At 61.9% G+C, this 109,865-nt stretch carries 116 protein-coding genes, 2 tRNA genes and 2 pseudogenes (2 of these 120 cut by a window edge); 62 read left to right on the top strand and 58 right to left on the bottom strand.

Going from position 1 to position 109,865, the window contains the following annotated elements; all coding sequences use genetic code 11:
• Together murC and OIM99_RS14470 are read left to right on the top strand one after the other, a co-directional pair.
• Positions 1–758, top strand: the 3' portion of a protein-coding gene (gene murC, locus OIM99_RS14465) for a Mur ligase family protein (RefSeq protein ID WP_311851127.1). Its footprint begins 664 nt before the window's first position; only the last 758 of its 1,422 coding nucleotides appear in the window; its start codon lies beyond the left edge, outside the window; the stop codon is at positions 756–758.
• 16 nt (positions 759–774) lie between these two features.
• A complete protein-coding gene (locus tag OIM99_RS14470) occupies positions 775–1,212 on the top strand; it encodes a hypothetical protein (RefSeq protein ID WP_311851128.1) in 438 nt (145 codons plus the stop codon).
• Between the two features lies 1 nt (position 1,213).
• Here OIM99_RS14470 and OIM99_RS14475 read toward each other — a convergent pair whose 3' ends face one another.
• From OIM99_RS14475 to OIM99_RS14505, 7 genes are all read right to left on the bottom strand, one after another.
• Positions 1,214–1,621 (bottom strand): DUF1801 domain-containing protein, encoded by a 408-nt coding sequence (locus OIM99_RS14475; protein ID WP_311851129.1) that lies wholly within the window; start codon positions 1,619–1,621, stop codon positions 1,214–1,216.
• Positions 1,622–1,633: 12 nt separating this feature from the next.
• Positions 1,634–2,095 (bottom strand): DUF1801 domain-containing protein, encoded by a 462-nt coding sequence (locus OIM99_RS14480; RefSeq protein WP_311851130.1) that lies wholly within the window; start codon positions 2,093–2,095, stop codon positions 1,634–1,636.
• Positions 2,096–2,102: 7 nt separating this feature from the next.
• Positions 2,103–2,318, bottom strand: coding sequence for a hypothetical protein (locus OIM99_RS14485; protein WP_311851131.1), 216 nt, complete (start codon positions 2,316–2,318; stop codon positions 2,103–2,105).
• Positions 2,319–2,360: 42 nt separating this feature from the next.
• A complete protein-coding gene (locus tag OIM99_RS14490; RefSeq protein ID WP_311851132.1) occupies positions 2,361–2,792 on the bottom strand; it encodes an SRPBCC domain-containing protein in 432 nt (143 codons plus the stop codon).
• The gene (locus OIM99_RS14495) at positions 2,789–3,112 is read right to left on the bottom strand and encodes a metalloregulator ArsR/SmtB family transcription factor (protein WP_311851133.1); all 324 of its coding nucleotides are present in this window, start codon (positions 3,110–3,112) and stop codon (positions 2,789–2,791) included. The genes OIM99_RS14490 and OIM99_RS14495 overlap by 4 nt, the downstream gene beginning before the upstream one ends.
• Before the next feature lie 82 nt (positions 3,113–3,194).
• Complete coding sequence (locus tag OIM99_RS14500) at positions 3,195–3,767, bottom strand: hypothetical protein (RefSeq protein WP_311851134.1); 573 nt, start codon at positions 3,765–3,767, stop codon at positions 3,195–3,197.
• A gap of 109 nt (positions 3,768–3,876) precedes the next feature.
• On the bottom strand, positions 3,877–4,758 hold the full coding sequence (locus OIM99_RS14505) for an EcsC family protein (protein WP_311851135.1): 882 nt from the start codon (positions 4,756–4,758) through the stop codon (positions 3,877–3,879).
• A gap of 480 nt (positions 4,759–5,238) precedes the next feature.
• Here OIM99_RS14505 and OIM99_RS14510 point away from each other — a divergent pair, with 480 nt between their 5' ends.
• The 12 genes from OIM99_RS14510 to OIM99_RS14565 all read left to right on the top strand — a co-directional run bounded on the left by OIM99_RS14510 (position 5,239) and on the right by OIM99_RS14565 (position 18,954).
• Positions 5,239–5,835 carry a transglutaminase-like cysteine peptidase gene (locus tag OIM99_RS14510; RefSeq protein ID WP_311851136.1) on the top strand — a complete coding sequence of 199 codons (597 nt, stop codon included), beginning with the start codon at positions 5,239–5,241 and terminating at the stop codon, positions 5,833–5,835.
• Between the two features lie 135 nt (positions 5,836–5,970).
• Positions 5,971–6,492, top strand: a complete 522-nt coding sequence (locus OIM99_RS14515) for a hypothetical protein (RefSeq protein WP_311851137.1) — start codon at positions 5,971–5,973, stop codon at positions 6,490–6,492.
• A 139-nt stretch (positions 6,493–6,631) separates the two neighbouring features.
• The gene (locus OIM99_RS14520; protein WP_311851138.1) at positions 6,632–7,321 is read left to right on the top strand and encodes a protein-L-isoaspartate O-methyltransferase; all 690 of its coding nucleotides are present in this window, start codon (positions 6,632–6,634) and stop codon (positions 7,319–7,321) included.
• 240 nt (positions 7,322–7,561) lie between these two features.
• A complete protein-coding gene (locus tag OIM99_RS14525) occupies positions 7,562–8,902 on the top strand; it encodes a TolC family outer membrane protein (RefSeq protein ID WP_311851139.1) in 1,341 nt (446 codons plus the stop codon).
• Between the two features lie 216 nt (positions 8,903–9,118).
• Positions 9,119–9,811, top strand: a complete 693-nt coding sequence (locus OIM99_RS14530) for a DUF2497 domain-containing protein (RefSeq protein ID WP_311851140.1) — start codon at positions 9,119–9,121, stop codon at positions 9,809–9,811.
• Positions 9,812–9,924: 113 nt separating this feature from the next.
• A complete protein-coding gene (locus OIM99_RS14535; protein ID WP_311851141.1) occupies positions 9,925–12,711 on the top strand; it encodes a valine--tRNA ligase in 2,787 nt (928 codons plus the stop codon).
• A gap of 396 nt (positions 12,712–13,107) precedes the next feature.
• Positions 13,108–13,596 (top strand): MarR family transcriptional regulator, encoded by a 489-nt coding sequence (locus tag OIM99_RS14540; RefSeq protein WP_311851142.1) that lies wholly within the window; start codon positions 13,108–13,110, stop codon positions 13,594–13,596.
• A 22-nt stretch (positions 13,597–13,618) separates the two neighbouring features.
• Positions 13,619–14,347, top strand: a complete 729-nt coding sequence (locus OIM99_RS14545) for a class II aldolase/adducin family protein (protein ID WP_311851143.1) — start codon at positions 13,619–13,621, stop codon at positions 14,345–14,347.
• A 150-nt stretch (positions 14,348–14,497) separates the two neighbouring features.
• Complete coding sequence (locus OIM99_RS14550) at positions 14,498–15,904, top strand: 2-hydroxycarboxylate transporter family protein (protein ID WP_409371533.1); 1,407 nt, start codon at positions 14,498–14,500, stop codon at positions 15,902–15,904.
• Positions 15,905–16,100: 196 nt separating this feature from the next.
• On the top strand, positions 16,101–16,889 hold the full coding sequence (locus OIM99_RS14555; RefSeq protein ID WP_311851145.1) for an alpha/beta fold hydrolase: 789 nt from the start codon (positions 16,101–16,103) through the stop codon (positions 16,887–16,889).
• Entirely contained in the window at positions 16,886–18,049 is a 1,164-nt protein-coding gene (locus OIM99_RS14560; protein WP_311851146.1) for an LLM class flavin-dependent oxidoreductase, read from the top strand. Before OIM99_RS14555 ends, OIM99_RS14560 begins: the two co-directional genes overlap by 4 nt.
• A 32-nt stretch (positions 18,050–18,081) precedes the next feature.
• Entirely contained in the window at positions 18,082–18,954 is an 873-nt protein-coding gene (locus OIM99_RS14565; protein ID WP_311851147.1) for an alpha/beta hydrolase, read from the top strand.
• Positions 18,955–19,099: 145 nt separating this feature from the next.
• Here the strand turns inward: OIM99_RS14565 and mobA are convergent, their stop codons facing one another.
• The 4 genes from mobA to OIM99_RS14585 form a co-directional block, all read right to left on the bottom strand.
• On the bottom strand, positions 19,100–19,702 hold the full coding sequence (mobA, locus tag OIM99_RS14570; RefSeq protein WP_311851148.1) for a molybdenum cofactor guanylyltransferase MobA: 603 nt from the start codon (positions 19,700–19,702) through the stop codon (positions 19,100–19,102).
• The gene (locus tag OIM99_RS14575) at positions 19,699–20,820 is read right to left on the bottom strand and encodes an Mrp/NBP35 family ATP-binding protein (protein WP_311851149.1); all 1,122 of its coding nucleotides are present in this window, start codon (positions 20,818–20,820) and stop codon (positions 19,699–19,701) included. Before OIM99_RS14575 ends, mobA begins: the two co-directional genes overlap by 4 nt.
• 112 nt (positions 20,821–20,932) lie before the next feature.
• Complete coding sequence (locus OIM99_RS14580; protein WP_311851150.1) at positions 20,933–21,160, bottom strand: hypothetical protein; 228 nt, start codon at positions 21,158–21,160, stop codon at positions 20,933–20,935.
• Positions 21,161–21,249: 89 nt separating this feature from the next.
• Positions 21,250–21,501, bottom strand: coding sequence for a hypothetical protein (locus OIM99_RS14585; protein ID WP_311851152.1), 252 nt, complete (start codon positions 21,499–21,501; stop codon positions 21,250–21,252).
• 132 nt (positions 21,502–21,633) lie between these two features.
• Here OIM99_RS14585 and OIM99_RS14590 point away from each other — a divergent pair, with 132 nt between their 5' ends.
• The 5 genes from OIM99_RS14590 to OIM99_RS14610 all read left to right on the top strand — a co-directional run bounded on the left by OIM99_RS14590 (position 21,634) and on the right by OIM99_RS14610 (position 24,057).
• A complete protein-coding gene (locus OIM99_RS14590; RefSeq protein WP_409371518.1) occupies positions 21,634–21,765 on the top strand; it encodes a molybdopterin-guanine dinucleotide biosynthesis protein B in 132 nt (43 codons plus the stop codon).
• A gap of 343 nt (positions 21,766–22,108) precedes the next feature.
• A complete protein-coding gene (gene mobB / locus OIM99_RS14595; RefSeq protein WP_311851153.1) occupies positions 22,109–22,603 on the top strand; it encodes a molybdopterin-guanine dinucleotide biosynthesis protein B in 495 nt (164 codons plus the stop codon).
• A gap of 36 nt (positions 22,604–22,639) precedes the next feature.
• On the top strand, positions 22,640–22,876 hold the full coding sequence (locus OIM99_RS14600) for a sulfurtransferase TusA family protein (RefSeq protein WP_311851154.1): 237 nt from the start codon (positions 22,640–22,642) through the stop codon (positions 22,874–22,876).
• Positions 22,873–23,253, top strand: coding sequence for a DUF971 domain-containing protein (locus tag OIM99_RS14605; protein ID WP_311851155.1), 381 nt, complete (start codon positions 22,873–22,875; stop codon positions 23,251–23,253). The genes OIM99_RS14600 and OIM99_RS14605 overlap by 4 nt, the downstream gene beginning before the upstream one ends.
• Before the next feature lie 3 nt (positions 23,254–23,256).
• Positions 23,257–24,057, top strand: a complete 801-nt coding sequence (locus OIM99_RS14610) for a phosphatase PAP2 family protein (protein ID WP_311851156.1) — start codon at positions 23,257–23,259, stop codon at positions 24,055–24,057.
• On the opposite strand, the gene metC is transcribed toward OIM99_RS14610, so the two are convergent.
• A complete protein-coding gene (gene metC, locus OIM99_RS14615) occupies positions 24,032–25,219 on the bottom strand; it encodes a cystathionine beta-lyase (protein WP_311851157.1) in 1,188 nt (395 codons plus the stop codon). The two genes, OIM99_RS14610 and metC, sit on opposite strands and share 26 nt — an antisense overlap.
• Before the next feature lie 213 nt (positions 25,220–25,432).
• On the opposite strand from metC, the gene OIM99_RS14620 reads away from it, so the two are divergent.
• The 5 genes from OIM99_RS14620 to OIM99_RS14640 all read left to right on the top strand — a co-directional run bounded on the left by OIM99_RS14620 (position 25,433) and on the right by OIM99_RS14640 (position 30,350).
• Positions 25,433–26,470 (top strand): amino acid ABC transporter substrate-binding protein, encoded by a 1,038-nt coding sequence (locus OIM99_RS14620; protein ID WP_311851158.1) that lies wholly within the window; start codon positions 25,433–25,435, stop codon positions 26,468–26,470.
• Positions 26,471–26,491: 21 nt separating this feature from the next.
• Positions 26,492–27,676 carry an amino acid ABC transporter permease gene (locus OIM99_RS14625; protein ID WP_311851159.1) on the top strand — a complete coding sequence of 395 codons (1,185 nt, stop codon included), beginning with the start codon at positions 26,492–26,494 and terminating at the stop codon, positions 27,674–27,676.
• A gap of 3 nt (positions 27,677–27,679) precedes the next feature.
• A complete protein-coding gene (locus tag OIM99_RS14630) occupies positions 27,680–29,047 on the top strand; it encodes an amino acid ABC transporter permease (RefSeq protein ID WP_311851161.1) in 1,368 nt (455 codons plus the stop codon).
• A 66-nt stretch (positions 29,048–29,113) separates the two neighbouring features.
• A complete protein-coding gene (locus OIM99_RS14635; protein WP_409371534.1) occupies positions 29,114–29,833 on the top strand; it encodes an amino acid ABC transporter ATP-binding protein in 720 nt (239 codons plus the stop codon).
• Positions 29,834–30,182: 349 nt separating this feature from the next.
• On the top strand, positions 30,183–30,350 hold the full coding sequence (locus OIM99_RS14640) for a Flp family type IVb pilin (protein WP_311851163.1): 168 nt from the start codon (positions 30,183–30,185) through the stop codon (positions 30,348–30,350).
• Positions 30,351–30,426: 76 nt separating this feature from the next.
• Here the strand turns inward: OIM99_RS14640 and OIM99_RS14645 are convergent, their stop codons facing one another.
• Both OIM99_RS14645 and OIM99_RS14650 read right to left on the bottom strand, forming a co-directional pair.
• A complete protein-coding gene (locus OIM99_RS14645) occupies positions 30,427–31,287 on the bottom strand; it encodes an isocitrate lyase/PEP mutase family protein (protein WP_311851164.1) in 861 nt (286 codons plus the stop codon).
• Position 31,288: 1 nt separating this feature from the next.
• On the bottom strand, positions 31,289–32,512 hold the full coding sequence (locus OIM99_RS14650) for an MFS transporter (protein ID WP_311851165.1): 1,224 nt from the start codon (positions 32,510–32,512) through the stop codon (positions 31,289–31,291).
• A 153-nt stretch (positions 32,513–32,665) separates the two neighbouring features.
• Here OIM99_RS14650 and OIM99_RS14655 point away from each other — a divergent pair, with 153 nt between their 5' ends.
• The 5 genes from OIM99_RS14655 (at position 32,666) to lpdA (ending at position 38,542) form a co-directional block, all read left to right on the top strand.
• Complete coding sequence (locus tag OIM99_RS14655; protein WP_311851166.1) at positions 32,666–32,989, top strand: septum formation initiator family protein; 324 nt, start codon at positions 32,666–32,668, stop codon at positions 32,987–32,989.
• Positions 32,990–33,192: 203 nt separating this feature from the next.
• Positions 33,193–34,239 (top strand): pyruvate dehydrogenase (acetyl-transferring) E1 component subunit alpha, encoded by a 1,047-nt coding sequence (pdhA, locus tag OIM99_RS14660; RefSeq protein ID WP_311851167.1) that lies wholly within the window; start codon positions 33,193–33,195, stop codon positions 34,237–34,239.
• Positions 34,240–34,299: 60 nt separating this feature from the next.
• Positions 34,300–35,676: a pyruvate dehydrogenase complex E1 component subunit beta gene (locus OIM99_RS14665; protein ID WP_311851168.1), complete on the top strand. Its 1,377-nt coding sequence runs from the start codon at positions 34,300–34,302 to the stop codon at positions 35,674–35,676.
• Positions 35,677–35,688: 12 nt separating this feature from the next.
• Entirely contained in the window at positions 35,689–37,032 is a 1,344-nt protein-coding gene (locus OIM99_RS14670) for a pyruvate dehydrogenase complex dihydrolipoamide acetyltransferase (RefSeq protein ID WP_311851169.1), read from the top strand.
• 67 nt (positions 37,033–37,099) lie between these two features.
• The gene (lpdA, locus tag OIM99_RS14675; protein WP_311851170.1) at positions 37,100–38,542 is read left to right on the top strand and encodes a dihydrolipoyl dehydrogenase; all 1,443 of its coding nucleotides are present in this window, start codon (positions 37,100–37,102) and stop codon (positions 38,540–38,542) included.
• Positions 38,543–38,546: 4 nt separating this feature from the next.
• Here lpdA and OIM99_RS14680 read toward each other — a convergent pair whose 3' ends face one another.
• Complete coding sequence (locus tag OIM99_RS14680; RefSeq protein ID WP_311851171.1) at positions 38,547–39,305, bottom strand: hypothetical protein; 759 nt, start codon at positions 39,303–39,305, stop codon at positions 38,547–38,549.
• Between the two features lie 123 nt (positions 39,306–39,428).
• On the opposite strand from OIM99_RS14680, the gene OIM99_RS14685 reads away from it, so the two are divergent.
• The 3 genes from OIM99_RS14685 to lipA all read left to right on the top strand — a co-directional run bounded on the left by OIM99_RS14685 (position 39,429) and on the right by lipA (position 41,749).
• On the top strand, positions 39,429–40,208 hold the full coding sequence (locus tag OIM99_RS14685; protein ID WP_311851172.1) for a sulfite exporter TauE/SafE family protein: 780 nt from the start codon (positions 39,429–39,431) through the stop codon (positions 40,206–40,208).
• 88 nt (positions 40,209–40,296) lie between these two features.
• Positions 40,297–40,620, top strand: a complete 324-nt coding sequence (locus OIM99_RS14690) for a GlsB/YeaQ/YmgE family stress response membrane protein (RefSeq protein ID WP_311851173.1) — start codon at positions 40,297–40,299, stop codon at positions 40,618–40,620.
• Positions 40,621–40,765: 145 nt separating this feature from the next.
• Positions 40,766–41,749 carry a lipoyl synthase gene (gene lipA, locus OIM99_RS14695; protein ID WP_311851174.1) on the top strand — a complete coding sequence of 328 codons (984 nt, stop codon included), beginning with the start codon at positions 40,766–40,768 and terminating at the stop codon, positions 41,747–41,749.
• Positions 41,750–41,774: 25 nt separating this feature from the next.
• Here the strand turns inward: lipA and OIM99_RS14700 are convergent, their stop codons facing one another.
• The 7 genes and pseudogenes from OIM99_RS14700 to OIM99_RS14730 form a co-directional block, all read right to left on the bottom strand.
• Positions 41,775–43,649, bottom strand: coding sequence for a TRAP transporter large permease subunit (locus tag OIM99_RS14700; protein ID WP_311851175.1), 1,875 nt, complete (start codon positions 43,647–43,649; stop codon positions 41,775–41,777).
• Positions 43,649–44,317, bottom strand: coding sequence for a TRAP transporter small permease subunit (locus tag OIM99_RS14705; RefSeq protein ID WP_311851176.1), 669 nt, complete (start codon positions 44,315–44,317; stop codon positions 43,649–43,651). The genes OIM99_RS14700 and OIM99_RS14705 overlap by 1 nt, the downstream gene beginning before the upstream one ends.
• 108 nt (positions 44,318–44,425) lie before the next feature.
• Entirely contained in the window at positions 44,426–45,586 is a 1,161-nt protein-coding gene (locus OIM99_RS14710; RefSeq protein ID WP_311851177.1) for a TRAP transporter substrate-binding protein, read from the bottom strand.
• A 187-nt stretch (positions 45,587–45,773) separates the two neighbouring features.
• Complete coding sequence (locus tag OIM99_RS14715) at positions 45,774–46,559, bottom strand: class III extradiol ring-cleavage dioxygenase (protein WP_311851178.1); 786 nt, start codon at positions 46,557–46,559, stop codon at positions 45,774–45,776.
• A gap of 112 nt (positions 46,560–46,671) precedes the next feature.
• A complete protein-coding gene (locus tag OIM99_RS27865; protein ID WP_409371535.1) occupies positions 46,672–47,250 on the bottom strand; it encodes a Bug family tripartite tricarboxylate transporter substrate binding protein in 579 nt (192 codons plus the stop codon).
• Positions 47,151–47,753 (bottom strand): annotated as a pseudogene (locus OIM99_RS14725) (amidohydrolase family protein); the annotation flags it as partial. The pseudogene OIM99_RS14725 and the gene OIM99_RS27865, both read right to left, overlap by 100 nt.
• Positions 47,750–49,459, bottom strand: coding sequence for an AMP-binding protein (locus OIM99_RS14730; RefSeq protein WP_311851180.1), 1,710 nt, complete (start codon positions 49,457–49,459; stop codon positions 47,750–47,752). The pseudogene OIM99_RS14725 and the gene OIM99_RS14730, both read right to left, overlap by 4 nt.
• A gap of 247 nt (positions 49,460–49,706) precedes the next feature.
• Between OIM99_RS14730 and OIM99_RS14735 the strand changes: the two genes are divergently transcribed.
• Complete coding sequence (locus OIM99_RS14735; RefSeq protein ID WP_311851181.1) at positions 49,707–50,471, top strand: TetR/AcrR family transcriptional regulator; 765 nt, start codon at positions 49,707–49,709, stop codon at positions 50,469–50,471.
• Positions 50,472–50,609: 138 nt separating this feature from the next.
• The gene (locus OIM99_RS14740; RefSeq protein ID WP_311851182.1) at positions 50,610–51,554 is read left to right on the top strand and encodes a YiiG family protein; all 945 of its coding nucleotides are present in this window, start codon (positions 50,610–50,612) and stop codon (positions 51,552–51,554) included.
• On the opposite strand, the gene OIM99_RS14745 is transcribed toward OIM99_RS14740, so the two are convergent.
• Positions 51,551–52,033 carry a MarR family transcriptional regulator gene (locus OIM99_RS14745; protein WP_311851183.1) on the bottom strand — a complete coding sequence of 161 codons (483 nt, stop codon included), beginning with the start codon at positions 52,031–52,033 and terminating at the stop codon, positions 51,551–51,553. The genes OIM99_RS14740 and OIM99_RS14745 overlap by 4 nt on opposite strands.
• Before the next feature lie 92 nt (positions 52,034–52,125).
• Here OIM99_RS14745 and OIM99_RS14750 point away from each other — a divergent pair, with 92 nt between their 5' ends.
• Both OIM99_RS14750 and OIM99_RS14755 read left to right on the top strand, forming a co-directional pair.
• Positions 52,126–52,641 carry a cupin domain-containing protein gene (locus OIM99_RS14750; protein WP_311851184.1) on the top strand — a complete coding sequence of 172 codons (516 nt, stop codon included), beginning with the start codon at positions 52,126–52,128 and terminating at the stop codon, positions 52,639–52,641.
• Between the two features lie 126 nt (positions 52,642–52,767).
• Complete coding sequence (locus tag OIM99_RS14755; protein WP_311851185.1) at positions 52,768–53,910, top strand: FAD-dependent monooxygenase; 1,143 nt, start codon at positions 52,768–52,770, stop codon at positions 53,908–53,910.
• Position 53,911: 1 nt separating this feature from the next.
• On the opposite strand, the gene OIM99_RS14760 is transcribed toward OIM99_RS14755, so the two are convergent.
• From OIM99_RS14760 to OIM99_RS14770, 3 genes are all read right to left on the bottom strand, one after another.
• A complete protein-coding gene (locus OIM99_RS14760; RefSeq protein ID WP_311851186.1) occupies positions 53,912–54,457 on the bottom strand; it encodes a hypothetical protein in 546 nt (181 codons plus the stop codon).
• Between the two features lie 75 nt (positions 54,458–54,532).
• Positions 54,533–56,023: an NAD(P)/FAD-dependent oxidoreductase gene (locus OIM99_RS14765; protein ID WP_311851187.1), complete on the bottom strand. Its 1,491-nt coding sequence runs from the start codon at positions 56,021–56,023 to the stop codon at positions 54,533–54,535.
• A 61-nt stretch (positions 56,024–56,084) separates the two neighbouring features.
• A complete protein-coding gene (locus OIM99_RS14770; RefSeq protein ID WP_311851188.1) occupies positions 56,085–56,531 on the bottom strand; it encodes a cupin domain-containing protein in 447 nt (148 codons plus the stop codon).
• Between the two features lie 229 nt (positions 56,532–56,760).
• Here OIM99_RS14770 and OIM99_RS14775 point away from each other — a divergent pair, with 229 nt between their 5' ends.
• Positions 56,761–57,777, top strand: a complete 1,017-nt coding sequence (locus tag OIM99_RS14775) for an AraC family transcriptional regulator (protein ID WP_311851189.1) — start codon at positions 56,761–56,763, stop codon at positions 57,775–57,777.
• A 15-nt stretch (positions 57,778–57,792) separates the two neighbouring features.
• On the opposite strand, the gene panD is transcribed toward OIM99_RS14775, so the two are convergent.
• From panD to OIM99_RS14790, 3 genes are read right to left on the bottom strand one after another with little or no spacing between them, the layout of a single operon-like run.
• Positions 57,793–58,140 carry an aspartate 1-decarboxylase gene (panD, locus tag OIM99_RS14780; RefSeq protein ID WP_311851190.1) on the bottom strand — a complete coding sequence of 116 codons (348 nt, stop codon included), beginning with the start codon at positions 58,138–58,140 and terminating at the stop codon, positions 57,793–57,795.
• A 39-nt stretch (positions 58,141–58,179) separates the two neighbouring features.
• Positions 58,180–58,533, bottom strand: a complete 354-nt coding sequence (locus OIM99_RS14785) for a diacylglycerol kinase (RefSeq protein ID WP_311851191.1) — start codon at positions 58,531–58,533, stop codon at positions 58,180–58,182.
• A gap of 22 nt (positions 58,534–58,555) precedes the next feature.
• Positions 58,556–59,941, bottom strand: coding sequence for a class II 3-deoxy-7-phosphoheptulonate synthase (locus OIM99_RS14790; RefSeq protein ID WP_311851192.1), 1,386 nt, complete (start codon positions 59,939–59,941; stop codon positions 58,556–58,558).
• 196 nt (positions 59,942–60,137) lie between these two features.
• Here OIM99_RS14790 and OIM99_RS14795 point away from each other — a divergent pair, with 196 nt between their 5' ends.
• Complete coding sequence (locus OIM99_RS14795; RefSeq protein WP_311851193.1) at positions 60,138–61,166, top strand: tripartite tricarboxylate transporter substrate-binding protein; 1,029 nt, start codon at positions 60,138–60,140, stop codon at positions 61,164–61,166.
• Between the two features lie 16 nt (positions 61,167–61,182).
• Here OIM99_RS14795 and gor read toward each other — a convergent pair whose 3' ends face one another.
• The 4 genes from gor to OIM99_RS14815 form a co-directional block, all read right to left on the bottom strand.
• Complete coding sequence (gor, locus tag OIM99_RS14800) at positions 61,183–62,562, bottom strand: glutathione-disulfide reductase (RefSeq protein ID WP_311851194.1); 1,380 nt, start codon at positions 62,560–62,562, stop codon at positions 61,183–61,185.
• A 10-nt stretch (positions 62,563–62,572) separates the two neighbouring features.
• Entirely contained in the window at positions 62,573–63,112 is a 540-nt protein-coding gene (locus tag OIM99_RS14805; protein WP_311851195.1) for a DUF2059 domain-containing protein, read from the bottom strand.
• A 31-nt stretch (positions 63,113–63,143) separates the two neighbouring features.
• Positions 63,144–63,851, bottom strand: coding sequence for a ribose-5-phosphate isomerase RpiA (gene rpiA / locus OIM99_RS14810; protein WP_311851196.1), 708 nt, complete (start codon positions 63,849–63,851; stop codon positions 63,144–63,146).
• Positions 63,852–63,983: 132 nt separating this feature from the next.
• A complete protein-coding gene (locus OIM99_RS14815; RefSeq protein WP_311851197.1) occupies positions 63,984–64,511 on the bottom strand; it encodes a hypothetical protein in 528 nt (175 codons plus the stop codon).
• Here OIM99_RS14815 and OIM99_RS14820 point away from each other — a divergent pair.
• The 3 genes from OIM99_RS14820 to OIM99_RS14830 all read left to right on the top strand — a co-directional run bounded on the left by OIM99_RS14820 (position 64,510) and on the right by OIM99_RS14830 (position 65,674).
• On the top strand, positions 64,510–65,220 hold the full coding sequence (locus tag OIM99_RS14820; RefSeq protein WP_311851198.1) for an HAD-IA family hydrolase: 711 nt from the start codon (positions 64,510–64,512) through the stop codon (positions 65,218–65,220). The two genes, OIM99_RS14815 and OIM99_RS14820, sit on opposite strands and share 2 nt — an antisense overlap.
• Before the next feature lie 84 nt (positions 65,221–65,304).
• Positions 65,305–65,379, top strand: a tRNA-Val gene (locus OIM99_RS14825).
• A 67-nt stretch (positions 65,380–65,446) separates the two neighbouring features.
• A complete protein-coding gene (locus OIM99_RS14830) occupies positions 65,447–65,674 on the top strand; it encodes a MucR family transcriptional regulator (protein WP_311851199.1) in 228 nt (75 codons plus the stop codon).
• 16 nt (positions 65,675–65,690) lie between these two features.
• Here the strand turns inward: OIM99_RS14830 and OIM99_RS14835 are convergent, their stop codons facing one another.
• The gene (locus OIM99_RS14835; protein WP_311851200.1) at positions 65,691–66,002 is read right to left on the bottom strand and encodes a hypothetical protein; all 312 of its coding nucleotides are present in this window, start codon (positions 66,000–66,002) and stop codon (positions 65,691–65,693) included.
• A 259-nt stretch (positions 66,003–66,261) separates the two neighbouring features.
• On the opposite strand from OIM99_RS14835, the gene OIM99_RS14840 reads away from it, so the two are divergent.
• On the top strand, positions 66,262–66,996 hold the full coding sequence (locus tag OIM99_RS14840; protein ID WP_311851201.1) for a GntR family transcriptional regulator: 735 nt from the start codon (positions 66,262–66,264) through the stop codon (positions 66,994–66,996).
• On the opposite strand, the gene OIM99_RS14845 is transcribed toward OIM99_RS14840, so the two are convergent.
• The 3 genes from OIM99_RS14845 to OIM99_RS14855 are packed head-to-tail and all read right to left on the bottom strand — an operon-like array spanning position 66,997 to position 69,648.
• Positions 66,997–67,836 (bottom strand): amidohydrolase family protein, encoded by an 840-nt coding sequence (locus OIM99_RS14845; RefSeq protein ID WP_311851202.1) that lies wholly within the window; start codon positions 67,834–67,836, stop codon positions 66,997–66,999.
• Positions 67,837–67,846: 10 nt separating this feature from the next.
• Positions 67,847–68,686, bottom strand: coding sequence for an alpha/beta hydrolase (locus tag OIM99_RS14850; protein ID WP_311851203.1), 840 nt, complete (start codon positions 68,684–68,686; stop codon positions 67,847–67,849).
• Positions 68,687–68,688: 2 nt separating this feature from the next.
• Positions 68,689–69,648, bottom strand: coding sequence for a tripartite tricarboxylate transporter substrate binding protein (locus OIM99_RS14855; protein WP_311851204.1), 960 nt, complete (start codon positions 69,646–69,648; stop codon positions 68,689–68,691).
• Positions 69,649–70,173: 525 nt separating this feature from the next.
• Between OIM99_RS14855 and OIM99_RS14860 the strand changes: the two genes are divergently transcribed.
• From OIM99_RS14860 to OIM99_RS14875, 4 genes are all read left to right on the top strand, one after another.
• Positions 70,174–72,015 (top strand): autotransporter assembly complex family protein, encoded by a 1,842-nt coding sequence (locus OIM99_RS14860; RefSeq protein WP_311851205.1) that lies wholly within the window; start codon positions 70,174–70,176, stop codon positions 72,013–72,015.
• Positions 72,015–75,896 carry a translocation/assembly module TamB domain-containing protein gene (locus OIM99_RS14865; RefSeq protein WP_311851206.1) on the top strand — a complete coding sequence of 1,294 codons (3,882 nt, stop codon included), beginning with the start codon at positions 72,015–72,017 and terminating at the stop codon, positions 75,894–75,896. Before OIM99_RS14860 ends, OIM99_RS14865 begins: the two co-directional genes overlap by 1 nt.
• A gap of 454 nt (positions 75,897–76,350) precedes the next feature.
• Positions 76,351–76,626, top strand: coding sequence for a KGG domain-containing protein (locus OIM99_RS14870; RefSeq protein ID WP_311851207.1), 276 nt, complete (start codon positions 76,351–76,353; stop codon positions 76,624–76,626).
• A gap of 544 nt (positions 76,627–77,170) precedes the next feature.
• Positions 77,171–77,434 (top strand): hypothetical protein, encoded by a 264-nt coding sequence (locus tag OIM99_RS14875; protein WP_311851208.1) that lies wholly within the window; start codon positions 77,171–77,173, stop codon positions 77,432–77,434.
• Between the two features lie 43 nt (positions 77,435–77,477).
• Here OIM99_RS14875 and OIM99_RS14880 read toward each other — a convergent pair whose 3' ends face one another.
• The 8 genes from OIM99_RS14880 to OIM99_RS14915 form a co-directional block, all read right to left on the bottom strand.
• Entirely contained in the window at positions 77,478–78,623 is a 1,146-nt protein-coding gene (locus OIM99_RS14880) for an FAD-dependent oxidoreductase (protein ID WP_311851209.1), read from the bottom strand.
• A gap of 105 nt (positions 78,624–78,728) precedes the next feature.
• Complete coding sequence (locus OIM99_RS14885) at positions 78,729–79,424, bottom strand: ABC transporter ATP-binding protein (RefSeq protein ID WP_311851210.1); 696 nt, start codon at positions 79,422–79,424, stop codon at positions 78,729–78,731.
• A gap of 3 nt (positions 79,425–79,427) precedes the next feature.
• Positions 79,428–80,177, bottom strand: coding sequence for an ABC transporter ATP-binding protein (locus OIM99_RS14890; protein WP_311851211.1), 750 nt, complete (start codon positions 80,175–80,177; stop codon positions 79,428–79,430).
• On the bottom strand, positions 80,174–81,097 hold the full coding sequence (locus OIM99_RS14895) for a branched-chain amino acid ABC transporter permease (RefSeq protein WP_311851212.1): 924 nt from the start codon (positions 81,095–81,097) through the stop codon (positions 80,174–80,176). Before OIM99_RS14895 ends, OIM99_RS14890 begins: the two co-directional genes overlap by 4 nt.
• Positions 81,097–81,948: a branched-chain amino acid ABC transporter permease gene (locus tag OIM99_RS14900; protein ID WP_311851213.1), complete on the bottom strand. Its 852-nt coding sequence runs from the start codon at positions 81,946–81,948 to the stop codon at positions 81,097–81,099. Before OIM99_RS14900 ends, OIM99_RS14895 begins: the two co-directional genes overlap by 1 nt.
• A 9-nt stretch (positions 81,949–81,957) precedes the next feature.
• Positions 81,958–83,217, bottom strand: a complete 1,260-nt coding sequence (locus OIM99_RS14905) for an ABC transporter substrate-binding protein (RefSeq protein WP_311851214.1) — start codon at positions 83,215–83,217, stop codon at positions 81,958–81,960.
• Positions 83,218–83,379: 162 nt separating this feature from the next.
• A complete protein-coding gene (locus OIM99_RS14910; RefSeq protein ID WP_311851215.1) occupies positions 83,380–84,120 on the bottom strand; it encodes a nuclear transport factor 2 family protein in 741 nt (246 codons plus the stop codon).
• Positions 84,102–85,382 (bottom strand): MFS transporter, encoded by a 1,281-nt coding sequence (locus OIM99_RS14915; RefSeq protein WP_311851216.1) that lies wholly within the window; start codon positions 85,380–85,382, stop codon positions 84,102–84,104. The genes OIM99_RS14910 and OIM99_RS14915 overlap by 19 nt, the downstream gene beginning before the upstream one ends.
• A gap of 261 nt (positions 85,383–85,643) precedes the next feature.
• Here OIM99_RS14915 and OIM99_RS14920 point away from each other — a divergent pair, with 261 nt between their 5' ends.
• A complete protein-coding gene (locus OIM99_RS14920) occupies positions 85,644–86,819 on the top strand; it encodes an acyl-CoA dehydrogenase family protein (RefSeq protein WP_311852266.1) in 1,176 nt (391 codons plus the stop codon).
• Here the strand turns inward: OIM99_RS14920 and OIM99_RS14925 are convergent.
• The 3 genes from OIM99_RS14925 to OIM99_RS14935 form a co-directional block, all read right to left on the bottom strand.
• Complete coding sequence (locus tag OIM99_RS14925; RefSeq protein WP_311851217.1) at positions 86,806–87,543, bottom strand: TetR family transcriptional regulator; 738 nt, start codon at positions 87,541–87,543, stop codon at positions 86,806–86,808. The two genes, OIM99_RS14920 and OIM99_RS14925, sit on opposite strands and share 14 nt — an antisense overlap.
• A gap of 86 nt (positions 87,544–87,629) precedes the next feature.
• Entirely contained in the window at positions 87,630–88,850 is a 1,221-nt protein-coding gene (locus OIM99_RS14930) for a DUF418 domain-containing protein (protein ID WP_311851218.1), read from the bottom strand.
• A 2-nt stretch (positions 88,851–88,852) separates the two neighbouring features.
• A complete protein-coding gene (locus OIM99_RS14935) occupies positions 88,853–89,497 on the bottom strand; it encodes a TetR family transcriptional regulator (protein WP_311851219.1) in 645 nt (214 codons plus the stop codon).
• 170 nt (positions 89,498–89,667) lie between these two features.
• On the opposite strand from OIM99_RS14935, the pseudogene OIM99_RS14940 reads away from it, so the two are divergent.
• From OIM99_RS14940 to OIM99_RS14950, 3 genes and pseudogenes are all read left to right on the top strand, one after another.
• Positions 89,668–90,279, top strand: a pseudogene (locus OIM99_RS14940) (amidohydrolase family protein); the annotation flags it as partial.
• A gap of 108 nt (positions 90,280–90,387) precedes the next feature.
• Positions 90,388–91,296, top strand: coding sequence for a tripartite tricarboxylate transporter substrate-binding protein (locus OIM99_RS14945; protein ID WP_311851220.1), 909 nt, complete (start codon positions 90,388–90,390; stop codon positions 91,294–91,296).
• 133 nt (positions 91,297–91,429) lie between these two features.
• Positions 91,430–92,359 carry an alpha/beta fold hydrolase gene (locus tag OIM99_RS14950; RefSeq protein ID WP_311852267.1) on the top strand — a complete coding sequence of 310 codons (930 nt, stop codon included), beginning with the start codon at positions 91,430–91,432 and terminating at the stop codon, positions 92,357–92,359.
• 5 nt (positions 92,360–92,364) lie between these two features.
• On the opposite strand, the gene OIM99_RS14955 is transcribed toward OIM99_RS14950, so the two are convergent.
• Positions 92,365–93,129: an SDR family oxidoreductase gene (locus OIM99_RS14955; protein ID WP_311851221.1), complete on the bottom strand. Its 765-nt coding sequence runs from the start codon at positions 93,127–93,129 to the stop codon at positions 92,365–92,367.
• A gap of 48 nt (positions 93,130–93,177) precedes the next feature.
• Here OIM99_RS14955 and OIM99_RS14960 point away from each other — a divergent pair, with 48 nt between their 5' ends.
• A complete protein-coding gene (locus OIM99_RS14960; protein ID WP_311851222.1) occupies positions 93,178–93,546 on the top strand; it encodes a hypothetical protein in 369 nt (122 codons plus the stop codon).
• Positions 93,547–93,548: 2 nt separating this feature from the next.
• Here OIM99_RS14960 and OIM99_RS14965 read toward each other — a convergent pair whose 3' ends face one another.
• Positions 93,549–94,331: a helix-turn-helix transcriptional regulator gene (locus tag OIM99_RS14965; protein WP_311851223.1), complete on the bottom strand. Its 783-nt coding sequence runs from the start codon at positions 94,329–94,331 to the stop codon at positions 93,549–93,551.
• A gap of 93 nt (positions 94,332–94,424) precedes the next feature.
• Here OIM99_RS14965 and OIM99_RS14970 point away from each other — a divergent pair, with 93 nt between their 5' ends.
• Positions 94,425–95,354, top strand: a complete 930-nt coding sequence (locus tag OIM99_RS14970; protein WP_311851224.1) for a DMT family transporter — start codon at positions 94,425–94,427, stop codon at positions 95,352–95,354.
• Between the two features lie 36 nt (positions 95,355–95,390).
• Here OIM99_RS14970 and OIM99_RS14975 read toward each other — a convergent pair whose 3' ends face one another.
• Together OIM99_RS14975 and OIM99_RS14980 are read right to left on the bottom strand one after the other, a co-directional pair.
• The gene (locus tag OIM99_RS14975; protein ID WP_311851225.1) at positions 95,391–97,229 is read right to left on the bottom strand and encodes a CocE/NonD family hydrolase; all 1,839 of its coding nucleotides are present in this window, start codon (positions 97,227–97,229) and stop codon (positions 95,391–95,393) included.
• An 89-nt stretch (positions 97,230–97,318) separates the two neighbouring features.
• A complete protein-coding gene (locus OIM99_RS14980; RefSeq protein ID WP_311851226.1) occupies positions 97,319–98,167 on the bottom strand; it encodes an MBL fold metallo-hydrolase in 849 nt (282 codons plus the stop codon).
• Between the two features lie 176 nt (positions 98,168–98,343).
• On the opposite strand from OIM99_RS14980, the gene arr reads away from it, so the two are divergent.
• Positions 98,344–98,754 carry an NAD(+)--rifampin ADP-ribosyltransferase gene (gene arr / locus OIM99_RS14985; RefSeq protein ID WP_311851227.1) on the top strand — a complete coding sequence of 137 codons (411 nt, stop codon included), beginning with the start codon at positions 98,344–98,346 and terminating at the stop codon, positions 98,752–98,754.
• Between the two features lie 33 nt (positions 98,755–98,787).
• Here arr and OIM99_RS14990 read toward each other — a convergent pair whose 3' ends face one another.
• Positions 98,788–99,690 (bottom strand): alpha/beta fold hydrolase, encoded by a 903-nt coding sequence (locus OIM99_RS14990; protein ID WP_311852268.1) that lies wholly within the window; start codon positions 99,688–99,690, stop codon positions 98,788–98,790.
• A gap of 88 nt (positions 99,691–99,778) precedes the next feature.
• Between OIM99_RS14990 and OIM99_RS14995 the strand changes: the two genes are divergently transcribed.
• The gene (locus OIM99_RS14995; protein ID WP_311851228.1) at positions 99,779–100,426 is read left to right on the top strand and encodes a TetR/AcrR family transcriptional regulator; all 648 of its coding nucleotides are present in this window, start codon (positions 99,779–99,781) and stop codon (positions 100,424–100,426) included.
• A 40-nt stretch (positions 100,427–100,466) separates the two neighbouring features.
• Here OIM99_RS14995 and OIM99_RS15000 read toward each other — a convergent pair whose 3' ends face one another.
• A complete protein-coding gene (locus tag OIM99_RS15000) occupies positions 100,467–100,802 on the bottom strand; it encodes a GIY-YIG nuclease family protein (protein ID WP_311851229.1) in 336 nt (111 codons plus the stop codon).
• Between the two features lie 101 nt (positions 100,803–100,903).
• On the opposite strand from OIM99_RS15000, the gene OIM99_RS15005 reads away from it, so the two are divergent.
• Positions 100,904–101,494, top strand: a complete 591-nt coding sequence (locus OIM99_RS15005) for a DUF2239 family protein (RefSeq protein WP_311851230.1) — start codon at positions 100,904–100,906, stop codon at positions 101,492–101,494.
• 13 nt (positions 101,495–101,507) lie between these two features.
• On the top strand, positions 101,508–101,975 hold the full coding sequence (locus OIM99_RS15010) for an AAC(3)-I family aminoglycoside N-acetyltransferase (RefSeq protein WP_311851231.1): 468 nt from the start codon (positions 101,508–101,510) through the stop codon (positions 101,973–101,975).
• Positions 101,976–101,980: 5 nt separating this feature from the next.
• Here OIM99_RS15010 and OIM99_RS15015 read toward each other — a convergent pair whose 3' ends face one another.
• On the bottom strand, positions 101,981–102,460 hold the full coding sequence (locus OIM99_RS15015; protein ID WP_311851232.1) for a DoxX family protein: 480 nt from the start codon (positions 102,458–102,460) through the stop codon (positions 101,981–101,983).
• 71 nt (positions 102,461–102,531) lie between these two features.
• Here OIM99_RS15015 and OIM99_RS15020 point away from each other — a divergent pair, with 71 nt between their 5' ends.
• Positions 102,532–103,122 (top strand): TetR/AcrR family transcriptional regulator, encoded by a 591-nt coding sequence (locus tag OIM99_RS15020; protein ID WP_311851233.1) that lies wholly within the window; start codon positions 102,532–102,534, stop codon positions 103,120–103,122.
• 174 nt (positions 103,123–103,296) lie between these two features.
• A tRNA-Ser gene (locus OIM99_RS15025) sits at positions 103,297–103,386 on the top strand.
• Between the two features lie 109 nt (positions 103,387–103,495).
• Here OIM99_RS15025 and OIM99_RS15030 read toward each other — a convergent pair.
• Positions 103,496–104,236 (bottom strand): SDR family NAD(P)-dependent oxidoreductase, encoded by a 741-nt coding sequence (locus OIM99_RS15030; protein WP_311851234.1) that lies wholly within the window; start codon positions 104,234–104,236, stop codon positions 103,496–103,498.
• A gap of 97 nt (positions 104,237–104,333) precedes the next feature.
• Here OIM99_RS15030 and OIM99_RS15035 point away from each other — a divergent pair, with 97 nt between their 5' ends.
• A complete protein-coding gene (locus OIM99_RS15035; RefSeq protein ID WP_311851235.1) occupies positions 104,334–104,936 on the top strand; it encodes a TetR/AcrR family transcriptional regulator in 603 nt (200 codons plus the stop codon).
• Positions 104,937–105,507: 571 nt separating this feature from the next.
• The gene (locus OIM99_RS15040; protein ID WP_311851236.1) at positions 105,508–105,858 is read left to right on the top strand and encodes a DUF2200 domain-containing protein; all 351 of its coding nucleotides are present in this window, start codon (positions 105,508–105,510) and stop codon (positions 105,856–105,858) included.
• 16 nt (positions 105,859–105,874) lie between these two features.
• On the opposite strand, the gene OIM99_RS15045 is transcribed toward OIM99_RS15040, so the two are convergent.
• The gene (locus tag OIM99_RS15045) at positions 105,875–106,663 is read right to left on the bottom strand and encodes a helix-turn-helix transcriptional regulator (protein WP_311851237.1); all 789 of its coding nucleotides are present in this window, start codon (positions 106,661–106,663) and stop codon (positions 105,875–105,877) included.
• A 117-nt stretch (positions 106,664–106,780) separates the two neighbouring features.
• On the opposite strand from OIM99_RS15045, the gene OIM99_RS15050 reads away from it, so the two are divergent.
• Positions 106,781–108,010: an MFS transporter gene (locus OIM99_RS15050; protein WP_311851238.1), complete on the top strand. Its 1,230-nt coding sequence runs from the start codon at positions 106,781–106,783 to the stop codon at positions 108,008–108,010.
• Here the strand turns inward: OIM99_RS15050 and OIM99_RS15055 are convergent.
• Complete coding sequence (locus OIM99_RS15055; protein WP_311851239.1) at positions 107,967–108,866, bottom strand: LysR family transcriptional regulator; 900 nt, start codon at positions 108,864–108,866, stop codon at positions 107,967–107,969. The genes OIM99_RS15050 and OIM99_RS15055 overlap by 44 nt on opposite strands.
• 93 nt (positions 108,867–108,959) lie before the next feature.
• On the opposite strand from OIM99_RS15055, the gene OIM99_RS15060 reads away from it, so the two are divergent.
• On the top strand, positions 108,960–109,865 hold the 5' portion of the coding sequence (locus tag OIM99_RS15060; RefSeq protein ID WP_311851240.1) for an MFS transporter. 372 nt of this gene lie beyond the right edge of the window; 906 of the gene's 1,278 nt are visible here — the first part of the coding sequence; the start codon lies at positions 108,960–108,962; its stop codon lies beyond the right edge, outside the window.

Below are 109,865 nucleotides of genomic sequence, written 5' to 3' on the forward strand. Positions count from 1 at the left end.
AGGGAGCGGTTCTGGCGTCGACCAGCGGCGAGTTGAGCGGTCGCTTCCTCGCCAGCGTGAAACGCCCGGTGACCACCTATGGCGTAAGCCAGGGCGACTGGCAGGTGCGCGACATCGCCTGGGGCGAGCGGACACGTTTTCGTATCGTGCATGGCGACACGGCAGTGGCGGAGGTCGAAACCGGCCAGCTCGGCTTGCACAACATCGAGAATATGCTGGGTGTCGGTGCATTCCTGATCGGGCAAGGCTATGTGACGGCGCAGCAATTCGCCCGCGCCATGGCCACGTTCAAGGGCATCAAACGCCGGCTCGACCGCAAGTCGGACCTGACGCGGATCCCGATTTTCGAGGGCTTCGGCTCTTCCTACGACAAGGCCAAGAGCGCCATCGCGGCGATGAAACAGCATTTCGGCGATCGCCGGCTGATCGTCGTCTTCGAGCCGCACACGTTCAGCTGGCGCAACCGTGGCACCATGCATTGGTATGACGATGTGTTTGAGGGCGCCGCCCAAACCTTCGTCTGGCATCCAGCCGAGCAGGGCGCCGGCACCCACGATCAGGTCACCCAGGCCGATATCGTCGCGCGCATCGCCGCCGCCGGCCATCCCGTCGCTGCCATTGATGAAAAAGCCGCCGCCATCGAAGCGATCGGCAAGACGATCGGCGATGATGCGGCGGTTCTATTCCTGACCTCCGGCAATCTCGGCGGTCTGATCGAGGCGGTGCCGGAATGGGCGGAACGAAAGTACCCGGCTTGATTTGTGGAGAGTGGCTTTGATCCGTCGTTTTTATGCCGTTCTGGTCGTGCTCGCGGTCTCCTCCGCCCATGCCTGGGCCGAGACGCGGGAACAGCGTTTCCAGCGCGTCGATCAAAACGGCGACGGCGTGATCAGCTATGAGGAACACGCGGCTGCCGATGAGGCCGAGTTCGCCAAGATCGATGCGAACGGCGACGGCGCGCTTCCGGTCCAGGAATATGCCGACTGGCTGACCAAGGAAAATCCTGCCGCCAAGCCTGTCAGCCTCTCCATTGCCCGCTGCTTCTACAAGGTCGTCGATGCCAATGGCGACGCCAAGGTCAGCCGCGAGGAATGGCGGACATATAATGATCGCGTCTTCAAATGGTTGGCCGGTGACGACGGGCGTATGACCCTGGAGGAGTCGAAACAGACGCCGCCGCCCGAGGTCATTCCACGACCCGTTTGCCACTAGCTCAGGCGCTTTTCGATTTCTTCTGCGTATTCAAGGTCGCGGCGGCGCGAACAAGTGCCTTGAGCGCCTTTTCATCGATCTTGTCGGCTTCGTGAATGTCGATGGCGCGCCGGGTGTTGCCCTCAAGGCTGGAATTGAACAAGCGCCCAGGGTCCGGCAGAGAGGCGCCTTTGGCGAACGTCAGTTTCACGACGGCCTTGTAGGTTTCGCCGGTGCAGATGATGCCGCCATGCGACCATACCGGCACGCCGCGCCATTTCCATTCCTCGACCACTTCGGGAACGGCCTGTTGGATGATGGCGCGCACCCGCGCCAATGTCGCACCGCGCCAGTCGCCCAGTTCCTCGATCCTCGCGTCGATCAACTGCGAGGCGGAAGCCTCTTTCGGCTTTGCGGTGCTGGTCTTCATGATCGTCACTTTCTACATCCGTTCGCCAGGCAACTGGCTGGCTTGCTTCACCCAAGCGATGAACTGCGCTTCGTCGAGTTCTTCGTTCTCATGCACATTGAGGTAACGCGTCTCCTGGGTCTTGGAGGGGCCAGGCGGAACAGGGGTCAGCAAAGCGCCGCGGAAGAAGGCCACTTTGACGTACTTTGCGTAGCAATGAAGAGCGAGAAACCAGCCTTCGCCCTCGATGCCATACAGCGGCGAGTTCCATTTAACCGCCTTGTACACCTGCGGCACGGCGCGTGTGATGAGAGCATCGACCCGGCGTCCCACGTCCTGCTTCCAGCCGGGCATCGCCGCGATATAGGCCTGCACCGGTGCGTCACCATAGGCTTTGGCGATCTGCGGGTTGCCGCCGGAGAGGAGCGTCGGTTTCCCGTCGCTCCGCTTGGCGAGCGGCTTTTTCGCGTTTTTCGTCGGCGTCTTGCTGGCCATCCACCACCTACGCGCGTCGCATGCCACGCCATTTCGCGGCATAAGGCTGAACAAACATGTAGAGCCCGGTGATCAGGAGCAGCGCGAGCGGAATGAGCGCCAGAACGCCAACCCAGATTGCCTGTTCTTGCCTGATCATGGCAACGATGTTGGCGACTACCGCCAAAGTAAAGGCGATCGACAGCCAGCGGTGAAACTGCCGAAGTCTCATGTTCCAATCCAAGGGAACCTCCTTTGAAGATGTGCTGAGCGCGATGGGGGCAAATCAGTCCGGTCGCGCCAGAATCTGCTCGAGTTTCGCCAGGAATTGCGGCCAGCCTGCCTTGGCACCACCGAAGGCCTGTTTCTGATCCGGCCGGAAGCCCAACTGTTCCACGCGCAAATGAGTTCCGGCGCCTGTCGGCGTCAGCGTGAACGTCACCACGCTCTTCAGGTCATAAGCTGGATCGTCGTGGGCGAAATTCCACGCATAGGCCAGTTTCCTGTTCGGCTCGATGGCGAGGACCTCGCAATCCAAAACGCCGCCCCATTCGCCGCGCAGGTTGAAGCGATGGCCCATGGCGAGTTTGAAGTCGTTCTTCATCAGCCATTCTTCGATCAGATGCGGCTGCGTCAGTGCGCGCCAAAGCTTTTCCGGCGGATGAGAAATCTCGCGCTCGACGACGACGGAGAGCAGGTCGGTGGCGGTATCGGTCATTGGTCCATCCTTTTCAGAAGGTCTTCGAGTTGATCGAACCGGCTTTCCCAGAAACCGGTCATCTGGCTGGTCCAGTCGATCAACGGGGCGAGAGCGCGGCGGTCGGCGCTATAGTGGGTAAGGCGGCCGTCTTGGCGGTCACGCACCAAGCCAGCCTGTTTCAAAACCCCAAGGTGCTTGGAAACGGCCGGTTGCGAGACGCCGGCCTGGGCGGTCAGGGCACTGACCGTCTGCTCGCCCTCGCGGCACAGCCGCTCGAAAATGGCCCGCCGGGTTGGATCGGCGAGGGTTCGAAAGAGGAGGTCGGGGGCGTTCGTCATCGCAATCAATAACTCGTTGGTTATTGATTGACGCATAACTGGTGAGCTATGGATTAGTCAAGCGAAAGCTTGATCTTGTGGATCAGCGCTTGTTGAGACCCATGATTTCGAGCCCGGTAGGACCGGCGGCGCCGGTGAGCCGCGGCGCGTTGCAGCTGGTGGAAGGGGCCGCATCCGCCGCCTCGCGCGCCAATTCATTGGCATTGCGATTGGCTTTCACGTCGATGACGGCGACGAGGCAGTCCTGATCCGGCGCCAGTTTTACCACGGCCAGGGCCGAGGCTGGGCGTCCGTCCTCATCTCTGGCGGAGAGGCGTAGGATGGCGGCGGTCGGCGTGCGCTCACCGCGCCATTCAATTCTGGGTCCGGCATCGTAGGGTGTCAGCACGTCGAGGCTCTTGCCGTCCTTACGCGCAAGGGTCGTGCGCACCATCAGGCCGTGATAGGTCACGCTCACCTCACGCTCGGCAAAGCCGCTGCAGCGATAGAGCAGGGGCTTGAAATCCTCATGCGGCTTGATCTGGCGCGACGCCTCTTGATCGAGCTTGCAACTCGTGTTGCCGAGATTGGTGTAACGGCTTTCAGCGGCCGAAGCAGGCAGGGCATGCAGGCTCGCGGTCGCGAACAGGGCGAGCACACAAAAGCGCATTCTCATGATCTCGCTCCAGATAAGGGTATCGTCACTGGAGCCTTAGGGCTTAGTGTCCGGCAAGGATGTGCGTTTTATCACGGCGATGCGTATACGCTGGGCCCGCTGCCTTCGTCTATTCCACTTCGCGATTTTCGCGCCACACCGCCGCCAGCCGATCGTATTCCATCCGGATCTGTTCCGGACTGTATTTGCGTTCCAAGCGGCGGACGGTGAAGTGGCCGCGTGCCAGGCCCTGGAAGTGATCGACGAAGGCGTAATTGATGCTGGCACCGGCGATGGCGCCGAGCACGGGCACGGCCTGCGCCGCGGCTTTCTGGGTGACGACGACACCAAAGCGCGCTGCGATCTGCGTGATCAGCTTGACGAAGACCGGCGCGCTTTCCTGCGCGGCGCCTTGCGAAGCCAGATATTTTGTCGCTTCGCCGATGGACTTCGCCAGGAAGGCGCGGGCGGCGAAATAGGCGCTCTCCATTTCGTTGTCGACTTCGGAGCGGCCGCCGAGCGCGAACACTTCCATACAGGCCAGCGCCGTCTGCGGATCTTTCAGGTTCTCGCCTTCGCTGCGCGCGATATCGGCGATGGCGCGCAGAATGATGGTCGTCGAAATCGGCAGCTCGATAGGCAGGGCGGCAATGCCGAGCGCTCCACCAGCAGCGCCAGACGCGGTCGCCAATGTCTTGTGATAGAGCGTGTTCGACGATCCCGGTTTCTGATCGAGGCTCTTCAGCGCGATCTTCATCGCGCCTTTGAGGGCGATCGAGGCGGCCTTGTTGGCGATGGTGCGCACCCGTGCCGGAACGAGGACGCCGATGCTGGAAATCTGTTTGCCCAGCACATGGGTCAGCCGCGCCGTCATCGAGGTATATTCAAGCAGGCGGACAGCCTCGGCGAGCGCCTGCTCGTCTTCCGGCGCCAAAGGGCTGAAGATTTGCGACGGATCGGGTTCCACGACCTTCAGGTGCGGCGCGTCTCTAAGCGGATGTACGTCGGGCATAGGCATTCCTGCGAAAGGGGCTGCGTCCATCCGACGATCCGGCTTGACCATTTAAATGTGGGCCTGCCGGTCGTCGTTGCAAGATCGATAAATCACGACCGAAAAATACGGGGGCAGGCTGCATCAGCCTGTCGACTTTTTTGCGAAATTAACGGGTCTAGGGCGGCCATATTAACCAGTTTTCGGCCGGTTTTTCGCCCGCCCGTTAATACTTGCAGTTTTATGCGTATTTGAGCATGCGAGGCACGGTTAGGCCGAACGGGTAGAAGATGTCATAAAATCATATGGATAGTATGATTGCATCGAATTTTACCCAATCTCCTTACGCTTCGTTATACTTGATGCTCGCCAGAATAAATATGAACGTATTCGCGTAAAAAGCGCTCTTTTCATTTCAATCGACAGAAAAGCCGCCCTGCAACACTGGCCCCATAAGAAAACAGGGGCGGTGTTATGGTCAGGTCGATTACGAAGATTGCGGTGGCGACAGCCATTGTATTTGCTGGATATCTTCTCGGTCAGTCTTCCACGCGGGCGCAGTCGCTCAAGCCGTTGTACATTGCGGTCGGCAGTTCGACTTTGGTGCCTTACGGCTGGGTCGATTTCTGCAAGCGCTATGCGGGTGAGTGCAACACCAAGGAAGTGCCGGCGGCCGACGTCAATTATACGGCGCAGACGGCTAAGCTGATGAAGCGCATCAATTCCTGGGTGAACAGCAACATCAAGGCCAAGACCGATCAGGAACATTGGGGCGTGGTCGATCGCTGGGACTATCCGACCGACGGCGTCGGCGATTGCGAGGATTTCGTGCTCCTCAAGCGTCGCCTGCTGATCGAGGAAGGTTTTCCGCGCCAGGGTCTGCTGGTGACGGTGGTGAAGGATGAGAAGGGCGAGGGCCATGCGGTCCTCACCGTGAAGACCAGCCAGGGCGAGTTCATCCTCGACAATCTCGTCGACGAGGTGAAGCCGTGGAACAAGGTTCCCTACAGGTTCGTGAAGCGTCAGTCGCAGACCGATCCGAACCTGTGGGTCGACATCGGTGTGGAGACGACCGCTCCCCTTGTGGTCTCCCGCTGATACCTCCGAGAGAGGCAACTCAAGCCGGGCGTGAGCCCGGCTTTTTTGTTGCGCGACAGGTCGAAAGTCACGTTGACGGTCAAGAAGAAAAGGAGGAGCTTTCGCGCACCGGTCTCATCGACACGGGAGGTTGTTATGAAAATTGTGAGCTGTTTTGGTTTCGTCGCCGCCACCGTCTTCGTTGGCTCGCTCGGCGCCACTCTACCGGCGCAGGCGCAAGCCAATGCGATGAAGGTCTGCGGCGAGAAATGGCAGTCCGCCAAGGCCGCCAACACCACCAACAATCAAACCTGGCAGCAATTCCTGGCCTCGTGCCGCAGGGACATGGCCGCCACCCCGGCGGCAGCGCCCGCTGCACCAGCTCCCGCACCCACAGCCGCGGCTCCGGCATCACGCGCGCCGACCGCCAGCGCCGCCGCGCCGGCTCCGCGCGCTCCCGCCGCCAATGCACCCGCCATGCCCGCGTCGGCGGCGCTGTTCCCGACCGCCGTCTCACCGAAATATTCGACCCTCTCGCCGGGCAAGCAGCGCGAAAAGACCTGTCTCGATCAATACAATGCCAACAAGGTCGACAATTCCAACGGCGGCCTGAAGTGGATTCAGAAGGGCGGCGGCTATTACAGCCAGTGCAATACCCGCTTGAAAGGCCAAGGCTGAGCCATATTGGCGCAGCCATCTGCCGGGTATCCCGACGCTCCGTGCATGGACAGGGCGTCCCACCCGGCACTATAAGTCGGATGAGTGCTGAGTCCGGGTTCCCTCGGACTCAGCCGTCCCCTTATTCATCGGGCTGAAAATGCTGGATTATCAGGCTGTTCCCACCATCGAGGCCTTGCGGCAGACGATGGTCGATTGCCAATTGCGCACGTTCGACATCACCAACCGCGATGTGTTGGCCGCAGCGCTCGACGTGCCGCGCGAAATTTTCGCGCCCGGTGTGGCCTCGGCCGTGGTCTATAGCGACCGCATGCTGGACATTCCGGGCAGCCAGGGGCGGGCGATGCCGGCCCCCATGGTGGTCGCCCGCCTGTTGCAGGCGGCGGACCTGTCGCCAACTGATAAGGTGTTGGTCGTCGGGTCGGGCACTGGCTACACCGCCGCTTTGGCCGGCCGGATCGCCGGCAATGTCGTCGCTCTCGACAATGAGGCTGCGCTGACCGAGGCCGCCAGCGCCAATTTCGCGCGAATCGGCGCCGCCAACATTCAAGCTGTGACCGGCGATTTGGCCGCCGGAGCTCCCGCCCAGGCGCCTTTCGACGTCATCGTGATCGACGGTGCCATCGAAGCCGAGCCGGAAGGCCTGTTCGAGCAACTGGCCGAGGGCGGCCGGCTCTACACCATCGTTCTGCCCGAGGGGGCCGCAGGCTGGCGTGGCAAAGCGTCGGTTTTCGAGAAGAATTCCGGGCGCGTGGGTAGCCGGGTACTGTTTGATGCCGCGGCCCGGCCGCTAGAGGCGTTTCGCCGCAAACCGGCTTTTAGTTTCTAAATGAGTGATTTGTGTCGCATTTTTGCGTCACCAGGAAAAAATAGCCGCCTGGGCGGGCGGCGACGGTTTAAAAGTCGTAATCTGCCACGAACTACCGGTGCGAAACTTAAAGAAGCGGTTAAAGTCACCGCGCGGGCAAAGAGGTCAATCTTGATTGTGTCGGTCGAACGGTCGTGGGACGGGAAGGCAAAGCGTCCAGCCTTAGGGCGCGTATCACCGCGCCTACTGTTGGCGCTGTCGATGGTTGCTGCATCCGGGGGCTTCGTTCCGGTCAGCGCGGAAACGATTTCCGGCGCGCTGTCGCGCGCTTATGTGAACAGCCCCGATCTGAATCAACAGCGGGCGGCGACGCGCGCCATCGATGAGAACGTGCCGAAGGCCACGTCCGGCTATCGGCCCACCATCACCGGCCAGGCTCAGGCCGGCGTGCAGTATCTTGGCACCAACGCTTCTGGCCGCGCCATCAATTCGCATACGACGCCGGGTTCGTTCGGTCTCAGCGTCACGCAGAACATCTGGAACGGCAACCGCACGATCAACGGCGTGCGCCAGGCCGACTCGCAAGTGCTGCAGTCACGCGAGCAATTGCGCCAGAGCGAGCAGCTGCTCCTCGCCAATTCCGCCGCCGCCTATATGAACGTGCTGCGCGACACGGCGATCCTCAATCTGAACAACAACAACGTCGAAGTGCTCGCCGAGCAGCTTCGTCTGACGCAGGATCGCTTCAAGGTCGGTGAAGTAACGCGCACCGACGTAGCACAGGCCGAAGCCTCGCTGGCTCAGGGCCGCGCCAACGCGGTCGTCTCGCAAGCCACCTTACAGACCTCTCTCGCCGCTTACCGTCAGTTCATCGGCATTGATGCCAGGAGCCTTGATCCGGCCCGTCCGCTTGAGCGCATGGTGCCGCGTTCGCTGAACGACGCGCTCAACCGCTCGCAGGCCGAACATCCGCTGATCCAGGCCGCCTTGCACAATGTCGATGCCGCCGCTTTGGCGGTGAAGATCAACGAAGGCGCGTTGATGCCGACGGTCGGCGTCACCGGCACTTTGAGCCGTGCTTATGAACAGCAGGGCATTGTCGGGATGCATGCGACGACCGCCTCCGTCATCGGCTCGTTGAGCATGCCGCTCTATGATGGCGGTCTTAGCTATGCGTCGATCCGTCAGTCGAAGGAATTGCTCGGGCAGGCGCGTCTGCAGGCCGATCTGCAACGCGATCAGATCCGCGCCAATGTGATCTCCGCCTGGGGCCAATGGGACGCGTCAGCGCGTGTCATCCAGTCGACGCAAGCGGCGGTTCGCGCCGCCGAAATCGCTTTGAACGGTGTGCGCGAGGAAGCCAAGGTCGGCCAGCGCACCACGGTCGAAGTGCTCAACCAGCAGCAGGCGCTGCTGCAGTCGCGCGTCAATCTGATCTCGGCGCAACGCGATCGCGTCGTCAATTCCTATGCCCTGGTCTCCGCCGTCGGTCAGTTGACCGCGACCACGCTCGGTCTGCGGGTCAATGCTTACAACCCCGGCATTCACTACGAGCAGGTGAAGGGCAAGTGGTTCGGCACCGGCATCCCTGACGGACGCTAAGATCAGCACCGCATCCCCCGTCGGGGATGCGGCTGTTGCAACAGCGACTTGGTGACGGGGGGGGCTTGCCGGCCCTTCAAGACCGGATCAATCTACTCTTAACGAATCATTCTGTGGGCTGCACCGTTTCAGCCTCGTCGTGGGCTGCTGTCCGATCGAGTCGGCGTGTAGGTTGCGCGCAGTATGAAACGGTTTGAGACAAGGAAGCGGCCGGCCATGAATGCGATTCCAGTTCCGCAGAGCGCTCCGTCCTCGGCATCGTCCAAGGCTGGCAGCGATCCGACGATGGAAGAAATTCTCGCTTCGATCCGGCGCATCATCGCCGACGACCAGGTGCTGCCGCTGACGCCGCGTCCCGCGCGGCCGACATTGGTCGAGCCGCCGCCGGCACCAACGCCGCCACCTCTCGAAGCGCGTCGCCCTGAGCCGGTCGAAAGGCCGGCGGTGCAGGCCAAGGCGCCAGACCCTGTGCCGGCCGAGCCGGAGATCCCCGAGGACGTCGCCGCCTGGCTCGATGAGGCGGCGCTGCCGCTGCGCTCGTCCATCGTCGAACAACCGACCGTGGTGCCGCCACCGCGTGTCCGCCGGGTCAGCGACGAGGCGGAATTCGTCCGGACCGTGGATGAGGCCAGAAGCGAGTTCAGGGCCGAAGCCCGTCCCGAACCGCGGAAAATCAGCGCCGAACCGGCGCCGCCGCCGCTGCTGTCGGCGCAAACCAATGCTAGCGTCACCTCCGCCTTCCAGTCGCTGGCGCAGTCGGTCCTGCTGCGCGATCCCGACGTGATGGAGAATCTGGCGCGCGAACTGCTGCGGCCGATGCTGAAGCAATGGCTCGACGACAATCTGCCGACCCTGGTCGAACGCCTGGTTCGCACCGAGATCGAGCGGGTAGCGCGCGGCGGCCGCTGATTTGGGGCGCATCGCGCACCTGCCGTGACGCTCCGGTTGACTTTACCGGCACCGCCCTGTTTCTGACGGCTTTCGTGACTTAATCTGGGCGAAAGCCGGAGCAGCGTTTTTAGATGATGGACAAGACATTCGACCCCGGCGCGGTGGAAAATCGCGTCGCGCGGGCTTGGGACGAAGCACAAGCCTTCAAGGCTGGCCGGCCGGAGAGGGCCGATGCGCCGCCGTTTTCGATCGTCATCCCGCCGCCCAATGTCACCGGCTCCCTGCACATGGGGCATGCCCTCAACAACACGCTGCAGGACATTCTGGCGCGTTTCGAGCGTATGCGCGGCAAGGACGTGCTGTGGCAGCCGGGCACCGACCATGCCGGCATCGCCACGCAGATGGTTGTCGAACGCCAGCTCGCCGAGCGTCAGCAGCCAGGCCGCCGCGACATGGGTCGCGAAGCCTTTCTCGAAAAGGTCTGGGAGTGGAAAGCCGAGTCCGGCGGCGCCATCGTCAATCAGCTCAAGCGCCTCGGCGCATCGTGCGATTGGAGCCGCGAGCGCTTCACTATGGACGAAGGCCTGTCGCAGGCCGTCGTGAAGGTCTTCGTCGAGCTCTATCGGCAGGGCCTGATCTACAAGGACAAGCGGCTCGTCAATTGGGACCCGAAACTGCTCACCGCCGTGTCCGATATCGAGGTCCTGCAGGTCGAGACCAAGGGCAACCTCTGGCACTTCAACTATCCGGTTGAAGGCGAGATCTACGACCCGGAAAATCCGCTGACCTTCATCACCGTGGCGACGACGCGGCCCGAGACCATGCTCGGTGATACGGCGGTCGCGGTTCATCCCGAGAACGTCAAGCTCGGTCACTTCATCGGCCGCCGCGTCGTGTTGCCTTTAGTCGGCCGCACCATCCCGGTCGTCTCCGATACGTATGCCGACCCGGAGAAGGGCACCGGCGCGGTGAAGATCACCCCGGCGCATGACTTCAACGACTTCGAGGTCGGCCGCCGCCATAACCTGCCGCTGATCAACATCTTCGATCAGGAAGCCAAACTGATCCTGCGCGACAATGCCGACTTCCTGGAAGGCGTGCCGGCGAGCGCCGATCTCGAGGCGGTGATGGCGCTCGATGGCAAGGATCGGTTCGAAGCGCGCAAGCTGATCGTCGCCATGATGCAGGAGCGCGACCTGTGTCCGACGATCGAGCCCAATGTTCATGCGGTTCCCCATGGCGATCGCTCCAACGTGGTCATCGAGCCTTGGCTCACCGACCAGTGGTATGTCGATGCCAAGACCCTGGCGCAGCCGGCGATTGCGGCCGTCCGTGACGGGCGCACCCAGTTCATTCCGAAGAACTGGGAAAAGACGTTCTTCGAGTGGCTGGAAAACATCCAGCCCTGGTGCATCTCGCGCCAGCTCTGGTGGGGTCATCAGATCCCCGCCTGGTATTCGCCCTGGGGCGGCATCTATGTCGCCGAGAGCGAAGAAGACGCTGTCACGCAGGCCTTGGCCGATGCGGTGACGCGCGAAGTCTATGACGATGTCGAAGCCGGCCGGATCGCTCAGGATCCCGACCAGTGGAAGACCTTGCTCACCCGCGACGAGGACGTGCTCGACACCTGGTTCTCCTCGGCGCTGTGGCCGTTCTCGACGCTCGGCTGGCCGGGCGAGGACGAGACTTTCGTCAAGCGCTTCTATCCGACGAGCGTGCTTGTCACCGGCTTCGACATCATCTTCTTCTGGGTCGCCCGGATGATGATGATGGGCCTGCATTTCATGGACGAGATTCCGTTCCGCGACGTCTACATGCATGCGCTCGTCCGTGACGAGAAGGGCGCGAAGATGTCGAAGTCGAAAGGCAACGTCATCGATCCCTTGAACCTGATCGATACTTACGGCGCCGATGCCTTGCGCTTCACGCTCGCCGCCATGGCGGCGCAGGGCCGCGACATCAAACTGGCGACGCAGCGCGTCGAAGGCTATCGCAATTTCGCGACCAAGCTGTGGAACGCTTCGCGCTTCGCTGAGATGAACGGCTGCGCCCGCGTTGCCGGTTTCGATCCGGCCGCGGTGCAGGAGACGCTGAACAAGTGGATCATCGGCGAACTGGCCCGCGCCACCGGCGAAGTGACCACGGCGATCGAGACCTATCGCTTCAACGAAGCGGCCGCCGCGGTCTATCGCTTCGTCTGGAACATCTTCTGCGACTGGTATCTGGAACTCGGTAAGCCCGTGTTGCAGGGTGCCGAGGATGGCGCGGCCAAGACGGAAACGCGCGCCACCACGGCCTATGTCATCGATGAAATTGCCAAACTGCTGCATCCGTTCATGCCCTTCATCACCGAAGAGCTGTGGGCGATCAAAGGTGCGGAAGGGCCGAAGCGCGAGAGCGTGCTGGCGTTGGCCGCATGGCCGAGCAATGTCATCGCCGGCGATGAAGCGGCGGAGGCCGAGATCGGTTTCGTCGTCGATCTGGTATCAGAAGTGCGCTCGGTGCGCGCCGAAATGAACGTGCCGGCTGGCGCGCAGATGCCGCTGGTTCTCGCGGGTGCCGATGCGGAAGTGCGGCGCCGGGCAGGGGCGTGGGATGCGACCATCAAACGGCTGGCGCGTCTGTCCGAGATTTCCTTTGCCGATGCACCGCCGCCGGAATCGGCGCAGATGATCGTGCGCGGCGTCGTCGCGGCTCTGCCGCTCGCCGGCATCGTCGATCTGGCCGCCGAGAAGACACGTCTGACGAAAGAGATCGCCAAGGAAGAGGGCGAGGTTCGTCGGGTCGATGCCAAACTCAACAATGCTGATTTCGTGCGTCGCGCGCCGGAAGAGGTGGTTGAGGAGAACCGCGAGCGGCGCGAAGAAGCTCTTTCGCGGATCGGCAAGCTGAAGGCGGCGTTGGAACGCCTGCAATAACCATTCGGCATACGAATGATTTAATGAAACGCGCGCTCAAATTGGGCGCGCGTTTTGCTTATCAACATATACTCGCAGTATGCAAAAGGCCGGCTATCATTTGTTGATTCATCAATTGTCTTTACGCGCCGTTCGCTGTTACCATCCTTGGATAACAACGACGCTGATATCAGCGCGGGGAGGAAGGCATTCGAATGGCCGGAGCGGCCCATCGTGTGGGCGGCATTCCAACGGTCGATTTCCAACCATGCAGACTGAGTGGACGTTGCGTCCCTGGGTGTAGGCATGTGGCCATGAGTCACCCGGCTGGTCAGGCAAGATTTTAGAACGGACAACATAGTGAAATTAGCAATGTCGGAACGTCATCCGAAAGCCGATGAAAGGGAGAGACGGGCGATGGCTCGGGGAAGCGGATCTTTCACCCCACGTGACGAGACGATCGGCTTCCTCCTCTGGGATGCCCGTCGCGCCGTGGCGCGTGAGTTCGACCGCACTCTTGCGCTGCATGGGCTGCGCAATGGCCTGTTCTCGGTCCTGCGTGTTTTGTGGGACGAAGACAGCCTCACCCAATCGGAGATCGCGCGGCGCAGTTGTCTCACCGGCCCGACCATCGTTGGCGTCGTCGCGCAGCTCCAAAGTCAGGGCTTGATCGTCCGCACGCCCTGTCCAACCGACAGCCGCAAGCGCAATATCGAACTGACCGACGAGGGCGTGCGTTTGCGCTCCGTGGTCCTGCCGTTGATCGAGGACAATTCGGCGCGGGCGCTGGCTGGCTTCTCGGCCGCCGAACAGGCGCAGCTCAAAAACATGCTGCTGCGGATCCGCGCCAATTTCATGGTTGACGACGACGATCCAAACGACGAAACCGGTCAGGATAATTCTTAAACCAATATCCTGGGAGGATAGGATGACCGGCCTCGCCGCCGTGATCGAAGATCTCGTCACGGCCAATCGTGTTCTCGCCCGCGAAAATATTCTCGATTCCTTCGGCCATATCAGCGCCCGCAACCCCGACAATCCGCGGCAATATCTGCTGTCGCGGGCACGCGCTCCCGATTGCATCGAGGAAGCCGACATCATGACGTTCGAGCTGGACGGCACGGCGGTCAACCCCGGCGGCCGCAAACCCTATCTCGAACGGTTCATTCACGGCGCCATTTATGAAGCGCGGCCGGATGTGCACGCGATCATTCACAGCCATGCGGCGAGCATCATTCCCTATGGCGTCACCGGCTGGCGCATGAAGCCGATCATGCACATCTGCTCGGCCATCGGCAAAGACGTGCCGATCTGGGATTCAACCGACAAGTTCGGCGAGACCAATCTGCTCGTCGCCGACATGGCCATGGGCCGCGATCTGGTCCGCACGTTGGGCGATGGCATTACGGCGCTGATGCGCGGCCACGGCTGCGTGGTGGCCACGCGCAACATCCGCCTTTGCGTGTTCACCGCGATCCAGCTCGAACTCAACGCCAAACTGATCCGAGAAGCCATGACCCTCGGCCAGATCAAATATCTGACGGAAGGCGAGGTCGAGCGCATCCTGGCGGGCATGTCGTCCTACACTTGGGAGCGCGCCTGGGAGAACTGGTGCAAGCGGGCAGGCCGACCCTATGTCGGGCAGATCGTCGACTAACCTAGAGCTAATATGTCCTGATACGACGTTCTGCCTGTCGTCGATTGACAGGCCGCGCGCATTCTGTTGCCAATACGGTTCGGCTATCGCGTTTTCGAGCGAACTTAGCGGCGACGGGAGGTGAACATGTCACCGCATGAGGCAGGTGAAATGACCTCGCCATCATCCGGCCTTTCCGGATCGCGAGCCCCGTCACAAAATCCAGCACAGGACCATAATCGAGAGCAAGACTTGGACCGGCGTTTCTGGCCGCAAGGCTGGTGGCGGCTGATGGACCTGCGCGTCGGGATCGTTCCTGTTCCGATCTATATCGTGCTGATCCTTCTGATCGCGGCTTTGTCCTATAGCGGCGAGATCAAAGCCGACGGTCCGACGATGATCGTCGTGCTGGTGGTCGGCGGTTTTACCTGCGCCGAGATCGGCAAACGCCTGCCGGTTCTGCGCAGCATTGGCGCCGGCGCTATATTCGCCACCTTCATTCCTTCAGCCCTGGCTTATTATCATCTCATTCCGGCGAAGATGGAGAAGTCGATCATCGACTTCACCGCATCGACGAATTTTCTTTATCTCTTCATCGCTTCGATCATCGTCGGCAGCATTTTCGCCATGGATCGGGACGTGCTGATCCGCGGCTTTCTCAAAGTCTTCGTGCCACTGGCGGTCGGTTCGGTTCTGGCCGCGATCGTCGGCACCGTGGTCGGCACGGCGCTTGGCCTTGGTGCCCATCACACGTTTTTCTATGTGGTGGCGCCGATCATGGCGGGCGGCGTTGGTGAAGGCGCCATTCCTTTGTCGATCGGCTATGCGGCGCTCACCGGCGCGGCTCAGGGTGAGGTTTTCGCCCAGGTCTTGCCGCCGGTCATGCTCGGCAGTTTGACCACGATCCTGTTGGCCGGCGCCCTCAATTTCGTGGGCAAGAAATATCCCTCTCTGACCGGCAACGGCCAATTGCAGCCGCATGTCGGCGACGACACGGGCCCCCGGATCGAGGACGCGGACGAGGAAGCGAAACACGATGTCGGCCATGTCGATGTCGGGACCATCGCCGCCGCCGGCCTGACGGCGCTGACGCTCTATCTGCTCGGCGTTCTGTGTTTTCACCTGTTTGGGCTGCCTGCGCCCGTGGCGATGCTTTTCTTTGCCGTTCTGGCGAAACTGACACGCACGGTGTCGCCGGAACTGGAGCGGGGCGGCATGGTCGTCTATGAATTCGTGCGCACCAACATGACCTATCCATTGCTGTTCGCCATCGGCGTGGCGCTGACGCCGTGGGACAAGCTGGTGGCGGCATTCCATCTCACCAATATCATCACCATCGTCGCGACAGTCGTGACCATGGTGGCGAGCGGCTTCGTGGTCGGGCGCTTCATGAACATGTATCCGATCGAAACCGCCGTGGTGAACGCCTGCCACAGTGGGCAGGGCGGCACCGGCGATGTGGCGATCCTGACAGCGGCCAACCGGATGCAGCTCATGCCGTTCGCGCAAATCGCGACCCGCATCGGCGGCGCGGTGACCGTCACAATGGTCCTGATCATTCTTGGCTATTTCAAATAGCCAGCATCGATCGTGATCCGCCCCTGTTGAACCATCCGCCCAAGCATGACTATAAAGGGCAACCGCGCAGAGCAAATTGCGTTTCGATAGAAACGCAATTTTGCTTAAGGTCTTTGTTTTGACGCGTCTTTGTGGCGTTTGACGAAGTCAAACTGCAAAACGCTATAGCGCGTGATAACGAACACGGGGAGGAAACGTGTCGCCAGTGGAGAGCTTCGTCGATCTCGATGACTGCCGCATCAAGATCCTGCGTGCCGGGCAGGGCGCGCCCTTGGTATTTCTACGGGGCGCCGATGCCTCCGATGACTGGCGCCCCTATCTCGATGAGCTGGCGCGCCGTTTCGACGTGATCGTGCCGGAACATCCCGGTTTTGGCGGCCAGCCGAAGCCGAAATGGCTCGATCGCATTGCCGACTATGCCAATTTCTATCTCGATCTCTTCGATCGCTTGGAACTCACCGGCGTGCATCTCGCCGGCCATGGCATGGGCGGCTGGATCGCAGCCGAGCTTGCCACGCGCGATACGCGCCGCATTGCCTCGCTGACGTTGGTCGATGCGCAGGGCTTGTGGCTCGACGGTGTGCCGACCCTCGATACTTTCCTCTGTACGGAAGAGAAGGCGATCACCGATCAGTTCCACGACACCAAACTGGCCGAGGCGGAGATCGCACGCCGGCTGGTGCCGGATAGCGAGGACATCCGTCTGAACAATCAGGTCGTCATCGCGCAGACCACCTGGCAGCCGCGCGGCTACGATCCGCATCTGCGCAAATGGCTGCATCGCATCGACGTACCGACCTTGATCATCTGGGGCGCGGAAGATCGTTTGCTGCCGCAAGCCTACGCGCAGGAATGGGGTCGCCTCATCCCCGGCGCGCAAGTGGAAATCATCGCCGCCTGCGGGCACGTGCCGCCGATCGAGAAGCCTGCCGAATTCGTCAGCCTCATATCCGCTTTCGCCGCCGCCGAGAGGGCCGCCGCATGAAAATCTTCAACTTCCACCTGATGCCCTATGCCCATGCCGATCTGGAAGCGATCAAGCGTCTCGGCACGTCATGGATGACCTACCCGAACAGCTACTACGATCCCAAGAAGGGCGCCGATCTCTATCACGAATATCTCGATCAGCTCGAATTCGCCGATGAGCTCGGCTTTGACGGCGTCGCCGTCAATGAGCATCATCAAACTGCCTATGGCATGATGCCGACACCCGGCGTGTTGGCGGGCGCGCTGGCACGGCGCATCAAGAACGGCAAACTGGCGATCCTCGGTCGCGCGCTGCCGCTGGTGAACAATCCGCTGACCATTGCCGAGGAATTCGCCATTCTCGACAATCTGACGCGCGGCCGTTTCATCGCCGGTTTCGTGCGGGGCATCGGCGTCGAATATCACACCATGGGCATGAACCCGGCGGAGTCGCAGGAGCGCTTCCTCGAAGCGCATGACCTGATCATCCAGGCTTGGACGCGGCCGGGGCCGTTCGCCTTCGAAGGCAAATACTACAAGTTCAAATATGTGAATCCGTGGCCGCGTCCGTACCAGGATCCGCATCCGCCGATCTTCACGCCGTCGTCCGGTTCCTTGTCGACGATCCGTTGGGCGGCGCAGCACAGATATACCTATTGCCAGACCTTGGCGCCCATCGCCTCGGTGGCGCAGACCTTCAAGCTCTATCGCGAAGAGGCCGACAAGTTCGGCTATCAGGCGACGCCCGATCAGTTCGCCTGGTCGAATGCGATCTACGTGGCCGAGAGCGACGAGAAGGCTCTGCGCGACGTGCGCCCGCATCTTGAAGCCTATGCCAATGAATTTCTCACCCGCGATCCGGTGATGATGGCGCCGCCTGGTTATACCAGTGTGGAGTCGATCAAGCGCATGCGCGCGCTGAAGAGTTTCATGCAGGGCCGTTCGACGGCCGAGGACATGATCGCACGCGGTATCGTCATCGTCGGCAGTCCCAACACGGTGCGCGAGAAGCTGGCGCAATATCAAGATATGGCCGGCTTCGGCATCTCCCTCACCAAGACCCAGTTCGGCACCATGCCGCACCAGATGGTGCAGGAAAATCAGATCGCCATCGCCAAGGAAGTTCTACCCTATTTCAAGGATCGTCTGCCGCAGCCAACCAAGGCGGCCGCCGAATAGTCTTCGAGAAAATCTCAAGGAGAGTTCTGTCTATGACTTCAATGCCGGATGATATCCGCAAGGCCATTCCGCCGCTCGGGCAGAATGCCGCGCCGGAGAACGCGTCGACGATCCGCAAGCTCTATGCGCCGCTTCTCGAAGGTTTGATGAAGGGCGTCGAGATGAAGCTCGACATTCCCTATGGCGATCACGAACGCCAGAAGATCGACGTCTATTGGAAGGCCGGCGGCAGCGGCAAGCCGGTGTTCGTCTACATTCCCGGCGGCGGCTTCGTCGGCGGCGACAAGCGTTCCGATCCGGTCTTCTACGGCAATGTCGGTGGCTGCGTGGCGCGCGAAGGCATGGTCGGCGTCGTCGCCAACTATCGCCTGGCGCCGGAAGCCAAATGGCCGTTAGCCGCCAAGGACGTGGAAAGCGCGGTGAAATGGGTGAAGGCGCATGCGGCGGAATTCGGCGGCGATCCGAACAAGATCGTCATCATGGGCCATTCGGCCGGCGCCGCCCACGTGGCGACCTTCCTGTTCGATCCCGATATCAACGGCGGTGACATCGTTGCCGGCGGCATGCTGTCGAGCGGCCCCTATGAAGTGCGCAAGGACGAGAGCCGCGACAACGTGCTGGCTTATTTCGGCAGCGACACGAGCCAATTCGACCGCCGCTCGCCGCTCAACTATGTGGCGAAGAGCAAGGTGCCGGTCGCGGTGTCGATCGCTGAATACGACCCGCTGCATTTGATCACGCCAGGCTATGACATGGCACGCGCGCTCACTTTACGTGACGGCAAGGGGCCGCGTGTTCGCTGCTTCGACGGCCACAACCATTTCTCGACGGTCGCCAGCATGGGCAGCAAGGACGACGACTTCGCCAAGGTCGCCATCGAATTCATCCGGACGTGTACGGGCTAGCCAGGATCAAAATTCCGCCGCCCTTGCTTTGTATCTTCTTCCCGGTTTCATCGCGGCGCGGTCTTTGCCGCGGGGATCGGGGAGAACGAGGGAGGGGGTACGGCGCGATTTTGAGGAACAACCCCATGCAAGGGCAATTTCTCAGCTAACGTAGCCGCAGGATGGCGTCGTTCAGATCGTCCGGCGTGTTGACATTGAAGAACGGGTCGAAGGGCTCTGCCGGCCAGTCGACCCGCTTGTTTTTATAGGTCTCCATCCAGGAGACGAGCCGGCGCGTGCCGCCTGACGTCAGATGTCGCCGCAAATCCTCGCGCAGACCGACGCGCCACAGCGCCACCGTCGGATGCAGGCGATCGCCACTATTGGCGACGATGATGTCCATGCCCTCGCGTGCATCCCAGAACCGCGCGGTGAGATCATCGGGCAGGAAAGGGCAATCAACCGGCGCGGTCAGCACATAGGCCGTCTCCGGATGGCTCGTCGCGCACCAGTCCATCGCCGCGAGAATGCCGGCGAGAGGACCTGGGAAGTCAGCCACCGTATCAGCGATGACGGGCAGATCGAAAGGTTCCAACCACGCCGGATCGTCATTGCTGTTGATCGCCAGCGCCTGGCATTGCGGTGTGAGCCGCGCGATCGCATGGGCGATGAGCGGCTTGCCGGCCAGTTTGGCGAAGGCCTTTTCGCCGCCCATCCGGCGGGCCAGTCCGCCGGCCAGCACCATGGCGCAGACCGGCGGCGGGCTCATTCGATCACGATGCGTGGCGCCGTGCGATTGGCGGCCTTGCCGGTGAGCGCACCGGCGACGGCTTGCGCCACCGCCAGATAGGCTTGCGCATGCGGCCCGTCGGGCGCGGTGGCGACGACCGGGCGGCCTTCGTCGGAGGTCTCGCGAATGTCCATATGCAGCGGGATTTCGCCGAGGAAGGGCACGCCGAGCTTTTCCGCTTCACGCCGCGCGCCGCCATGGCCGAAGATCGGCGAGACATGGCCGCAGTTCGGACAGCAGAAGGTCGCCATGTTCTCGACCACGCCGAGCACCGGCACGTTGACCTTCTCGAACATGGCGACGCCGCGCCGCGCATCGATCAAGGCGAGATCCTGCGGCGTCGAGACGATGACGGCGCCGGCGAGCGGCGTCTGCTGGGCGAGCGTCAGTTGCGCGTCGCCGGTGCCAGGCGGCATGTCGACGACCAGAACGTCGAGTTCGCCCCAGGCGACGTCGCGCAGCATCTGCCCGATCGCCGACATGACCATCGGGCCACGCCAGATCATCGCCTGCGCTTCATCGACCAGGAAGCCGATCGACATCACCTTGATGCCGAATTTCTCGTGCGGGATGATCTTGCGATTGCCGTCGATGGCGGGCTTGCCGGTGAGGCCGAAGAGTTTGGGCTGCGACGGACCATAGATATCCGCATCGAGCATGCCGACCTTGAGCCCGCTCTTGGCGAGGCCCAGCGCCAGATTGCAGGCGGTGGTCGACTTACCGACGCCGCCTTTGCCGGAAGCCACCGCAATGATGTGGCGCACGCCGGGAATGCCGGCGGCGCGCGTCGCGGCCGGCGCGGGCTTTGAGGGCCGCAGCCGCGTTTCCTCGCCGGGCGCCCGGGGCGCAGGCGCCTTTTCGGCGGTCAGGCCGACGAGAACCTGGGTGACGCCGGGCAAGGCAGTGACGGCCCGCTCGGCCGCCATGCGCACGTCCTCGAAGGCGCGAGCTTCCTCGGGCGACACGGAAATGGCGAAAATCACCTTGCCCTCGCGGGCCATGATATTGGTCAGGCGATCGGAAGCCGCGAGCGGCGAACCATCGGGCAGGGCCACTTTGGCGAGGGCGGCGCGGATATCAGCTTCGGTAATGGCCAAGATGGGCTCCAGGGTCGGGCACAACCGTTATCTTGATCCGACCTAAATAGGAACGAACGGCCGATTGCAAATAGAGGCCGTGAGCCCGGCATGGCAGATACGGAATGTAGCGCTACCAATAATAGGCGTGTGGCCGCTTGTTCCTTGGCCAGATGACGGCCTCGGCATCAGCTCCGGCCATGATGGCGCGCTCGATGCCAGCCGTATCGCGCCGAACGGGGCGGCGATGATAAAGAACGTCGTGCCAGGCCGGCCAACTGTTCAGCCAAAATCCTCCACGGCGCTTGTCGTGCTTCGGAAATGTTTTAGCCTTTGGTTTCTTCCTTTTGAAATTGGCCATGATGCTTTTGTCCGGTAGCGGAGAAACTTTGGCATCCGACGGTGGCACGATGATGGCAATCCATCGCAGCAAGACTGTCGCAGCCCGGTTCACACCCATGTCACCGGATGCGCCAAAATAGCGGTTCGTGGGGCTGCAGCAGGAGAAACTCCATGTCTAAAGAAATCCACGATCACCACACCAAAGCTGCCGAACATCACGAACTCGCCGCGAAGCACCATCGCGAAGCGGCGAAGCATCATCACGAAGGCGAGCACGAAAAGGCCGCGCATCATTCGAAGATCGCGCATGGACATGGCCTCCATGCCACCGAACATCACGAGCATGCGTCCAAGAAGCATGCCGAGCATCACGGCTGAGGCCGTGAAAGAGCGGGATCGTTGATCGGTCCCGCGTCCTCCAAACGATAAGTAACCCCATGACTTAAAAGCGATGACTTGCCGACCCGCGCGGCCCCGGATACCTGAAAGGGTGTGAAAGCAATCGCATTTGCCGGGTGGAGCGGGGCAGGCAAGACGACGCTGATCGAGCGGGTCATTCCAGCTTTGCGGGTTCAAGGCCTCACAGTTTCGCTCATGCCTTGCGAATACCGGGACCAAATGTGATGCGACGCGGAGCCTATTTGCTTTATCTCTTTGCTATTCACTCGTTGTTTTCAGTTTTCTACATGTACTTCTTTTCTGACTGGAGTCTGGAAGCCTTAAGAACCCTCTATTTTTCGCAAGTATTTTTCATAGTAAATCCCTTCTGGCTTGCGCTTCCGTTCTTAGTGTTTCTAAAACCGCGTCCCAGCTATCTTGAGTTTATCTACGCGGCTGGCGTAGCGGCCTTTCTGTTTTTCCTCACTCTGGGCATGTACGCTGGCATATCGGCATAGGGTCAGCTTGACCCATCCGGCATGAACACCACGACTTGCCGACCAGCGCGCCCCCGGATACCTGAAAGGGTATGAAAGCAATCGCATTTGCCGGGTGGAGCGGGGCGGGCAAGACGACGCTGATCGAGCGGTTGATTCCGGCCCTGCGCGCGAAGGGACTCACTGTTTCGACGATCAAACACGCCCATCACGACGTCGATCTCGATCAGCCAGGCAAGGATTCCTGGCGCCATCGCCAGGCCGGAGCCGGAGAGGTGCTGGTCGCCACCGGCAAGCGCTGGGCACTCCTGCATGAAAATCAGGGGCCGGAAGTCCCTCTGGCCGAGCTTCTGGCGCGGCTGAGCCCGGTCGATCTGGTTTTGATCGAAGGGTTTAAGGGCTCGCCCTGGCCGAAAATCGAGGTTTATCGGGCCGCCAACGGTAAACCGCCGATCTATCCCAACGACCCCGATGTGGTCGCCATCGCCGCCGACGTGCCTTTGCCGGACGCCGGCCGGCCGGTCGCCGCCCTCGACAATGCGGAAGCCGTGGCTGATTTGGTGCGGCGCTTCGCCAAACCGGTCTGAGTTGACCGGCGCCCATGGCGCTGCCATGTCAGCCCCATGAACCCGCATCTGCTTGATTTGAGCGGCCTGAAATGCCCGATGCCGGCACTGCGCACCCGCAAGGCGTTGCGCCGCCTGACGCCGGGCCATGAAATCGAGGTGACGTGCACCGATCCGATGGCGGTGATCGACGTGCCGAATGCGGTTCGAGAGGCGGGGGACGAATTGCTCGAGACGATCCAACGGGACGCCAGCCTGATTTTTCGTATCCGCAAGGCGGAGGCGCGGTCATGAGCGCAGCAAAAGACATCTGGCCGACCGAAATCCGCCTGTCGCAGGACCGCAAGGCGCTCACCGTGAGCTTTGAGGACGGGGTGTCCTATACGATCAGCGCCGAACTGTTGCGGGTCTGCAGCCCATCGGCGGAGGTGCGCGGCCATAGCGAGGCCGAACGCAAGACGGTCGGCGGCAAGCGCGACGTGATGATCGCCAAGATTGATCCGGTCGGCAATTACGCCATCCGGCTGACCTTTTCCGATCGCCACGACACCGGCTTATTTTCATGGGTTTATCTTGCCGAGCTTGGCGCGGAGGCGCCGGCCAAATTCGCCGCCTATGAGGTCGAACTCGCCGCCAAGGGGCTCGATCGTGACCGTCCGGGTGAAAAATAGCCGATGACCGCGACGCCCCTCGACCTTCCCCCACAAACGAAACCCGGCAGCCTCCTGCCGCCGGCGCGCGCCTTCATCAGCCGGTGGAAGGGGCCGCAGCAGCCGCTGTCTCCGGTGCCGCCGGTCGCTTACGGGCTGGTGGCTGCCTGGATCGTCGCCATGATCGCCGTGGCTTTGCTATTTGACGCCCAAATCGCTAGATATATGGATGGGTTGGAGCCGATAGTTCGTGTGATATTTGAGAAGATCACACGGATCGGCACATCGGGCTATGTTTTCGCCACGACTATCCTGGCCTGCCTCGGCGCGTTGGTGCTTTACGTGCGCCGCCACGGCCTTGCCCGCGCCCGCGCCGGCCTGGTCGCCGGCCGGGCTTTCTACCTGTTCGCGGTCTGCGCGGTGTCGGGCCTGGCGTCGCAGATCATCAAACTGCCGATCGGTCGGCCACGGCCGTTCCTGATCGACACCTATGGTCCCTTCGGCTTCCATCCCTTCATGTTCAACGCGAAGTTTGCGAGCTTCCCGTCCGGCCATACAATCACGGCTTTCGCCATGGCGGCGGCGATCGGCTTCCTGGCGCCGCGACTGCGTGCGCCGCTGTTCATCGTCGCGGTGCTGGTGGCACTCTCCCGCCTGGTGCTTGGATCGCACTATCTGTCGGACACGATGGGCGGAGCGCTGATCGGCCTGGCCTCGGCCGTCATCCTGCGCCGGCTGTTTGCGCGCCGGCGCATCGTTTTCGAGACGGACGGGAACCGGATCGTTCCGCGTCTCCTGCCTAGGAAGCCTTCCGTAGCCGGCTGAAGCCGGCATCAAGATCGGCTTGCAGGTCGGAGACATCCTCGAGGCCGATCTGGAAGCGCAACGCCGGGCCGCCCGGATTCCACGTCGTCGCCGAACGATAGGGCGAACAGTCGAAGGGAATGACCAGGCTTTCGAAGCCGCCCCAGCTAAAACCCATGCCGAACAGTTCGAGCCCATCGAGCATGGCGGCGACGGCGGCATCGGAATGGGGATGCAGGATCACCGAAAACAGGCCGCTTGAACCGAGAAAATCACGCTTCCAGATGTCGTGGCCGCGATGGGTCGGCAGCGCCGGATGCAGCACTTCCTTCACCTCGGGCCGCGCCGCCAGCCAATGCGCCATGGCAAGGCCTTGGCGCTCGGCTTCCTTCAGCCGCAGTTCCATCGTGCGCATGCCGCGCAGCGCCAGAAAGGCATCTTCCGGCCCCGCGCAATTGGCGAAGAGGTCGAAGGTCTCGCGTAGCCGTGGCCAATATTCCGCATTGGAGGAGACGAGGCCGAGCAGCAGATCGGAATGGCCGGCGAGATATTTGGTGCCCGCTTCAATGGCGAGATCGACGCCACGCTCATGCGGCGGGAAGAACAACGGCGTTGCCCAGGTGTTGTCCATGATGACGCAGATGCCGCGCTTCTTCGCCACCTCTGAGATCGCCGGAATGTCCTGCATCTCGAAGCTCTGCGAGCCCGGCGCTTCGGTGAGAATGGCCGTCGTGTTGGGGCGGATCAGATCGGCGATGCCGGCGCCGACATAAGGATCGAAATAAGTGGTCTCGACACCCATGCGGCGCAGATAGCGTTCGCAGAAATTGCGCGTCGGCCGATAAGCGGAATCGGTGACGAGAATGTGGTCGCCGGATTTTGTCACGGCTGAAAAGGCGAGCGCGATGGCACCAAGTCCGCTGGGCGCGAGCACGGTACCGCGCGCGCCGGCCAATTCGCTCCACGCGTTTTCGAGCGCTTCCGTCGTTGGATTGCTCTTGGTGCCGTAGCTGAAGCGTTTTTTCGGATCGACGAGATGTTCGACCGTCGGCGAGAGCACGGTGGAACCGCGGTAGATCGGGGTGTTGACGAAACCGAACTGTTCCTCGGGCTGGCGCCCGGCATAAACGAGTTTGGTACGGGCCTTGAGGCGGGCTTTTGTTTCTTTGCTGATCTTGCTCATGCCAAACGTTCTTCTACCGTGGAAATTGTTATGGTTTTCCACTGCATTTGCCGGTTCACGCCCGGAAAGGTCAAGCGAGCAGGTGACATATCCAGAATAGGCTTGACCCGTCTCGCTAAAACCGGATGAGATATCCGCATGTTGCACTGCGGCCGCATGCGTCGCGGGATCCCGTCTGAGCGAGTGAACCATTTACCGGTGAGGAGCCGTCCCATGTTTGTCCGTGCCATCCTGATTGCGGCCGCCGCCGGTGCTGCGCTTGCCGCCCAGATCGGCGCTGTCCAGGCCCAGGCGCCGGGATCGAAGACGCTCGAACAGGTCAAGGCGCGTGGTTTCCTCTCCTGCGGCACCGGGCCTGGTGTCGTCGGTTTCTCCATGCCCGACGACAAGGGCGTCTGGACTGGGCTCGATGTCGATTTCTGCCGCGGCATTGCCGCCGCGATTTTCAACGACCCCGAGAAAGTGAAATTCGTTCCGCTCACCGCCAAGGACCGGTTCACGGCGTTGCAGTCCGGCGAGGTCGACGTGCTGGCGCGCAACGGCACCTGGACGCTGTCGCGCGAGGCGGAGCTGGGCCTGCTGTGGGTCGGCGTCAACTATTACGACGGCCAGGGCTTTCTGGTGCGCAAGAAGCTGAACGTCAATTCGGCGCTTGAGCTTTCCGGCGCCTCGATCTGCGTGCAGCAGGGCACGACGACCGAGCTCAACCTCGCCGACTTCTTCCGTTCCAACAATATGAAATACGAAGTCGTCGCCTTCGCCACGTCGAACGAAGCGGTGAAAGCCTATGACTCCGGCCGCTGCGACGCCTTCACCACCGACGTCTCCGGTCTCTATGCCGAAAAGCTTAAAATGGCCAATGCGGACGAGCATATGGTGCTGCCGCAGATCATCTCGAAGGAGCCGCTCGGTCCGGCCGTCCGTCAGGGCGATGATCAATGGTTCAACCTGGTGAAATGGACCAATTTCGCCATGCTCAACGCGGAGGAACTGGGCGTCACCAAAGCCAATGTGGACGAGCGCGCCAAATCCAACAATCCGGAGATCAAGCGTTTGCTCGGCACCGAAGGAGATTTCGGCAAGGCACTCGGACTGAGCGGCGATTGGGCGGCGCGCATTATCCGGCATGTCGGCAATTACGGCGAAGTGTTTTCGCGCAATCTGGGCGAAAACTCGCGGCTGAAGATCGAGCGTGGTTACAACCGGCTGTGGAACAAGGGCGGCATTCAATACGCGCCTCCTATCCGCTGACGCGGGCGAGGCGCTTTCCGCATGGCGGAAGGGTATAAGCTCTCGCCGACACGGCCCGCGCCGTGGAACGATCCACGCTGGCGTGGCGCGCTCTGGCAAATTCTAACGCTGGCCCTGATCGTCTGGCTCGCCTGGCATGCGGTTGACAATGCGATCGTCAACATGCGGGCCCGCAATATTCCGACCGATTTTTCGTTCTGGAACCAGCCGGCCGGCTTTGACATCAGCCAGACCCTGGTGTCGTTCTCATCGGCTTCCTCGACCTATGGTCGCGCCTTTCTTGTCGGCTTGTTGAACACGCTCGTCGTCGCGGTGCTCAGCATCGCCGTCGCGACAATCATCGGTTTCATCATCGGCATCGCCAGGCTGTCGGATAATTGGATCGTCGCGCGTCTCGCCGGTGTCTATGTCGAGGTGATCCGCAACACGCCGCTGCTGTTGCAATTGCTATTCTGGTACAATGCGGTCTTGAAGGCGATGCCGGGGCCGCGTGAATCCATCTCCTTTCCCGGTGGCATCTTTCTCAACAACCGTGGCCTCGTACTGCCCGAACCGCAACTTGCTCCCGGATTTGAATGGGTGGCGGGTGGCGTCCTTCTGGCATTGCTTGGCGCTCTCATTTTCAAGGTCTGGGCCAGCCGCAAACAAGGGACAACGGGCGCGCGCTATCACGCCTGGCCGGTGCTCATTGGTTTGCTGATCGTGCTGGCAGGCGGTGCGGTTTTCTGGCAGGGCACGCCCGTTACTTTCACCTTGCCGGAGCTGCGCGGCTTCAATTTCACCGGTGCCCGCATCAATCCCGAATTCGTTGCTCTGGTGCTGGGCCTGTCGCTTTACGCTGCGGCCTTCATCGCCGAAATCGTTCGCGCCGGCGTCAGCGCCGTGCCGCGCGGTCAAACCGAGGCGGGCGAAGCCATCGGCCTCTCGCGCGGTGACGTGCTACGCCTCGTGGTCATCCCGCAAGCGCTGCGCATCATCGTGCCGCCGCTCACCAATCAATATCTTAATCTGATCAAGAATTCGTCGCTCGGTGTCTTCATCGGCTATCCGGATCTTGTGCAGATTTTCATGGGAACAGTGCTGAACCAGACTGGCGCCGCGGTGCAGATCGTCAGCATTACGATGGCCGTCTATCTGGTGATTTCACTGGTGACGTCGCTGGCCATGAATCTCTATGCGCGACGCATCGCGCTGAAGGAGCGATGAGCCATGGCTGGACCCGCCGTCGGCCAATCGCGGCCCTTCGTTCCCGCACCCGATCTGCCGCCGCCTGCCTCCATGCGCGGAACCTGGGGTTGGATGCGGACCAATCTGTTCTCATCGCCGCTCTCGGCGTTTCTGACTATCGGCAGCATTGCCTTCGTCGCCTGGTATCTGCCGGAACTGATCCGCTTTCTGTTCATCGACGCCGTTTGGACGGCACCAGATGGAGCCTTGTGCCGGGAGCCTGGAGCAGGGGCCTGCTGGGCTTACGTCAGCGCCAAATTGTCGTTCTTCACTTACGGCGCCTATCCGCGCGATCAAGTCTGGCGTGTCAATCTGGTTTTGGGATCAGGTGCTTTACTGGCGCTTTGGCTATTGTGGCCAAATCTCAAGGGCAAGGGAACGGCAGCGGTTCTGTTCTTTGTCGTCTATCCCTTGCTGGCGTTCGGCCTGCTCACCGGCCGCACGCCGTTTCCCCTGCCGGTTCCCGATCTTGCCAGCATCGGCACGTTGATCGGCTGGGCGATGGGGTTCGGTCCAACACGGATTCACGGCGATGTCTGGCAGGTGATCGGCACGATGGTCGCCATACCCATCCTTCTTCTGGTGGGTTCGGCTCTTGTTCTGATGCGTCACGCGCGGCTTGGTGTGCCGCTTCTGTTGTTCGCCTGCTGGTGGATCCTCGGCATCGCATGGCCGATGACGAGGCTGACCTTGGTCGGCACCGATCTCTGGGGCGGCATTTTCGTCAGTCTTTTGGTGGCCGCCGTCGGCATTGTCTTCTCGCTGCCATGTGGCGTGCTGCTGGCGCTCGGCAGGCGCTCGCGACTGCCAGTGATCCGCTTCCTGTCGATCCTGCTGATCGAAGTCGTGCGCGGCGTACCTTTGATCACCGTTCTGTTCATGGCCAACACCATGCTGCCGCTGTTCGTGCCCGAAGCCTGGTCGCCGGATCGCTTATTGCGGCCGTTGCTCGGCGTTGCCCTGTTCGCTTCGGTCTATATGGCGGAGGTGGTGCGCGGCGGGCTGGAGGCCGTGCCGCGTGGGCAGTATGAGGCCGCGCAGGCGCTGGGGCTCAATTGGCGCAACATGATGCTGCTCGTCACCTTGCCGCAGGCTTTGACGGCGGTCATTCCCGGCATCGTCAATTCCTTCATCGCTCTGTTCAAGGACACGACTCTCGTCGCCGTCGTTGGCATTTTTGATTTCCTGCGCGCGGTCGACGTGCAGCGCCTTGATCCCGCCTGGGCCGGCCCGACGATCTCCACCACCGGCTATGTTTTCGCCGCCGCCTTCTATTTCATCTTCTGCTTCGCCATGTCGCGCTATTCCCTGATGATGGAACGGCGCCTCGCGGCGGGACGCAAGCGTTAGAGGCTCGAAGCCATGATCTCCAAGACCAACTTTCGACCTCGTCAGGTGACGCACGCGAATGCCGTCATGATGTCGGGCGTGCATAAGTGGTACGACACGTTTCACGTGCTCAAGGACATCAATTTGAACGTCGGGCAGGGCGAGAAGATCGTTGTCTGCGGCCCGTCGGGGTCCGGCAAATCAACTTTGATCCGTTGCATCAATCGGCTCGAAGCGCATCAGCGCGGACAGATCGTTGTCGATGGCGTCGAGCTCACGGATGACATCAAGCGCATCGATGCCGTGCGCCGCGACGTCGGCATGGTGTTTCAGCAATTCAATCTGTTTCCTCATCTGACCGTACTGGAGAACTGCACGCTGTCGCCGATCTGGTCTCTACACCTGCCGAAGGCCGAGGCGGAGGAAATCGCCATGCACTATCTGACGCGGGTACGCATTCCCGAGCAAGCCAACAAATATCCGTTGCAGCTTTCAGGTGGCCAGCAGCAGCGTGTCGCCATCGCTCGTGCGCTCTGCATGTCGCCGAAAATCATGCTGTTCGACGAACCGACCTCGGCGCTCGATCCGGAGATGGTTAAAGAAGTCTTAGATACGATGATCGGTCTTGCAAAGGATGGCATGACGATGATTTGCGTCACCCATGAAATGAATTTCGCGCGGGAGGTCGCCGATCGGATCGTGTTCATGGATCGCGGCGAGATCGTCGAAGCGAACGTGCCGGAACGATTCTTTACCCACCCTGTGCAGGAGCGCACCAAAGCGTTCCTGGCTCAGGTTTTGCGGTAAAATCAGGGGCGAATATGGGTCGCTCCGGGTAAGCATTTCGAATGTCGTTAATGTTTCGTTGCGCCAAACGGGGTGCGCGCAATGCGCTGTTTCGGCTCGACAAGCGCAGCGAATTTCAATTGAGATTGCAGAGGGATGCAATTGGACCTTCGCGGATAGGATGTCGCGGTAAACGATTTGTTGTCCATGTTCGCGGGCGAAAAGCCTGTGTTTATACAGCCTTACAAGCCAGATACCGGCGGTTTGCTGGTATCGCATTAATACCCCTTTTAGAGGTGGCGCTCATATTCGCCTCACGCCCAACGCTGATGGAGCGGCACGGCGAAGTTATTTTCTAAGGAGCTGCCACGTGAAACTCATCTCGAAGTTCGTTCGCAACGAATCCGGTGCGACCGCCATTGAATACGGCCTGATCGCTGGCCTGATTGCCGTCGTGATCATCGGCGCGCTGCAGTTCACCGGTACGAAGATCTCGGCCCAGTTCAACAACATCGCGAACCACCTGAACACCCAGTAATACGTTACGGCTGACGAAGGCCGTCACGACGACTGTGCTTTAAGGAAGAGCCCGCCCCAATGTGGACGGGCTTTTTTTAATCACTCTTGCGATCAAGAAAATCGTCCGAGCGGGCCTGCCACAAGGCCTCGCCACTGAGGCGATCGAGATCGGCCTTCGGCAATGTATCGGGCAGCGGCGCGCCGTCACGCAGCGCCTGCATGGCGGCACGCAATGCCGAGAGGGCAGCCATAAACGGATGATGGCCTTGCAAAGCGATGCGCACGCCCCGCGCCGCGAGTTCTTCCCGATCCTGTAATTTGGCAGGCAGGCCGCCGAGTAAAATCGGCAGGCGAGCTTCCTTGGCGAAAGCGTCGACTTCCTGCATCGAGGAAACGCCCGTCAGAAAAACGCCATCGACACCGGTGTCCTGATAGGCACGGAAGCGTTCGAGCGCATCATCGAGGCCGGTCATCCCCAAGGCGCCGGTGCGGGCGAAGATGCACAAGGCGCTGTCGCGTCGCGCTGCCACGGCTGCGCGCATTTTGCCGATGCCCTCAGCCAACGGCAGCGGTCGGGGCTTGGGCGCACCAAAGGGACGCGGCAGATCCGTGTCCTCGATCGTCAAGGCGGCGAGCCCGGCATGTTCCAGTTCCTCGACCGTGCGCATGACGTTGAGCGCATTGCCATAGCCATGATCGGCATCGGCGATGACGGGCAGCGCGCTGGCGCGGCCGAAACGGCGCGCCTGTTCGGCGAATTCGCTCAAGGTGAGCAGGATGATATCGGGCGCGCCCAGCACCGCGAGGGAGGCGACCGATCCCGCATACATGCCGCATTCGAAACCGATGTCCTCGGCGATCTTGGCCGATAGGGCATCGAAGACCGACGCTGGGAAATAGCAGCGGTCACCAGTAAGGAGCGCGCGCAGGCGCTGCCGACGAACGGTTGCGGTCATCTCAGGCTCCAGCCAGCGCCGGCTTCTGCCCATCTTGCGGCAGTTGCCGCGGCAACAGGGTGACCGAGATCAGAATGGCGCCGGCGCAGACCGCGAGGATCTGGAACAGCCGGTCGAAGCCCCAGTTGAGATGCACCCAGGCGATCAACGGCAGGGACAGCGACATCACTGAGAAGCTGAGCACATAGCGGGCGCCATAAATCTGCGCCCGCAGCTCGCTCTTGGCCAGGCGACCGATTAGGAAGTCGTTGATGGGAATGCTGCCGAAGGCGGCGAAGGTGAAGCCGAGACCGACGATCAAAGCCGGCCAGCCGATGAGGCCAGGCATGAGCGCGAAGAACAGGGTCTGGGCGACGGCCGAGGTGAGATAGACGCTGCGGGTGCTGAAGCGATCGAGCGCCAGGCCGGTCAGCAATTGTGCCGACGAGGCGATGGCGAAGACCAGGAAGGTCAGCCAGCCAAGCATGGTGGCCGAGCCGATGATCGTCTGCAGTCGTTCGTCGAAAATCTTCGGCAAAGCGAAGGTGGTCGACTGGAAGATCAGGCTCGAGAAGGCGGCGGTGAAGAAGATCACGGCCGAGAGACGCAGCAGAATCGCCCGCATTTCCGGCGTCGCTGGCGGCGCGGCCGTGGCGGTGGTGGCCTGCGGTTTGGAGGCAGCGTTGCGTGCCATGATCTCCCGGCGCATGACGACGCTGTAGACTATGCCAAGCGCGATCGACACCAGTCCCGGCACGTAGAAAGCGTAACGCCAGCCGCCGTGGTCGATGAACCAGCCGGCGAAGAGGGCGGCGCTGGCGACACCGAAATTGCCCCACACGCCGTTGACGGCGATCAGCATGCCGGTGCGCTGCCGGCCTTGGACCAGCAGCGCCAGACCGACCGGGTGATAGATGGCGGCGAACATGCCGAGAATGAACAGGCTGGCGGATATGGTGATCGGCGACCAGGCGAAGCCCGTGAGAATCGAGGCAAGGCCCAGGCCGATGAAATAGACCGCCATCATGCCTTCGCGGCTCCAGCGGTCGGCCAGCCAGCCGGCGGGCCAGGAGAAGACGGCGAAGGCGACGAAGCCCGGCGTCGCATAGGCGACGAGCTCGGCATAGCCCATGTTCCATTCGCGCGACAGCGCCACGGCTGCAATGGTAGCGAAGACCAAAGTGGTGAGATGGTCGAGGAAATGGCCGGCGTTGAGCAAATAGAGATGCAGTTTGTCCCGGTCCATGATCCATCCTCCCCAGCGAACACGTCGAACGAACAATTCTACGCGCGACTTGACCGCGACATTGCACGATTCCAGGTGATTTCACCAGTTTAGCGTCATGCGTTCCGGGTCTGTTAGGGTTTCGCTAACCGTATCGAGGCCATGATCCCGGCCATGGTTATTCGCCGCCGCCTGCGCTCCGTCCTCCTGCCGCTCCTCCTCTATGTCGTGTCGGGCAGTGTCTCGAGCTATTTCATTTGGCATGCCGTCAATGGCGAGCGCGGCCTCAAGACCAAAGAAGAATATCGCAAGGTGATGGCCGATCTGATCATGGAAAACGCCGGATTGCGCGGCGAGCGCGAGCAGATCGAACGGCGCATTTCGATGATGCGGGCGGAAGCCGTCGAGCGTGATATTCTCGAGGAAGAGGCGCGGGTGCAGTTGGGCCGCGTTCACAAGAATGACGTCGTGGTTTTCCTCAAGCCGGACGCCAAGTGATCAACCCAAATCTGGTTTATCCTCCGAATTAACTGGTTTTCAGTTTATTCAAGAATCAGTCTAGAAATCAGTTGATTGTATACATTGAGGCTCGTGTCGAAGGGCCTCGCTTTCTGATCCTCCCTCCGCTATCTTCGCCTTTAGTCGCGGTGCCGCGTTCAAGCGCGCCGACCGCTCAAAGGGAACGCACCAGAGGATCGCCCATGGCATCGGTACAATCGTCCGCCCGGCCTAAAGCCGCCCGTAAACCTGCCGCCACCGACGCCGCCTTCAGCGGCAGCAACATCGCCGAATTCACCCGACAGCAGGAATTGGACGCGTACCGAATGATGCTGCTGATCCGCCGCTTCGAAGAGAAGGCGGGCCAGATGTACGGCATGGGATTGATCGGCGGTTTCTGCCATCTCTACATCGGCCAGGAAGCCGTCGTCACCGGCGTACAGATGTCCTCGAAAGAGGGCGACGCCATTATCACCGGCTATCGTGATCACGGCCACATGCTCGCCTGCGACATGGACCCGAAGGGCGTGATGGCCGAACTCACCGGACGCCGTGGCGGCTTGTCGAAAGGCAAGGGCGGCTCCATGCACATGTTCTCCAAGGAGAAGCATTTCTACGGCGGCCACGGCATCGTCGCCGCGCAAGTTCCGCTCGGCACCGGCCTCGCCTTCGCCAATCGCTATCGCGGCAATGACAATGTCTCTCTGACCTATTTCGGTGATGGCGCCGCCAACCAGGGCCAGGTCTACGAGAGCTTCAATATGGCGGAGCTGTGGAAGCTGCCCGTCGTCTACATCATCGAGAACAACCGCTACGCCATGGGCACCGCGGTCACCCGCGCTTCCGCGCAAACCGATTTCTCCCGTCGCGGCATTTCCTTCAACATCCCTGGCGAGCAGGTCGATGGCATGGACGTGCGCGCGGTGAAGGCTGCCGCCGACAAGGCGATCAAGTGGTGCCGTGACGGCAATGGTCCCTACATCCTCGAGATGCAGACCTACCGTTATCGCGGCCATTCCATGTCCGACCCGGCGAAGTATCGCAGCAAGGAAGAAGTGCAGAAGATGCGCGATGAGTTCGATCCGATCGAACAGGTCCGCAACCGTGTCCTGAAAGCCAATATGGCGACCGAGGACGAACTCAAGAAGCTCGACGCCAGCGTCCGCGCCATCGTCGCCGAGGCGGCGGAATTCGCCACCAACGATCCCGAGCCCGATCCGTCGGAGCTGTGGACCGACATCCTGCGCTGAAACTTTCCTTATCTTCCTTCCGCCGCGCCATAAGCGTTCGCGTTTCTTCGAGAGATACACATGCCGATCGATATTCTGATGCCGGCCCTGTCGCCGACGATGGAGCAGGGCAAGATCGCCCGTTGGGTCAAAAAAGAAGGTGACAAGATCAAGTCCGGCGACGTGCTCGCCGAAATCGAGACCGACAAGGCGACTATGGAGGTCGAAGCGGTCGACGAAGGCGTGCTCGCCAAGATTCTCGTTCCGGATGGCACCGACAATGTCGCGGTCAACACGCCGATCGGCGTGATCGCCGGGGAAGGCGAGGATGCTTCCACCGCCGCGCCGAAGGCCGCAGCCCCTGCGCCGAAGGCCGCGGAGCCTGCCGCCGAAGCGAAGGCCGAAGCGCCTGCGGCAGCGCCGGTTGCCGCTGCCGCCATCGTTCAGCCCGAACCGGAAGTGCCGGCTGGCACGGCGATGACGACCATGACTGTGCGCGAAGCCTTGCGCGATGCCATGGCGGAAGAAATGCGCCGCGACGGCGATGTCTTCGTCATGGGCGAGGAAGTTGCCGAATATCAGGGCGCCTATAAGGTGACCCAGGGTCTCCTGCAGGAGTTCGGTCCCAAGCGCGTCGTCGACACGCCGATCACCGAACATGGCTTCGCCGGTCTTGCTGTAGGTGCGGCCTATTCAGGCTTGAAGCCGATCGTCGAATTCATGACGTTCAACTTCGCCATGCAGGCGATCGACCAGATCGTCAATTCCGCCGCCAAGACGCTCTACATGTCCGGCGGTCAGATGGGCACGCCGATCGTGTTCCGCGGCCCGAACGGCGCCGCCGCCCGCGTCGCCGCCCAGCACAGCCAGGATTACGCCTCTTGGTATTCGCACATTCCAGGTCTGAAAGTTGTCGCGCCTTATACGGCCGCCGACGCCAAGGGTCTGCTCAAGAGCGCTATCCGCGATCCCAATCCGGTGATCTTCCTTGAGAACGAATTGCTCTACGGCCACAGCTTCGACGTGCCGCAGATCGACGATTATCTGGTGCCGATCGGCAAGGCGCGCGTCGCCCGTCCCGGCAAGGACGTGACCATCGTCGCCTGGTCGATGGGCATGGTCTATGCGCTCAAGGCGGCCGCTGAACTGGAGAAGGAAGGCATCGACGTTGAAATCGTCGACCTGCGCACCATCCGTCCGATGGACATGGAAACGGTGGCAGCTTCGGTGAAGAAGACCGGCCGTTGCATCACCATCGAGGAGGGCTATCGCCAGAGCTCGGTCGGTTCCGAAATCGCTGCGCGTCTGATGGAAGAGGCGTTCGATTATCTCGATGCGCCGGTCGTGCGTATCACGGGCAAGGATGTGCCGATGCCTTACGCGGCCAATCTGGAAAAGCTGGCGCTGCCCAGCGTCGCCGAGGTCGTGCAGGCGGCCAAAGCCGTTCTGTATCGCTGAGGAGCACGCGCCATGCCGATCAACATCCTCATGCCCGCCCTTTCGCCGACCATGGAAAAGGGCAACCTTGCCCGCTGGGTCAAGAAGGAAGGCGACAAGATCAAATCCGGCGACGTGATCGCCGAGATTGAAACCGACAAGGCGACCATGGAGGTCGAGGCGATCGACGAAGGTGTCATCGCCAAGATTCTCGTGCCCGAAGGCACCCAGGACGTGCCGGTCAATCAACTCATCGCCATCGTCGCCGGTGAAGGCGAGGATGCGAAGGCCGTGGCTGCCAGCGGTGGTGCTGCCGCGCCTGCACCTAAGGCGGCTGCGCCCGCGCCAGCCGCTGCCCCCGAAGCGCCGAAGGCTCAGCCGGCAGCCGCTGCCGCCCCAGCGCCTGCTGCTGCTCCGGCCCCAGCACCCGCAGCAAAGCCGGCCGGAGAAAAAGTCTTCGCCTCACCGCTCGCCAAGCGTCTCGCCAAGGAAGCTGGTCTCGACCTCGCCTCCATCGCCGGCACGGGTCCGCATGGCCGTATCGTCGAGCGTGACGTCAAGGCCGCTCAGGCCGGTGGCGGTGCCAAGGCGGCGCCTGCGGCCGCCAAGCCCGGCGCGCCGGCGCTCGCGCCCGGCATGTCGGATGAGACGATCAAGAAAATGTATGCGCCTGGCAGCTTCGAAGAAGTGCCGCATGACTCCATGCGCAAGATCATCGCGCGGCGCCTCGTCGAGGCTAAGCAGACGATCCCGCATTTCTATCTGTCGGTTGATTGCAATCTGACCGCGCTGCTGGCGGCGCGCGAAGCGATCAATGCTGCCGCGCCGAAGAACAAAGAGAAGCAGCCGCTCTACAAAGTGTCGGTGAACGACTTCGTCATCAAGGCGCTCGGCATGGCGTTGCAGCGCGTGCCCGAAGCCAATGTCACCTATACCGAAAACACCATGCTGAAGCACACGACGTCGGATATCGGCGTCGCCGTGTCGATCCCCGGTGGTCTCATCACGCCCGTCGTGCGCAACGTGCAGACCAAGGGCCTCGCCGCCATCTCCAACGAGATGAAGGACTATGCGGCTCGCGCCCGTGCCCGCAAATTGAAGCCGGAAGAATACCAGGGCGGCACCTCGGCGGTGTCCAACCTCGGCATGTTCGGCATCAAGAATTTCTCGGCCGTCATCAATCCGCCCCATGCGACGATCCTCGCGGTCGGCACAGGCGAGGAGCGGGTAATCGTCGAGAAGGGCCAGATGAAGGTCGCGACTATGATGAGCGTTACGCTCTCCACCGATCATCGCGCCGTCGACGGCGCCCTCGGCGCCGAACTGATCTCGGCGTTCAAGGATCTGATCGAGAACCCGGTAAGCATGCTGGTGTGAGGACGGCCGGGGTACGCCCCGGCTTCTTCTCTTCACACGCGCTCAATCGTGCAGACGGAAACATTTCATGGCTAATTCCTACGACATCATCGTGATCGGCTCCGGCCCCGGCGGCTATGTCACCGCCATCCGCGCCGCGCAGCTCGGCTTCAAGACGGCCATCGTCGAACGCGAACACCTCGGCGGCATCTGTCTCAACTGGGGCTGCATTCCGACCAAGGCTTTGCTGCGCTCGGCTGAAATCTATCACTATGCCACCCATGCCAAGGACTATGGCCTGAGCATCGAAGGCAAGGTGACTTACGATCCCTCCGCCATCGTCAAGCGCTCGCGCGGTGTGTCGACCCAGCTCAACAACGGCATCGGCTTCTTGATGAAGAAGAACAAGATCGATGTCATCTGGGGCGAAGCTAACATTTCCAAGGTCGGCGAAGTCACCGTGACGGCGACGAAGAAGCCGGCGATGCAGCCGCAAGTCCCGCCGCCGAAAGGCACGCTGGGCGAAGGCACCTATCAGGCCAAGCACATCATTGTCGCCACCGGCGCACGTCCGCGCGCGCTGCCCGGCATCGAGCCCGATGGCAAGCTGATCTGGACCTATTTCGAGGCCATGGTGCCGCCGGCCATGCCGAAGTCGATCGTCGTCATGGGCTCGGGCGCCATCGGCATCGAGTTCGCCAGTTTCTATCGCACCTTCGGCGTCGAAGTGACCGTGGTCGAAGTGCTGCCGCAGATCCTCCCGGTCGAGGATGCCGAGATTTCGGCCTTGGCGCGCAAGCGCTTCGAGAAGCAGGGCATCAAGATCATGACCTCGACCAAGGTCACCAAGGTCGAGAAGGGTGCCAACGATGTCACCTGCACCGTCGAGGACGAGAAGGGCAACAAGCAGACGATCAAGGCCGAACGGCTCATCTCCGCCGTCGGCGTCGTCGGCAATGTCGAAAATCTCGGCCTTGAGAAGCTCGGTGTGAAGATCGAGCGTGGCTGTGTCGTTACCGACGGTCTCGGCAAGACGAATGTCGCCGGTATCTACGCCATCGGCGACGTCGCCGGTCCGCCGATGCTGGCGCATAAGGCCGAGCATGAAGGCTCGCTCTGCGTCGAAGCCATCAAGGGCCTGCACGTCCATGCGATGGACAAGGCGATGATCCCGGGCTGTACCTATTGCCATCCGCAGGTGGCGAGCGTCGGCCTCACCGAAGCCAAGGCGAAAGAGCAGGGGCTGTCGATCAAGGTCGGCCGCTTCCCGTTCATCGGCAACGGCAAGGCCATTGCGCTCGGCGAACCGGAAGGTCTGGTGAAAACCATCTTCGACGCCAAGACCGGCAAGCTGCTCGGCGCGCACATGATCGGCGCTGAAGTCACCGAACTCATCCAGGGCTTTGTCATCGCCATGAACTGCGAGACGACCGAGGAAGAGCTGATGCACACGGTCTTCCCGCATCCCACTCTGTCGGAAATGATGCACGAGAGCGTGCTCGACGCTTACGGTCGCGTCATTCACATGTAACCATCTATGCGGCGCGGCTTCGCAGGACGCCGCGCCGGATTGGCCCGAGCAGCAGGGCGAGGATGACGATGGCGAGATAGCCGATCGTCATGTCGCGTTTCCAGGTCGTCAGTTCAGCGCGTCGCTCGACGGCGAGTGCTTCCTGCGCTCCATCACGCAAAGCCGCGACGAGACCCATTGTCTCGACTTCGCGGCTCATGGCCAGGAAACCCGCCGCCGATAGGATCGGCAAGGCGATCATGCCAGCGATAAGAAGCGGTTGCAGCCGTCGCATCAGCACGAAATGGCGCAGGCTGATCCACAGGCCAAGGCAGCCGTGCAGCCAGCCGGGCGCGAGCAAAGCGATCTGCCATTCCTGCGATCCGCCGGCGACGATCGACGAGACGATGCCGGCATAGTCCGGCTTCACGTCATAGAGCGCCAAGGTCAGCCGCGTGACGGCGATATGCCCGATGAGCAGGAGCGGCAGGCTGAAGCCAGCCCAGAAGCGCACGATCTCGACGAAGGGAAAGCGCCAGTCGTGGCGGATGTAGATCGAACGCAAGGCGAGGGAAAAATGCAGCAGCGCCGAACCATAGAGCAGGATCGTGCCCGGCCGGCTCTGCCAGATCGCCATGCTCACCCGCAACATGGCTTCCGCACGCTCAAGCGACAACAGCCCCAGCGCGTGATTGATCAGATGCCCCGAAATATAGGCAAACAGCACCAGGCCTGAAGTGAGGCGCCAGCGGCGTGCGGAGAAGAGGCGGGGCAGGGACGGCATGACTCTGGCTAGCTGGTTCGTCACCGGTCCGGCAAGTCACGCCGACGCACATGGTCGTGAGCCTGGTCGTGAGCCTGGCGGGGCTGGCCTTTCCAGCGGGCTGAGCCTAGAAGGCGGCCAGCGATGCCCAATCCTGATTTGCCGATCATCGGCGTAACGCTCCTGCAATTGCTGCTCGTCGCCACGGTTGGCGGCCTTGCGGCGATCATGGGCGGCGTGACGGGATACGGCACGGGCCTCATCCTGCCCTTGATTCTGGTCCCAACCATTGGTGCCGAAGCGACCGTGCCTGTGATCGGCGCGGCTTCCATCCTCAACAATGCCAGCCGACTTTATGTGTTTCGCCAGGAGATTCAGTGGCGGCTGGTCGGGTTCATTACCCTGATCGCCTTTCCGTTCTGCCTGGCCGGTGCCTATTTCTATTCACAGCTTTCGGGGCCTTGGGCGACGACATTGATCGGCGCCATGCTGATGCTGCTGGTGCCGGCGAAACGCTTCCTCAAGCGCTCCGGCCTACGGCTGCAATCGACCTCCCTCGGTTTCGCCAGCGCAGGATTTGGTCTGCTGGTCGGCGGCACGGCGGGGTCCGGCATCGTGCTGCTGTCGATCCTGATGGCCGCGGGTCTCGGCGGCCGGGCCGTGGTGGCTACCGACGCGACGATTACCTTCCTCCTCGGACTGGCCAAAACCGGCGTATTCCAATCGACCGGGCTGATGACCCCGGCCGCCTGGGCCATGGCTCTGGTGATCGGCCTGATTGCCGTGCCAGGCGCCTTCATCGCCAAATGGCTGACGGAACGCATGCCGGTGCGCATTCACGATCTGATCATCGAGGCTATGGTCTTTCTCGGCGGCGGCCTGCTGGTCTGGCGCGGCTTGAGCGAGCTTTGGCTGAGGACATAGGGCGCTCCGGCGCTTCTTGGACTTGTCATGCTTGGAAGGCATGACTAGCTTCGCAGCAGGTCGCGGGCCTTGCCGAGGAGTTTATAAGATGGATCAGGTTTATCCCGTTCTTGGAACGCCGGGCGTCGGCTTTTTCTCGCTGCTGATCATCGGCGCCATCGCCGGCTGGATCGCCGAGAAGGTCACCCGCTCGAACCATGGTCTTTTGACCAATATCATCGTCGGCATCGCCGGCTCCTTTGTTGGCACGCGCCTTGCTGAAATCGCCGAAGTTCCCATTCAGGGCTTCCTCAGCCGCTTGATCACCGCCGCCGTCGGCGCGATCATCCTGCTGTTCATCTGGCAAGCCCTGCGCGGCCGCAGCGCCCCCTCGCAACTGCCGCCCGGCCGCACCCCGATCGACAAGATCTGAGGATTTCGGTCCCAAATCTTCGCCAGGGCTTAACTGCCTTGCAATTCATGCAGTTCCAATCGGCCACGCCAACCTTGGCGTGGCCGCTTTCATGGCCTAAATGAAGCGTCTGCCGGCTGTTTAAGGCCGGCGCACGGAGCAGTGAATGGCCGTCGTCCTCGACCTTCTCAACAACGACCCCCGTCGCAAGGCCGGGCAGGCCACAGCAGTGCGCCACCCGGAGAAGGCGCACCGGCCCGATACCGAGGTTTTGCGCAAGCCGGACTGGATCCGGGTCAAGGCGCCGGGGTCGCCGGCCTTCGCCAAAACCCGTTCCATCGTCAAGGAACATGGCCTCGTCACCGTCTGCGAGGAGGCGGGCTGTCCCAATATCGGTGAGTGCTGGGAAAAGAAGCACGCCACCTTCATGATCATGGGTGACACCTGCACCCGCGCCTGCGCCTTCTGCAACGTCAAGACCGGCCTGCCCAATGCGCTCGATCCGCTCGAGCCAGAACATATCGCCGATTCCGTCGCCAAGCTTGGTCTGAGCCATGTGGTCATCACCTCCGTCGATCGCGACGATCTCGCCGACGGCGGCGCCAAGCATTTCGCTTTGACCATCGAGGCGATCCGCGCCCGCGCGCCCAATACGACCATCGAAATCCTGACGCCGGATTTCCTGCGCAAGCCCGGTGCGCTCGAAGTGGTGGTCGCGGCTCGGCCCGACGTGTTCAATCACAATCTCGAAACCGTGCCGTCGAAATATCTCTCGGTGCGGCCGGGCGCCCGCTATTTCCACTCGATCCGCCTGTTGCAGCGGGTGAAGGAAATCGATCCGACGATCTTCACCAAGTCGGGCATCATGGTTGGCCTCGGCGAAGAGCGCCATGAAGTGTTGCAGCTCATGGACGATCTGCGCTCGGCCGATGTCGACTTCCTCACGATCGGCCAGTATCTGCAGCCGACGCGCAAACATCACCGCGTCGTGAAATTCGTCACGCCGGATGAGTTCAAGTCTTACGACACGATCGCCACGACCAAGGGTTTCCTGCTTGTCTCGGCGACACCGCTGACGCGCTCCTCGCACCATGCGGGCGAGGACTTCGCCAAGTTGAAAGCGGCGCGGATGGCGCGCAACGGCAAATAGTCAGCCGCGCGCGCCAATCCTTCGATCAGCCACCACCGTAGAGATAGTTCGGCAGCCAGAGCGTCATGCCCGGCCACAGATACATAATGACCATGCACAGGATCACGATCAGCATGTAGGGCATCATGCCGGCGAAGATCTGGTTCAAGGTGACATGCGGCGGCGACACGCCCTTCAGATAGAAGGCGGACATGGCGACCGGCGGCGACAGGAAGGCTGCCTGCAAGTTGACGAACACCAGCGTGCCCCACAGCAGCGGGTCGATGTTGAAGTGCTTCAACAGCGGCAGGAAGATCGGCACGAAGATGACGATGATCTCGGTCCATTCCAGCGGCCAGCCGAGCAGGAAGATGATCGCTTGCGACAGGATCATGAACTGAACCGGCGTCAGGTTCAGCGATAGCACCCATTGTTCGAGCAGCGCCTGGCCGCCGAGTAGCGCGAACACCGCCGAGAACAGTGCCGAGCCGACAAACAGCCAGCACACCATTGATGTTGTCTTGGCGGTGAGGAACACCGCTTCCTTGGTGCGCTTCCAGTCGAGCGTGCGCGCTTGCAGCGCCAACAGGAAGGCTCCGGCCGCGCCAACCGCCGCCGATTCCGTTGCCGTCGTGATGCCGAGCAGGATCACCGCCAGAACGAGGACAGTGAGGAGGCCAAGCGGCATGACCGAGGAGGTCAGCATGCGCAGCACCTCGAACCGCTCCGCCTCCATGCCCCAATAGTAATAGAGCAGCAGCAGGGCGAGGGCCGCGCAGGTGCCCCAGAACCAGTTGTAGAAACTGGCTGGCGGCCCGGTATAGGCCACTTGCGCCTGATTGCGCAGTTCCGGATCGCCCATCTGCTGCAAGCCTTCCGCCTCGGTTTGTTCCTGGCGATCCTCAGCGCCCGCGCCAAGCTCCTGCGGCATTTCCTCCGTAGGCGAGGCTTCCGTCGTATCCGCCGTGGCGGCGGGCGTTGCCGGCTTGCTCAACTCGGTGATGGCGGCGGGTGGCGCATCGGGTTGCTGGTGGATGACCACGTACCACCACGTTCCCCACATGGTGGCGACCGCCAGGGCGATGGGCACCAGCGCATAGCCGAGACTGCCGATCAGCGTGCGATACGTAACCTTTTCACCGCCTGCCTCGATAGCCAATGCCCGGCCGGGGCTGACCAGGGCTTGCAAGAGAGCAGGGAAGATTTTCGGCGTATAGGCACTTTGCAGTGCGCTGACCCACGGACGCACCGGCACGCGGTTCTCCGCTTCGTCCAATTGCGGCGCGATCTTCGGGTTCCACAGCGCCCAGCCGACGATATAGACGAGATAGAGCAGGGCCAGGAAGAAGCCCGGAAACATCGCGGCGGCGTAAAGCTTCACCACCGATTGGCCGGCCACCGCCGCATAGACGATGATCATCACCGAGGGCGGAATGAGAATGCCGAGCGTGCCGCCGGCGGTGATGACGCCGGTCGCCAGCCGCGTGTCATAGCCGGCGTTGATCATCGGCCGCAAAGCAATGACGCCCATCAGCACCACGACCGCGCCGACGAGGCCGCTGGCGATGCCCCAGAAGGTGCAGACGATCAACGTCGCCACGGCGAGCGAGGCCGGCATGCGGCGGAAGGCGAGCTGGATCGAATAGAACATTTTGTCGACCAGCGCGCCGCGCTCCATCACATAGCCCATCAATACGAAGAGCGGGATGGAGATCAGAACGTCATTGGTCATCGCCCCATAGGTGCGCTGGACCATCAGGTCGAAGATGCGGTTGTCGGCCCAGGATTCCGCCGGATTGTAGAAGGCGAAAAAGCCGAAGAACATGCCGAGGCCCATCAAGGTGAAGGCCGTCGGAAACCCCATCAGGATAAAAATCACGATGAGGCCGAGCATGGAAAGGCCGAGGGCGGGATCGCTCATCAGATCTGCTCCCTGCCACCCATGCCGCGCTGGCGCGCCGCTTCGTCGATGGATTGGGCTTGCGCGATCGCCTGTTTCTTGGCCTCCTCATCGACATATTCGCTGTGCGCGAGTTGTTCCTCGACCACGTCGATTTCCGCCACGTCCTTGAGGCGATCGGGCCAGGCACCGGTGCGCAGGCAGATGACGCAACGGATCATCTCCGCGAACCCCTGCAACAGGATCAGCGCGCCGGCGATCGGAATAATGGTTTTGAAGTGATAGACCGGCGGTCCGTCAGCGGTGACATTGGAATGTTCGCCGATCCGCCAGGAATCCCCCGCATAGCCCCAGCCCGCATAAAGCAGAGCGGCGATGCCGGGCAGGAAGAAGACGAAATAGAGTAGAAGATCGAGCGCGGCCTGTGTGCGTGGCCGCATGGAACTATAGAGAAAGTCGCCGCGGACGTGGCCGTTCTGCGCCAGCGTATAAGCGCCGCACATCATGAACAGCGTGCCGTAGAACATATTGCTGGCGTCGAAAATCCAGGCCGTCGGCATGTTCATGATATAACGCTTGAACACTTCGATGCAGACGAGCGCCGTCAATCCGATGATGAGCCACGCGGCGGCTTTGCCGACCCAGGTGCTGATGGCGTCGATACCGTAAAGCAAACGTTGTGTGGTCATGGGCACCGCATCTTGAGCCAGCTGTCTTGAATCAAGCGTCGTGATGACGAAGCGTAAGACGCGCCGTCCGGGGCACGGGCCCCGGACGGATCATCCTTGATGTAAAGATCAGAACTTCTTCGTCGCCTTGGCGCCGAAGTAATGGTTGTAAGCCATGCGCCGGCTCACTACCGTATCCTGCTCCCAGCGCGTCGCGCGTCGCGCGAACGCGTATTGCGATTCAAGGATTTCCTTGAACAGCGGATTTTCCGCCGCCTTCTTGGTGATGACATCGTCGTAGATATCGAGCTGGCGCTGCAGAACGCTGTCCGGCGTCTTGAAGAAGCGTACCTTGTCCTTCGCCTGCATCTCTTCATAGTCGCGCGAATAGCGGTCGATCGCTTTCCAGGCCATTTCCTGTCCAGCCGCATCGGTCGCATTGGCGATGATGGCTTTCATCTTGTCGGGCAGGGCATCGTATTTGGTCTTGTTGAACATCACCTCGAACTGCTCAGCGTTCTGGTGATAGCTCTGCAGCATGCAGACCTTGGACACGTCAGGGAAGCCGAGCACACGGTCCGACGAGGCGTTGTTGAACTCCGCCGCATCGAGCAGGCCGCGATCCATGGCCGAGACGATTTCGCCGCCCGGCAGCGCATTGACCGCCGCGCCCAAGCCCTGGAACACGTCGATCGAAATGCCGACGGTGCGGTATTTCAGACCCTTGATGTCGTCGGACTTGGTGATCGGTTTCTTGAACCAACCGAGCGGTTGTGTCGGCATCGGTCCATAGAGGAACGAGACGACATTGCCGCCGACGGAGGCGTAGAGTTTCTCCAAGAGCTCCTTGCCGCCGCCGTATTTATGCCAGGCGAGCAGCATGTTGGCATCCATGGAGAAGGCCGGGCCCGACCCCCACAGCGCCAAGGCGGTGCTCTTGCCGTAGTGATAGACGAGCACGCCGTGGCCGCCGTCGAGCGTGCCTTTCGAAACCGCGTCGAGCAGGCCGAAAGCCGGCACGACGGCACCGGCGGGAAGAACTTCGATCTTCAATTCGCCACCGGTCATGTCATTGACCTTCTTGGCGTAGTCGAGTGCGAATTCGTGAAAGATATCCTTAGACGGCCAGGTGCTCTGCCAACGCATGTTGATGACGCTTTGCGCCTTGACCACGTTTGGCATGGCGACGGCACCCGCGCCGGCAAAGGCAGCCCCCTTTAAGAAGCGGCGGCGCGTTTCGATTTTTGCAGAAGAATCAGCCCGTGAAGAAGCATTGTCGCTGCTTGTCATCCCTGTCTCTCCGGAAACTCCGGTCTTGAAGCCGGATTCGCTCACGCGGTCGGTGACCGCTCGGAGAAAAAGCTAGGCGATTGATGGCGCGCGCGTAAACGGCCACCGATCGTATTTCGGTCGCTCCTAGACCAAAGTATGAATTCAGTAAGCAGCGCAATAGTCTAGCTGCATCGCACTGCATCAATCAGTCGAAGCGATACGCATCCATCGACAGAATGCCGTAGTCATAGCTTGAGTGGATGCGTTTGCCCGCACCGCCACCGGCGCCCATGGCGAAGGGCAGCGGCAGGAAGTGCTCTTCGCTGGGATGGTTTTCGCGCGCGAAGGGCGCGGCGGTGCGATAGTCAGCGATAGCTTGCGCATCGCCCGCTTCGACCTTGGCCGCGATCCACTCGGCGAAGTCCTTCACCCAGTCCTGAATCGGCGCATCGAGTTGCCGCCCACCGCGCGCCAGTTCGTAGAGATTATGCGTGAGGCTGCCGGAACCGACGATGAGAACACCTTCATCGCGCAGCGGCTGCAAGGCTGCGCCGAGCGCCAGGTGATGGGCGGAACCTTTCTGCGTCTGCACCGAGATCTGCACCACCGGGATATCGGCATCCGGATACATCAGCTTAAGAGGAACCCAAGTGCCGTGGTCGAAACCGCGGCCCGTGACCGGATGCGCGTCATAGCCGGCCGCGCGCAAGAGTTCGCTCGCGCGCACGGCGATGTCAGGCGAGCCCGGCGCCGGATAGACCATTTCGAAGAGGGGCCGCGGGAAGCCGCCGAAGTCGTAGATCATCTCCGGCTTTTCGTCGGCGGTGAGAAACGGTAGGCGCGCTTCGAAATGGGCGGTGGCGATCAGAATGGCCTTCGGGCGCGGCAGCTCGGGGGCATAATGCTCCAGAAAATCGCGCGCAGCGCTGTGGTGCAGCGCCGTCATCGGCGAGCCGTGCGACAGGAAAAGGGTGGGCATGCGGTCGGACATAGACGTGGTCTCTGCGGTTGCTTTTCCCAGATATGGGGTTTGCGAGAGCGTTTGACCACATCTATGTCGATTGACGCGAGCTTGGCAAAATCGTCTCTTTGAGTGGCTTATTTCACTGCTGCTGGATGTCGATTTCCTTCGCCAGCTTCTGCCAGGTTTGCTGTTCCTGTTGGATGAAGGCCGCGGTTTTTTCCGGCGTATCCGTGCCGTTGGTCGCAAGACCCAGGGCGATCAGGCGCTGCTGAATATCCGCCCCGCCGAGGAAATCCTTCACTGACTTGTTGAGGCGATCGACGATCGGCTGCGGCGTCCCCTTGGGGGCGGCGAGCACGAACCAACCATCAAGCACGGCGCCCGGGACGGTTTCGGCAATGGTCGCAAGGTCGGGCAGTCCGGGAAATCTTTTGCCCGATGAAACGGCGATCTGACGCAGGTCGCCTGTCTGCACGCCTGCCCACAGTCGAAATAGAATTTCTGGAACTCGGCATAGATGCCGTCGGGAAACAATTCCGTCAGTTTTGCCGGGCCGACCGTCTTCCAGCCGGAAAATCCGGCAATCCGGCCGAGTAGAAGCGGCATGACGCCGCCTCCGTGACAGAAAATGAAGCGGATATCGGGATGGCTTCGCATAATGCCTTTGGCCAGCAGCCCGAGAATGGCGCGCGCCGAATTGACCGGAAATTCGAGCCACGGCGAGGAAACATCAGGGCCGCCGTAGGCCCGGCTCAACGCCCCGCATTGTGACGTTGGGGCTGGATGAACGAAGATCACGGCCTTGCGGCGATTGAGCTCGTCGAAGATCGGCCGGTTCCTGTCGTCGCTCAGCCACAGATCGCCTTCATTGGTCGACATCGCAATGCCGTCGAACTTCAGGACATCGAACGCATAGGCGATCTCGGCCAGCGCCAGATCGATATGTGGCGGCGGCAGCGAGGCAAAGAGGCCGAAGCGGCCAGGATGATCGAGGCAGGTCTTGATACCCCATTCATTCCACGCGCGAACGCGGTTCGGCCGATCAGGGTTGGTCCAATCGCTGACCGGCCCCAGCGAGGCGATTGCCGCCGTTACGCCATTCTCGTCCATCTGATCGAGTGCCATCTCGATCGACCAGGCACTGCCATCGTTATCTTTTCCGGCCGGATTGAAGTGATGATGGATGTCGATCATGACCGAACGTATGTGATCGGCGGTCATTTCGTGGCGGCTTCCCGTGCGATTTTCTCGGCGATCATCGCGCGCATGGTCACCTTGTCGGCCTTGCCGACCTTGGTGAGTGGGAAGGCGTCGATGATTTCGACTCGTTCCGGCAGTTTGTATTTGGCGACGCCGAGGGTGAGGAGAAACTGACCGAGCGTTGTGACATCAGGCGCCCGCCGCCCTTCATGCATGATGACGAAGGCGCAGACTTTTTCGCCATAGATGGGATCCGGCATGGCGACCACGCGCACGTCGGAAATGTCGGGATGCTGGACGACAAGGCCTTCGACCTCTTCGGCGCCGATCTTCTCGCCGCCGCGGTTGATATTGTCCTTGATGCGGCCCTCGAAAGAATAGCACAGCCGCCCTTCGATCTCGTGCGCGCGCAACAGATCGCCGGTGCGGAAGAAGCCATCCGACGTGAACGAGGCAGCCGTCGTTTCGGGATCGCCGACATAGCCGGTGAGCGTGGTCGGACCACGGAAGCACAGCTCTCCGATCTCGCCAAAGGCAACCTGGGTTTCCTCACCGGGCACCAGCAGCCGCACTTCGTCGCCCGACGACACCGGATAGCCGACCGTGTGGTGGCGAATGGCAGTCGACAGGTGAGGCGCGGCGCCGAACAGCATGCCCTCCGTCATGCCGAACATCTGGCTGACCGGCAGGCCGACATGATTTTCGACCGCTTCGGCGCGGGTCAGCGAGAAGAACTGCCGCAGCGAGCGAATGGCATTGCGGTCGATGTCCTTCACCTCAAGCAGTTTCGGCGCGATTGGGCCGATGCTGCCGGTGAAGGTCACGCCATGGCGTTCGACCAAGCGTAGCATTTCGGGGATGTCGACGCGCGGCTGCATGATGAGCGTGCGGCCATCGACGCTGACCGGCAAGACAGCGAAAATCGTGCCGGCATTATGAATGAGCGGCAAGCTCCACAGGGTCACGTCGTCGCCCGTCAGCTCATAGCATTCGCCGAGCTGGCGGGCGGAGCCCAGATATTCGCCATGCATGCGCGGAATGATCTTGGGCAGATTGGTCGAGCCGCCCGAGAGTTGGAAGACGGCGACATCGAGAACGCCGGGAGTGACATGCGCCGTCTTCGTCCGTGCGGTTGCCGGATCAAAGGCGGTCGCCATCTCGGCGAGAGACTGCGTGCCGCCGCTGCCGCGCACGACGATGACATGCGTCATGCTGGGGACGGCTTCGGCCAGTTCGCGCGCGAACTCCACCTGATCGAAATTCGGATTGACGTCGGCCTGAACGAAGATCGCCTTGGCCTGGGCGCGCTCGCCGAAGTGGCGCATTTCAGCGATGCGATATTGAGGCAGCGTGCAGACCGGGACGACACCGGCTTTCAGGCAGCCATAGAAGGCGTCGAAGAATTCGTTGCAGGTGCCGACCTGGAAGAGGGCGCAATCGCCTGGCCGAAGCCCCAGAGCCAACAGGCTCGCGGCGACGGATTCCGAGCGTGCATCGATCTCGGCAAAGGTCCGGGTGCTTTCGGCATCGACGATGGCGGTTTTGTCGGGATGAGCCTTTGCCGTGCGCCGCAGGCTTTCGCCGATGTTGTAGTCGAGCCAGTGACCGGCCGCGATCTGCTGCTTGGCTTCCTCCGACGTGCGGTAGGTGACACCAGGCATGGGATAGAATGGACCGAAAGGGTTCGGATGGGCCTGCGCCGCTGCTGCCGTTTGCTCGATACCCACCAGTTTCCTCCCGTTTGGATCGACATCCCTGGGGATTGTTTACAACGTTTATGTCTGATATTCAACTATTGTGTTGATATATTTACGCCGACGTTAAATCGCAAAGGATCGGGCTTCGGTCTGGAGGCACCAAACGCCAATTTGACACGTCAAAACAAAGAGCAAAGCGGGCTTGTGGTTTCGATCCAGGTTCCGCTCTATGCCAAGCTATCTATGCCGAGAGACGATTCTAGCCACAGGGATGGACATGGCCGTCGCCCGTACGCGAACCGACAAAGCCCTCAAGGGCGCCACGAAGCCACGCGGCATTGAGGCGCCGATCGAGGCTGATCCCGGTACTGGCGGCGCGCGGCGGGAATTGCTGGCGAGCGAAGTGCTCGACAAGGCGGCCGCGCTTTTCGCCAAACAGGGTTTTGCCGCGACCAGCTTGAAAGATGTCGCCGATGCGGTCGGCCTGCACCGCTCGTCGATCTACTACTACTATCCCAATAAAGATGCGCTCCTGCAGGAGCTGATCCAGGGCGTCACTTTGCCGGTGGCGCAGATCTTCCAGGACGTCGATGGCGAAGACCTGACGCCGCTGGCCAAGATCGGCGAAGTTGTGCGGCGGCTGGTGTTGTGGGTGTCCGATCCGCACACGCATTTTCGCCTGGTCGAACGCAGCGAAGCGGAGTTGCCGGATGCTGTGGCTGTCGCGCACAAGGAGGCCAAGCGCCATATCCTGGGCGAGATGATGCGGCTGATCGAGGCGGCGGAACTTGCCGGCGAGGCACGCGCCACCGATAGGCGCGTCAGTGCCTTGTCGATCATCGGCATGACGATGTGGACGGCCTGGTGGCTCTATCCCAGCCGCGAGCAGCGCCCCGAAGAGATCGCCGCGCAAGTGGCCGAGAACGCCATGACAGTGGTGCGGCGCACGACGGCGGCGAAGAAGATCGCGACGGTCGGTGCGCTCTCCCAAGAAATTCGTGAAAATCTCGCGCTGATTGAGCGCTTGGCGCAGAAGGACTAGGGGCCAAGTCTGTGCGCTATCGCACACGCTGACAGACCCATTTAATTCTATGTTTTTTCAGAAGCTTCACCGCTGCCGTATCGAATAATCCCGGCTTGCGGTATGCAGTGCTGTCATAACGAAATCATTGGAGTTCCCATGAAGGTCCATCAGACCGGCGCGGCGTTTTTATTGGCCGCTCTCAGCCTCGCAACTGTCAGCGGGCCATCGGCCTTGGCGCAGACGACAGCCGCCGCCATCACCGATCCATCCGCGCTTTTGAATGCGGCGACCTCGAAGTTCAACGCCTATGTCGGACTGATGAACCGGACACTGCGGGTCGAAGATTCGATCAATCGCTATCGCAGCTGGGTCAATATGAAGACCGGCCCGACCGGCAAGGAACGCTACATCGACTATGGTCTCTACGAAGTCTATGACGTGTCGCGAGAGACAGCTGCTGCTGAAGCCGCCGCAGGGCGCGAGCCGGCCATGTCGGAGCTTGATGCGGCAGTAAAAGCCTTCATCGCCGCCAACAATACGATCAGCCCGTTGCTGAACCAGGCGGCTGGCTATTACCAGCGCAAGGATTATCTAGCCGATAAAATGGCGCAGGGTAGGGAGTTGCACGCCAAACTGCTGCCGGCGATCGATGCCTATGAGGCGGCGCGCGCCCGTTTGGAAGTCACCTTCCGTATCGAGAAGGATAAGGCCGATCAGCAACGGCTTGATGCGATCGAAAAGCAGGAAGGCCGTCAGGCGAAGTGGCAACGCACCAATGTGATGTGGAAGATCCGTCGCGTGATGGACGTTCTGCCGAGCAATGGCCGGCAAGCGGTCGACCTGTCGGTCTTCGACGCGGCGCTCAATGACTATGCCGGCGCCATCAAGGACATGGTGGCGTTCATCGGCAGCAATCCGGGGGCGCTTTCGAGTTTCTCGTCAACGCCCAATCAACTGCTCGGTGATTTGCGTGGGCTGCGCGAACAACTGGCGCGCACCAAGGGGGATCCGCGCCGTATGTCCAACGGCCTTCAGAGCATCGTCAATCAATACAACATGCTGGTGCAGATGAGTAACAGCGGCATCTACGACGATCGCTAGCGTTCGCGCGACGGATCGCCGAGATCCGTCGCCACACGCACGAGCCATTGGCGCATTGGGCCTTCAAGCTCGGCGGGCAGGGTGGCGGCGAGATCGCGCTCCACCGCTTCCGCATGCGGCCGTGCCCGCGCCAACAGGCTTCGTCCTGTCTCGGTCAAGGCGAGGCGCAACACTTTGCCATGGGACGGATCGGGGCTGCGGGTCAGCGCACCCATGCGCACTAGGTTCGAGGTAATGGTGTTCGCCGTCTGCGGCGTGATGACGGCGAGCCGCGCGAGTTCGGCCCCTGACAAGCTGCCATAAGCGCGCACCAAGGTCAGAGCGACGAATTGCGGATGGGTAATGCCGGCCGGGGCCAAAGCCTTTTCGAGGGCCTGGCGAACGGCAGCGTGTGCCTGGCGTAGCAGATAGGCCAGATGCCCGTCGACACCGCGCTTGCCTTCGCCGGCACGCGGAAGCTTTGCGGTCTTGCCGCTCATCGGTCCATCCACATGGCGTCCTTGCCTCATTATCAGAGCGCTGATACTAATATATCAGCCCTCTGATAAATGGGAAATGAAAGGCTTGAGTCATGATGGCCGATAGCCTCAAATTCGCCGAAGCACGGCCGCTGACCACGGGCGGCACGACACTCTTGCTCGCCGGCGCCTTGTCGATGACCGTTCTGATTGCCGGTTGGCGTTCCCAGGGCAGTCCCTTTGGGATCGCTTTGCCCGACATTCTGTGCAGCACATCGGCCTCCGGTGAGGCGGAACGGCCGCGTACGATCGTCAGCACTTTGCGCACGGAGCCTTTGGCCGGAGCGCCCGGTAAATGGGTAACGACGCAACTGGTTCGTCTGCCGCCGCGTGCGCTCAGCCCGCCGCACTTCCATGGCGGCGACGTCACGGCTTATGTGGTGGAAGGCACGGTACGTTCCGAACATGCCGGCCTGCCGGTGTCCGAATACGCCATGGGTCAGGTTTTCTTCGAACCGCTCGGCACCACTCACGCCTTCTTCGAGAACCCCAGTTACGATCAGCCGGCGGTCGTTCTCGCTGTGACAATCCACGACAAAGACGCGGTGCTGACCACGTTCCTCAAATAGGCTTCGGAGCCTTCGCCCCAAGCGGAACCCGGGCTTCGAGGCTTGGGCGCGAATGGCGTCTTGCCTTGTTTCAACACATGTGTAAATATATCAACACTAGTGCTGAATCACGCCGAGGAGAGGCCGATGCGCATTGCGGTGATTGGAGGAGGACCTGCCGGTCTGCTCTTCGCAAAATTGGCGAAACAGGCTGATTCTACTCATGAAATCGACGTTTATGAGCAGAATCCGGCGCATGCGACCTATGGTTTCGGCGTGGTTTTGGCCGACGTCGCCCTCAACATTCTCGATGACGTCGATTCCGATCTGCGCCGCCGGATTTCTCAGACTGCCGAGTTTCAGACGCACATCACTCTGACGCACAAAGGCGAGGGCATCCCGCTGCTCGGCAATGCCTTCATGGGGGTGAGCCGGGTCAAGCTGCTGCAGGTGATGCAGGAGAATGCCAGGCAAGAAGGCGTGCGGCTCATCTTCGAAAAACGCATCGCCACGCCGGACTTACGTAGCGATTACGATCTCGTCGTCGGCGCCGATGGCGTCAACAGTGCTGTGCGCACGTCGCTGAACGAATTCTTTCAAGCCACCAAGGAGCCGCGGCTCAACAAGTGGATCTGGTACGGTACGACGAAGCGGCTCGACTCCGTCAATCTGGTTTTCCAACCGTCGCCCTACGGCACATTCATCGCTCACTCCTATCGCTACGCGCCGGACTATGGCACCTGCGTCATCGAATGCAGCGAGCCGAGTTGGCGTGCCGCGGGACTCGACAAGGCGAATGACGAGGAAAGCCGCGCGATTTGCGAGACGGTTTTCAAGGACTTTCTCGGCGGCGAGTCGCTGATTTCCAATCGCTCGCTCTGGTTCACGCCGGAATTCGTCACCAGCAAGCATTGGCATCACGAGAATGTCGTGCTGATCGGGGATGCGCTGAAGACGGTGCATCCATCGATCGGCTCGGGCACCCGTGTCGCCTTGCAAGATGCGATCGCGTTGGCGAAAGCGCTGCGGGCCAATAGTCGAGACGTACAAGCCACCTTTGCGCAGTTCGAGCGTGAGCGACGCGGCGGCGCAGGCACCTTCCAGGATGCGGCGATGAAGAGCATTCTCTGGTATGAGAGCGTCGACGAGCGCATGCATCTCGAACCCGTCGCTTTCGCTTACGATTATATGATGCGGACCGGCCGCGTCGATCATGAGCGGCTGCGCCGCCAGGATCCGGAGTTCGCTGCGCGCGTCGAAAGCCTGTCGCAAGACAAGCTGCGGGCTTGATTTACTTTTCGGTCACTTTGCCAGCGGCATCGATGCTGACACCCGCCGCTTCGTACAGGCTTTGCAGAGAATTCGGATCGGCGGCGACATCGGCATATTTGGCGATGTTTGGCCGCAAGCCTTTGAGGACGGTCTCGCTGTTGGAGGTGCACGTCTGATTGCTGGAATTGGTTTTGGCCCGCGCGCGACCGTAAGCAATCATCGCCTCCGAATCGAGATCGACGCCGACGCAGCTCGCCAGCGCGGCCGTCGCCGCATAGACGCGGCTGAGACCGCGCGCGGCCTGATCGGCGAACGCGCGGTCGCCACAGCGTTCAAATAGAGTGATGTAAGCGATCGCCTCGACGATGCTGCTCTCTGCATCATGCGTAATACAGGCAGGATTGGGCGTTGCGCCGGGATTGCTGCAGAGAGTTTTGAGAATGCGTTCCTGCGTCGCCTGCGAGACGCTGCACACCGGCGCGGCCATGGCCTGGCACGCGATCACGGCGGTGAAAAGCGCCGTCAAAGCCGGCCGCGCTGGTGTGAAAATAGAATAATCGATCATATCGTCCTCAAATCGAGCATCGCAGCTGCGACGCATCGCTAGGAGAACGTAGGAACCAAGCGACGGTTCCGGGCGTTACTGGACCCGATAATCCGGCACGGACGCGAGATAGCGGGCGAAGGCATCCGCATCGGGCGGCGTGAACTTCTCGGTGAGGGCACCGCGCCGCCGAACCTTTGCCCCCATATCATCCAAAAGTTCGTCGAAATGCTTGAAATGGAAGGGCGCGACGCAGAGCCCACCATAGACACCTGCGGCCGGCCGCTCTTTGCGCCGCCAATGCAACATCATGTCGATGTCGCGGCGCATCTCCTCGGCGCTCGGCTGCCGCGCCAACTGGCCGTCGGCATAACGGGCCAGCCAGTTCGCCGCCATTTCCGCATTGAGAACCGTGCAGAAGGACGAGTTGAAACCGACGAAGCCCATGTCAGGCAGATCGGGATTGGCGATCAGCCGATACAGACGATACTGGCCGTCGGCTTCCACCAGCTTCTTCTGATAGCTGTCGGGCAGGAAGGGAATGCCGAGTTCCCAGCCGATCGCCAGAATGGCCATGTCGGCGGTGACGCGCTCGCCGCCGGTCATGACGATCGCATCCTTGTCGAAGTGATCGAACGTTCCGCGGATCGCCTTGATCCGTCCGTCCGCCACCATGGGATAGAAACCGGGTGTCGCGATGGGCACCGAGCAATTGACGCCATCTTCGATGCGCTCGCTGGGGATCATGTCGCAGGCTTTAAGCCGCAATTGCATTTTCAGCAGCGACTCGAGCGCCCGCCAATTGGCCCAGATGAACGGTTTGGCGATGGCGTGGTTGATCTTCGACATGCGGCTCAAGTTCCAGCCGCGAAACATTTCCTCCTGGGCACGGATGTAGAGGATGCGTTTGAAATTGATCAGACCGCCGATGAAATAGGGGATGCGCCACATCGGCTCGCGATAAACGAAATGCACCGACGATGCGCCGGCATTGACCGCATTGACGGCGATATCGGTCGCCGACTTCGAGGCGCCGAGCACGACGACGCGCTTGCCTTTGACGGAGGTTGGATCGGTATAGTCGGACGAGTGCAGAACCTGTCCGCCGTTCTGCATGAACTCGGCTTGACCCGGCCAATTGGCCTTCTTCTTCTCGCTGAATTGGCCGGTGCAAACGGCGACGAAATCGAAATCCTCCTGGCTCGTCGTGCCATCAGCGCGTTTCAACGCCAATGTCCAGCCGGGCTCGCCTGAAGCGCGCCGCGCCATCGATTGGACGGAGGTGCCGTAGCGAATGAGGGGCTTCAAGCCATGGTCGTCGGCATAGCTGGCGAGATAGGCATGGACCTGCGGCCCCTTCGGCCATTCCGGATAGTCGGCTGGCATGGCTTTATCGGTATAGCGATAAAGCTCCTTCGGACTTTGCGTCTGCACGTCGGGATAGGAGCGGGCCGGTTCCCAGACACCGCCGAGATCGCCGCTGCGCTCGAGGACTGTCACCTCATGGCCATGCGACTTGAAGACTTTCGCGGTCGCAAGACCGCTGACGCCGGCGCCGATGACGCACACGTGCTTTCGGTGAACCATGATCGTTCATCCGTGTTAGATGGAGATAGGGAGTGCGCGGCTGTGTTGAGCCGCGCGGACATTAATCGTTGGCTTCCGGCGGCAGGAAGTTGACTTCGTGCTGCGCCGAAATCTTCACCACTTCGTTTGGATCGGTGAGATTGTGCAGCTTCTCGAACAGGGCTTCGAGCTGGCGCGCCGGCGACACCCAGAACATGGCACGAGCCGGCTTGTCGGATTTGTTGAAATAGCCATGCGGAACGCCGCGCGGCATGCGCACCAGATCGCCGGCCTTGGCGTCGAGCCAAACACCGTCAAGCTTCAGGCTGAGGACGCCTTCCTGCACCAGGATGAATTCCTCCTGCGTCGGATGGATATGGACCGGCACGAACTGCCCAGGTTCGCTATTGGTCTCGAAGGCAAAGGTGGATTCGCAGGAAGCCTTGGGGAAATAGGTCTGCCCCAGGATGTTCCACTGTTTGTTGGCGAAACCTTCGCCGTCGCGGGTGATACCCTTCTCCAGACTCATCGCAACCTCCTCCATATCTGATGCAGGGATTACAGAACCGGCTGGGACGTTCGGCAAGGGGCAAGGGCGAGCGCTTTATCCATTTGGCGAAAGCCTTGTCCGCTTCACGCCGAAATCGGACGCTGAAATCTTGGGCAGCACGGCTCACCAGCCTTGCTTGCCTGGTCTTGGGGCTTCCATTAGCTTCAACACGCGCGGGCGGGAGGCCCGCTGAGACGACCGGAGCGCCATGGCTGCTGTCGGCCACCATATGTCGCCCGCTGTGCCACTCGCCCGCTATACGCGGGTGGACACCAGGGATCCCGGCGCTGCCGAAGCCGAGGTCGGCAGGATTTTCTGCGCCCATCGCCTGACACCGACCAAGCGTGGCGCGCCATACTTCCGTGCCGTTCACAACAACGCCCAGCATGATGGCTTCTCCATCAACTACGTTGCTTACGGCGCCGACGTGGAGATCGATCCCGGTCGGCTCGACCGCTTCTTTCTGTTGCAGATTCCCCTTATCGGCGGGGCCGACGTGCGCTGCGGCCAATCCACGGTGGAAGCGTCGCTCACCCATGCCTCGCTTCTCTCGCCAACCTTGCCGACCTTGATGCGCTGGCGCGAAGGCACGCAAAAACTCATCGTGCTGATCGATCGGCACGTGGTCGAACGGCACGCGACTGCACTGCTGGATCGCGCGATCGAGCGGATTGAGTTTGACGTCGATGTCGCCGTGGAAGCGCCGGCTGGCGCGGCCATGCGGGCGCAGGCTCTGTTGATGCAGTCGCTCAGCGAACGCGCCGGCCGGTCGCCGGAGCGCTGGTCCTTGGCGCACCGGCAATTGCGGGATTCGCTGATCGGCCTGATGCTGGCGGCGCAGCCCCATAACCATGCTCAGGCGCTGGCGCAGCCGGCGAGTGCCGCGGCACCGGCGCACGTACGCAAAGCCGAGGACTATCTGGAAGCACATGCCGATGGGCCGCTCGCCGCAGACGATATCGCCGCCGCAGCCGGCGTCGGCCTGCGCACCTTGCAGGCCGGCTTCCGCCAGTTCCGCAACAAGACATTGACCGAAGCCATCCTCGACGCGCGCCTCAACCGTTGGCGCACATTGCTGAGCGATCCCGACCAGGGGCAGGGGGCGGGTGATCTCGCTCTCACGGCGGGACTTCTGCACCACGGCCGCGCCACGGCGGCCTATCGCCGTCGCTATGGCGAGAACCCGTCGGACACGCGCCGAATGGCGCAGCTGAAGCGTCGATAGATCGGATCTTGCAGATCAGGTCTGGCGGTTCTGTTCATCGACCAGCACGACGCGCGGCTTGAACGTCTGTGCCTCGTTCTCTTCAAACTGCGCATAAGCGACGATGATGACCTTGTCGCCTTTCATGGCGAGGCGGGCGGCGGCACCGTTGAGGCCGATCATGCCGGAGCCCGCCGGACCTTCGATCACATAGGTGGAGAAGCGGGCGCCCGTGTCGATGTTGTAGATGTCGACGCGCTCGTTGATGAGGAAGCCGGCCGCTTCGATCAGGTTCTTGTCTATCGAGATCGAGCCTTCATAGTGCAGGTCGGCATCGGTCACGCGCGCACGATGAATCTTGCCCTTCATCAAGGTCAGTTGCATCAGAATGTCCCGTTTGTCGTTGTGTTAAATAAGGCCGGTCTAAATCAAGCCGAGGCGCTCGGCGATCGCCGCGAGCCAGACGAGCCCGGCCAGAATTTGAAAGCAAAAGACACCGGCCGATCCCATGTCTTTAACCGCTTTGATCTGCGGGTGAAGCTGCGGCGTCACGTGATCGCAGAGTTTTTCGATACAGGTGTTGAGCAGTTCGGCGCCGATCATTGCGAGCACGATGCCGACGAGCAGCAGCCGTTGCCAAAGGCCCACGCCGACGACCAGCGACAGCGGAATGGCCAGCACCAGCAGCAGGGTTTCCTGCTGCACGGCCCGCTCGGTGCGCAGGGCATATTTAAGCCCCGCGCACGAGTTCCAGAACGCGGCAATGATCCGCTGCACAATGCCCCCCGTCTACGGCCGATTATTCGGCCGCGCTGACCTGCGGCAGCGGAAAGGCGGCACGTTCCGCTTTCAGCAGCTCGGCCACCAGGAAGGCAACCTCAATGGCCTGTTCGGCATTGAGACGCGGATCGCAATGGGTGTGATAGCGATCGTGCAGCTCGGCCTCCGAGATCATGCGCGCGCCACCGGTGCATTCAGTGACGTTCTTGCCAGTCATCTCCAGATGGATGCCGCCGGCATAGGTGCCTTCGGCCTGATGCGCTGCGAAGAATGAGCGAATCTCGCCCATGATGCGCTCGAACGGTCGGGTTTTGTAACCGCCGGCCGAGATCGTATTGCCGTGCATCGGATCGCAGGACCAGACCACCTTGGCGCCCTCGCGCTGCACGGCGCGGATGAGCTGGGGCAGGTGATCGGCGATCTTGTCCGAGCCGAAGCGACAGATCAGGGTCAACCGGCCAGCTTCGTTCTCAGGGTTGAGAACCTTGATCAGGCGCAAAAGGTCGTCGCTCTTCAGAGACGGACCGCATTTCAGGCCGATCGGATTCTTCACGCCACGGCAGAATTCCACATGCGCATGGTCGAGCTGGCGCGTGCGGTCGCCGATCCACAGCATATGGCCCGACGTGGCGTAGGGATCGCCGGTGGTCGAGTCGACGCGGGTCAGCGCCTGTTCAAAGCCGAGCAGCAGCGCCTCATGCGAGGTGTAGAAATCGGTCTGACGCAGCTCCGGATGCGCTTCGGCGTCGAGGCCGATGGCGCGCATGAAGCCTAGTGTCTCGGTGATCCGATCCGCCAGCTCCTGATAACGGCCCGACTGCGGGCTGTCCTTGATGAAGCCCAGCATCCAGCGATGCGCATTCTCCAGATTGGCGTAGCCGCCGGTCGCGAAGGCGCGCAGCAAGTTGAGCGTCGCCGCCGACTGCCGGTAGGCCTCGAGCAGACGCTTCGGATCGGGCGTGCGGCCCGCCGTCGTGAACTCGATGTCGTTGATGATGTCGCCGCGATAGCTCGGCAGTTCGATGCCGTTCTGCTTCTCGGTCGGCGCCGAACGCGGCTTGGCGAACTGGCCGGCAACGCGGCCGATCTTGACCACGGGCGAGGCCGCGCCGAAGGTCATGACCACGGCCATCTGCAGGAAGACGCGGAAGAAGTCGCGGATGTTGTCGGCCGAATGCTCGGCGAAGCTCTCGGCGCAATCGCCGCCTTGCAGGAGGAACGCTTCGCCATTGGCGACCTTGCTCAACGCCCGTTTGAGCTTGCGCGCCTCACCTGCAAAAACGAGCGGCGGAAACCCGGCGAGCTGCTTCTCCACGTCACCCAGGACGGTCTTGTCCGGGTAGTCGGGGACCTGCTGGATCGGTTTTGATCTCCAGCTGTCGACGCTCCAGCGTTCGCTACTCATCTGCCTGACTCCAAAGGGGCGGACCGGGACCCTCGTCCCGCCGCCCTAGCGCATATCTGTACCGTCAGACTTATACACAAGGCCGGACCGATTGGCGATATTTTGCGCCCGGCGGGATACGACCATTGCCGGGCGCGACGCGCCATCCCAAACTGCCGGAATCGGGCTGAAACCCGTCGCACTGGGAGGAGCGAAAATGGTTGTAAGAGGGGTGGCTTTTGCTGTGGCCTTGGCGGCGCTGGCGCCGGCCACGGTTGCCGCGCAGACGCCGGAGACTTTCTATAAGGGCAAGGATATCAAGGTTCTAATCGGTGCCGGGGTGGGCGGCACCTATGGTCTTTATGCCCAGCTCGCCGCCCGGCACATGCGCCAATATATCCCTGGCCAGCCGCCCCTGGTGCTCCAAGCCATGCCCGGCGCCGGCGGCATCGTGGCGCTCAATTATTCGGCCAATGCCGCGCCGAAAGACGGTTCGATGATCCACCTCGTTCATGCCGAGGTGCTGTTCGAGACCTTGATGAAGCCGGAGTCGAAGTTCAACGCCCGCGATTTTCAGTATATCGGCCGCTTCGCCGATGCCGATTCCATCGGCCTGATGAGCCGCCAGTCCGGCGTTCGCTCGCTCGACGAAGTGCGGCAGAAGCAGGTCACCATGGGGTCCACCGGGCGCGACACCGCCTTCGCGCTCGGCCCCTTGATGCTGAACCGTTTCGCCGGAACCAAGTTCAAAGTCATCGCCGGCTATAAGGGCACGGCCGACATTCACATCGCCATACAGCGCGGCGAAGTCGACGGCGCCGCCGTGACATTAGCCAATGCGCTGACCCTGCAAGGGGCGGCTGTCAAGAGCGGCGACCTGGTGCCGATCTTCGCCATTGCCGAAAACCGCATTCCGGATTTTCCCAACGTGCCGACGGTGACCGAATTCGGCCGCGACGCCAACGAAAAGGCCTTCCTCGACATCTACACGTCGACCGGCACCATCGGCCGCGCCTTGGCCTTTCCGCCGGGCGTGCCGAAGCCCTTCGTTCAGGTTCTGCGCGAGGCCTTCGAAAAGACCATCGTCGACAAGGAGTTTTTGGCCGAAGCGCAAAAGAGCAATACGCCCCTGGCGCCGATGTCAGGCGAGAAGCTCGCGGCCTATGTGGAGAAGCTGATGGCGACGCCGCCGGATCAGATCGCGGCGGCGCGCAAGATCAATCAGGACCTGATGGAAGAGCCCTGAGGCTCTTCCATCCTCGCTATTTTTCGTAGCGTACCGTGCGGGTGCGCATGGTCACCAGTTCTTCCGCCGCCGTCGGATGGACTGCCATGGTGGCATCGAAATCGGCCTTGGTGGCGCGCATCTTAACGGCGATGCCGAGCAGTTGCGCCATCTCGCCGGCATCGTGGCCGAGGATATGGACGCCAAGCACGCGATCGCTTTTGCCGTCGACGACGATCTTCATCATCATGCGTTCGGTGCGGCCGGACAGCGTGGCTTTCAGCGGCCGGAACGTGGCGCGATAGATATCGACAATATCGAAGGCGTCGCGCGCCTGCGCTTCCGTGAGACCGACCGTGCCGATTTCCGGCGTCGAGAACACGGCGCTGGCGACATTGCTGTGATCGACCTTGACGTCCTTGCCGCCAAAGACCGTATCGGCGAAGGCATGGCCTTCGCGCACGGCAACCGGCGTCAGATTGATGCGGTTGGTGACGTCGCCCACCGCGTAGATCGAGGGAACATTGGTGCGCGAGTAGTCATCGACTTTCACCGCGCCAACCTTGTCGAGTTGAACGCCGGCCTTTTCCAGGCCAAGCCCCTGGGTATGTGGATGACGCCCGGTGGCCACCAGCACCTGCTCGAACTCGCCGGTCGTGCCGTCGCTGAACGTCGCGGACAGAAGGCCGTTCGGCTGTTTCGCGATCTTGCTCGGCAGCACGCCGAAGCGTGTCGTCACGCCGGCATGATTGAGACCTTCGTGCAGGCCGGTGCGCAAGTCTTCGTCGAAGCCGCGCAGCACATTGTCGGCACGCATCACCTGCGTCACCTTGGTGCCAAGCCGCGTGAAGACGCTGGCGAATTCCACGGCGATAAAGCCGCCACCGACGATCAGCATGCTCGCCGGCAGATGCTTCAGATCGAACACCTCGTTCGAGGAAATCGCATGCTCGATGCCGGGAATTTCGGGCACCAAGGTCGGCGACCCGCCGGTGGCCACCAGAATATATTTGGCGGTGATCTTGCGGCCGTCGTTCAACAGACGAACGGTGTGCTCGTCCTCGATCTCGGCGCGGCTCTGCACGATGCTGCCGCCCACACCCTCGACGCCCTTCTGATAAAGGCCCGACAGGCGGGTGATTTCCTTTTCCTTGGCCGCGACCAGTTTGGTCCAGTCAAAGGTCGGCTTCTGCGGAAAGCTCCAGCCATAGCCGACGGCGTCTTCGTAATCGTCGACGAAGCGGCTGGCATAGACATAGAGTTTCTTCGGAATGCAGCCGCGAATGACGCAGGTGCCGCCGATGCGGAATTCTTCCGCCACCAGCACCTTGGCGCCATGCCCGCCGGCGATGCGCGACGCGCGCACGCCACCCGAACCTGCACCGATGACGAAAAGATCGACGTCGAACTGTGCCACGGAGCGCTCCTTAAAGCTGGTGGCCCTTCTTCTTCATCTCTTCGCGCACGCGCACCATGATGTCGGTGGAGAGCTGGCGGTTCCAGGCGTCCATGGCGACGACCATCTGGTTGATGACCTTCGGCTGCATGGCGACATAGGCCTTGCCGGCATCAGAAGCGAAGAAATCGGCGACGGGCTTCAGATCCTTTTCGCTCATCGCGCCGGCGAAGGCATTGGTGGTCGCCTTGATGATCTCTTCCTTGCGGCCTTCGAATTCCGGCTGCAATTGCTTCAGCACGGCGATGAGGTCGTTACGCAGTTCCGGACGCGTGCGCGTCACGATGCCGATCGTCTGGTCGGCGAGCTGCGGATAGACGAGATCGAACGTGTTGGCGATGCCGGAGGTGAGCACCACCTGACGCGCCAGCGCGAGATGGCTCGGCGTATAGTTGTCGGTCTCGGCGGCGGCCGGAGCGGCGGGGGCCGGCTGTTGCGCCTGCAGGGCGACGGGCGCTAGCGCGGTTGCGAGCAAAGCAGCGACGAACAGAGAAGAGCGGATCGATTTCACGTTGTTTCACTCCAGCAAGGGGTCGTTGCTGTCAGGACCCCGGATTTCCGATGATATCCAGTCCGGATTCGCCAGCCACGATCACCGCATCGGCGAGGCCCAAGAACAGCCCGTGTTCGACCACGCCGGGAATGCTCTTAAGTTGGTCAGCCAAGCGTTCCGGATCGGGGACGGAACCTAGGGCACAATCGAGGATGCTGTGGGCTCCGTCGGTGACGAAAACATGGCCGTCCTTCGCCTGGCGCAGGCTGATGGTTCCCTTCAGGCCCAGATCGACGAACAATGCAGCAAGGGCCCGCCGCGTCGCTTCGAGACCGAACGGCACGACTTCGACGGGCAGGGGAAAGCGCCCCAAGGTCGCGACCTTCTTGGTGGCGTCGGTGATGACGATCATACGCTTGGAGGCGAAGGCGACGATCTTCTCGCGCAGCAGAGCGCCGCCGCCACCCTTGATCAGGCGCAACTGCGGATCGAATTCGTCGGCGCCGTCAACGGTGAGATCGAGCTCGGGTGTCTCGTCGAGAGTGGATAGGGTGATGCCCAAAGCTTCGGCCTGTCGGCGCGTCGCCTCGGAGGTCGGCACGCAAGTGAACTTCAGGCCTTGCGCCACTTTCTCGCCGATGCAGTCGACGAAATGGGCGGCAGTCGAGCCTGTGCCAAGGCCAAGCCGCATGCCGTCACGGACGAATTCCGCGGCACGCTCGGCGGCAAGGCGTTTGGCTTTATCGAGGGAGGACACGGAAGCGGGCGACCTTGGAAAACAAGCAAACTGGTAGGTCCGGTCGTTATGGACTTGGGGGAACAAGGTCAACCCCGAGTCCGCCATGACCATGGACACAATTGCGAGGATGGTTCGCCGGTGGCGATGGGCCTATTTGCCGGGCGGCGTACAGACGATGGCGTCATTCAGTAAATAGCAGATCGACATGGTGCCGCTGCGCAGGTCGACCCGGAAAATGCCGGCCTCGCCCTCGTGATGGGAGGCAGCGAGAGCATATTCGGACGGCGTCTGGGCACCAGCTCCTTCGCCGGAGCGGTAGCAGAGCGTCGTGCCGATCGTGCCTTCCTTCAGGCCATACTGGCAGGCGCCGATCTCGCCGGTCAATTTATCCAGCCGATACATAAGGTTAAGGCCGGTCGCGGGTGATGCCATGAACTGATAGTTGGCGGCGACGGCGGGTAGGGCGAGGGCACCGAACAGGCCCATACCGGTCAAAACCGCAGAAAATCGCTTGAAACTGGCCATAGGAACATCCCGCACTGGCGAACTGGCGGCCAGGGGACCGCCGCGACGAATCGTTCCGGCAATTTTACCGCGATTGCCCGAAAAGGCGTCCGCTTTCGCGCGCGGCTTAATGCGCGTTTCGTCGGCAGCGGCTCTATGGTAGGCGGCGGACATGTCCAGCTCCCCTTCCAAGCCTCCCATCCTCGTTTTCGACCTCGACGGAACCCTGGCGGAGACCGCCGGCGACCTGATCGGTGCCCTCAACACCATTTTGGAGCGCGAGGGCATGGCGCCCGTCAGCCTCAAGGCCGGCCGCGAAATGGTCGGCGCCGGTGGCCGTGTCCTCCTCCAGCATGGTTTTGCAGCGTCGGGCGGCGGGAAACTCGATCCGGACCGGCTGGAAAAGCTGTTTGCCGACTATCTGAAGGTCTACGAGAAGCGTATTGCCCAGGAATCGCACCTATTTCCCGGCCTGATTGCGGCGCTCGACCGGTTCGAGGCAGCCGGCTGGATCTTCGCCGTCTGCACCAACAAGGTCGAGCATGCGTCGCTGAAGCTCCTGAAAGCGCTCGATATCACCGACCGCTTCAAGGCGATCTGCGGCCAGGACTCGGTCTATATCGATGGCAAGGCGGTGATGAAGCCCGATCCGCGCGTATTGCGGGCCACCATCGAGCGGGCCGGCGGCAATCCCGCCCATACGGTGATGATCGGTGATTCGAAAACCGATATCCGCACCGCTCAGGCGGCCGGCATGCCCGTCGTCGCGGTTAATTTCGGCTACACCGATCAGCCGGTGGAGACTTTTGAGCCGAATGTGGTGATTTCCAGCTTCGATCAGCTCTGGGATGCGGTGGCAAACCTGAGATTTTCGGCGAGCTGATTGAATTTGCCTTCGGAACACCTGCCGATCGCCTTGACACTGGCGGGTGGCCCGGAGGATATAGCGCGCATTCGGCCATGCGCCGGGCGATTAGCTCAGCGGGAGAGCACTCCCTTCACACGGGAGGGGTCGCAGGTTCGATCCCTGCATCGCCCACCATTTCATCCTCCGTCTCGTATTTGCAGTCTGAAGTGATCCGCTGACGGATCACTGACGTACGAGGGGTATGACCCTCGATCGCAACAGACTGCTACGTCTCACCACAGACGTGGCCTGCGCTTATGTCGGCCACAACCGCATTCCCAAATCACAGCTGCCTGGATTGATTGCGAATATCTACGCAACGATCGAGCGGCAGATTTCCCCTCCGCCGGCCGCGCTTGTAACGCGGCGGGCGGTGCGGGGGCGGAAGCCAAAACTGACCGTTGGGCAAAGCCGCAAGCCCAAAAAATGAACCTTTGGATGGCTGACTAGGAGCCGGGCGCTTCCAGGCTGGGGCCGACCCATTGTTCGACCTGGCCGGCGTGCCAACCCATGTGCTCAAATTCTGCAGCGCTGATCCGTTTGCCCGCCTTGATGATGGCATCGTCGGCCGCTCCCGCCAGTTGCGCGACAGCTTTCTCGGCCTCTTCGCGGTCGACGATCGCCGCGTAAAATGTCTCTTCGGTCACGGGACCGGTCCCGTCCACCGGCAAGGACCTCACACTTACAGCCCAGCCTGAGCTCGGCTTGTCGAGGGCAGGAGATGGCTTCGATGGAGATGTCTTCGACTTGATCGGCATGATCGCTCTCCGACATTGTTTGCGACTGCCTGAACAATGAATCGAGCGATGGAGCGTTCCTTATTATTTTCTGAAATGAATAATTACGAAAATATAACAGGTTGATATAAGATATATCTCGCAATTTACATTAGGATGAGGACGCGCTGCTTCGCCTGGTGCCATGCGCGAGGTCGACCTTGTCTTGTTCCAGTCCTATGCACTACCACAGGTTATGAAGTTTCGGCGGGCGTTGCGCCCCGCGCATCCGGAGTTGCGAGTGCTGGTGCCCAGCGACAATCGTCTTCCCATGCATGCCCGGCTGCGCGATGCGCTGGCCTCGCGGATTGCCGCGCTCGAATGGGCCTCTGGCGAGGCCATCCCGTCCGAGCAGGAACTGGCCAAGACCTATGGCGTCTCCACCAGCACCATGCGCAAGTCGATCGAACATCTGGTGCGCGAGGGACTGCTGGAGCGCAGGCAAGGCGTCGGCACTTTCGTCCGCCGGCCGTCTTTCGACGGGTCGCTGTTCCGCTGGTTCAATTTCGAGGATGCCTCGACGGGCGGTGGCCGCACGGTTCCCGAAAGCCGGCTCATCGAGCGCGAAGTCGTAGACGCCACATCGGAGATCGCCAGGGGCTTGCGCCTGCCAGAGGGCGCCAAGGTGGTGCGGGTCCTGCGCCTGCGGCTCTGGGCCGGCAAGCCGGTGATCTGCGAAGACCTCTACCTGCCGCATCCGCTGTTCGAACCGTTCGTCACCATGGACGAACAGGAAATCGGCCCGCTGCTCTATCCGATCTATGAGCGTGCTTTTGGCCAGGTGGTGACCTCGGTCGAAGACGAGCTGTCGCTGGGCCAAGCCGATGCGGTGAAGTCGCGCTTGCTTGAAGTGAAGACGGGCGACCCGCTGATCGTCGTCGAACGCACTTCTTTCGGTGCGAATGGCGCGCCAATCGATTGGCGGCGCGCCTATGGTCGATCCGATCGCTTTCGCTATCGCGTGCGTCTCACCTGATCAGCCGGCGATGACGGGCACGCGATAGAGTGCCACCCCGTTATCCCAAAATGCCTTCTGAGCCAGGTCTGCTCCGAGCACGCGCTCGACCAGCGCGATGTCGTCTGGCTGGAACGGCCGTTCCGCACGGGTCGAAGGCAGGTCGGTGCCGAAGACGAGCGCATTGGGGCTCTTCGCGGCGATGCGTTCAAGGGCTTTCGGCACATCCATTTTGACCCGGCCAAAGCCCGTCGCCTTGATCTTCGCGCCGGCAGCGACGAGATCGAGCACGACGGGCAATCCGCCTTCGGTCATGCCCAGATGATCGATGACGATCTGCGGCAGTTTCGCCAGCCGATCGACATGCGGACGTAGCGCCGCCGCATCGGCATAGATTTCCGCATGCCAGCGTCCCGCCGCATGGGCGCGTTGCGCGAGCGTCATCAGATCGTCGACGCTGTCGATACGGCCGCGGAACATATTGAAGCGCAGCGCGCGCACGCCGATGTCAGCGAGCTGGGCGATCTCCGCATCGGGAATATCGTTGGGCACCTGGGTGACGCCGACCCAGGACTTGCCGAGCTTCGGCAAGGTCGCCTTGAGATAGGACTGATCGAACCCATGGAATGAGCCCGAGACGATCGCGCCCGCGACAACGCCAAGCGGTCGTGTCTGGGCGAGATAATCGTCGAGCGGGAAATGCGGCGGCGTATAGCCCTGATTGGGAACGATCGGAAACGCGTGATCGATGATGTGGCAATGACTGTCGAAGATCCGGAGGGTCGCTGCGCGGGCCGGCAACACGGCTGATGTGGCGAGCGCGGTCGCTCCGACGAGAAAGCGGCGACGATCCATATGCATGATGTCCTCCCTAAATGCGCGATGCTTGACGAGCCACCCACAACACGTCCTCAGCGATGGCGCGGGGACGCTCGACCGGCGAGAAATGCCTGGCCTGCGGCAGGATCGTGAGTTTCGCGCCGGTAATCCGCGCGGCGATATCCTGCGCCATGGCGACGGGCGTGGCGTAATCCTCTTCGCCGACGATCACCGCCGTGGGGCAGGCAAGGGTGCCGAGCTGCGCGCGCAAATCGGCCTTCGCCAGCATGTCGCAGGTAGCGCCATAACAAGCAGGGTCGTTGGCGAGAAAAATATCGAGACAGCGCCGCACGGCAGCGGGCTGCTCAGCGCGGAACATCTCGGTGAACCAGCGGTCGAGCTGAAAATCGACCAGTGCGGCCATGCCTTGCGTCGCGGCGCGTTGCGCCCGTTCGGCCCATTTCGGCATGGCGTCGCGCCCGTAGGACGCGGTCGTGTCGATCAGGACGAGGCCATCGGTGCGCGTCGGATGACGCAAGCCAAAGGCCTGCGCAACGCAACCGCCCATGGAACAGCCAGCGACAATGGCCGACGGCCAGCCTGCTTCATCCAGAACACAAGCCAGATCGTCGGCGAACAGATCGCAGGTGTAAGGGCCGGGACGCTTCTCGGATCGGCCATGGCCGCGACAATCGACGGTCAGTAGATGACAGGTGTCGCGCAACTCCTGCACGAGTTCGTTCCACTGCGGCGCGGCCATGGCAAGCGCGTGGATCAGGACGATGCGGGGCGCGTCTGGTGCAGCGGACGTATGGAGATCGAAGTGGATTTCGCAACCGTCAACCGCGCGCGCCGACATCTGCCGGACGGCAGAAGAAGAAACATCTGTCATCGTCATTGTCCTGGCTTGATCCCGGCAAGGTCGATGACCTCCTGCCAACGCGGCAGATCGCGCTCCATCACGCCCTTCAGCTCGTCCGGGCCGCCGCCGACGAATTCAAAACCCTGCTCGGCGAGTTTCTTCGACATTTCCGGTGCGCGCATGACTGCGCTGACATCGGCATGAATCTTCTGCGCGATAGGATCGGGCAGGCCGGCTGGTGCGAGAATGCCGTACCAGGTGTCGAGGAAGACGCCCGGCACGCTCTCGCTCATCGCCGGCACATCAGGCAGAATGGCCGAGCGCTTTTCCGACGAGACCGCGAGCGCAACGATGCTGCCTGCCTGAATGCTGCCGATCAGGGCCGGCAGGCCCGTCGAGACGAGGCCAATGTGGTTGCCCATGAGATCGGCCAGCGCCGGCGCGCCGCCACGATAAGGCACGTGACGCAATGGCAGGCCTGATTTCGCGGCCAGCAGTTCGGCCGCCAGATGCCCTGGCGTTCCCGATCCCGCCGTTCCGAATGCCAGATCGGTCTTGCCGTCCTTGCCGCGCGCGATCAGCTCCGTCAGGCTCGAGACGTTGAGGCCACGGCTGGCGACGAGCACCTGCGGCGAGCGTGCGACCAGAGTGACGGGCGTAAAATTCTTCAGCGGATGAAAGGCCCGGTTCTTCATCAGGCCTTGATTGATGAGAATGCCGTCGCCGAAGAGGAGCAGGGTGTAGCCGTCGGGCGCCGCGCTCGCCACAGCGGCCGTCCCGATCTCGCCGGCCGCGCCGCCCTTGTTGTCGATGACGACTTGATGGCCCCAGCGTTCGCCCAGCCCGGCGCCCACGAGGCGGGCGATCACGTCATAACTGCCACCGGCCGGAAAGGGGACGACGAGGCGGACGACCCGATCGGGATACGTCTGCGCCGAAGCGGCGGAGAGAGAGACAAGGAACGCGGCGGCAATCGACAGAAATCGCTTCATGGGCACCTCCCGGCGCGGACCATAGGGAGTCCTCTACAGGAGTCAATGAGTCCTGTAGAGGACTCATGGGGAGGAATCATGAGCTGAGCAAGCGGTTCGCAGGCGGTCACCCCTCGTTTTTACGTCTGCGGCGCTGTAAAATTAGCCTTCCGCCTGCCGTATTTGATACGCGGCGACGAGTGTGAAAGTTCGAATATAAAACAATTGTTTAAGCCGTTATTTCACAGAAATGAATGAAGATCTGGCGCGTGATCTGGCCAATTATCGGCCCGGACTGGGGTCCGAACCGGGAACAATTGTGATAAATTTCTGATTTGTTAGTCGTGACACGCAAGGATGGGCACGCACGGATTTATTTGATCGATTGATTTTGCGGCAGCCTCTGTTTTTGGGGGCAGAGGAAGCCGGGAGTTTTTGGTTTTGCGTTTCGTATGGGCGGTGGCGTTAGCGGTTTTGGTCACACCTGCTGCATTCGGGCAGGCAAGGGCGTTTGACTTTTTTGGCCTGTTCGGCGGCGAGGAGCCCTTGCCGCAACCCTCCCAGCAAAACCTGCCTTACGATCTGCACATCACCGGGGTCGACGACAAAACCCTGCTGCAAACCCTGAAAGACGCCTCCAACACCTGGGCTTTGCGCCGCGATCCTCCTCCGTCCGGCGATGGGCTGGTGCGCCGTGCCTCCGCCGACTATCCACGTCTGGCCGAAGCACTATGGGCCGCCGGCTATTATAATGCCGACGTCCGCATGAGCGTCGCCGGGCGCGGCCTGGCGGTCGACGGCGACAATCGTTCCGCCGCCGCGGCCGCCGATGCGCAGCGTGGACGCCAGCTTGTGCCGCTCACCGTCGCCGTCACGCTCGGTCCGCTCTTTCATCTGCGCGAGGTCCGGGTGTTCGACGCGCGCACCAATCAGCCGCTCGCGGCCGATCTGATCCATCGTCGCGGTTTTCCTTTGAAAGCCGGCGACGAGGCGACCGCCGGTAATATCCGCGCGGGCGCCGCTTCGGCGGTCGACTATCTGCGCGAGCAATCGCGGCCCCTGGCCAAAATGGTGTCGATCGCGCCGGTCATCGAACATCGCCAGAATGTCGTCGATCTCGCCATCACCATCGATCCCTCGCAGAAGGCCGGCATCGGTCCGGTGACGGTCCAAGGCACGCAGAACGTGCCAACCAGCGTGGTGCAATCCTTCATCTACCTCCAGCCGGGCGAGCCCTATTATCCTCGCCGCCTGAGCGATACCCGCAAATCGATTTCCAAGATCGACGCTATCGGTTCCGTGCGTATCGACGAAGCCGATCATCTTGATGCCGACGGCAATCTGCCGCTCAACGTCACCGTTTCGGAGCGCAAGCGTCACGCGGTCGGCGCGTCGGCGTCCTATTCCACGTTCGATGGTCCGTCGCTGCGCGCCTGGTGGATGGACCGCAATCTGTTCGGCGGGGCGGAGCGTTTGCGCATCGACGCGGAAGTCGGTTTCGCCGCACCGACGGGCGGGCGCCAGTTCCGCCGCATCACGACCTTCGATGCGCAAAATCTCGTCGGCCGCCTGAAAGCCAGTTTCATCAAGCCAGCACTGTGGGGCACGCGCAACGATCTTCTGATCGACACGGGCATTCAGCGCGAGCGCACCAATTCCTATTGGAGCATGACCGCCGGCGGCACCGTTTCGATCCGCCATCGCTTCACCGAATTCGCCAGTGTGCAGCTCGGCATCGATGCGGAGCGCGGCCGCGTCCAGGACATTCTCGGCACCACCGATTACACCCTCGTCGGCTTCCAGGCGGCGGCGAATTATGACTCGACCGACGATCTCTTAAACCCAACGCGCGGCATTCGCGTCACGGCCTCCGTCTCGCCCTATGCCAAGGCCTTCGGTTCGACCATCAATCTCCTGCAATCGAAGGTGACGGCCACGGCCTATTACGCGCTCGATGAGGACGCTCGTTACATTCTCGCCGGCCGCGTCAATGTCGGCTCGCTCGCGGGTTCCGATCTGACGGATATTCCGGCCAACCGCCGCTTCTTCGCCGGCGGCGGCGGCTCGGTGCGCGGCTTCCGCTATCGCTATCTGAGCCCGCTCGGGCCATTCGGCGTGCCGATCGGCGGGCGCAGCCTGTTCGAGGCTTCCGCCGAGGCGCGCATCAAGATCACCGATACGATCGGCATCGTGCCCTTTGTCGACGCGGGCAATGCCTTTGCGTCCTCGCTGCCGGATTTCAAGGGCGGTATCCGGGTCGCCGCCGGCCTCGGTCTGCGCTATTTTACGGCCATCGGCCCGGTACGTATCGACTTCGCCATGCCACTCAACCGGAAACCTGACGATCCGCGCTTCGGCGTCTACGTCGGGTTGGGACAGGCGTTCTGATGATGAAACTGCGCCCGCTACGTTCCATCGCTATCGTCTCCGTGGTGACGCTCACGGCCGGCGGCCTGTGGGCCGGCTATACGGTCTTGAGCGGTGCCGAAGAAGACAAGGGCATGCTTGCCTCCTTCATCTCGCGCATGGTCTCGTCGCCCGACATGAAGATTTCCATCGGCGCGATCGACGGACCGCTGTCGTCGGATGCGACCATCCGCAACGTCGAAATCTCCGATCGCAACGGCGTCTGGTTCAAACTCGATCAGGCGCGCCTCGTCTGGCGGCGTCTGGCGCTGCTGCGTGGGCGTCTCGAAGTCGACGGACTTGAAGCTGGCAAGATCGAAGTGCTGCGCAAGCCCGTGAGCGAACCCGCACCCGCGACTACCAAAACCGAACCGTTCGATCCCAAATCGCTGCTTCCCGATCTGCCTGTTGCCGTCGACATCCGCGGCTTCCGTGTCAACGAAATCGATCTCGGACCTGAAATCGCAGGGCAGGCGGCGCGCATCACCATCAACGGCCGCGCCAAGCTGGGCGATGCTTCCGCCGGGCTGGATAGCGAAGTTAATGTCCGGCGCCTTGATGCGCCTGGTGCGATCAGCGCGAAACTCAATTACGAGCCGCAGACGACAGCCTTGTCGGTTGCGGTCACCGCCAACGAGCCGGCCGGCGGCATGGTGGCCGGCGCGCTGCAAATTCCCAACAACCCGCCGGTCGAACTCAATCTGAAAGGCGACGGCGAGCTCGACGATTTTTCCGCCGGGCTCACCTTTACGGCGGGTCCCTCGATCGGCGCGCAGGCGAAAGCGCGTTTGGAAAAATCCGGCGACGGCCGCCAGTTCACTTTGAATGGCGATGGCCGTGTCGCGGCCCTGATGCCCGAACGCTTCGCTGGCCTGATGGCCGATCCTGTGAAGCTCAACGGGCGGGGCCGCATCGGCGCCGATAGCGCCTGGACGTTCGACGATCTGCGCATCGCCACCAACACCGCTTCGATCGCCTATGCCGGCATTGCCACCACCGATCAGGTCAAGGGGCGGCTGCAATTGGCCCTGCCGAGCCTGACGCCGTTGAGCAAACTGGCCGGTCGCGATCTGGCCGGCAGCGCCGATCTCGCCATGGATGTCGATGCTCGGCCTAATGCTAACGCCTATGCCGCCAAGATCGACGGTCGTCTGAACAAGCTCGTCACCGGCACACCGGCAGTCGATAAGTTGATCGGTGGAAGCCTGACGCTTTCTGGTCCGCTCGAATATTCCAGCAGCGGCTTCGGCGCCAGTGCGCTGGCGGTCGCCGGACAATATGTGACGGCGAAACTGACCGCGACCGGCAATTCGCTCAAACCGGCGCTGGCGATCGATGCCGCGCTGTCCGACCTCGCCAAAGTCGATGAACGCCTGACGGGTGTCGCCAATCTCAACGCCCAGGTGACGGGCGATCTCAACAGCCCCAATGTCAGAGGCACGCTGTCGCTCGATAAGGCAACAGCCGCTGGCCGGCCGATCCGGCATCTTCAGCTTGATCTCAATGGCACCGACGTGCTGGGCCAGGCGCGGGTTGCGCTCAAACTCGACGGCGACGTCGACAATCGCGCCGCTCGCGGCGCCGTCCAGGTGTCGAAAGCCGATGCCGGTTGGACCATCGCGCCGTCGGATCTGACCATCGGTCGCGTCGCGATTTCTGGCAACGCCACGGTGACGCCCTCAGGGCTTGCCAATGGCACCGTCAAGATCAACGCGCCATCTTTGGAAGACCTGTCGGCTTTCGCGCTGCGCGACATGCAGGGCCGGCTGAATGCTGACATCACACTGATCGGTAAAGACGGCGCGCAATCGGTGGAGATCAATGCCAATGGTAACGCCATCCGGGCTGGCGACATCGCCGTGTCACGGCTTGATGTGCGCGGCAAGGGGCTCGACCTGTTGCGCAAGCCTTCCATTGATGCCACGGCGCGCCTGGAAGGTGCGACGGCTGCCGGTACGTCCATCCCACGCTTCCAGGTCGTGGCGCGTGGCACGCCAGCTTCGACCAATTTCGATCTCTCCGGCGAAGTGCGCGGCATCGCCGTTGACGGCAAGGCGACCGTGGCGCCGGGCGAGCGCACGCGCATCGATCTCACCTCGCTCAACGCCCGCGGCAATGGCCGGCGGCTGAGCCTGACCGCACCGGCGACGATCTTCTGGCAAAACGGCATCGCCTCGTTCGAACAACTGGCGATCGCAGCCGACAGCGGCCGTCTGACGGCCAGCGGCCGGGCCGGGAGCCAGCTCAACCTCGCCATCAACGCCCGCTCGATCCCGTTGGCTATCGCCAATCTGGTTTCGCCTGGCGTCAATGCCAGCGGAACGATCGATGGCGAAGCGCGCATCTCCGGCACGCCGTCGTCGCTCGCCGGCGACTGGAACGTGAAGATCGGCAAACTCTCCGATCCGTCCCTGCGCTCTTCCGGTCTGCCGTCGATTGACATCGCCGCCAATGGGCGGCTGGAAGGCACGTCGACCTCTGTCAATGCGCAGATCAATGCCGGCAGGGCGGGTACGCTGAACGTCACCGGCCGCGTGCCGATCGATGCCGCCGCGCGCATGGACCTCAACATCCGTGGCGCCATCGACGCCAGCGCCGCCAACACCATGCTGGCTGCCAACGGCCAGAGCGTGACCGGCAAGGTCAATGTCGATCTGCGTGCGTCCGGTTCGACCTCGGATCCGCAGGTCTCCGGCAGCGCGACGCTTGCTGGCGGCACCTTCAGCGATCCCCTGAATGGCGTGCGGCTGGAAAACATCAACGCGCGCCTGCTTGGCTCGGGCCGCGACCTCAACATCGAGCAATTGTCGGCGACGACACCGAATGGCGGTACGATCGGCGGAACCGGCAAGATCAATCTCGCCACCGCCGGCTTCCCCGGCACCATTCACATCACCGGCCGCAATGCGCAGGTGAGTTCGACGCAGACGGTTTCGAGCACGGCCGATTTCGATCTCAACGTCACTGGCACGCTCGGCCAACGCCCGAAGGTCGCCGGCAAGATCACCATCGTCTCCATGGACGTGACCGTGCCGGAGCGCCTGCCGATCAATCTGCGGCCGCTGCCCAACGCCAAACACATCGATCCCGGCCCGTTCGTGCGCGAAATCCTGGCGCTGGAGAAAAAGGCCAAAGCCCGCGCCAAGGCGAAATCGGCTTTCGATGCGACGCTTGACGTCGCGGTCTCGGCGCCGAACCGGCTGTTCGTGCGTGGGCGCGGCATCGATGCGGAATTCGGCGGCGACCTGCGGATCACAGGCAGCGTGCAGAAGCCCAACATCATCGGCCAGTTCGATCAGCGCCGTGGTCGCATCAGCATCGCCGGCAAGCGTATCGACATCACCCAGGGCCGCCTGACTTTCACAGGCGGTCTGACGCCGGAAATCAATTTCGTCGCCGAGACCACCTCTAGCGATGCGACCTTGCAGGTTCAGGTCGATGGCCCGGCGGCGTCGCCCTCGTTCTCTTTCGGCTCGCAGCCGCAGATGCCCACCGACGAAGTGATGTCACGCATTCTCTTCGCCAAACCATCCGGCAGTCTCTCGGCCTTCCAGGCGGTGATGCTGGCGCAGTCGGTGGCGCAATTCTCCGGCGCTGGCCCTGGTCTCGATGTCTTCGAGAAGCTGCGTAAGTCGCTTGGCGTCGACTCGCTCGACATTCGCGAGGATGCGAGCGGCGGCGTCAGTGCCGGCGCGTCTCGCTACATCTCCGACAACGTCAGTATCGGCGTGCGGGCAGGCGCGCGGCCTGAGCAATCCGCTGTCGGCGTCAACGTCGATATCACGCGGCGCGTGCGTGGCGTGGGCGAAGTGGGCGCCGATGGCCGCACCTCCGTCGGTATCGGTGTCGAATGGGAATATTGATTCGCCGCGCACGCCGTTTTTGATGCCGCTTTCAATGACCGACGATGCGCGAAAGTGCCTGTCGCTCAAGCCTTTCTGCAAAGCAGATATATGTATCTATTGAGATATGAAAGAGCGGCGATTTGTGCGCGGCCGCCATTGAGCAGCTTCTTGCAATATTGGTTTTCTGTGCGCCGCCAGAGCCTTGTACTACGCTGGCCCTGTATATAGCACGTATTCATACTATTATGATGATGATGGCGAAGCGGTCCGTTGCAATAACTTGCTGACGAAGTGACTGTCTTAAAAAGGTATCGCGCCCCTCACTTGCACCTTGACAATATTTGCTCACTGCCATGATTTCTTGGTTACGCTGTATTTACAGCCACTAATATTGACTTTGTCATCTATAGCGACAGTGGGAGGGTCATCGACGGTTTGGGTCGTGGCCTGAATTGGGTGAGGGGCAACAACAATGACAGCAGTCGAAAAATCAAAACGGGGCTTTGCGTCGATGACACCGGAACGGCGCCAGGAAGTGGCGCGCAAAGGTGGCTTGGCGGTCAAACCCGAAAATCGTGCCTTCTCGAAAGACAAGAAACTGGCGGTGAAAGCCGGCCGCAAAGGTGGCTCCTCCGTCAGCCCGCAAAACCGTGCCTTCTCTCGCAATCCAGCACTGGCTTCGAGCGCGGGTCGCAAGGGCGGGCTTGCTGGTCCGAACCCTGCAACTCCTGAGGCTTCCGAGAGTTGATCAGCGTGCGTTGATCCACGCTCTCACGCAAGGGAGGTTTTCATGAACAGACGCCAATTGATTGCAGCCGTATTCGCATCAGCAGCCGTGAGTGTGACGGGCGTGCGTGCGATGGCATCTGAACGCATCGAAGATCTCCCTGCGGAAGGCGCCATCGAAGCGAAAAAGTGGGGTTGGGGACCACCGGGCCATGCACGTGGTTGGGGACGCGGCAATAGCGGTTGGGCGGCAACACGTGGTCGCAAACGCGGCTGGTATAAACATCGCGGGCGCGGTTGGTAAAACGCTCGCTTTGATGACGATAAACGACACTGCGCGACATTGTTCGCGCAGTTTTTGTTCGATGCGGCCGTCGCATCAAGATAAATCGCCCCGCAATTGGGACGCGATTTTCTCCGAGCAGCCATGCATCTCAGATTTCGTCATAGAATCTTCGCATTGTGCCGCAGGGTGATTCTAAAAATATCGTAATGTGAATATTCAGAATTTGTTCACGTTCAAAGCGCCATGAAGAGCACGTTCGACAACCCAAGGAGATTCAAAAATGAAATTTCATGCACTCACTTTGGCAGCTTCGGTTCTGGGCGCTGTGACCTTGGGCGCCATTGGCTCGGCAAGCGCGATGCCTGTGTCGCAGATGCCGGCCGCGGCGGCTCAGATCAATATCGATCACGTGCAATATCGCCCCGGCCATCCGCACTATCGCCATGCGCGCCCGGTACGTCGTCCGGTTTGCCGCATCAATACGATCCGCACGCGTGGCCCGTTCGGCCGTGTGGTCGTCAAGCAAGTGCGCGTCTGCCGCTAATCTATTTGCAAAGCGAAGCGCCGCGGATTTTTCCGCGGCGTTTTCATGTGCCCGCGAACATGCGCGCATAAAACGAGTCGACGTCCGCCTGGCCCTGCGTCTGCAAACGTCTGTTGCGCGCATCGACATCGTCGGGCAATTCCTTGCCGCCGGCATCGCCCACCTGCCGCGAGACTTTGCGGACAAAGCTGCATCGCTCGTGCCGCAAGGCACCGAAAGCGGTGAAGGTCGCGGCGAGATCTGTTGATGCCGCGATCTGCGGCGCCAGCAGGATCGAATCTTCCAGCGCCATGGCGCCGCCTTGTCCCATATAGGGCGTGCAGGCATGAGCGCCGTCGCCGATGATCAGAACCCGGCCTTTACTCCAGGGCAGGGGCAGCGCCATCTCCTCCACCGCTGTATAGAGCACACCTTCGGGGGACGTCAGTTCGTCGAGCAGAGCGGCGGCCGGGCCTTTGAACTCGGCGAGCTTCTCGCGCATGATTTCATGCATCCGCGACGTATCGTAAAGCGGCTTCGACGGTTCATTGGTGGTGGCGAAAATATAAAGCTGATCGTCGCTGATGGGCATGATGCCGAGGCGTTTGCCGACGCCCATCATCATGATCTTGACGTCGATCTCCTTCGGCTTCTTGTGCACGCTGCGCCAGGTGCCAAAGCCGGTGAACTCCGGCGTCATCTTGCCAAACAGCCGTTCGCGGATCGACGAGCGAATGCCGTCGGCGCCGATGAGTCCGTCGCAAGCGATCTCGCTGCCATCGGAGAGCCGCACGATGACCTGAGCGCCTTGATCATCAAAGCTCTCGACGGTCAGGCCGAGTTTGATGTCGACGCCCAGGCGTTGCACCTCGTCCGCGAGCGCACGGTGCAAATCCGAACGCTTGATGCCAACAATCGGCGGCACGCGCGCGGGATCGCGTGACGGATAATGCGTTTCGGTGATGAAACTACCGTCCGCCGTCAGATAGACATTACGGCCGTCGCTCGCCCAGCCGCGCTCCAAAACCGCATCAAGCACGCCCAGGGTACGGACCGATTCCAATCCATTGGCGTAGAGAAAAATGCCGGAACTCGACGGCGTCCAATGCGGGTCTTTCTCCACCAGAACCACGTCGACCGACTGGCGCTTGAGCGCAATGGCAAGAGAAGCGCCAGCAATGCCGCCGCCGACAATGACGATTTTCGTCATGAAGCGTTTTACCTTTGAAACATCATACGGATACGTATGATGTTATGCCAGCCCACGTAGCAAGGCAAAGCGCGCACAGGTATCGTTTGATTAGTCAAACGCGATCTACACGCCGAGATAGCGCGCCTTGATCTCGCTGTCGGTGGCGAGCTCCGCCGGCAGACAGTGGTGAACAACCTGGCCTTTGGCGACGATGTAAACGCGGTCGGCATATTTCAGTACGAAGGCCAGTTGCTGTTCGACGAGAAGCACAGCCGTGCCGCTGTCCTTCAAGGCGCCGACGAGGCGACCCAGTTCGCGCACCATCAGCGGCGCTAGCCCCTCGGTCGGTTCATCCATCAGCAACAGAGTCGGATTGGCGACGAGCGCGCGCCCGGCCGCCAGCATCTGCTGTTCGCCGCCGCTCAGTTTGGCACCGGATTGATCGAGCCTTTGACCGAGATTGGGAAAAAGTTCGATCATCTTGGCGAATGTCCAGGGGCTTGCTGCCCGTTCGCGCGCCGTCACCTGAAGATGTTCGCGCACCGAGAGAGAGGGGAAGACGCGCCGGCCCTGCGGCACATATCCCAGTCCCAGCCGCGCGATGCGATGCGGCGCCAGCCGCGTGATATCCGTGCCGTCGAACACGATACGGCCACTGCGTGGCGGCGTGAGCCCCATGATAGAGCGCATCAAAGTCGTCTTGCCGACGCCATTGCGGCCGAGGATGCCGACGATTTCGCCGGGCTTCACCTCCAGCGACAGGTCTTGCAGTATCTGGCTCGAGCCGTAGTTGGTGTAGATGTTCTCAACTTGGAGCATGGCTCACTCCACGCCCAGATAGATGTCGCTGACCTGCTTGTTGCCGCGAATGGCTGCCTCGTCGCCCTCGGCGATGATCCGGCCTTGATGCATAACAGCGATACGATCGGCGATTTCGAAGGCGACATCCATGTCGTGCTCGATCATCAGAATGGTCATATCGCGCGGCAAGGCGCGCACCATGGCGGCGACGCGATGGGTCTCGGCCGGTGACAAGCCGGATGTCGGCTCATCGAGCAGCAGGATTTTCGGATCGCCCGCGAGCGCCATCACCACTTCGATCTGGCGCTGTTCGCCATAGGACAAGTTCTGGACGATGGTGTCGGCCACATCGGTCAAATTCCATTCCGTCAGCAGGGCCTCGGCCCGCTCGCGCACGCCCACATACTGCGTCATCGGTCGGATGAATTTGAACGTCACCTGCTGCGCGCCGCAGACGGCGAGTTGAAGGTTTTGAAAGACGGTGAGCTGGCGGAACAGATTGGTGATCTGGAACGTGCGGGCAAGACCGAGCCGGGCGCGGGCATCCGGTGCCAGCTGGGTGATATCCTGGCCAAACAGGCTGATGCGGCCCGCCGAAGCGATGATATTGCCGGAGATGGAATGAAACAGCGTCGTCTTGCCGGCGCCATTGGGACCAAGCAACACCAACCGTTCGCCCGGCGCCATCGCCAATGTCACGTCGGTCAGCGCACGCACGCCGCCGAAATTCTTGGCGACGTTCTGCACGTCGAGAGCTTTGGGCGCCGTCATGGTTTACGCCTCGCCATGAAGCGCTCGCGGTAGAGGCCGATCAGCCCGCGCGGCGCGAACAAAGTCGTCGCCACATAGATGATGCCGAGCGCCAGCAGCCAGTGCTGCGTCTGCGACGATATGATGTCTTCGAGCAGAATGATCGCCGCTGCGCCGATGGCCGGACCAAGCAGCGTGCCGACGCCGCCAATGATCACCATGATCAGCACTTCGGCCGAGCGCACCACATGCAGGAAGTCGGGGCTGACGAAGCGGTTGTAATAGACATAGAGGGCGCCGGCGAGGCCGGCAAAGGCAGCGGCAATGACGAAGGCCGCGAATTGATGCCGCCAAACATTGAATCCCAAGGCCTGCATGCGGCTCTCGCTCTCGCGAATGCCTTGCAAGGCCAGGCCGAAGGGCGAACGGATCAGCGCCACCAGCACGACCGTCGAGGCGGCGACAAGCGCCAGCACCAGAAAATAGAACGAGGTCTCGTCAGAAACGAAAGCCGGCCGGCGCAGGCCGGGCAGGCCATCATCGCCACCGGTCATGGTGCGCCAGCCGAAGGCAACGCCCCACACCACCTGTGCCAGGGCGAGCGTGATCATCAAGAGATAGCTGCCGCGCGCGCGCAGAGCGAGAAGCGCGAACACCATGCCCAAGACGATCGCCATGGCAAGCCCGGCGGGAAAGGCGACCCATTCCGACATCCGCAGCTTCACCGACAGGATGCCGATCGTATAGGCGCTGATGCCGAAGAAGGCCGCATGCCCGAGCGAGGCCAAGCCGGTATAGCCAATCAAAAGATCGAGGCTCATGGCGAAGAGTGCGAAGATCAGGATCTTGGTGGTAAGGCTGACATAATAGGACGGCACCACGAAGGGCAGGGCCACGAACACGACAGCCGCCAGGGCAATGAAAAGGAGGGTACGAGCCATTACAGACGCCCGAACAGGCCCGTCGGCCGAAAAGAGAGAATGATCGCCATCGGCACGAAGATCGTGAACAAGGCGAGTTCGGGAAAGAAGATCTTGCCGAAATTATCGAGCAGGCCGACCAGCAGGCCGCCGATCAAAGCGCCCCGCAAACTGCCGAGACCGCCGACGATAACCACGACAAAGGCCAGCAGCATCACCTCGAAATCGGCGCCCGGCTGCGCTCCGATAATGGGACCGCCGAGCACGCCGCCGAGCGCCGCCAACAAGGCGCCGACGGCGAAGACCAGAGTGAAGAGCAGCGACACATCGATACCGAGCGCTCCGGCGATCTCCGCGTCATCGACACCGGCGCGCAGCATGGCGCCAAGCCGCGTGCGCTCCTGAAACCACCAGAGAATAAGCGCGACGATCAAACCGACGCCGATCAAAGCCAGACGATAGGTCGGATAGCGGGCGTCGCCGATCGAGATCGAGCCGGAAAAGGCAGCGGGTTTCGGCAGAACGATGGGGTCGCCGCCCCAGATCCAGAGCGTCAGATCGGCGAAAATGAACAGGAACCCGAAGGTGAGCAGGGTCTGCGGCAATTCCTGCAAGTGGAAGCGGCGCAGGAAATAGCGTTCCATCACCGCGCCCAACAGCGCGACGACGAGCGGCGCCACGATCAACGCCAAGGCGAAGCTGCCGGTCTTGGCGATGATCGTCGAGCCGATATAGGCGCCGATGAGATAATAGGACCCGTGCGTCAGGTTCAAAATCTTCATCAGGCCGTAGATCAGCGACAATCCGGCCGCCAGCAGAAACAGCAGCATGCCGAAGGAGATGCCGTTCAGCGTGTGGATGACCCAGATCATGCGGCTGCGCTATTTCTTTTCCAGAACCTTGGCGCAGTTCGTCATCGAGCCTTTCAATTCACTGTAGCGGTATTTGTAGGATTCGAGTTCCGCTTCGGTCATCGGCCAGAACTGGTCGACATTGTCGAAGCTCTCGACCACCACATTGGCATAGCCTTCCTTCGTCTTTTCGACCTTGCGCACATACATCGACTGAATGAGCTGGCCGTATTTGTCGAAGGAGATATTGCCCTTGGGCGAGGCGAATTTGTCGGGCCGGAAGGCGGCGAGGAATTTCTCGGTATCTTCCACCTTGCCGTCGACAGCCTTGGCGGCATCGGCGATGGCATGCGCGCCGGCCCACCCGTCAGCGCCGTTGTCGCTGGGAATGCGTTTGGCGCGTTTCATATATTCGGCGACGAAAGCCTGGTTTTCCGGCGTCTGGATCGTCGGCGCGTAGTGCAGGGTGGAATAAATGCCGAGCGCCGCATCGCCCAATTGCGGCAGGAAGGGCTCGTAGACGATCTGGCCAAAAATATCCATCAGCGGATATTTCGCCTTCATGCCCAACTCGTCGAACTGTTTGACGAATTTCAACCCGGCGCTACCCGGCAGGAAGGTGACAACGCCGTCGACGCCCGATTGGATATTGGTGACGTAGGGACCATAGTCGTTCGTGTTGATGGGCGGATATTGCTCCTGCACGATCGTGCCGCCGAGCTTGCAGAAGGCCTGCGCGAAGCCGCCGATCGTATCGAAACCGCCAGCGTAATCCGACGTCATGGTCGCGACCTTGCGCCAGCCATTCTTATAGGCGAAGGCCGCCGCTGCCGCCGCTGGCGTGCGGCCGTTCTGCGACGTGCGCACGATAAAGGGATTGTAGAGCGGGCCGGGCATAGTCAGTTCGTTGGCGCCGGCATCGCCCGACAGCACCATGGGAATTTTCTTCTCGCGCGCATAATCGTTGACGGCGAGCGCCACGGCGGTCGAAACGAAACCCGCGAGAATCTGCACCTTGTCGTTCTCGACCAGTTTGCGCGCTTTGGTCAGCCCCACGTCCGGCCGCCCTTGCTCGTCCTCGACGATCAACTCAATCTTGCGGCCGCCCACTTGATTGCCGATGGAATCGAAGTAGATGCGCGTGCCTGTTAAAGTGTCTTCGCCATTCGGCGCGAAGGTGCCGGAGAGGGGCAGGATCAGACCGATCTTGATCGGGCCTTGCTGAGCGAAGCTGCTCGTTGTCGGCAGCATCAAGGGCAATAAGCCAGCCGCGATCCATGAAGCGCGCATGTTCCCTCCCAGGACTCTCTCAAACGCGAGGTCTCGTCGGCCGAGACTCCCTTCGTTTGATTAGAAGACTATCTATTTTTGCCGGGCTGACAATAGGCGTTGGCTGATCGTGAAGCGATACGCCTGACGGCGTGTGGTCATCTCCAGATCACCGCGCAAGTTTCAGACTTGTTCCAACCACCGTTTTTCGCCGGTGCGAAGCGCTTCGACCAATTCCGGTCGGTCGACACCGGGCAGATCGTCGCGAGGGCGGTTGGGCGACCGCGCCAGCACGTAGCTCAGAAAGCGATACGACATTCGATAGCCGGCAAGCTCGGCCGTGTTGATCGATGGCATGCGATTGGGATCGCAGGGGAGAAGCAAGTCCCTGATGTAGATCATGCGCAATCCTGCGATCAACCAGCGGCGGTCGAGCTTCTGCGCGCGCCACAACAGCCGAACGGTGCCGATCATGCAGACGTCGACGCCGTCGACGGGTACGAAGCTGAGGAGCTGGCATGGCGTCTCGGCCAGCGCGCGTTCGCCAGCTACTTTCGTGACGGTGGGCGCGAGCTGATGCAGGCTGATCCGTCCGCTCGCGGCATTGCGACGGCTCGCGGCCACGAAGCCTGCGCCGTCTCCATGGTACCAGGACACGTCCACGGTGGATTGCGGATGGTAGCTGGCGGCCATCTCTTCCCATTGACCCGCATCGCGTGCCGTTCTCTCGCGCTGAACCAGGTCGGCGATCCGCAAGCCGTCGAGAATGTCCGCATCGGGGCCGTCCAGACCCCGTTGTATGTTCGCATCGCGCGGCGGTACCTGAGCAGAGGCGGGTGCGGCAACCGCGCCTATCAGCGTGGCGGCGATGAGAAAATCGCGACGGGCCGATTGCCTTTGATCGATCAGGTGGTCGCGGGACATGATCGCTTCTCCACAAGAGGGCCAGCATCGCCATCGACGCTGAAGGGCAGATGTCGTCGGCGCAGACTCAAGAGCAGCAGCAGGGTTGGCACCAGCAAGGCCAAGCCGACGGCGAAGACCGCGCCGGGTGAAATGCCTCTCGAAAGAGCCGCTCCCGCTGTCGCCGGTCCGATGGCGCTACTTAAGCCGTAAGCAAGTGTGACGACGCCGTAGATCGTGCCGAACCAGCGCACACCGAAGGCGCGCGAGACGATATAGGCTGCGGCATCCATTTCCGATCCGAGCCCGAGGCCGAGAAGCACCGCGGCGAGATAGAGCGTGGTCGGTGTTGCATCGATGAGCAGCGCAGTGAGACCGACGATCGGCAAGAGCGTGAAGCCGGCCGTGACGAGAGGTGAAAACCAACGATCGAGCATGAGGCCGGCCGACAGGCGGCCGACGAACATGGCCGCGCCGACCACTGTCATGATTGAGGCGGCGCTCAGCGGCGAAATCCCCTGTTGCCGAAGAATGACAGGCAGGTTCACCATGATGCCCGCCAGGACACCGGTGAGGATCACGAACACGGCCGTTATGACCCAGAAGGTGCCGCTGCGCAGCGCCTCGGCCAAACTCATTCCTGGTGCTCCGACATGAGCTTCCGAGGGTGTGACCGCAGGTGGATCGCGGAGCAGGAACACGGCGCAGAGCAGGATGATGGCGCCTGCGGCCGTTCCCAAAATCACATAGGACATGCGCCAGCCATAGAGATCGATCAGCTTGGCGGCGAAGGGCGGCCAGAACGCCACGCCTAACGAGGTGCAGGCGAAAATCAGGCTCAGCGCAAGACCGCGCCGCTGCGTGAACCAGCGCGTAGCGAGTTGCACATACAGGACGGGTGTTGCTGCAAAGCCAAGCGCGCCGACCAGGACCAGCAGCGCAACGAACTGGATCGGATCATGAGGCAGAAGCGCGAGCGCGATAAACCCAAGTGCATAGGCCGGGCCACCGACCAGAGCCATGCGGCGCACACCGAAGGCGTCGACGGCGCGTCCCGCTATCGGGGCAAGAAGTGCGGCGGCGATCGTGGCGGGGCCGATGGCGGCTGCGATCGTCGTCGGCGACCAGCCAGTCGCGGCGGAGATTTCGGGCGCAAACACGCCAAAGGTGAACAGGATCGTCGCGGCCTGTCCGCAGAACATGCAAAGGCCCGCACCGAGCACCACGAGCCATGCGCGGTCGGTTTCGGCCGTATTGGCTCCGGCTTCGCTTCGTCTCCCCATTCCCCGCTCCCGTTCGTTGCTTGGTGATCTTTTAGCAGACTGGGTCGAAGTTTCAAAGAAGAATATTCATATAGTCTATTATTAAAGAAGGACGACGTTTAATTTAATTAGTTCAGCCTAATCAGGATATTATTTTGGTATAGAACCGCTCGAGGCGTGCATTGACGGATCGCCGAAACTGCCATAGTCGTTTAATAGTAGATTGTAAGTCTATTATTAAATGAGGAGGCAGGAATGGAAGCTGCGGTTGTCGATCTGCCCATGCAGGAGACATTCGACGTCGTCGCATGGGCGAGGGATTTCGTGCCGGAATTGCGCGCGGCGCAGGCTGAATCGGACCGTCTCGGCCGTCCGCCCGAGCATGTGGTCGACAAGCTGAAACGGGCCGGCGTGTATGCGCTGACGGTGCCGCGTGCCTATGGCGGCTTGCAGGCTGATATCACGACCTGGATGCGAACCGTGACCGAACTCGGCCGTGGCGACGGCGGCGTTGCCTGGGCGGTGACGCTGGTCACTGCCTGCAACTGGATGGCAGCGGGCCTATACCCCAAACATGTTGCGGACAAAGTCTTTGCCAAGCCGGCCACATGCGTTGCCGGCGTGTTCTCCAACCGCGCCGTCAAGGCTCACCGCGTGGACGGCGGGATCTTTGTCGACCAGGGGATGTGGTTCTTCAACTCGGGCGTCTATCAGGCCGATTGGGATCTTCTGGGCGTGCCGATGTTCAATGAGGCAGGCGACCCGATCGGGCCCGGCATCGCGCTCGTACCGATGAGCGACGTCAAAATTCTCAACGACTGGGATCCTATCGGCATCCGAGGCAGCGGCAGTTCCAATGTCAGCATGGAGAACGTCTTCATTCCCGATGACCACATCGTCGGTCTATTTGCCTGCAACGAAGGCCGGCAGCCGCGGACGTTTCCGGATGAAGCGCTCTATCGCAGCGCCTTCGCGCCTTTGATGGTCGGTATTCTGACCTTCCCGATGCTCGGCCTGGGCCTGCATATGCTGGAAGAATTTTTGCAGACTTTGCCGAAGCGCGACATCAAGCTGACACCCTACACCAAGGCGGGAGAGGCCGCAGTCACACACCTGCAACTCGGCGAGGCAAGCGCCAAGATCGACGCCGCATGCACGATCGTCGAAAAGCTGTGTCGCGAGATCGATGCATGGGCCGCGACCGGCGAATACATGGAGCAGGTTCAGCGCGCCGCGCTCTGCCGCGACAGTGCCTTCGCCGACCAGCTTGTTTGGGAGGCCGTGGACTTGCTTGCGGATGCCAGCGGCGGATCCTTCTCCCGCATCGGCAACACGGCGAACCGCATCTGGCAGGACGTCAAGGTCGGCGCCGCCCATCCGTTCATCAATCTCGCAAGCAACTACGAGCTTTACGGGCGGATGATGGCTGGCGTCGAGCCGCCGCTCATGCCGGTCTGAGCAGGACAGGGCGGCGACCCGTCTCGCCGCCCGCTGTCCAGGGATCGCGCCACCAGGCGAGGCGGTCCGGCCCAATGCCGCGGATGAATACGACCGCATCGCGGACTGTCTTGCGCGCCGCGTCGAGTTCCAAACCGATGGCGCGGAGGATCATCACCTCCACTTCCTCCACATAGTCGCGCCGGACATCCTCCTTGTGACGGGCCAGATGGCTCATCGCCTCCCGCAAAGTGCCGATCGCGATCGTCGCGGCGGCTTCTATGTCGGCGAAATGGACGATGCCGGCGTCGCGCGAGGCTTCGAGATGAGTCGTAATGCCCCGCAGCAGGATATTGTCATAGGCAAGCGTGTCCGGGCGTGAAGCGAACGCGGCCCAGGCCGGGTCAAGTACACCGCGCAGCAGAAAGAGCTGGATCGCAACGGTCATGCGAAAGAAGGGAGGCTCGGGACCGTCGAACAAAGCCACGAGCGTGTGGATCATTTCATCCACTTGGTTGCGCCCAACCTCGTCGACCGCCTGTTCGACGGATGTAAAATATTTGTAGAAGGTGGCCCTGGAGACGGCCGCACGCGCGGCGACGTCATCGAGGCTCGGCAACCCTCCCTCCGTTTGCAGGGCGCATGTGTCGAGGACCGCTTGCAGGAGCCGAAGCCGCATGCGAGCACGTCGCTCCGCTGCGACCCGAACGCGGTGATCTTCAGCCTCATCCATGGCGCGCGCCATCTCCTGGTCTCATACACGTGGCCGATGCGGCTCCGCGCACCTTGTCATGATCCCATACATCGTTCCGGTGCAATCTGCCATCACACTCAAGGCTCTGCCGCCATGCTGCGCTGCCGTGCCGCCGATGGCTTGTACCAACGCGGCCAGGCGCGCAGCGTCGCGGCCCGCAGCAGCCATTCTAGTGGGCCATAGGCGTGATAGGCCAGCCACCAGCGCGACAGGAACAGTTGCGCCACGAAAATCTCGATGGCGATGGTGAAGGCGATGAACGGCGAGAGCTGGCCGATCAGTTTGAGGCCATAACCGTAGAACATCAGCGCGCAGATCAGCGACTGCATGAGATAGTTCGTCAGTGCCATCTGTCCGGCTGGCGCGAGAGCAGCGCGAATGCGCGCGCCGATCGAGGTTTCGAAGAGACGCAAGCCAAGTGCCATATAGGCGCCGGTAAGGAAGGGCGCGGTGGCAAGCCCGATCGCAAATCCGGCGAGGGCCCAGGGCGTGCCTGTCGAAAAAGCCCCGCTCAATGCGTAGACGAGGGCGCCGGGCAGACCGACGAAAAGCCCCAGCACCGTGAGACGGCGCAGCAAGGCGACGTGCTGCTGCGGATGCGCCAGCATCTGATGCCGCCCGGCGATCAAACCGAAGAGGAACATGGCGAGCGCGCAGGGCGCCTGCACCAGCGCCAGCACGATCCACACCGACGACATGGAACTGAGATTTTGGCCGATGACCTCGCGGATCGTGCCGGCATAGGCGGACTGGATCTGATAGGCCTGATCGAAAATCTTGATCGGATCTTCCCGCACGGGCGCGATCCAATCGAGCACCGCCACGCCGGTCCACAACAAGACGGTGGCAATGATCAAACCGACAGCCAGTTTGAAGAGAGGGCCGTCCTGGTCGTCGCGCAGATAGAGCAGGATCACGCCCAGCACCGCATAGGTGGTGAGAATGTCACCTCTGAACAGAAACACCGCATGGATCAGGCCGATGAGCCATAGGCCGGCAAGGCGGCGCAGCATGCGTGGCGCAATGCTCTGGTCGACGCGCTCGGCCGCCGCCATCTGCAGGGTGAAACTATAGCCAAAAAGGAAAGAGAACAGCAGGTAGAACTTGGTCTCGAAGAACAGCGAGATGAAGATGCGTACCGCCTTGTCGCGCGCATCGGCAAAGACTGGATCGGAAATATCGAGGCCATAGAAGGGTGAGGCGAAGGCAGCGATATTGACCACCAGAATGCCGAGCAGCGCAAAACCTCTTAAGCCATCGACATTGAGAATGCGCGGATCGGGCAGGGGTGCGGGCATGGCTAGTGCGCCTCGTCGCAGAGCGGCGCTTCGATCGAGACGTCGCTGGCTTTCGGTTGCAGGAAACGTTCGAGCATCAGCACGAAAGTGTTGCGCTGACCTTGCACGCTGAACTCCGGATCGATCGCGACACGGGCGAACAGACCGTCGATCATCGCGGCGATGCCAAGCGCCACTTGCGTGGCATCGAGGCCCGGCATGATCTGCCGTCGCTTGATCGCGCCCGCCGCCAGCACCGTCAGTCCTTCGCGCAGGAGCGCATCGTTATGGCGGACGAGGGCGCCGATATCGGGATCGCGGCTGGCTTCGGCGGCGACTTCCAACGCCAGATTGGCGAAATCGCGCTCGCTCGCCATGGCAAGGACCAAGTCGAAGAAGCCGTGCAGCGCCTCATAGAGATCGGGCTGGTCGGCAAGGCCGGCCAGATGGCTTTTCGCCTCCTCGCCCTGTTGTTCGACAATGGCGGCGATGATCGCTTTCTTCGAGCGGAAATAGTGAAACAGATTGCCGGTGCTGATCCCGGCTTCGCTGCAAATCTCCGCCGTTGTCGTCGGATGAAAGCCTTTGCGCGCGAAACAAGCCTTGGCCGCCTCCAGGATCGCCTGGCGGCGTGCGGAATGGTCTTCCACTTTGATCGGGCGGGCCATGAGACTGTACCGAGTGGTCAGTCTGTGAATTAGAAGAGTCCGTCCAGACGGTCAAGTCATCGCAAAGGCGGTCCACAAAGGATTTGCTTGCTTTAGTTCTTTTAGTCTATCTATTATATATAATATACATTCGCCGCTTTGGCCGCGCCTGAAAGTCAGCTTATCCCGATCGCTTCGCCGCCGTTTTCTCCGTCGATGTGTTGAGCGCCGATGCGCCGGAGAAAATCCGCTACTGGGTCGGCAAGGGTCTCTCGGGCTTGCGCCTCTTTACCACCGGCAGCACCATGAGCCAGCAAGGTTGGCTCGACGATCCCAAGACCTTTCCGGCTTGGGAATGCGCGCAGGAAATCGGCATTCCGGTTTGCGTGCAGATGCATCTCAAGGCTGTCAGCCAGTTGCGCACTTTGCTGGAACGCTTTCCCAAGGCGACGGTGATCCTCGATCATCTGGCCTCGCCTGACGCCCGCGACGGGGCACCCTATGCGGCGGCGCAGCCGCTGTTCGATCTGGCGCGCTATCCCAACCTGACTTTGAAATTGACCATCCGCAATATCCGCATGATCGCCGAAGGCGGTGGCGCGTTCCAACCGTATTTCTAGAAAGTCGTCGACACGTTCGGCGCCTCGCGCATCGCCTGGGGCTCGAACTATCCGACCTCCGATGCCTCGCTGTCGCGCATCGTCGAAGAAAGCTTGGCGGCTTTGTCTTTCCTGCCGGAGAACGATCAGGAGTGGATCCTGCGGCGCACGGCAGAGCGGCTTTATCCATCCTTGGCGCGCTGAACGGAGGGGTTCAGCGGTCAAGCAAACAAAAGAGTTTACACGGGAGGACATCATGACGGGCAGATTGCCGACACGACTTTTGGCGGGCTCTTCGCCCTTTGCGCCAGCGTGCAGATCGCCGCGGCGCAGGCCGATCTCTATCGGATCATCGTGCCGTTCGCGCCGGGCGGCGGCCAGGACGTGCTGGCACGCGTCATCGCGCCGGAGCTGCAAACACTGTTGGGCGAAACGGTCATCGTCGAAAACCGTGCCGGGGCGGGTGGCGGTGTCGGCAGTTCGGTGGTGGCGAAATCGCCGCCCGACGGCAAGACCATGGTGATGGCGGCCTCAAGCCATTCGATTGGCCCCGCCATCGACCGCAAAGTGCCTTATGATCCGATCAAGGACTTCACGCCGCTCGCCCATGTTGGCACCGGTGCCTATCTGCTGTTGATCAACTCGGCCGTGCCGGCGAAATCGGTCGCCGAATTGATCACCTATGCCAAGGCCAATCCCGGCAAGCTCAATTATGCCTCGGCCGGTGTCGGCAGCGCCACGCATCTGGCTTCCGCTTATTTCACCAATCGCGCTGAAATCAACGTCGTGCACGTGCCCTACAAGAGCACGGCGGAAGCGTTGAACAGCACTGTGGTCGGCGACACGCAAATCTTGATCGTGCCGACCCTGGGTTCGCAGGGCTTCATCGAAAATCCCGGCTTGAGGGTTCTCGCAGTGGTTTCGAAGAAGCGCGTGCCGTCGCTGCCTAACATTCCGACGGTCGATGAAAGCGGTCTGCCGAATTTCGAATTCTCCTCCTGGTTCGGCCTGCTCGGCCCCGCCAACATGCCGGTCGAACTGCGCGACAAGCTCAACGGCATGCTGAACAAGATCATCCAGATGCCGGGCGTCGCCGAGAAGATTGAAATTCAAGGCATTGAGCCGAAGACGATGAGCGCGCCGGAGTTCACCCAGCTCCTCATCGACAATTACGAGACGATCAAGCGGATCGTGAAGGCGGCCAATATCGGCGGCACGTGATCGACTGATTTTCAAAGCTCCCTCGAGCGTCCCTCGAGTGCAACTTGGCCCGGTGCCGTCTCTGGCGGTACCGGGTCTTTTTATTTAGACTCCGCCGCGTCGTTTATCGTTGGCGAGGTTGATCTTGAAATCAGTGCTGGTCGTCGCTTCAATTCTGGTCATGAGCCTGACTGCCTTCCAAGCCTCCGCCTGGAGCGAACGCGAACTGACCAACGAGGCCCTGCGCGGCACGTTGACCCTGCCGGATGGCGACGCATCCGTGCCGGCGGTCTTGATCTTGGCGGGGTCCGGTCCGGTCGATCGCGATGGCAATCTGCCTGGCGTGCGCAACGACAGCCTGAAAATGCTGGCCCATGGCCTCGCCGATCAGGGCATCGCCTCACTGCGGGTCGATAAACGCGGCATCGGCGGGAGCGCGGTGGCCGGCCTGCGCGAAGAGGATCTGCGCTTCGACACTTATGTCACCGATGCGGTGAGCTGGGCTGAACTTCTGGGCAAGCAAAGCCGCGTGGAGCGCGTCGTGCTGGCGGGACACAGCGAGGGCGCCTTGGTCGCCACGCTGGCGGCGCAGCGGACCACCGTCGCGGGGCTCGTGCTCATCGCGGGAACGGGTGAGCGGATCGACGCCACCATCGACCGGCAACTGATGGCGGCCAAAGTTCCGGACGAGTTGCAACAGGCCTCACGACGGATCACCGAACAATTGAAACAAGGCAAGCCCGTCGCCGATGTGCCGGCGGCGTTGATGTCGATCTACCGACCGAGCGTGCAGAACTACATGATGTCCTGGCTGACGCGCGATCCTGTCGCGGAACTGCGCAAGGTGCGTGGTCCTGTCTTGATCATTCAGGGCAGCACCGATTTCCAGGTTCTTGTCGATGACGCCAAACACCTGTCGGAGGCGCGGCCGGATGCGAAGCTGCTCATCATCGATGGCATGAATCACGTCCTTAAACCCGCGCCCGCCGACCGCGCCGGCAATATCGCCACCTACAAGGATCCGAACCTCGCCCTATCGACGCCATTGGTGCCAGCGATCTCAAGTTTCGTGAAGGGGCTCTAATCTTCTTACGTGCGAGTGATGGAGACACCGCCATCCGCTAGCAAGGCTGTGCCGGTGACGAAGCTCGATGCGTCAGAGGCGAGGAAGAGAGCGGCCTGCGCAATCTCCCGTGGTTCGGCCAGCCGCTTGAGCGCATGCAGGCCCTCAACGAAGGCACGCATTTCCGGCGTGTTGGAAACGGCGCGGCCCATAGGCGTGTCGGTGCCGCCGGGCAGGAGGGCATTGGCCCTGATGCCTTTCGCGCCAAATTCAGCGGCGATCACTTGCGTCAGTCCAACGAGACCCGCCTTGCTCGCCGCATAGGCGCCCATGCCGGGAAAGCCAACCGTGTGGCCGACGAAGGTCGACGTGAAGATAAGCGAACCGCCGCCGCGCGCCAGCATGGCCGGGATCTGATGGCGGGCCGCGAAGAAGGCACCGGTGAGATTGGTGTCGAGCGTCTCACGCCAGGTCTCTACCGAGAGATCGGGTACGGGGGCGGCGATGCCGGTGGTTCCCGCATTGTTGAACGCGATATCCAGGCCGCCGAAGCGATCGATCGCCGTCTCGACCAATGCTCGCGCATGAGCATCGTCACTCACATCGCCCGCCACGGCCACGGCTCGGCCACCGGCGGCTGTAATATGTGCGATCACCTCGTCGAGCGCCGCTTGCCGGCGTCCCGAGAGCACGAGGGCCGCGTCTTCGCGGGCAAACAATTCCGCCGCGACCCGGCCGATGCCGGAACTGGCACCGGTGACAATCGCGATTTTGTTGTTCAATGTCGTCATGAAAGAACCTCTCCAATATAGGACGGCTCTTGTGACGGAGAGGCGTGAGTGGGACGACCCGATTACGACGATGGCGCGAAACAATCCGGCCGTAGACTGAAGTGGCTCGGCTGGGCCGCGCTGCTGCTGGGTCTGCCTCTGGCGCTGATGGGCGCGATCACGCCGCCGAACGAATATCGGGCAGCGCTCGGCATCGACGCGCTCGACTGCGACGGCCCGTTCGGCGTCTATCTCTTCGCCGTGCCGGCGCTGCTCATCTATGGTGTCGGCCTCGTCATCAATGCACAAGCGTGGCGCAGACGGACGAACCTGCTGCTGGCACTCGTCTGCGTTGTTTTGTGTCTCGCGCTCGCGATCAATCTCACCCGCGCCGTCATCGTCGACCACGCACAAGCGGCGGCTTGCAGCTCCAAATAGCGCTACCGATAGAACACGCTCGGCGGCACGCCGAACTGTTTGCGGAACATGGCGGTGAAGGCGCTCTGGCTGGCATAACCGCTCTCCAATGCCACATCAATGACGCGGTCGCCGCGCGCCAGTCGCTCGAGCGCGTGCAGGAGCCGCGCCTGCTGGCGCCATTGACCGAAGGTGAGGCCGGTTTGCTGGACAAACAGGCGATGAATGGTCTTCGCCGTCACGCCAAACTTGTCCGCCCAATCCTGCGCCGTCGCCGCCGCGTCAGGACGCGCCGTCAATTCAGTGCAGAGAAACCGCAGGCGCAGATCGCGCGGCATGGGCAGATGCAGCGGCAGCACCGGCTCCTGCCGCAGTTCATCGAGCAGAAGCCGCATCAGCCGGGCGTCGCGGCTGTCGGGCGCATAGTCGGCGGGCACGCTCATGGCGGCGACGATCAGCTCGCGCAGCAGCGGCGACACGGCGAGGACGCAGCTTTCCTCGGGCAGACCAGGCACGCTGCGATCGTCGATGAACAAAGTACGGATCTTCACATCACCGACCATGCGCACGTCATGGTCGAAGACGGGCACCAGCCAGACGGCGCGGTTTGGTGGCACCACCCAGGTGCCGAAGGTCGAGTGCACGATCATCACGCCGGAGATGGCATAGAGAAGCTGGCCGCGTGGATGGGCGTGCAGGCCGGTCGATGTGCCGTTCGGATAGTCGATCTCCATCGCCGCCATCGGCCGCGCCGTGGCGTGAAAATCGAGGTGTCGGCGGGTGAGGTCGCTGAGGTCAGGCCCCACAATGTCCCTTTCTCGCTATATAGTGTCATTTTAGCGTGAGACGGACAAAGTGGGAAGGGCTAGAGGCAGGCTCCCTCAACCCCGGATCGCACCATGTCCAGCCCATCCACATCCTCGAAAGCCGCCTTTCTCTATCCCTTCGTCGCCGTCGCTTTGTGGGCCGGCAATGTCATCGTCTCAAGGCTCTCGGCCCATGCCATCGGCCCGCAGGCGATCACTTTCTATCGGCTGGTGGTGGCGGTCGGCCTGCTGAGCCTGTTCGTCGCCCGGCCGGCCTGGCGCAATCGCGCGACGATCTGGCCGCACATCGGCCAGTTCATCATCCTGGGCTTTCTCGCCATGTGCTTGTTCCAGAGCCTGTCCTATCTGGCGGCGGAGACCACGACGGCGACTAATATGGCGGTTTTCACCGCGCTGACGCCGCTGCTCACCGTCGCCATCGGCGCTTCGATGCTCGGCGAAACGCCGACCTGGGGCATGATCGGCGGGGGCGTGCTGTCCTTCATCGGCCTGGTCTATCTGGTCAGCGGTGGTGATCCCGCCGCCATCCTGCGCAACGGTGTTCACCTGGGTGATGCGCTGATGCTGATCGCCGCTGTCGTCTATGCGCTCTATGGCGTGTTGCTGAAGCGTTGGAACCTGCAAATCCCCGGCTGGCAATCGACCTATATGCAGGCGCTCTCAACCATGGTTGTGATGTTTCCCGCTTTCCTGGCGACACCAGCGCCGCTGCGCCAGCTCAATACCGACACCATACCGCTCATTCTCTATGCCGGCGCGATGGCCTCGGTCGTGCTACCGTTCCTGTGGATCAAGGGCGTGCAGCAGATCGGCCCTAGCCGCTGCGCCATCTTCCTCAACCTCCTGCCAGTGATGACGGCGGCGGCCGCCATCGTCACGCTCGGCGAGCCGGTGCGCGCTTTCCACGTCATCGGCGGCGGCCTGGCACTGGCCGGCGTCGTCTGCGCGCAGCTCTGGCAGAAGCCGATCTCGGCGCGGCAGCAGGCCGTGGCGGCGGAATGATCGGGCAGGGCCGCTGCGCTTCAGCGGCCCTTCCTCCTACTGAAGCGGCGTCGCCATCACCGGCAGCACGATGCGCGAGGGATGGGCCGCATCGTGCAGGATGGTCTGATCGGCGATCCGTACCGTCGTCGTCGTGCCGTGCTTTGCTCCGGTGTTCGGATTGGCGTCGTAATGCGGGAAGTTCGAGCTTGAGATTTCGAGCGCGATGCGATGTCCGGCCCGGAACAGATTGGCCGTCGGCCACAGGTCGATCTTATATTCGTAGACCTTGCCCGGAGTGATCGGAACGCGCCGCTCCAAACTCTCGCGTGAACTGGCGCGGATGATGCCGTTGCTGAGATTGTAGGCCTTGCCGTCGGGGTGGACATCGACGAGCTTCGCGGTGAAGTCGGTGTCGCGCGCCGTGGAAGCAGCATAGAGCACCACCTGCACGGGGCCGGTCACTTCCATATCCGCTGCCAATGGTTGCGTCTGGTAGACCAGCACATCGGCGCGGCCTTCGATCTTGGTTTGATCGTAAGGGCCGGCCGGCGCCACGTCGCTGGTGCAGCAGGAATGACCGCCAGCGCTTTGCACCGGATTGGCCGGATCGTAGCGATAACGATCCGGCGGCTGCGCGCCTTCCGGCTTGTCGGTGCCGAGCGCGCCGTTGCCGAAGCGCGTATTCGCCTGGCCACGGCTCGACAGATAATAAGGCGTGAAGCGCGTGCCTTCGACCGGCCAGTTGTCGGCTTCGCGCCATTTGTTGGCGCCCATCACGAACAAGCGCACCGGCTTCTGGCTGTCGACGCCATTGGCCTTGCCCTTCAACCAATAGTCGAACCAGGCGAGATGCAACTGGTCGATCGGATTGGTGGCTTCTAGTCCGAAATCGACTTCGCCGACCTTGCGCAGCCAGGGCAGATGCACCCACGGGCCGATCACCAGCCGCTGCCCCTTGCGGGCCACATCGGAACCAGCCTTCTCGCGCATACCGGTGAAATTCTCGACGCCACCGCGCATGAACACATCGTACCAGCCAGCGAAATTAAGCGCCGGCACGGTGACGTTGGGATAGCGCGTGCGGATGCTCCATTGCTTCCAATAGGCATCCCAGGTGTCGTGGGCCACCCAATCGCGATAATAAGGCGCGACAAGATTGCCGTTGCGGCTGCCGGGCAGATAGTCGATCAGCGGCTTGGCGCGATAGAGCGCCGGCAGGTCGGAGACGCCTTTCTGGATGCTGTCGAGCAGCCCTTGATCGCCGAAACGGCGCATGGCTGAGGCGGCAATCGACGTCACCGGCCACGACCTCTTGAAGGCGAGCGAGAAGGCGCCGCCCTCGTAGGACCAGCCGTCGTAATAATCCGAAGCCGTATGAGCCGGCGCGATCGCCACCAGATGCGGTGGCTTTTCGGTCGCGGCCAGCCATTGCGTCGCGCCGACATAGGAAAAGCCGTACATGCCGACCTTGCCGTTCGAGCCCGGCAGTTTGGCGGCCCATTCCACCGTGTCGTAACCGTCCTTGCCTTCGTGGCGAAACGGATAGAACTCACCGCCGGACATATATTGGCCGCGCACGTCCTGGATCACGACGATGTAGCATTGTGAGGCGTAGTCGGCTGGCTTCGCATAGACCACCGATTGCGCGTCGGATTTGTTGTAGGGCAGCCGCATCAGCAACACAGGGTATTCGCCCGGCTCCTGCGGCCGATAGATGTCGGAAAGCAACACCGTGCCATCGCGCATGGTCGCCGGCACGTCGGCTTCCTTCTTGACGGTGCAGGCGCCCTTTTCGAGCGCAGCGGTCGCGGGTGCCGACCAGGCCAACAGCGCGAATGCCGGCCCGATCGACAGGCCAAAGGATTTTGCGACGAGGTGACTCATCCGGGTCATGGCGATCCTCCCAGGCTTCAGCACAACGATAGTGGGAAGAAACGGGAAGGGCGCCTAGCCAAACCTTGGTATGAGTTTGCGCGCGGGAACTATGCCGCGGGCGCGTGATATCGCTTCAGCATGTCGGCCAAGGCCCCATGCAGCGCTTCCGCCGTGTCCTGCACCATGCCGCCATGGCCCGGCAGCACGCGGTCGAAGCGATAGGCGCTGAGACGGGCCAGCGAGCGCAATTGCGTCGGCCAGTCGTACCAACACACGCTGCGGAAGGCGACCAGTTGCTTGTCGTCATGATCCCAGGCCAGCGAGTCACCGGTAAAGAGCAGGGAGCCAGCCAGAAACATCACACTGCCGCGCGTATGGCCGGGCACGGGAATGGCGAGAATGTCACCGGCGACGGTGACAGCCTCCTCGCCCTCGATCACATCGCTGGTGAAGGTCGCACCTTCCCGATCATGGCCGTGAATCCAGACGCGCGCGCCAAAATGTTTCGCGTAACGCCCGCTGTCGCCGACATCGTCCTTGTGGGTCAGCAGCACATCGCCCAGCCCGCCGTTCGCCTCCAGCCATTCGACGACCTGGCGCGTCCAGCGCGGACCGTCGATCATCACGTTGCCGTTTGAACGCCGCAGCAGATAGCTATGCGCACCCCAGGAGGCGCGGGCATTGTAGCCGAGCCGAAAGAGATCCGGCGCCAGCTCCTGTGGGAACAAATCGGCCGGCATGGCAAGGCCTTCGGGTGCGCGCACGGCACTGACCGGACAGAGCAGGGCCGCGCGCCAGGCATCGGCTATCTCGGCAGCGGTTTCCGGCTGGCGGTGAAAGAAATAGCGGTCCTTGCCCTCGGCGACGAGGTCGGGAAAAGCCGTCTGCGCCGCGCCGCATTGGATGCAGCGCTCGTCGATGCGCCAGAGATGAGTGTCGGTGGTGGATTTGCTCATGCGCCCCTCCGATCCACTTCATCTAGGGAGCGCGCGGGGAGAAAAGAAGGACAGGAAATCGGCGAGAAAATCAGCCAGCCTCTGCCACTATTATTGTCTAGCTCACCGGGGGGATTGCGGCAAGCCCCCGGTCTCGGTCTAGGGACTCTGCCCCCAAACACAGGGAGCAGCCATCGATGACATCCAACACTCGGATTTCGCAGCCATTTTATCACGGCACCCGCGCCGATTTGAAACTGGGAGACCTGATCGCGGCCGGATACAATTCCAACTACGGCGCGCGAAAGCCAGCGTCCTGGGTCTATCTCACCGGCACTTTGGACGCCGCCATCTGGGGCGCCGAACTGGCCGCGGGCGAGGGACAACAGAGGATCTATATCGTCGAGCCAACCGGCCCGATCGCCGACGATCCCAACCTGACCGACAAGAAATTCCCCGGCAATCCGACCCAGTCCTACCGTTCTCGCTACCCGCTGCGGATCACCGGCGAGGTCACGGAATGGCAGGGCCATTCGCCTGAACGGCTGAAGGCCATGAAGGAGGGCGTCGAACGCGCGCGGGCGCAAGGCATCGAGGCGATCGACTGATCGCGAGATTATGCACTCGCTGGTTCAGCCGGTTTACAGCCCGGCCGGATCGGCCCACGGATTGATGCCATCTCCGAGCCAACGCAGCGTCGCCGGCCAAAAGCCGTCGGCGAAACGGGCGTGGAACAAGCCGAAATGACCGATTGTCTCGACATCGAGATCGGCGGGTGCCAGCAGCACCTCCTGCCGTTCGGCGCCAGCGTAATAGGCGAGCGTGCGGCGGATCGCCGGCAGTGTGCCCAGCTCGTCGTCGGTCACCGCGACGGCCAGGATCGGCGCGCGGAAGGCGGCGAAGCGAGCCAGCACCTCGGCCCGTGTCTCCGCCGGATAGCTCGCTTCCGTCCGCCGGCCCTTAAAGCTCCATTCGTTGGCGACACCGGCCGGCAAATCTTCCAGCCAACCGAGCCGCTTGCCGGGAAAGTAGCCCCAGACCGCGGTGAGGGCGGGCATCGCCACATGCCATTTCAAGAACAGGCGCAGCCGCTGTTTTGGCGCGTAATCGGGCCAATAGGCATATTGGGCGCCGACGGTCAGCATCCGGTCGACCAAAAAGCCGTGTTCGGCGAGGCCAGGCAGGAAGCCGCCGACGCTATGACCAACCACGAGAAGAGGACCGGCACGGCGCTTTTCGGCAGCGAAGCGGATCGCCGCGTCGAAATCGAGCTGGCCCCAATCGCGCCAGCGGTAGCCGCAACCGCGCAGCCGCCCGGGGCGTGACTGGCCGATGCCGCGATAATCGTAAGTCAGTACGTCATAGCCCTGGCCGGCCAGGAAGCTGGCGTAGAAATGGTAGTAGCGCGCCAGCACGCCCGTCGCCGGATTGATGACGACGAAGCCCTTTGGCGGCGTGGCGGACGGCCAAAAATGCCCGCCAAGCTGGACGCCGTCCCGGCACACAATCCGGAGCCGTTCGGTGGCTGAAAGAGGCGGGGACATCATTTCCAGACTTCGGTTTTGCGAGGGCCTTTGCCCTTTGGACAGCCTTTTCTAGCTATAGTATACTCACTAGACGGTATATACATTTATGAAAGAAAATCAGAGCCCTACACGAGCTAAGATCATCGCGGCGGCTGAGAGGCTGTTTTACGCGGAAGGGATCGGTCGCGTCAGTGTCGATGCAGTCGCCGAGAAGGCCGGCGTCACCAAGCGGACGCTCTACTATCATTTCACCAGCAAGGATGAGTTGATCGAGGCTTATCTGAGCGCCCGCGACCAGCCCAATCTGGCCCTGTTCCGGCGCTGGTTCGAGGCAGCCGACGGCACCGTGGCCGACAAGACGAAGGCCATTTTTCTGAACCTCGGCCACTCCGCCAGCCATCCGCGCTGGAAGGGATGCGGCTTCCTGCGCACCTCCGCCGAGCTTGCCGCCATGCCGGGGCATCCGGCGCTAAAGGTCGGCGCGGCCCACAAGAAGCGGTTCGAGAGCTGGTTGGCCGCCGCCTTCACCGAAGTTGGCATCGTCCTGGCCGAGCCGCTTGCCCGCCAGATCCTCCTGCTGCTCGACGGCGCTTTTGCCGTGACGCTGCTACAGCGCGACCCGGCCTATATGGAGGCGGCCGGCGATGCGGCGCGTGTCCTGGTGGGGACTGTGCTTCGTCAGATTCGCGGGCGCAGGCCGGTCGAGGAGAGCAGTCAGCTCTCTTTGAAGCTTGACGGAAAATCAGAAATCTAAATAGATATTTTAAAGTGATACTTTAGATAAAGATCTTGCTCTAAATCTTTTCTAAATCAAGTTTTGTTCGCCAAAAATTCTGACGTTCTTTCAGCAGGCTATCCCGAAAATAAGCGTCCTCTTCTTCCGCCAGCCGCTCCAGTTCCTCAATCGCAAAGGCCTCTGGGCCATGCTTATCCCAGGCGGCTTGGAGGCTACGGTGCGGATTGGCGCGCTGGCGCAGGGTGAACCAGAGCCGGTTCTCGATGGTCGATAGATCGGGCGCGCGGCCGATCCAACGCTGCCCGGTCGGGCGGCAAAGCACCGCGAAAATCCCGGCCACGGTCTTGCGTTCTTTATAGGCGGCCACGGCTGCCTTTCTGTCGGCGTTTTTCATCTCTTAAATCCCGGGTTCCCACATCCTGCTTCGTGAAAGCGGATGCCAATATCACCCGGATGATATTGACTCAAGAATTTTTATCCGGGTAATGAACTGAGATGACTGAGAAGACCCAAATCCTGAAATGCAGTGCCTTCGACGGCCATAGCCTTTTTGCCCGTGGCGATTTGAGAGAGGTGGCCCTGGCCGTGAGAACGGCTTTTGACCAGCGCCCCGAAGCGTCCATCCTGGTCTTCGACGATCTGACCGGCCGCGTGATCGATCTCGACCTCAGAGGCTCGCCCGAGGAGATCACCGCGCGCCTGGTCCCGCCGGCGCCCCCCACATCAGATACACCGGAGCCACCGCGCGGACGCGGACGCCCCAAGCTCGGCGTCGTCGCCCGCGAGGTCACTCTACTGCCACGTCATTGGGACTGGTTGGCAGCGCAGCCGGGCGGTGCCTCGCAAGCCCTGCGCCGGCTCGTCGAGGAAGCCCGCAAGAACGACGGCGGCAGCACCGAGGCGCGCGCGGCGCAGGAAGCCGCCTATCGCTTCATGTCGACCATGGCCGGCAATCTGCCCGGCTTCGAGGAAGCCTCGCGCGCCTTCTTCGCCAACGAGCGGGAGCGCTTCGTCGAGCAGGTCGCTTCGTGGCCCGTGGATGTACGCGAACATGTGAGACGACTTGCTTGGGGCGAATCCGGCTAACAGGAAGGGCGCCATGAGCACGTTCGTCGTCCGCCACCTGACGGCTGCCGATATCGTTCCGTTCCGCAGTCTCCTCGCCGTCCTCGGCGAGGCTTTCGATGAACGCGACACCTATACGCGCGCCCAGCCCGATCATGCCTATCTGCAAAAACTGCTCGGCGGCCCGCATTTCATCGCGCTCGCTGCACTGGAGAACGGCGCGGTCATCGGCGGGCTTGCCGCCTATGAACTGCCGAAATTCGAACAGGCGCGCAGCGAGATCTATATCTACGATCTGGCTGTGGCGGCCGATCATCGCCGCAAAGGCGTGGCGACGGCGCTCATCGAAACTTTGCAGGACATCGGCACCAAGCGCGGCGCCTATGTGATCTATGTCCAGGCCGATCCGCCCGACACACCGGCCGTCGCGCTCTATACCAAGCTCGGCACCCGCGAGGACGTGCTGCATTTCGACATCGCGGTGGACGCCACCCAAAAGTAGCGCCGTTACCGCGCCGCCTGATCAGCCCGGGCTATCGGCCCAATGACCTCCGACGCACGCAGCGCCCACCAGATCGCCACCGGCTGAAACAGCAGGTGCAGCCAATAATACCATTGCGCCGTAGGCAGACCGTCGACGCTCAAACCTTCGACGGCATTTTTGATATTGGCGGGAAAAACGCAGACGAAATAGATCGCCAGCATGATACCGGCCAGACGCCGCGTCGCCGGCACGAGCAGTCCGAGGGCGCCGGCCACTTCGCAGAGCCCAGTGAACAGCACCACCTCTTTCGGCGCGGGGATGAAGGACGGCATCATCGGCAGGTAGCGCGCGGGCGTCATCAGATGATCGATCCCGAAGAAGAGCAGGGCCGCCGCCATGCCCCAGCGCATGCAGGCGACCCAACTTGCCAGCGCCTGAACGCCGAGCACCCCGCCGATGCGGGCGATGACCGTGGCGATCGCGAGAAAAGCGAAGAACAGCATGGGCGGAGACCTTGACCGAGGATCGAAAGGCGTCGATGTTGACGGTGACAACATAAGCGGAGATGTTGGCAGTGTCAACACCTGACCCGGCAAAGGGGCAAGCCTTCCATCACGGCGATTTGCGCCGCGCCCTGATCGAAGCGACGACCGATCTGATCGAGCGCGACGGGCCCGCCGCCGTCAGCCTGCGCGAGGCCGCGCGCATCGCCGGCGTCTCCCATAACGCGCCATATCGGCATTTTCCGACGCGCGATGCGCTGCTCGCCGCCGTCGCCGCCCATGGGTTCGACGAGCTGAAGGCGGCGTTCGACGTGCCGGCCGTGGCGGCCGTCGATGATCGCCTGCTGGCGCTGGGCGAGGCCTATCTGCATTTCGCGCAGACCAAGCCCGGCCTGTTCAAGCTGATGTTCGGCAGCGGGCTCGACCGCAAGGGCCACCCCGATCTCGACCGCGCCGCGCAGGCGGCATACGCCGTTCTTCTGAACGCCAGCGGTCCGCAGGGGCAGGCGTCGCGGGAAGGGGCGCTCGGCGCCTGGGCTTTAGTCCACGGCCTGGCGCATCTCATCGTCGACGACCAGCTCGCGCCCGATCTGCGCGAAGATGCCCGCAAGGCGGTTCTGCTGGAAAAGATATCGAAAGCTTATGGGCACCTTCGCGGCTAGAGTTCGGCCCCGTCAGCGGAGAAGACGGCGCGTGATCCGGTAATTCACGGTCTGATCTGTTGACGTCACCGCACCCTCCGCCCTAGACAGGTGCCGCGATGTTCGCGGCGTTGAATGACCGTGGCGGGCGGCAGCCCGCCTGTTTGCCCCAAAAACGAACGCGATCAGGTGCTTGGAAGGATGGCCGAGTGGTTTAAGGCAGCGGTCTTGAAAACCGCCGTGGGTGCAAGCTCACCGTGAGTTCGAATCTCACTCCTTCCGCCATTAACCCGCGCAGCATCTTGCTCTCGTCCGTGCCTTATGACGCAGATCATCGACAACTGTCGATCCAGTGCGACGGCCGCGCCGAAGCTCAACAGCGCGGCCGCCACCTTCAAGCGTTGGCGCCGTTGTCGACCAGGATTGCGGTGCCTGTGACCGAGCCGGCCTCAGGCGCTGCGAGATAGGCGACGGCGGCGGCGATGTCGTCGGGCCTGCCGAAGCGTTTAGAGGCGGTGCGCGCGACCTGATCCGGGGCATGGGCACCGGCTGCCGGATTCATGTCCGTATCGGTCGATCCGGGATGGACCGTGTTCACAGTGATCCCGCGTGGTGCGAGGTCGCGCGCCAGAGCCTGGCCCATCATCGTTAGGCCAGCCTTGCTGGCTGAATAGGCGGCCAGCCCTTCCTGTGGCGCTTGGAGCGCGAGATTGCTGCCGATCCCGATGATCCGGCCGCCGTCGCCCATGTGCGGCAGCACCGCGCGCACCGCGATATAGGCCGCACGCAAATTCACCGCGATGGTCGCGTCAAAATCCTCCAATGTCAGCGCGTTGACGGGCGCTGCGATGAAGATGCCGGCGTTGTTGACGAGAATGTCGATCCCGCCGAGCATACGAGCCGCCTGTTCGACGGCAGCCTCGATCGCCTTTGCATCGCGATTGTCGGCGGCGATCGCCAAGGCTTTGCGGCCTTGCCGTTCGATTTCGCCCACGACCTCGCCGGCGGCGTCCGCCGATGCGGCGTAAGTAATGGCAACGTCCGCACCCTCGGCCGCCAGCCGGCGCGCGATCGCCGCGCCAATGCCCCGACTTCCGCCCGTCACCAGCGCGCGCTTACCCGTCAACCGTGTCATCACAATCTCCATATTTGTAGTGATTGATACAAATATGGAGCGCTTGGCAAATCGGGTCAATAAAATATATAGTGTTCACTACAGAAAAGAGGTCCTCATGACTGAACGCGGCCGGCCGCGCGGTTTCGACCGCACGCATGCGCTTGAACAGGCGATGCGTCTGTTCTGGAGCAAGGGCTATGGCGGCGCTTCGCTGGCTGAGCTGACCCAGGTCATGGGAATCAACGCACCCAGCCTCTATGCGGCCTTCGGCAGCAAGGACGCGCTGTTCCGCGAGGCGGTGGCGCATTACTCCGAGCATCATGGCGTCGATATCTGGCGTGCGCTTGAGGAGACCCCGAGCGCACGCGAGGCAATCGAACGCTTCTTGCTGGCAACGGCCAGAGCCTATTCGATCCCGGGTGATCCGCCTGGCTGCCTGATCGTATTGGGCGCCCAATACCATCTCGGCGACGGCAATGCCGCGCATTGTGAACTGCGCACCCGCCGCCGCGAGAATCTGCGCCAGATCACCGATCGGCTGGCGCGTGCGGTGGCCGAAGGCGAATTGCCCACGCATTTCGCGGTGGAAGATGCGGCCGCCTTCTATCTCAGCGTTCAGACCGGGATGTCCGTGCTGGCACGCGACGGCGCCAATCGCGACACACTGGAAGCTGTGGCGCGCGCAGCGATGCTCGGCTGGGACCGCTGGTCCGCCTGACAGGCGAGTTCGATTTGACTGAGGGGTTCGGAAACTTCACGCTATAAGTCAATCGCTGGACGATGCAAAGATTGGTGCTGAAAAGATTTGGCGCTAATGGATGAGATCCGACATGGGGGGCGTTCATGCGATTGATTGGCGCGTTAGCGATCTTGGCGTTTTCGGCAGTGCCCACTTTGGCCAAGGGATTAACGTGTCGAACAGATAACGTCGGGATAACGCGATGTAGCAACGGCACGACCTATCACACCAACAATGTCGGCATCACGCGCGACAATCGTGGTAACTCGTGGCGAACCGATATCGTAGGCATAACCCGAGGCAGCAATGGCACCAGCTATCGCACCAACAACGTCGGCATCACCCGTGACAACCGCGGTAATAGCTGGAGAACGGATAGCTTCGGCGTAACGCGGGGAAGCAATGGCATAGAGTGCCGAACAGATAGCTTCAGGACAACGCGTTGCAAGTGACTCATCGTACCGCCAGCATGGTCTTCGTTGGTATGGGCAGTGTGCCTGCACCGGAACAGCGAGGGACGCTAGGCTGTGACCACAAGCGAGGAGGCGCAATGACGAAGCATCGCATCTATTCCATGAGCGTCGCCAGCGTTTATCCGCACTACATTGCCAAGGCGGAGAAGAAGGGACGCACCAAAGCCGAGGTGGACGAAATCATCCGCTGGCTGACTGGCTACAGTCAAAAAGCGCTGGACGCCGAACTGGGAAAGAAGACCGGCTTCGAGGACTTCTTCACCAACGCCCCTCGGTTGAATCCGTCGCGGTCCCAGATCAAAGGCGTGATCTGCGGTATCCGGGTCGAAGCCATCGAGGAGCCGATCATGCGCGAAATTCGCTACCTGGATAAGCTGATCGATGAATTGGCCAAGGGGAAGACGATGGAAAAAATCTTGCGCAATTGACGTACGCCGCCATCCATCACAACGGCCGCTTGGCGAAATACCGCGCCGGTGTCTGGCCCAGCGCCTTCTTAAACATCAAGATGAAGGCGGTGACGGATTCATAGCCTAATGTGTCCGACACCTGCTGCACCGCCGCGCCGCCGGCGAGTTCGCGCAGCGCCACGATAAGCTGCAATTGCTGTCGCCAGCGCCCGAAGGTCAGACCGGTTTCCTGAATCATGAGCCGCGTCAGCGACCGTTCGCTGAGCGCCACGCGCGCGGCCCAGTCGGCCAACGTGCAGCGATCGGCCGGGTTCGTGGTGAGCGCCTTGGCGATCTGGCGGATTTTCGGATGATCCGACACCGGCAGATTGAACTGTTCTTCCGGCATCAAAGCCAGCTCGTCGAGCAGCACGCGCACCAGCCTGAACGTGTGACTGTCCGGCCTATAGTCGATGGATGAATCGGCCAGGCGCCCGATCATTTCGCGGATCATCGGCGAGATCGACAGCGTGCAGCAATGATCGGGCAGGGCGGCGGCGTCCGGTTCGACGAAGAGGGCGGAAAGCCTGGCATTGCTGGTGGCGCGATTGCTATGGGTGATGCCGCCCGGCACCCAGACACCGCAGTGTGGCGGAACGATCCAGATGCCGCCCGCCGCCATGCAGGTGACGGCGCCGCGCAGCGCCAAGATCAACTGGCCTTTGCGATGTTTGTGGCTCGGCACCTCCACTTCGTAATTCGCCCAATCCAGATGCATGGCAACGGCCGGACGGTCGGAAGTGTCGGGATCGAAATCATCTGTGGCGACGCGATAGGGCTTCATGGGCAAGCCTGAGGATCCGGATTTGGCCAAATTTAGAGATATATTGTCAAAATATCGCAATTCAGGAAAGGGGCCAGCGGGCTATGGAGGGCCATCTTCGCTTACCCCGGTGCCATGATGCAGACCAAACAGCCCCTCGGCCTTTCTCATCCCCTCCTGCTCCTCGCGGGCATCCTGCTGATCGCGGCCAATCTGCGCGCACCGATCACCGGCGTCGCGCCGTTGCTCGGCACGATCCGCGACGTCTTCGCGCTCAATACGTTTCATGTCGGCATCCTGACGACACTGCCGCTACTGGCTTTCGCCTTCGCCTCACCCGTCGGCGTTCTGCTGGCCCGCGCCTGCGGCCTGGAGCGCAGCCTGTTCATCGCGCTGGTCGTGGTCGCGATCGGCATCGTGACGCGTTCGCTAGGGCCGACCTGGGCGCTGTTCGCGGGCTCGGCGCTCATCGGCATTGGCATCGCCATCGGCAATGTCCTGCTGCCGGCCTTGCTCAAGCGCGACTTTCCCGATCGCATCGCGACTCTGACGGGCACCTATGCGGTGGTGGCCGGCGTTGCCGCCGGGTTGGCCTCCGCCGTGGTCGTGCCGCTTGCGACGCTTCCCGCGTTGGGGTGGAGCGGGGCGCTTGGCTCGTTCATCGTTCTGCCGCTTCTCGCTTTGGTCGTCTGGGCGCCGCAACTGATCGACCGCAGCGTGCCGACCGCCGATACGCCGACACCAGAGCGCAGCGGCCGCATCTGGCATTCGCCGCTGGCCTGGCAGGTCACATTCTTCTTCGGCGCCAATTCGTTCGTCTATTATGTCGTGGTGACGTGGCTGCCGGCGATCCTGATCGAGGCGGGTTACTCACCACAGACGGCGGGATCGCTCCATGGCGTGTCGCAGCTCGCCACGGCTTTGCCGGGTCTGGTGCTGATGCCCTTGATCCATCGTCTGAAGGATCAACGGCGCCTTGCCTTCGGCACGTCGCTCATCATCGCCATGTCTCTGCTCGGCCTCCTGCTGGCACCACGCCTGGCCTGGATTTGGTCGGCGCTGTTTGGCTTCGGCGCCGGTGCGACCTTCATTCTGGCTTTGTCCTTCGTCAGCCTGCGGGCGGCCGATGTGCGCCAGGCAAGCGCTTTGTCCGGCATGGCCCAATGCATCGGCTATACGATCGCCGCCTTCGCGCCGCCGCTGTTCGGGCTGGTGCACGACGTCTCCGGCGGTTGGTTCGTTCCGCTGAGCCTTTGCCTGGCGCTCTGCGGCGTCATGGCCTGTCTCGGCTATTGCGCCGGTAAGTCCGCTCAGATCGGCGATGTCACGCCTCGCCGCCTTGACTCGCCGCGCGCAGTGCGTGGATGAAATTTTGCAGCACGATCTGGCTGCTGTCGCGACGGGTGCCGAGCGCCAGACGGGCGATCGGCGCCTCACCGGCGATCGGGCGATAGGTGACGCCTTCGACGCGCAATCGCGTGATCGAGGCCGGCACAATCGAAACGCCGAGTTCGGCGGCCACCAGGCTGAGGGCTGACGGGATTTGCGGCGCCACCTGGCCGACGATCGGATCAAAGCCGTTCGACCGACAGGCGACGATGACCTCATGCGAGAGGCTGAGGCCAGCGGCCGGCGGAAACAGGATGAAAGGCTCTCGCGCGAGTGCTTTCAGTGCCAGGCTACGTGACCGCGCCAACCGATGACGGGCCGGCAAGGCAATCGCCATCGGCTCGTCCGGCAGACGATGGAGCCGCACATTTTCGATGTCGTCGAGGCCCGGACGCACGAAGATCGTATCCAACTCGCCGCTCTCAAGCCCTTCCAGCAGGCCCATGGTGTTCAGCTCCTCCAGGGTCAGGAGAACATCCGGCCAGCGCTGACGAAAGCGCCGGATCGCCGCATTGACGATCGGATTGAAGGCGGCCGAGCCGGTGAATCCCACCGACAGCCTGCCGCTTTGGCCGCGATGGGCGCGCTGCGCGGCGAACCGGGCCCGCTCGGCGCCGGCGACGATGCCGCGCGCCTCGACCAGAAAGGCCTCGCCCGCCGGGGTCAGTTCCGCGCCGTGCGGGACACGATGAAAGAGCGCCGTGCCGAGTTCTTCCTCCAGATCCTTGATCTGCTGGCTCACCGGCGGCTGGCCGACGCCCAGTTTGGCCGCGGCGCGCGTGAAATTGCGCTCTTCCGCGACGGCCAGGAAATAACGGACATGCCGCAATTCCATGAGGTATCTCCAAAAGCAATCACAATTGTCAGTTCAATATATTGGACAGATTACGTCGCCGAAACCAATTTCCGTGCAGGAAAAGGTGGTTCGATGACTTGCGCTGACATCTCCGATATCTCCGTCCATCCCCGGCGCCGCGACCGGCAAAAGCCGGCCAACCCGCCGGCGAAGCTCGACGCACAGGGCGGAGCCCGGCGAGGGACGGCCGCTTATCGGCGGATCAGCAGCGCCCTCTTCTTGGCGGGTTTCGCCACGTTCTCGCTGCTCTACTGCACCCAATCCCTGCTGCCGATCTTCGCGCATGACTTCGGTATCAGCCCGGCAACGAGTTCGCTCGCTTTGTCCCTGTCGACCGCATCCTTGGCGATCGCCATTCTCGGCGCGGCGGCAGTGTCGGAGAGCGTCGGCCGCAAGAGCCTGATGTTCGCCGCCATCGCCGGTGCCGCGCTGCTCAATGCGGCGGCCGCCGCCATGCCGAACTGGCCGTTGTTCCTCGTCTGCCGAACCCTGGAAGGCTTTGTCCTCGGCGGCGTGCCGGCGGTGGCGATGGCCTATCTGGCCGAGGAGGTGGATCGCGGCAACCTGGGTTTCTCGATGGGCCTTTACATCGGTGGCTCGGCGCTGGGCGGCATGGCCGGACGGGTCGGGGCAAGCACGCTCGCCGACTGGTACTCCTGGCATGTGGCGATGTTCGTCATCGGCATCGCCGGCTTGATCGCCGCCATCGCCTTTGTCTGCCTCCTGCCGGCTTCCCGCAATTTCACGCGGCAGACTAGATTTCATCCGCGCTATCACCTGCAGGCCTGGCGGGCGCATCTGGCGGATCGCGGGCTGCTGCTGTTGTTTGCCATCGGCTTCCTGGCCATGGGCGCTTTCGTCGCCATCTACAACTATGCCGGCTTCCACCTGATGGCACCGCCTTATGCGCTCAGCTCCTCGACCATTGGCCTCATCTTCGTGGCTTATCTCTTCGGCATTGCCGCTTCCTCGACGGCG

The organism is Methylocella sp. CPCC 101449 (assembly GCF_031921685.1).
Lineage (GTDB): Bacteria > Pseudomonadota > Alphaproteobacteria > Rhizobiales > Beijerinckiaceae > Terripilifer.

Coding starts and splice junctions, on each gene's coding strand:
- OIM99_RS14885 (WP_311851210.1), bottom strand. CDS start 79,424: ATGCTCCAAGTTGAGAACATCTACACCAACTACGGCTCGAGCCAGATA.
- mobB (WP_311851153.1), top strand. CDS start 22,109: ATGAAAGCAATCGCATTTGCCGGGTGGAGCGGGGCGGGCAAGACGACG.
- OIM99_RS14820 (WP_311851198.1), top strand. CDS start 64,510: ATGTCCAGCTCCCCTTCCAAGCCTCCCATCCTCGTTTTCGACCTCGAC.
- OIM99_RS14910 (WP_311851215.1), bottom strand. CDS start 84,120: ATGTCCCGCGACCACCTGATCGATCAAAGGCAATCGGCCCGTCGCGAT.
- OIM99_RS14665 (WP_311851168.1), top strand. CDS start 34,300: ATGCCGATCGATATTCTGATGCCGGCCCTGTCGCCGACGATGGAGCAG.
- OIM99_RS14865 (WP_311851206.1), top strand. CDS start 72,015: ATGATGAAACTGCGCCCGCTACGTTCCATCGCTATCGTCTCCGTGGTG.
- panD (WP_311851190.1), bottom strand. CDS start 58,140: ATGCAACTGACCTTGATGAAGGGCAAGATTCATCGTGCGCGCGTGACC.
- OIM99_RS14915 (WP_311851216.1), bottom strand. CDS start 85,382: ATGGGGAGACGAAGCGAAGCCGGAGCCAATACGGCCGAAACCGACCGC.
- OIM99_RS14905 (WP_311851214.1), bottom strand. CDS start 83,217: ATGCGCGCTTCATGGATCGCGGCTGGCTTATTGCCCTTGATGCTGCCG.
- OIM99_RS14850 (WP_311851203.1), bottom strand. CDS start 68,686: ATGACAGATGTTTCTTCTTCTGCCGTCCGGCAGATGTCGGCGCGCGCG.
- OIM99_RS14540 (WP_311851142.1), top strand. CDS start 13,108: ATGGCTCGGGGAAGCGGATCTTTCACCCCACGTGACGAGACGATCGGC.
- OIM99_RS14520 (WP_311851138.1), top strand. CDS start 6,632: ATGCTGGATTATCAGGCTGTTCCCACCATCGAGGCCTTGCGGCAGACG.
- OIM99_RS15040 (WP_311851236.1), top strand. CDS start 105,508: ATGACGAAGCATCGCATCTATTCCATGAGCGTCGCCAGCGTTTATCCG.
- OIM99_RS14815 (WP_311851197.1), bottom strand. CDS start 64,511: ATGTCCGCCGCCTACCATAGAGCCGCTGCCGACGAAACGCGCATTAAG.
- OIM99_RS14580 (WP_311851150.1), bottom strand. CDS start 21,160: ATGGCCAATTTCAAAAGGAAGAAACCAAAGGCTAAAACATTTCCGAAG.
- OIM99_RS15055 (WP_311851239.1), bottom strand. CDS start 108,866: ATGGAATTGCGGCATGTCCGTTATTTCCTGGCCGTCGCGGAAGAGCGC.
- OIM99_RS14735 (WP_311851181.1), top strand. CDS start 49,707: ATGGCCGTCGCCCGTACGCGAACCGACAAAGCCCTCAAGGGCGCCACG.
- OIM99_RS14685 (WP_311851172.1), top strand. CDS start 39,429: ATGCCCAATCCTGATTTGCCGATCATCGGCGTAACGCTCCTGCAATTG.
- OIM99_RS14900 (WP_311851213.1), bottom strand. CDS start 81,948: ATGATCTGGGTCATCCACACGCTGAACGGCATCTCCTTCGGCATGCTG.
- OIM99_RS14855 (WP_311851204.1), bottom strand. CDS start 69,648: ATGAAGCGATTTCTGTCGATTGCCGCCGCGTTCCTTGTCTCTCTCTCC.
- lipA (WP_311851174.1), top strand. CDS start 40,766: ATGGCCGTCGTCCTCGACCTTCTCAACAACGACCCCCGTCGCAAGGCC.
- OIM99_RS14765 (WP_311851187.1), bottom strand. CDS start 56,023: ATGGTTCACCGAAAGCACGTGTGCGTCATCGGCGCCGGCGTCAGCGGT.
- OIM99_RS14500 (WP_311851134.1), bottom strand. CDS start 3,767: ATGAGAATGCGCTTTTGTGTGCTCGCCCTGTTCGCGACCGCGAGCCTG.
- OIM99_RS14760 (WP_311851186.1), bottom strand. CDS start 54,457: ATGATCGATTATTCTATTTTCACACCAGCGCGGCCGGCTTTGACGGCG.
- OIM99_RS14875 (WP_311851208.1), top strand. CDS start 77,171: ATGAAATTTCATGCACTCACTTTGGCAGCTTCGGTTCTGGGCGCTGTG.
- mobA (WP_311851148.1), bottom strand. CDS start 19,702: ATGAGCCCGCCGCCGGTCTGCGCCATGGTGCTGGCCGGCGGACTGGCC.
- OIM99_RS15015 (WP_311851232.1), bottom strand. CDS start 102,460: ATGCTGTTCTTCGCTTTTCTCGCGATCGCCACGGTCATCGCCCGCATC.
- OIM99_RS14750 (WP_311851184.1), top strand. CDS start 52,126: ATGATGGCCGATAGCCTCAAATTCGCCGAAGCACGGCCGCTGACCACG.
- OIM99_RS14935 (WP_311851219.1), bottom strand. CDS start 89,497: ATGGCCCGCCCGATCAAAGTGGAAGACCATTCCGCACGCCGCCAGGCG.
- OIM99_RS14790 (WP_311851192.1), bottom strand. CDS start 59,941: ATGAGTAGCGAACGCTGGAGCGTCGACAGCTGGAGATCAAAACCGATC.
- OIM99_RS14795 (WP_311851193.1), top strand. CDS start 60,138: ATGGTTGTAAGAGGGGTGGCTTTTGCTGTGGCCTTGGCGGCGCTGGCG.
- OIM99_RS14980 (WP_311851226.1), bottom strand. CDS start 98,167: ATGAGCAAATCCACCACCGACACTCATCTCTGGCGCATCGACGAGCGC.
- OIM99_RS14970 (WP_311851224.1), top strand. CDS start 94,425: ATGTCCAGCCCATCCACATCCTCGAAAGCCGCCTTTCTCTATCCCTTC.
- OIM99_RS14830 (WP_311851199.1), top strand. CDS start 65,447: ATGACCCTCGATCGCAACAGACTGCTACGTCTCACCACAGACGTGGCC.
- OIM99_RS14890 (WP_311851211.1), bottom strand. CDS start 80,177: ATGACGGCGCCCAAAGCTCTCGACGTGCAGAACGTCGCCAAGAATTTC.
- OIM99_RS15030 (WP_311851234.1), bottom strand. CDS start 104,236: ATGACACGGTTGACGGGTAAGCGCGCGCTGGTGACGGGCGGAAGTCGG.
- OIM99_RS14630 (WP_311851161.1), top strand. CDS start 27,680: ATGGCTGGACCCGCCGTCGGCCAATCGCGGCCCTTCGTTCCCGCACCC.
- OIM99_RS14605 (WP_311851155.1), top strand. CDS start 22,873: ATGAGCGCAGCAAAAGACATCTGGCCGACCGAAATCCGCCTGTCGCAG.
- OIM99_RS14670 (WP_311851169.1), top strand. CDS start 35,689: ATGCCGATCAACATCCTCATGCCCGCCCTTTCGCCGACCATGGAAAAG.
- OIM99_RS14705 (WP_311851176.1), bottom strand. CDS start 44,317: ATGACCACACAACGTTTGCTTTACGGTATCGACGCCATCAGCACCTGG.
- OIM99_RS14545 (WP_311851143.1), top strand. CDS start 13,619: ATGACCGGCCTCGCCGCCGTGATCGAAGATCTCGTCACGGCCAATCGT.
- OIM99_RS15035 (WP_311851235.1), top strand. CDS start 104,334: ATGACTGAACGCGGCCGGCCGCGCGGTTTCGACCGCACGCATGCGCTT.
- OIM99_RS14550 (WP_409371533.1), top strand. CDS start 14,498: ATGACCTCGCCATCATCCGGCCTTTCCGGATCGCGAGCCCCGTCACAA.
- OIM99_RS14505 (WP_311851135.1), bottom strand. CDS start 4,758: ATGCCCGACGTACATCCGCTTAGAGACGCGCCGCACCTGAAGGTCGTG.
- OIM99_RS14920 (WP_311852266.1), top strand. CDS start 85,644: ATGCAGGAGACATTCGACGTCGTCGCATGGGCGAGGGATTTCGTGCCG.
- OIM99_RS14620 (WP_311851158.1), top strand. CDS start 25,433: ATGTTTGTCCGTGCCATCCTGATTGCGGCCGCCGCCGGTGCTGCGCTT.
- OIM99_RS14845 (WP_311851202.1), bottom strand. CDS start 67,836: ATGCATATGGATCGTCGCCGCTTTCTCGTCGGAGCGACCGCGCTCGCC.
- OIM99_RS14490 (WP_311851132.1), bottom strand. CDS start 2,792: ATGACCGATACCGCCACCGACCTGCTCTCCGTCGTCGTCGAGCGCGAG.
- OIM99_RS14565 (WP_311851147.1), top strand. CDS start 18,082: ATGACTTCAATGCCGGATGATATCCGCAAGGCCATTCCGCCGCTCGGG.
- OIM99_RS14515 (WP_311851137.1), top strand. CDS start 5,971: ATGAAAATTGTGAGCTGTTTTGGTTTCGTCGCCGCCACCGTCTTCGTT.
- OIM99_RS14895 (WP_311851212.1), bottom strand. CDS start 81,097: ATGGCTCGTACCCTCCTTTTCATTGCCCTGGCGGCTGTCGTGTTCGTG.
- OIM99_RS14740 (WP_311851182.1), top strand. CDS start 50,610: ATGAAGGTCCATCAGACCGGCGCGGCGTTTTTATTGGCCGCTCTCAGC.
- OIM99_RS14530 (WP_311851140.1), top strand. CDS start 9,119: ATGAATGCGATTCCAGTTCCGCAGAGCGCTCCGTCCTCGGCATCGTCC.
- OIM99_RS14650 (WP_311851165.1), bottom strand. CDS start 32,512: ATGGACCGGGACAAACTGCATCTCTATTTGCTCAACGCCGGCCATTTC.
- OIM99_RS14715 (WP_311851178.1), bottom strand. CDS start 46,559: ATGTCCGACCGCATGCCCACCCTTTTCCTGTCGCACGGCTCGCCGATG.
- OIM99_RS14645 (WP_311851164.1), bottom strand. CDS start 31,287: ATGACCGCAACCGTTCGTCGGCAGCGCCTGCGCGCGCTCCTTACTGGT.
- arr (WP_311851227.1), top strand. CDS start 98,344: ATGACATCCAACACTCGGATTTCGCAGCCATTTTATCACGGCACCCGC.
- OIM99_RS14680 (WP_311851171.1), bottom strand. CDS start 39,305: ATGCCGTCCCTGCCCCGCCTCTTCTCCGCACGCCGCTGGCGCCTCACT.
- OIM99_RS14480 (WP_311851130.1), bottom strand. CDS start 2,095: ATGGCCAGCAAGACGCCGACGAAAAACGCGAAAAAGCCGCTCGCCAAG.
- OIM99_RS14655 (WP_311851166.1), top strand. CDS start 32,666: ATGGTTATTCGCCGCCGCCTGCGCTCCGTCCTCCTGCCGCTCCTCCTC.
- OIM99_RS14585 (WP_311851152.1), bottom strand. CDS start 21,501: ATGCTTCTTGGACGCATGCTCGTGATGTTCGGTGGCATGGAGGCCATG.
- OIM99_RS14475 (WP_311851129.1), bottom strand. CDS start 1,621: ATGAAGACCAGCACCGCAAAGCCGAAAGAGGCTTCCGCCTCGCAGTTG.
- OIM99_RS14525 (WP_311851139.1), top strand. CDS start 7,562: ATGGTTGCTGCATCCGGGGGCTTCGTTCCGGTCAGCGCGGAAACGATT.
- OIM99_RS15000 (WP_311851229.1), bottom strand. CDS start 100,802: ATGAAAAACGCCGACAGAAAGGCAGCCGTGGCCGCCTATAAAGAACGC.
- OIM99_RS14990 (WP_311852268.1), bottom strand. CDS start 99,690: ATGTCCCCGCCTCTTTCAGCCACCGAACGGCTCCGGATTGTGTGCCGG.
- OIM99_RS14775 (WP_311851189.1), top strand. CDS start 56,761: ATGGCTGCTGTCGGCCACCATATGTCGCCCGCTGTGCCACTCGCCCGC.
- OIM99_RS14870 (WP_311851207.1), top strand. CDS start 76,351: ATGACAGCAGTCGAAAAATCAAAACGGGGCTTTGCGTCGATGACACCG.
- OIM99_RS14495 (WP_311851133.1), bottom strand. CDS start 3,112: ATGACGAACGCCCCCGACCTCCTCTTTCGAACCCTCGCCGATCCAACC.
- OIM99_RS15010 (WP_311851231.1), top strand. CDS start 101,508: ATGAGCACGTTCGTCGTCCGCCACCTGACGGCTGCCGATATCGTTCCG.
- OIM99_RS14560 (WP_311851146.1), top strand. CDS start 16,886: ATGAAAATCTTCAACTTCCACCTGATGCCCTATGCCCATGCCGATCTG.
- OIM99_RS14975 (WP_311851225.1), bottom strand. CDS start 97,229: ATGACCCGGATGAGTCACCTCGTCGCAAAATCCTTTGGCCTGTCGATC.
- OIM99_RS14745 (WP_311851183.1), bottom strand. CDS start 52,033: ATGAGCGGCAAGACCGCAAAGCTTCCGCGTGCCGGCGAAGGCAAGCGC.
- OIM99_RS14600 (WP_311851154.1), top strand. CDS start 22,640: ATGAACCCGCATCTGCTTGATTTGAGCGGCCTGAAATGCCCGATGCCG.
- OIM99_RS14930 (WP_311851218.1), bottom strand. CDS start 88,850: ATGCCCGCACCCCTGCCCGATCCGCGCATTCTCAATGTCGATGGCTTA.
- OIM99_RS14710 (WP_311851177.1), bottom strand. CDS start 45,586: ATGACAAGCAGCGACAATGCTTCTTCACGGGCTGATTCTTCTGCAAAA.
- OIM99_RS14995 (WP_311851228.1), top strand. CDS start 99,779: ATGAAAGAAAATCAGAGCCCTACACGAGCTAAGATCATCGCGGCGGCT.
- OIM99_RS15050 (WP_311851238.1), top strand. CDS start 106,781: ATGCAGACCAAACAGCCCCTCGGCCTTTCTCATCCCCTCCTGCTCCTC.
- OIM99_RS14610 (WP_311851156.1), top strand. CDS start 23,257: ATGACCGCGACGCCCCTCGACCTTCCCCCACAAACGAAACCCGGCAGC.
- pdhA (WP_311851167.1), top strand. CDS start 33,193: ATGGCATCGGTACAATCGTCCGCCCGGCCTAAAGCCGCCCGTAAACCT.
- OIM99_RS14625 (WP_311851159.1), top strand. CDS start 26,492: ATGGCGGAAGGGTATAAGCTCTCGCCGACACGGCCCGCGCCGTGGAAC.
- OIM99_RS14835 (WP_311851200.1), bottom strand. CDS start 66,002: ATGCCGATCAAGTCGAAGACATCTCCATCGAAGCCATCTCCTGCCCTC.
- OIM99_RS14700 (WP_311851175.1), bottom strand. CDS start 43,649: ATGAGCGATCCCGCCCTCGGCCTTTCCATGCTCGGCCTCATCGTGATT.
- OIM99_RS14690 (WP_311851173.1), top strand. CDS start 40,297: ATGGATCAGGTTTATCCCGTTCTTGGAACGCCGGGCGTCGGCTTTTTC.
- OIM99_RS14770 (WP_311851188.1), bottom strand. CDS start 56,531: ATGAGTCTGGAGAAGGGTATCACCCGCGACGGCGAAGGTTTCGCCAAC.
- OIM99_RS14535 (WP_311851141.1), top strand. CDS start 9,925: ATGATGGACAAGACATTCGACCCCGGCGCGGTGGAAAATCGCGTCGCG.
- OIM99_RS14925 (WP_311851217.1), bottom strand. CDS start 87,543: ATGGCGCGCGCCATGGATGAGGCTGAAGATCACCGCGTTCGGGTCGCA.
- metC (WP_311851157.1), bottom strand. CDS start 25,219: ATGAGCAAGATCAGCAAAGAAACAAAAGCCCGCCTCAAGGCCCGTACC.
- OIM99_RS14755 (WP_311851185.1), top strand. CDS start 52,768: ATGCGCATTGCGGTGATTGGAGGAGGACCTGCCGGTCTGCTCTTCGCA.
- OIM99_RS14635 (WP_409371534.1), top strand. CDS start 29,114: ATGATGTCGGGCGTGCATAAGTGGTACGACACGTTTCACGTGCTCAAG.
- OIM99_RS15045 (WP_311851237.1), bottom strand. CDS start 106,663: ATGAAGCCCTATCGCGTCGCCACAGATGATTTCGATCCCGACACTTCC.
- OIM99_RS14880 (WP_311851209.1), bottom strand. CDS start 78,623: ATGACGAAAATCGTCATTGTCGGCGGCGGCATTGCTGGCGCTTCTCTT.
- lpdA (WP_311851170.1), top strand. CDS start 37,100: ATGGCTAATTCCTACGACATCATCGTGATCGGCTCCGGCCCCGGCGGC.
- OIM99_RS14955 (WP_311851221.1), bottom strand. CDS start 93,129: ATGACGACATTGAACAACAAAATCGCGATTGTCACCGGTGCCAGTTCC.
- OIM99_RS15005 (WP_311851230.1), top strand. CDS start 100,904: ATGACTGAGAAGACCCAAATCCTGAAATGCAGTGCCTTCGACGGCCAT.